Origin of the sequence: Pseudoalteromonas carrageenovora IAM 12662 (assembly GCF_900239935.1) — a bacterium.
GTDB lineage: Bacteria > Pseudomonadota > Gammaproteobacteria > Enterobacterales > Alteromonadaceae > Pseudoalteromonas > Pseudoalteromonas carrageenovora.
The window spans coordinates 866,197-981,539 of sequence record NZ_LT965928.1; the positions used below are offsets into that span (position 1 = coordinate 866,197).

Annotated in this window: 102 protein-coding genes (1 of these 102 running past the window's edge); 62 read left to right on the forward strand and 40 right to left on the reverse strand. The window is 39.5% G+C overall.

Translation table 11 applies throughout. The annotated features are described in order from the left end of the window. Positions 1 to 218: hypothetical protein (locus tag ALFOR1_RS20435; RefSeq protein WP_232007045.1), on the reverse strand; the 218-nt coding region annotated here is incomplete at its 3' end. Between the two features lie 361 nt (positions 219 to 579). On the opposite strand from ALFOR1_RS20435, the gene radA reads away from it, so the two are divergent. Together radA and ALFOR1_RS04005 are read left to right on the forward strand one after the other, a co-directional pair. After that, positions 580 to 1,965, forward strand: coding sequence for a DNA repair protein RadA (gene radA / locus ALFOR1_RS04000; protein WP_104642140.1), 1,386 nt, complete (start codon positions 580 to 582; stop codon positions 1,963 to 1,965). Positions 1,966 to 2,040: 75 nt separating this feature from the next. After that, the gene (locus tag ALFOR1_RS04005) at positions 2,041 to 2,973 is read left to right on the forward strand and encodes a hypothetical protein (RefSeq protein ID WP_104642141.1); all 933 of its coding nucleotides are present in this window, start codon (positions 2,041 to 2,043) and stop codon (positions 2,971 to 2,973) included. A gap of 90 nt (positions 2,974 to 3,063) precedes the next feature. Here ALFOR1_RS04005 and serA read toward each other — a convergent pair whose 3' ends face one another. From serA to metK, 5 genes are all read right to left on the reverse strand, one after another. Continuing rightward, positions 3,064 to 4,293 carry a phosphoglycerate dehydrogenase gene (serA, locus tag ALFOR1_RS04010; protein ID WP_058547196.1) on the reverse strand — a complete coding sequence of 410 codons (1,230 nt, stop codon included), beginning with the start codon at positions 4,291 to 4,293 and terminating at the stop codon, positions 3,064 to 3,066. Between the two features lie 9 nt (positions 4,294 to 4,302). Beyond that, positions 4,303 to 4,956, reverse strand: a complete 654-nt coding sequence (rpiA, locus tag ALFOR1_RS04015) for a ribose-5-phosphate isomerase RpiA (RefSeq protein WP_089348450.1) — start codon at positions 4,954 to 4,956, stop codon at positions 4,303 to 4,305. Positions 4,957 to 4,993: 37 nt separating this feature from the next. Further along, complete coding sequence (locus ALFOR1_RS04020) at positions 4,994 to 5,590, reverse strand: 5-formyltetrahydrofolate cyclo-ligase (protein ID WP_104642142.1); 597 nt, start codon at positions 5,588 to 5,590, stop codon at positions 4,994 to 4,996. 18 nt (positions 5,591 to 5,608) lie between these two features. Next, the gene (locus ALFOR1_RS04025; protein ID WP_058547199.1) at positions 5,609 to 6,151 is read right to left on the reverse strand and encodes a hypothetical protein; all 543 of its coding nucleotides are present in this window, start codon (positions 6,149 to 6,151) and stop codon (positions 5,609 to 5,611) included. A gap of 169 nt (positions 6,152 to 6,320) precedes the next feature. Continuing rightward, entirely contained in the window at positions 6,321 to 7,472 is a 1,152-nt protein-coding gene (gene metK, locus ALFOR1_RS04030) for a methionine adenosyltransferase (protein ID WP_002958976.1), read from the reverse strand. 304 nt (positions 7,473 to 7,776) lie between these two features. Here metK and tkt point away from each other — a divergent pair, with 304 nt between their 5' ends. From tkt to ALFOR1_RS04060, 6 genes are all read left to right on the forward strand, one after another. Further along, complete coding sequence (gene tkt, locus ALFOR1_RS04035) at positions 7,777 to 9,768, forward strand: transketolase (RefSeq protein WP_104642143.1); 1,992 nt, start codon at positions 7,777 to 7,779, stop codon at positions 9,766 to 9,768. 327 nt (positions 9,769 to 10,095) lie between these two features. After that, positions 10,096 to 10,410 (forward strand): pyrimidine/purine nucleoside phosphorylase, encoded by a 315-nt coding sequence (gene ppnP, locus ALFOR1_RS04040; RefSeq protein ID WP_058547201.1) that lies wholly within the window; start codon positions 10,096 to 10,098, stop codon positions 10,408 to 10,410. 180 nt (positions 10,411 to 10,590) lie between these two features. Beyond that, the gene (hpf, locus tag ALFOR1_RS04045) at positions 10,591 to 10,947 is read left to right on the forward strand and encodes a ribosome hibernation-promoting factor, HPF/YfiA family (protein ID WP_058547202.1); all 357 of its coding nucleotides are present in this window, start codon (positions 10,591 to 10,593) and stop codon (positions 10,945 to 10,947) included. Positions 10,948 to 11,086: 139 nt separating this feature from the next. Then, the gene (locus ALFOR1_RS04050) at positions 11,087 to 12,322 is read left to right on the forward strand and encodes an NRAMP family divalent metal transporter (protein WP_104642144.1); all 1,236 of its coding nucleotides are present in this window, start codon (positions 11,087 to 11,089) and stop codon (positions 12,320 to 12,322) included. Positions 12,323 to 12,393: 71 nt separating this feature from the next. Continuing rightward, positions 12,394 to 12,849, forward strand: a complete 456-nt coding sequence (locus ALFOR1_RS04055; RefSeq protein ID WP_104642145.1) for a GNAT family N-acetyltransferase — start codon at positions 12,394 to 12,396, stop codon at positions 12,847 to 12,849. Positions 12,850 to 12,867: 18 nt separating this feature from the next. Further along, entirely contained in the window at positions 12,868 to 13,284 is a 417-nt protein-coding gene (locus ALFOR1_RS04060; protein ID WP_104642146.1) for a GNAT family N-acetyltransferase, read from the forward strand. 188 nt (positions 13,285 to 13,472) lie between these two features. Here the strand turns inward: ALFOR1_RS04060 and ALFOR1_RS04065 are convergent, their stop codons facing one another. Genes ALFOR1_RS04065 through ALFOR1_RS04075 form a run of 3 tightly spaced genes read right to left on the reverse strand, consistent with a single transcriptional unit; the run spans position 13,473 to position 15,787 of the window. Continuing rightward, a complete protein-coding gene (locus ALFOR1_RS04065) occupies positions 13,473 to 14,660 on the reverse strand; it encodes a vWA domain-containing protein (protein ID WP_104642147.1) in 1,188 nt (395 codons plus the stop codon). A 1-nt stretch (position 14,661) separates the two neighbouring features. After that, the gene (locus ALFOR1_RS04070) at positions 14,662 to 15,510 is read right to left on the reverse strand and encodes an AAA family ATPase (RefSeq protein WP_058550874.1); all 849 of its coding nucleotides are present in this window, start codon (positions 15,508 to 15,510) and stop codon (positions 14,662 to 14,664) included. A 52-nt stretch (positions 15,511 to 15,562) separates the two neighbouring features. After that, a complete protein-coding gene (locus ALFOR1_RS04075) occupies positions 15,563 to 15,787 on the reverse strand; it encodes a DUF1653 domain-containing protein (RefSeq protein ID WP_104642148.1) in 225 nt (74 codons plus the stop codon). Between the two features lie 60 nt (positions 15,788 to 15,847). On the opposite strand from ALFOR1_RS04075, the gene ALFOR1_RS04080 reads away from it, so the two are divergent. The 11 genes from ALFOR1_RS04080 to rpoS all read left to right on the forward strand — a co-directional run bounded on the left by ALFOR1_RS04080 (position 15,848) and on the right by rpoS (position 23,412). Next, entirely contained in the window at positions 15,848 to 16,327 is a 480-nt protein-coding gene (locus tag ALFOR1_RS04080; protein ID WP_058547520.1) for a DUF2947 domain-containing protein, read from the forward strand. 74 nt (positions 16,328 to 16,401) lie between these two features. Further along, positions 16,402 to 17,034 carry a hypothetical protein gene (locus tag ALFOR1_RS04085; protein ID WP_058547209.1) on the forward strand — a complete coding sequence of 211 codons (633 nt, stop codon included), beginning with the start codon at positions 16,402 to 16,404 and terminating at the stop codon, positions 17,032 to 17,034. Positions 17,035 to 17,065: 31 nt separating this feature from the next. Further along, positions 17,066 to 17,353 carry a cell division protein FtsB gene (ftsB, locus tag ALFOR1_RS04090; RefSeq protein WP_058547210.1) on the forward strand — a complete coding sequence of 96 codons (288 nt, stop codon included), beginning with the start codon at positions 17,066 to 17,068 and terminating at the stop codon, positions 17,351 to 17,353. Continuing rightward, positions 17,343 to 18,044 carry a 2-C-methyl-D-erythritol 4-phosphate cytidylyltransferase gene (gene ispD / locus ALFOR1_RS04095; RefSeq protein WP_104642149.1) on the forward strand — a complete coding sequence of 234 codons (702 nt, stop codon included), beginning with the start codon at positions 17,343 to 17,345 and terminating at the stop codon, positions 18,042 to 18,044. Before ftsB ends, ispD begins: the two co-directional genes overlap by 11 nt. Continuing rightward, on the forward strand, positions 18,041 to 18,538 hold the full coding sequence (gene ispF, locus ALFOR1_RS04100; RefSeq protein WP_058547212.1) for a 2-C-methyl-D-erythritol 2,4-cyclodiphosphate synthase: 498 nt from the start codon (positions 18,041 to 18,043) through the stop codon (positions 18,536 to 18,538). Before ispD ends, ispF begins: the two co-directional genes overlap by 4 nt. Continuing rightward, entirely contained in the window at positions 18,535 to 19,584 is a 1,050-nt protein-coding gene (gene truD / locus ALFOR1_RS04105; protein ID WP_104642150.1) for a tRNA pseudouridine(13) synthase TruD, read from the forward strand. Before ispF ends, truD begins: the two co-directional genes overlap by 4 nt. Beyond that, complete coding sequence (gene surE / locus ALFOR1_RS04110; protein ID WP_104642151.1) at positions 19,565 to 20,329, forward strand: 5'/3'-nucleotidase SurE; 765 nt, start codon at positions 19,565 to 19,567, stop codon at positions 20,327 to 20,329. The genes truD and surE overlap by 20 nt, the downstream gene beginning before the upstream one ends. Further along, positions 20,319 to 20,957 carry a protein-L-isoaspartate(D-aspartate) O-methyltransferase gene (locus tag ALFOR1_RS04115; protein WP_058547215.1) on the forward strand — a complete coding sequence of 213 codons (639 nt, stop codon included), beginning with the start codon at positions 20,319 to 20,321 and terminating at the stop codon, positions 20,955 to 20,957. Before surE ends, ALFOR1_RS04115 begins: the two co-directional genes overlap by 11 nt. 9 nt (positions 20,958 to 20,966) lie before the next feature. Next, positions 20,967 to 21,545 (forward strand): YqaA family protein, encoded by a 579-nt coding sequence (locus ALFOR1_RS04120; protein WP_104642152.1) that lies wholly within the window; start codon positions 20,967 to 20,969, stop codon positions 21,543 to 21,545. Positions 21,546 to 21,586: 41 nt separating this feature from the next. Continuing rightward, positions 21,587 to 22,411 (forward strand): peptidoglycan DD-metalloendopeptidase family protein, encoded by an 825-nt coding sequence (locus ALFOR1_RS04125; protein WP_104642153.1) that lies wholly within the window; start codon positions 21,587 to 21,589, stop codon positions 22,409 to 22,411. A 35-nt stretch (positions 22,412 to 22,446) separates the two neighbouring features. Next, the gene (rpoS, locus tag ALFOR1_RS04130) at positions 22,447 to 23,412 is read left to right on the forward strand and encodes an RNA polymerase sigma factor RpoS (RefSeq protein ID WP_058547218.1); all 966 of its coding nucleotides are present in this window, start codon (positions 22,447 to 22,449) and stop codon (positions 23,410 to 23,412) included. Positions 23,413 to 23,551: 139 nt separating this feature from the next. Here rpoS and mutS read toward each other — a convergent pair whose 3' ends face one another. Beyond that, positions 23,552 to 26,134 (reverse strand): DNA mismatch repair protein MutS, encoded by a 2,583-nt coding sequence (gene mutS, locus ALFOR1_RS04135; protein ID WP_104642154.1) that lies wholly within the window; start codon positions 26,132 to 26,134, stop codon positions 23,552 to 23,554. A 21-nt stretch (positions 26,135 to 26,155) separates the two neighbouring features. On the opposite strand from mutS, the gene ALFOR1_RS04140 reads away from it, so the two are divergent. Together ALFOR1_RS04140 and recA are read left to right on the forward strand one after the other, a co-directional pair. Further along, positions 26,156 to 26,647, forward strand: coding sequence for a CinA family protein (locus ALFOR1_RS04140; RefSeq protein ID WP_104642155.1), 492 nt, complete (start codon positions 26,156 to 26,158; stop codon positions 26,645 to 26,647). A 65-nt stretch (positions 26,648 to 26,712) separates the two neighbouring features. Next, entirely contained in the window at positions 26,713 to 27,756 is a 1,044-nt protein-coding gene (gene recA / locus ALFOR1_RS04145; RefSeq protein WP_058547221.1) for a recombinase RecA, read from the forward strand. A 483-nt stretch (positions 27,757 to 28,239) separates the two neighbouring features. On the opposite strand, the gene ALFOR1_RS04150 is transcribed toward recA, so the two are convergent. Beyond that, positions 28,240 to 30,363: a TonB-dependent siderophore receptor gene (locus ALFOR1_RS04150; protein WP_104642156.1), complete on the reverse strand. Its 2,124-nt coding sequence runs from the start codon at positions 30,361 to 30,363 to the stop codon at positions 28,240 to 28,242. 424 nt (positions 30,364 to 30,787) lie between these two features. After that, positions 30,788 to 31,957 (reverse strand): DcaP family trimeric outer membrane transporter, encoded by a 1,170-nt coding sequence (locus ALFOR1_RS04155; protein ID WP_058547223.1) that lies wholly within the window; start codon positions 31,955 to 31,957, stop codon positions 30,788 to 30,790. A gap of 440 nt (positions 31,958 to 32,397) precedes the next feature. Here ALFOR1_RS04155 and acs point away from each other — a divergent pair, with 440 nt between their 5' ends. From acs to ALFOR1_RS04170, 3 genes are all read left to right on the forward strand, one after another. Further along, positions 32,398 to 34,338 carry an acetate--CoA ligase gene (acs, locus tag ALFOR1_RS04160; RefSeq protein ID WP_104642157.1) on the forward strand — a complete coding sequence of 647 codons (1,941 nt, stop codon included), beginning with the start codon at positions 32,398 to 32,400 and terminating at the stop codon, positions 34,336 to 34,338. A 104-nt stretch (positions 34,339 to 34,442) separates the two neighbouring features. After that, a complete protein-coding gene (locus tag ALFOR1_RS04165) occupies positions 34,443 to 35,090 on the forward strand; it encodes a response regulator transcription factor (protein ID WP_104642158.1) in 648 nt (215 codons plus the stop codon). Between the two features lie 187 nt (positions 35,091 to 35,277). Next, entirely contained in the window at positions 35,278 to 36,870 is a 1,593-nt protein-coding gene (locus ALFOR1_RS04170; RefSeq protein WP_104642159.1) for an AbgT family transporter, read from the forward strand. A 78-nt stretch (positions 36,871 to 36,948) separates the two neighbouring features. Here the strand turns inward: ALFOR1_RS04170 and purU are convergent, their stop codons facing one another. Next, positions 36,949 to 37,779 carry a formyltetrahydrofolate deformylase gene (gene purU / locus ALFOR1_RS04175; protein WP_058547227.1) on the reverse strand — a complete coding sequence of 277 codons (831 nt, stop codon included), beginning with the start codon at positions 37,777 to 37,779 and terminating at the stop codon, positions 36,949 to 36,951. Between the two features lie 180 nt (positions 37,780 to 37,959). After that, the gene (locus ALFOR1_RS04180) at positions 37,960 to 39,846 is read right to left on the reverse strand and encodes a hypothetical protein (RefSeq protein ID WP_104642160.1); all 1,887 of its coding nucleotides are present in this window, start codon (positions 39,844 to 39,846) and stop codon (positions 37,960 to 37,962) included. 310 nt (positions 39,847 to 40,156) lie between these two features. Here ALFOR1_RS04180 and ALFOR1_RS04185 point away from each other — a divergent pair, with 310 nt between their 5' ends. The 3 genes from ALFOR1_RS04185 to ALFOR1_RS04195 all read left to right on the forward strand — a co-directional run bounded on the left by ALFOR1_RS04185 (position 40,157) and on the right by ALFOR1_RS04195 (position 43,683). After that, on the forward strand, positions 40,157 to 41,134 hold the full coding sequence (locus tag ALFOR1_RS04185; RefSeq protein ID WP_104642161.1) for a DNA topoisomerase IB: 978 nt from the start codon (positions 40,157 to 40,159) through the stop codon (positions 41,132 to 41,134). A gap of 210 nt (positions 41,135 to 41,344) precedes the next feature. Beyond that, positions 41,345 to 42,670, forward strand: a complete 1,326-nt coding sequence (locus tag ALFOR1_RS04190; protein WP_104642162.1) for a L,D-transpeptidase family protein — start codon at positions 41,345 to 41,347, stop codon at positions 42,668 to 42,670. Positions 42,671 to 42,681: 11 nt separating this feature from the next. Then, a complete protein-coding gene (locus ALFOR1_RS04195) occupies positions 42,682 to 43,683 on the forward strand; it encodes a D-Ala-D-Ala carboxypeptidase family metallohydrolase (RefSeq protein WP_104643620.1) in 1,002 nt (333 codons plus the stop codon). Positions 43,684 to 43,782: 99 nt separating this feature from the next. Here ALFOR1_RS04195 and ALFOR1_RS04200 read toward each other — a convergent pair whose 3' ends face one another. From ALFOR1_RS04200 to ALFOR1_RS04235, 8 genes are all read right to left on the reverse strand, one after another. Beyond that, a complete protein-coding gene (locus ALFOR1_RS04200) occupies positions 43,783 to 44,091 on the reverse strand; it encodes a hypothetical protein (RefSeq protein ID WP_104642163.1) in 309 nt (102 codons plus the stop codon). 82 nt (positions 44,092 to 44,173) lie between these two features. Further along, positions 44,174 to 45,538, reverse strand: coding sequence for an exopolysaccharide Pel transporter PelG (pelG, locus tag ALFOR1_RS04205; protein ID WP_058547232.1), 1,365 nt, complete (start codon positions 45,536 to 45,538; stop codon positions 44,174 to 44,176). After that, positions 45,526 to 47,043 (reverse strand): GT4 family glycosyltransferase PelF, encoded by a 1,518-nt coding sequence (gene pelF / locus ALFOR1_RS04210; protein ID WP_104642164.1) that lies wholly within the window; start codon positions 47,041 to 47,043, stop codon positions 45,526 to 45,528. Before pelF ends, pelG begins: the two co-directional genes overlap by 13 nt. Next, positions 47,033 to 48,019, reverse strand: coding sequence for a HEAT repeat domain-containing protein (locus ALFOR1_RS04215; protein WP_104642165.1), 987 nt, complete (start codon positions 48,017 to 48,019; stop codon positions 47,033 to 47,035). Before ALFOR1_RS04215 ends, pelF begins: the two co-directional genes overlap by 11 nt. Further along, positions 48,016 to 49,314, reverse strand: a complete 1,299-nt coding sequence (locus tag ALFOR1_RS04220) for a PelD GGDEF domain-containing protein (RefSeq protein ID WP_104642166.1) — start codon at positions 49,312 to 49,314, stop codon at positions 48,016 to 48,018. The genes ALFOR1_RS04215 and ALFOR1_RS04220 overlap by 4 nt, the downstream gene beginning before the upstream one ends. After that, positions 49,311 to 49,826 carry a hypothetical protein gene (locus ALFOR1_RS04225; RefSeq protein ID WP_058547236.1) on the reverse strand — a complete coding sequence of 172 codons (516 nt, stop codon included), beginning with the start codon at positions 49,824 to 49,826 and terminating at the stop codon, positions 49,311 to 49,313. Before ALFOR1_RS04225 ends, ALFOR1_RS04220 begins: the two co-directional genes overlap by 4 nt. Before the next feature lie 15 nt (positions 49,827 to 49,841). Beyond that, complete coding sequence (locus tag ALFOR1_RS04230) at positions 49,842 to 53,123, reverse strand: tetratricopeptide repeat protein (protein ID WP_104642167.1); 3,282 nt, start codon at positions 53,121 to 53,123, stop codon at positions 49,842 to 49,844. Beyond that, on the reverse strand, positions 53,123 to 55,831 hold the full coding sequence (locus tag ALFOR1_RS04235) for an endo alpha-1,4 polygalactosaminidase (RefSeq protein WP_104642168.1): 2,709 nt from the start codon (positions 55,829 to 55,831) through the stop codon (positions 53,123 to 53,125). The genes ALFOR1_RS04230 and ALFOR1_RS04235 overlap by 1 nt, the downstream gene beginning before the upstream one ends. Before the next feature lie 567 nt (positions 55,832 to 56,398). On the opposite strand from ALFOR1_RS04235, the gene ALFOR1_RS04240 reads away from it, so the two are divergent. The 5 genes from ALFOR1_RS04240 (at position 56,399) to ALFOR1_RS04260 (ending at position 62,327) form a co-directional block, all read left to right on the forward strand. After that, a complete protein-coding gene (locus ALFOR1_RS04240) occupies positions 56,399 to 58,066 on the forward strand; it encodes a methyl-accepting chemotaxis protein (protein WP_104642169.1) in 1,668 nt (555 codons plus the stop codon). Positions 58,067 to 58,184: 118 nt separating this feature from the next. Beyond that, complete coding sequence (locus ALFOR1_RS04245; RefSeq protein ID WP_227006915.1) at positions 58,185 to 58,700, forward strand: MarR family winged helix-turn-helix transcriptional regulator; 516 nt, start codon at positions 58,185 to 58,187, stop codon at positions 58,698 to 58,700. A 133-nt stretch (positions 58,701 to 58,833) separates the two neighbouring features. Then, the gene (locus ALFOR1_RS04250) at positions 58,834 to 59,583 is read left to right on the forward strand and encodes an RIO1 family regulatory kinase/ATPase domain-containing protein (protein WP_104642170.1); all 750 of its coding nucleotides are present in this window, start codon (positions 58,834 to 58,836) and stop codon (positions 59,581 to 59,583) included. A gap of 313 nt (positions 59,584 to 59,896) precedes the next feature. After that, the gene (locus ALFOR1_RS04255; protein ID WP_104642171.1) at positions 59,897 to 61,249 is read left to right on the forward strand and encodes a magnesium transporter; all 1,353 of its coding nucleotides are present in this window, start codon (positions 59,897 to 59,899) and stop codon (positions 61,247 to 61,249) included. A gap of 22 nt (positions 61,250 to 61,271) precedes the next feature. Then, positions 61,272 to 62,327 carry a DUF21 domain-containing protein gene (locus ALFOR1_RS04260; protein WP_104642172.1) on the forward strand — a complete coding sequence of 352 codons (1,056 nt, stop codon included), beginning with the start codon at positions 61,272 to 61,274 and terminating at the stop codon, positions 62,325 to 62,327. 29 nt (positions 62,328 to 62,356) lie between these two features. Here the strand turns inward: ALFOR1_RS04260 and ALFOR1_RS04265 are convergent, their stop codons facing one another. Further along, entirely contained in the window at positions 62,357 to 62,962 is a 606-nt protein-coding gene (locus tag ALFOR1_RS04265; RefSeq protein ID WP_058547242.1) for a TIGR04211 family SH3 domain-containing protein, read from the reverse strand. Positions 62,963 to 63,176: 214 nt separating this feature from the next. Between ALFOR1_RS04265 and ALFOR1_RS04270 the strand changes: the two genes are divergently transcribed. The 4 genes from ALFOR1_RS04270 to ALFOR1_RS04285 all read left to right on the forward strand — a co-directional run bounded on the left by ALFOR1_RS04270 (position 63,177) and on the right by ALFOR1_RS04285 (position 68,806). Next, positions 63,177 to 64,697: a CYTH and CHAD domain-containing protein gene (locus ALFOR1_RS04270; RefSeq protein ID WP_058547243.1), complete on the forward strand. Its 1,521-nt coding sequence runs from the start codon at positions 63,177 to 63,179 to the stop codon at positions 64,695 to 64,697. After that, positions 64,697 to 65,368 carry an START domain-containing protein gene (locus ALFOR1_RS04275; RefSeq protein WP_058547244.1) on the forward strand — a complete coding sequence of 224 codons (672 nt, stop codon included), beginning with the start codon at positions 64,697 to 64,699 and terminating at the stop codon, positions 65,366 to 65,368. The genes ALFOR1_RS04270 and ALFOR1_RS04275 overlap by 1 nt, the downstream gene beginning before the upstream one ends. 410 nt (positions 65,369 to 65,778) lie before the next feature. Next, positions 65,779 to 66,588, forward strand: a complete 810-nt coding sequence (locus tag ALFOR1_RS04280; protein WP_058547245.1) for a phosphate/phosphite/phosphonate ABC transporter substrate-binding protein — start codon at positions 65,779 to 65,781, stop codon at positions 66,586 to 66,588. Further along, positions 66,575 to 68,806 carry an ATP-binding protein gene (locus tag ALFOR1_RS04285; protein WP_104642173.1) on the forward strand — a complete coding sequence of 744 codons (2,232 nt, stop codon included), beginning with the start codon at positions 66,575 to 66,577 and terminating at the stop codon, positions 68,804 to 68,806. The genes ALFOR1_RS04280 and ALFOR1_RS04285 overlap by 14 nt, the downstream gene beginning before the upstream one ends. Positions 68,807 to 68,850: 44 nt before the next feature. Here the strand turns inward: ALFOR1_RS04285 and ALFOR1_RS04290 are convergent, their stop codons facing one another. Continuing rightward, positions 68,851 to 70,368, reverse strand: a complete 1,518-nt coding sequence (locus ALFOR1_RS04290) for a S10 family peptidase (protein ID WP_104642174.1) — start codon at positions 70,366 to 70,368, stop codon at positions 68,851 to 68,853. A 406-nt stretch (positions 70,369 to 70,774) separates the two neighbouring features. Between ALFOR1_RS04290 and ALFOR1_RS04295 the strand changes: the two genes are divergently transcribed. From ALFOR1_RS04295 to mrcB, 4 genes are all read left to right on the forward strand, one after another. Further along, the gene (locus ALFOR1_RS04295) at positions 70,775 to 71,998 is read left to right on the forward strand and encodes a response regulator (RefSeq protein WP_104642175.1); all 1,224 of its coding nucleotides are present in this window, start codon (positions 70,775 to 70,777) and stop codon (positions 71,996 to 71,998) included. Positions 71,999 to 72,206: 208 nt separating this feature from the next. After that, entirely contained in the window at positions 72,207 to 72,545 is a 339-nt protein-coding gene (locus ALFOR1_RS04300; protein ID WP_004587162.1) for a P-II family nitrogen regulator, read from the forward strand. A gap of 12 nt (positions 72,546 to 72,557) precedes the next feature. After that, a complete protein-coding gene (locus ALFOR1_RS04305; protein ID WP_058547249.1) occupies positions 72,558 to 73,787 on the forward strand; it encodes an ammonium transporter in 1,230 nt (409 codons plus the stop codon). Between the two features lie 152 nt (positions 73,788 to 73,939). After that, positions 73,940 to 76,282, forward strand: a complete 2,343-nt coding sequence (gene mrcB, locus ALFOR1_RS04310; protein ID WP_104642176.1) for a penicillin-binding protein 1B — start codon at positions 73,940 to 73,942, stop codon at positions 76,280 to 76,282. A gap of 65 nt (positions 76,283 to 76,347) precedes the next feature. Here mrcB and ALFOR1_RS04315 read toward each other — a convergent pair whose 3' ends face one another. From ALFOR1_RS04315 to ALFOR1_RS04335, 5 genes are all read right to left on the reverse strand, one after another. Continuing rightward, positions 76,348 to 78,189 carry a methyl-accepting chemotaxis protein gene (locus ALFOR1_RS04315; RefSeq protein ID WP_104642177.1) on the reverse strand — a complete coding sequence of 614 codons (1,842 nt, stop codon included), beginning with the start codon at positions 78,187 to 78,189 and terminating at the stop codon, positions 76,348 to 76,350. Positions 78,190 to 78,355: 166 nt separating this feature from the next. After that, on the reverse strand, positions 78,356 to 79,636 hold the full coding sequence (gene hemL / locus ALFOR1_RS04320; protein ID WP_058547252.1) for a glutamate-1-semialdehyde 2,1-aminomutase: 1,281 nt from the start codon (positions 79,634 to 79,636) through the stop codon (positions 78,356 to 78,358). 35 nt (positions 79,637 to 79,671) lie between these two features. Continuing rightward, entirely contained in the window at positions 79,672 to 80,688 is a 1,017-nt protein-coding gene (locus ALFOR1_RS04325) for an aspartate carbamoyltransferase (protein ID WP_058547253.1), read from the reverse strand. A gap of 116 nt (positions 80,689 to 80,804) precedes the next feature. After that, positions 80,805 to 81,239 carry a CopD family protein gene (locus ALFOR1_RS04330; protein WP_058547254.1) on the reverse strand — a complete coding sequence of 145 codons (435 nt, stop codon included), beginning with the start codon at positions 81,237 to 81,239 and terminating at the stop codon, positions 80,805 to 80,807. 15 nt (positions 81,240 to 81,254) lie between these two features. Next, entirely contained in the window at positions 81,255 to 82,937 is a 1,683-nt protein-coding gene (locus ALFOR1_RS04335; protein ID WP_058547255.1) for a chloride channel protein, read from the reverse strand. 265 nt (positions 82,938 to 83,202) lie between these two features. On the opposite strand from ALFOR1_RS04335, the gene erpA reads away from it, so the two are divergent. Next, positions 83,203 to 83,541 carry an iron-sulfur cluster insertion protein ErpA gene (gene erpA, locus ALFOR1_RS04340; RefSeq protein WP_008169708.1) on the forward strand — a complete coding sequence of 113 codons (339 nt, stop codon included), beginning with the start codon at positions 83,203 to 83,205 and terminating at the stop codon, positions 83,539 to 83,541. 49 nt (positions 83,542 to 83,590) lie between these two features. Here the strand turns inward: erpA and ALFOR1_RS20440 are convergent, their stop codons facing one another. Next, positions 83,591 to 83,779, reverse strand: coding sequence for a hypothetical protein (locus tag ALFOR1_RS20440; RefSeq protein WP_058547256.1), 189 nt, complete (start codon positions 83,777 to 83,779; stop codon positions 83,591 to 83,593). A 439-nt stretch (positions 83,780 to 84,218) separates the two neighbouring features. Between ALFOR1_RS20440 and ALFOR1_RS04345 the strand changes: the two genes are divergently transcribed. Continuing rightward, a complete protein-coding gene (locus ALFOR1_RS04345; protein WP_007584874.1) occupies positions 84,219 to 84,458 on the forward strand; it encodes a helix-turn-helix domain-containing protein in 240 nt (79 codons plus the stop codon). Between the two features lie 70 nt (positions 84,459 to 84,528). Here ALFOR1_RS04345 and ALFOR1_RS04350 read toward each other — a convergent pair whose 3' ends face one another. Genes ALFOR1_RS04350 through ALFOR1_RS04365 form a run of 4 tightly spaced genes read right to left on the reverse strand, consistent with a single transcriptional unit; the run spans position 84,529 to position 88,281 of the window. Further along, positions 84,529 to 85,908 carry an AmpG family muropeptide MFS transporter gene (locus tag ALFOR1_RS04350; RefSeq protein WP_058547524.1) on the reverse strand — a complete coding sequence of 460 codons (1,380 nt, stop codon included), beginning with the start codon at positions 85,906 to 85,908 and terminating at the stop codon, positions 84,529 to 84,531. Between the two features lie 46 nt (positions 85,909 to 85,954). Then, positions 85,955 to 86,575 carry a peptidylprolyl isomerase gene (locus tag ALFOR1_RS04355; RefSeq protein WP_058547257.1) on the reverse strand — a complete coding sequence of 207 codons (621 nt, stop codon included), beginning with the start codon at positions 86,573 to 86,575 and terminating at the stop codon, positions 85,955 to 85,957. A 2-nt stretch (positions 86,576 to 86,577) separates the two neighbouring features. Continuing rightward, on the reverse strand, positions 86,578 to 87,138 hold the full coding sequence (locus ALFOR1_RS04360; RefSeq protein WP_058547258.1) for a YajG family lipoprotein: 561 nt from the start codon (positions 87,136 to 87,138) through the stop codon (positions 86,578 to 86,580). Further along, positions 87,139 to 88,281 carry a methyltransferase gene (locus tag ALFOR1_RS04365; RefSeq protein WP_058547259.1) on the reverse strand — a complete coding sequence of 381 codons (1,143 nt, stop codon included), beginning with the start codon at positions 88,279 to 88,281 and terminating at the stop codon, positions 87,139 to 87,141. 41 nt (positions 88,282 to 88,322) lie between these two features. On the opposite strand from ALFOR1_RS04365, the gene ALFOR1_RS04370 reads away from it, so the two are divergent. From ALFOR1_RS04370 to cyoE, 17 genes are all read left to right on the forward strand, one after another. Beyond that, on the forward strand, positions 88,323 to 88,934 hold the full coding sequence (locus ALFOR1_RS04370) for an alpha-ketoglutarate-dependent dioxygenase AlkB family protein (protein WP_104642178.1): 612 nt from the start codon (positions 88,323 to 88,325) through the stop codon (positions 88,932 to 88,934). 54 nt (positions 88,935 to 88,988) lie between these two features. Then, positions 88,989 to 89,300 (forward strand): BolA family protein, encoded by a 312-nt coding sequence (locus tag ALFOR1_RS04375; protein ID WP_058547261.1) that lies wholly within the window; start codon positions 88,989 to 88,991, stop codon positions 89,298 to 89,300. 124 nt (positions 89,301 to 89,424) lie between these two features. Next, complete coding sequence (gene fabV, locus ALFOR1_RS04380; protein WP_104642179.1) at positions 89,425 to 90,618, forward strand: enoyl-ACP reductase FabV; 1,194 nt, start codon at positions 89,425 to 89,427, stop codon at positions 90,616 to 90,618. Between the two features lie 366 nt (positions 90,619 to 90,984). Next, positions 90,985 to 92,328 (forward strand): Na(+)-translocating NADH-quinone reductase subunit A, encoded by a 1,344-nt coding sequence (locus ALFOR1_RS04385; protein WP_058547263.1) that lies wholly within the window; start codon positions 90,985 to 90,987, stop codon positions 92,326 to 92,328. Positions 92,329 to 92,332: 4 nt separating this feature from the next. After that, the gene (locus tag ALFOR1_RS04390) at positions 92,333 to 93,535 is read left to right on the forward strand and encodes an NADH:ubiquinone reductase (Na(+)-transporting) subunit B (protein ID WP_058547264.1); all 1,203 of its coding nucleotides are present in this window, start codon (positions 92,333 to 92,335) and stop codon (positions 93,533 to 93,535) included. Then, a complete protein-coding gene (locus ALFOR1_RS04395) occupies positions 93,528 to 94,280 on the forward strand; it encodes a Na(+)-translocating NADH-quinone reductase subunit C (RefSeq protein ID WP_058547265.1) in 753 nt (250 codons plus the stop codon). The genes ALFOR1_RS04390 and ALFOR1_RS04395 overlap by 8 nt, the downstream gene beginning before the upstream one ends. After that, positions 94,280 to 94,912 carry an NADH:ubiquinone reductase (Na(+)-transporting) subunit D gene (locus ALFOR1_RS04400; RefSeq protein WP_058547266.1) on the forward strand — a complete coding sequence of 211 codons (633 nt, stop codon included), beginning with the start codon at positions 94,280 to 94,282 and terminating at the stop codon, positions 94,910 to 94,912. Before ALFOR1_RS04395 ends, ALFOR1_RS04400 begins: the two co-directional genes overlap by 1 nt. 10 nt (positions 94,913 to 94,922) lie before the next feature. Next, a complete protein-coding gene (nqrE, locus tag ALFOR1_RS04405; protein ID WP_058547267.1) occupies positions 94,923 to 95,531 on the forward strand; it encodes an NADH:ubiquinone reductase (Na(+)-transporting) subunit E in 609 nt (202 codons plus the stop codon). A gap of 18 nt (positions 95,532 to 95,549) precedes the next feature. Beyond that, positions 95,550 to 96,779 (forward strand): NADH:ubiquinone reductase (Na(+)-transporting) subunit F, encoded by a 1,230-nt coding sequence (gene nqrF / locus ALFOR1_RS04410; protein ID WP_058547268.1) that lies wholly within the window; start codon positions 95,550 to 95,552, stop codon positions 96,777 to 96,779. A gap of 99 nt (positions 96,780 to 96,878) precedes the next feature. Continuing rightward, the gene (locus ALFOR1_RS04415; protein WP_058547269.1) at positions 96,879 to 97,910 is read left to right on the forward strand and encodes an FAD:protein FMN transferase; all 1,032 of its coding nucleotides are present in this window, start codon (positions 96,879 to 96,881) and stop codon (positions 97,908 to 97,910) included. A 162-nt stretch (positions 97,911 to 98,072) separates the two neighbouring features. Next, positions 98,073 to 98,285 (forward strand): (Na+)-NQR maturation NqrM, encoded by a 213-nt coding sequence (gene nqrM / locus ALFOR1_RS04420; RefSeq protein ID WP_058547270.1) that lies wholly within the window; start codon positions 98,073 to 98,075, stop codon positions 98,283 to 98,285. 1,174 nt (positions 98,286 to 99,459) lie between these two features. Further along, the gene (locus ALFOR1_RS04425) at positions 99,460 to 99,879 is read left to right on the forward strand and encodes a hypothetical protein (RefSeq protein ID WP_104643621.1); all 420 of its coding nucleotides are present in this window, start codon (positions 99,460 to 99,462) and stop codon (positions 99,877 to 99,879) included. A gap of 314 nt (positions 99,880 to 100,193) precedes the next feature. Continuing rightward, complete coding sequence (cyoA, locus tag ALFOR1_RS04430) at positions 100,194 to 101,147, forward strand: ubiquinol oxidase subunit II (protein ID WP_058547271.1); 954 nt, start codon at positions 100,194 to 100,196, stop codon at positions 101,145 to 101,147. Positions 101,148 to 101,149: 2 nt separating this feature from the next. Then, the gene (gene cyoB / locus ALFOR1_RS04435) at positions 101,150 to 103,138 is read left to right on the forward strand and encodes a cytochrome o ubiquinol oxidase subunit I (RefSeq protein ID WP_104642180.1); all 1,989 of its coding nucleotides are present in this window, start codon (positions 101,150 to 101,152) and stop codon (positions 103,136 to 103,138) included. Beyond that, positions 103,135 to 103,776: a cytochrome o ubiquinol oxidase subunit III gene (cyoC, locus tag ALFOR1_RS04440; RefSeq protein ID WP_089346998.1), complete on the forward strand. Its 642-nt coding sequence runs from the start codon at positions 103,135 to 103,137 to the stop codon at positions 103,774 to 103,776. Before cyoB ends, cyoC begins: the two co-directional genes overlap by 4 nt. Further along, complete coding sequence (gene cyoD, locus ALFOR1_RS04445; RefSeq protein ID WP_058547274.1) at positions 103,776 to 104,132, forward strand: cytochrome o ubiquinol oxidase subunit IV; 357 nt, start codon at positions 103,776 to 103,778, stop codon at positions 104,130 to 104,132. Before cyoC ends, cyoD begins: the two co-directional genes overlap by 1 nt. Before the next feature lie 9 nt (positions 104,133 to 104,141). Next, positions 104,142 to 105,026 (forward strand): heme o synthase, encoded by an 885-nt coding sequence (gene cyoE, locus ALFOR1_RS04450; protein WP_104642181.1) that lies wholly within the window; start codon positions 104,142 to 104,144, stop codon positions 105,024 to 105,026. A gap of 59 nt (positions 105,027 to 105,085) precedes the next feature. Here cyoE and ALFOR1_RS04455 read toward each other — a convergent pair whose 3' ends face one another. Beyond that, positions 105,086 to 105,673: an FMN-binding negative transcriptional regulator gene (locus tag ALFOR1_RS04455; RefSeq protein WP_104642182.1), complete on the reverse strand. Its 588-nt coding sequence runs from the start codon at positions 105,671 to 105,673 to the stop codon at positions 105,086 to 105,088. Further along, positions 105,673 to 106,248: a GNAT family N-acetyltransferase gene (locus tag ALFOR1_RS04460; protein WP_104642183.1), complete on the reverse strand. Its 576-nt coding sequence runs from the start codon at positions 106,246 to 106,248 to the stop codon at positions 105,673 to 105,675. The genes ALFOR1_RS04455 and ALFOR1_RS04460 overlap by 1 nt, the downstream gene beginning before the upstream one ends. A 105-nt stretch (positions 106,249 to 106,353) precedes the next feature. Here ALFOR1_RS04460 and pdxR point away from each other — a divergent pair, with 105 nt between their 5' ends. After that, on the forward strand, positions 106,354 to 107,814 hold the full coding sequence (gene pdxR, locus ALFOR1_RS04465) for a MocR-like pyridoxine biosynthesis transcription factor PdxR (protein WP_104642184.1): 1,461 nt from the start codon (positions 106,354 to 106,356) through the stop codon (positions 107,812 to 107,814). Position 107,815: 1 nt separating this feature from the next. Here the strand turns inward: pdxR and ALFOR1_RS04470 are convergent, their stop codons facing one another. The 4 genes from ALFOR1_RS04470 to ALFOR1_RS04485 form a co-directional block, all read right to left on the reverse strand. Continuing rightward, positions 107,816 to 108,481 carry a hypothetical protein gene (locus ALFOR1_RS04470; RefSeq protein ID WP_058547278.1) on the reverse strand — a complete coding sequence of 222 codons (666 nt, stop codon included), beginning with the start codon at positions 108,479 to 108,481 and terminating at the stop codon, positions 107,816 to 107,818. 132 nt (positions 108,482 to 108,613) lie between these two features. Then, positions 108,614 to 110,581 carry a phytase gene (locus ALFOR1_RS04475; RefSeq protein WP_104642185.1) on the reverse strand — a complete coding sequence of 656 codons (1,968 nt, stop codon included), beginning with the start codon at positions 110,579 to 110,581 and terminating at the stop codon, positions 108,614 to 108,616. An 11-nt stretch (positions 110,582 to 110,592) separates the two neighbouring features. Then, on the reverse strand, positions 110,593 to 111,567 hold the full coding sequence (locus ALFOR1_RS04480) for a metallophosphoesterase (RefSeq protein WP_058547280.1): 975 nt from the start codon (positions 111,565 to 111,567) through the stop codon (positions 110,593 to 110,595). A 63-nt stretch (positions 111,568 to 111,630) separates the two neighbouring features. After that, entirely contained in the window at positions 111,631 to 113,937 is a 2,307-nt protein-coding gene (locus ALFOR1_RS04485) for a TonB-dependent receptor plug domain-containing protein (protein WP_104642186.1), read from the reverse strand. Between the two features lie 287 nt (positions 113,938 to 114,224). Here ALFOR1_RS04485 and ALFOR1_RS04490 point away from each other — a divergent pair, with 287 nt between their 5' ends. Further along, on the forward strand, positions 114,225 to 115,133 hold the full coding sequence (locus ALFOR1_RS04490; protein WP_104642187.1) for a GGDEF domain-containing protein: 909 nt from the start codon (positions 114,225 to 114,227) through the stop codon (positions 115,131 to 115,133). Then, positions 115,117 to 115,343: the start of an AraC family transcriptional regulator gene (locus ALFOR1_RS04495; protein WP_104642188.1), read on the forward strand. The gene runs 772 nt beyond the window's last position; 227 of the gene's 999 nt are visible here — the first part of the coding sequence; its start codon is at positions 115,117 to 115,119; its stop codon lies beyond the right edge, outside the window. The genes ALFOR1_RS04490 and ALFOR1_RS04495 overlap by 17 nt, the downstream gene beginning before the upstream one ends.

Sequence of the window (115,343 nt, forward strand, 5' to 3'; positions counted from 1 at the left end):
TCATAAGGCTTTACTTGTCCGGTAACTAAACCGCGTAAATCAACAAAGCGAGCCACAGGCTGAGAAAGGCGCGACATTTCCATTTTCATCAAAAATTGCTCGGGCTTAGTTAAGCTTGCCGTTTTTGATTTGAAAATTAGGTCAAATTTTGCGTTACCTAAATATGTTTTAAGCTCGTTTACGAGGTCTTCGTATTTGAGCAATATGTCTTCAGCCATTTATAAAACCATCACCGTCTAATTGAAAAAGTAGGTATACTATTAAGTCCATTTATTTGAAGATTTAATAAACGTGAATCGCTCTATGTTATTAATATAGGTACGATTTTTTGAATAACTACCGTTTAGCTCTTGTTATTATGTGTTATGTGCCATTTTGTTGGCAAGTCACATTAAATATTATCAAAGCAAAAAGTATGCCCTAAATTGTAGCGAAAAAAACAGGGTTTGTATTTAAAGATTGTGCCGTTAGATCGCACAACAGGCAAGAGTATGTTGCTAAGTAAAAGTTTTAAATGGCAAAATGAGCACTCAATAGTCGATATTTTTAAAATTAAAGAAAAAGTAGGTAAGGTTATAAATGGTTAAAGCGGCAAAAGTAGAATTTGTTTGTACCGAATGTGGCATGAACTATCAACGTTGGCAGGGTCAATGTCGCTGCGGCGCATGGAACACACTAGCAGAGTTTAAACCCTCAGCAGGGCAAAGCAAAAAAGCAGCAGTAAGAGCGACTGTTGGAGGCTATGCCGGTGGTGTTGGCGGTGGTTCTAAAAAAATAAATGATATTGCCACAGCAGAAGCCGAAAAACAGTTAACTGAAATTGGCGAGTTAGACCGAGTATTAAGCGGCGGCGTTACTACCGGCTCAGTTAATATTATTTCGGGTGACCCTGGAGCGGGTAAAACAACGCTTTTATCTGACTTAGTTGCCAGAATGTCTCAGCGTATGCCATCGCTTTACTGTACGGCAGAGGAGTCGTTGTCACAGTTTAAAAACCGTGTAAACAGGTTAAAGCTTAATTACAACGCTGATGAACTTTACTTACTCTCAGAAACTAGCGTAGAAACCATTATTGAAGAGCTTGATAAAAATAAAATTAAGTTTGCAGTAATTGACTCTATTCAAGCGGTCGTTACCGATACTGCAAATGGCAGCCCAGGTTCGCCTTCGCAAGTAAAAAGTGCTGCGCAAGCGCTTACACAATACTGTAAGCAAAACGATGTCACCATGTTTATTATTGCCCATGTTAATAAAAATAATGAAATAGCAGGGCCGCAAACATTAGTACATATAGTTGATGCGCTTTTGCATATAGATACTAACGATGGGCAGGTACGTACTCTTAGGGCAAATAAAAACCGCTTTGGCGACATTGATACCGTAGGTATATTTAAAATGTGTGAGCGGGGTATGCTTAGCGTTGATAACCCAAGCGAGATTTTTTTATCGGGTTCAAGTACGGAATCGCCAGGCTCTACCATTACCTGTATTCGTAAAGGTAACCGTAACTTATTGCTCGAAATACAATGTTTAACTACCGAAACCGAAGCTGAGTTCCCGCAGCGTGTATGTGTAGGTTTAAACATGAACCGTATAAAAATGCTTACTGGTATTTTACGTAAACACACCAAAACTAAAATATTCCACGATACGTTTTTTAATATTGTGGGCGGTTTACGAATCGATGAAACCGAAACCTGTATTGATTTAGCGTTAGTGACTGCGCTTTTAAGTAGCTTAAACGAATTTGTAGTACCGCGTACAACCTGCATTATGGGTGAGCTTAGCTTAAACGGCGACGTACGCCCAATCGACAGTGGTGTGCCGCGAGTTAAAGAGGCTGCGCAGCATGGTTTTACCGAAATATTTATTCCATTTCGTAATTACCATAAATCTATGGAAGGCTTAGGTGCTAAAATTACACCAGTAAAAACAGTGCATGAGCTGCTTAGTTTGATTAATTAACGCTTACAGGGATTGCCATGCAATGTTACTCTTGAGCCAACACAGTTTATACAAAGAACAGAATAAGGAAATAACATGAAAAAACTCGTAATAGCCATAGCCATTGTTGCAGCAGGTGTTGGTGGCATTAGCTACGCAAACTATGTAGCGACTCAAGAAGTACGTACTGAAGTAGATAAGCAACTTGCTTTAGTGAGCGATCAAACCGGCGCGACATTTAAATATGCGGGTTTATCGGCAAGTGTTATTTCTCAAAGTGTTGAAATCACTAACATGGAAGTAATTGGCCCTGAGGGCGAAAATGTAGCGCATATTCAAAGTATAGAAGTAACAGGTTACGAAACCGATAAAATATCGCCACATACATCGTTTGAAGTTAAAAGCTTTCAGTTCGATAAAGACTTTGTAGCAAAACTGCCAGCTGATACAAACGAAATGCTCGCCTCAGCAAGTTACGACTTAAGCTCATCGCTTGATTACGATGAGCAATCTGGCGATAGCGATGTTGTTTTAAAGCTTGATGCAAAAGATATTGTTAGTTTTAATATGGATGTAGGCCTTGCCAATTCTAAAGCATTAATGGACGCATTCCTTGCTATAAGCAAAGCGCAACAAGAAGCAGGTGACACGCCACTTACTTACGAGCAAGAGTTACAACAGCAAACCTTAGTGATGCAAGCTATGAGCAAGCTTGAGCCTCGTAATATTAATTTAGTACTTAATAACCAAGGCAAATTAAAAGAGCTGTTTGTGAGTGAGCTTGAAAAACAAGGTATGACGCTTGAGCAAATGCAAATGACGCTTCAGCAACAATTACAGCAAGCTCCCGTAACTGAAGAAATTGCACAATCGTTAACTGATTTTGCCAAAGGCTTAAACTCTTTAAGCGTATCGGCAAAATTGCCTGAAGGTAAAACCATGATGGAAGTAAACCAGCAAATAATGATGTTAGCTGGCCAGCCAGAAGAGCTAGTTAAATTTATTAACTTAGAAGTTAAAGGCGAATAATAGCGATAAGCTATACATTGTCAGCTTAATGCAAAAAAGCCGTACTTGATTAATCAAGTACGGCTTTTATTATTTCAGCTGATAGCTATTTTAGTGAAGAATACGCGCTCTAATTGTACCTTCTACTGCGCTTAGCTCTTTAAGTGCAACTTCTGATTGATCTGTATCTACGTCAATAACTACATAACCAATTGATTCATCAGTTTGTAAGTACTGAGCGGCAATGTTAATACCGTGCTGGGCAAACGCTTGGTTAATTTGCGTTAATACACCTGGGCGGTTGTGGTGCACGTGTAATAAACGGCTACGATTAGCAAGCTCTGGTAGTGATACTTCAGGGAAGTTAACAGCCGTAATTGTTGAGCCATTATCTGAGTATTTAGCTAATTTACCGGCTACTTCAATACCAATGTTTTCTTGCGCTTCTTGAGTTGAACCACCAATGTGCGGCGTTAAAATAACGTTGTCGAATTCACGCAGCGGCGATACAAATTCTTCTTCGTTAGATTTTGGTTCAACGGGGAATACATCAATAGCAGCGCCGCTTAGTTTTTTCTCGCTAAGTGCTTCTGCTAGTGCATCAATATCTACCACAGTACCGCGTGAAGCGTTGATTAAAATAGAGCCTTGCTTCATTACTGCAAGTTCAGCAGTGCCAATCAGGTTTTTAGTTTGCGGTGTTTCTGGAACGTGTAAGCTAATAATATCAGCACGTTGCAAAAGCTGCGTTAGGTTATGTACTTGCGTTGCGTTACCTAAAGATAGTTTATCTTCGATATCATAATACTCTACGTTCATACCTATGTTTTCAGCCATAATACCTAGTTGCGTACCAATGTGGCCGTAACCAATAATACCGAGCGTTTTACCACGGGCTTCAAATGAGCCGGTTGCTGTTTTTAACCAGCCGCCACGGTGCGCTGCTGCATTACGCTCTGGAATACCACGTAATAGCAATAGTATTTCGCCAAGTACAAGCTCTGCTACAGAGCGAGTGTTTGAAAACGGGGCATTAAATACCGCAATACCACGCTCACGTGCTGCGCTTAAATCTACTTGGTTTGTACCAATACAAAAACAACCAATGGCTACTAACTTTTCAGCCGACTCTAATACAGCTTGGTTAATATGAGTACGAGAACGAAGTCCTACAAAGTGCACATCTTTAATGCGCTCTTTAAGCTCGTCCTCAGGTAAGGATGTTTTTACGTAGTCGATGTTACTGTAACCATTACGTTTAAGCGTTTCTACTGCGCTTTGGTGAACACCTTCAAGCAAGAGAATTTTAATTTTGTCTTTTGCTAACGATACCTTACTCATAACCTCATCCTATTTAATTTGTGGCCCATTTTTAGTGCCGATAATTACTTTATCAGCACCGCGCATTGCAAATAGGCCGTTGGTAACTACGCCAACAATTGAATTAATCTGTGTTTCAAGTTGTTTGGCATTACTAATACTTAAATTGTGTACATCTAAAATAACGTTACCGTTATCTGTTACTACGCCTTGGCGGTACACAGGGTCGCCACCAAGTTTTAATAATTCACGTGCAACGTAGCTGCGTGCCATTGGTATAACTTCTACCGGAAGCGGGAAGTCGCCCAATGTATCTACTAGTTTTGTGTCATCAACAATACACACAAACTGTTTTGCTACCGCTGCTACAATTTTTTCACGGGTAAGTGCTGCACCGCCGCCTTTGATCATTTCATTTTGGGCGTTAATTTCATCTGCGCCATCTACGTATACATCAAGTACATCAATGTTATTTAGCTCAAACACTTCAATACCTAGCGCTTCTAGGCGCGCTGTTGAAGCTTCAGAGCTTGATACTGCACCCGTTATGGTGTCTTTTACTGTACCAAGGGCATCTATAAAATGATTTACGGTAGAGCCTGTACCAACACCAACAATAGTGTTCTCTTTAACAAACTCGAGTGCAGCCCATGCTGCTGCTTTTTTTAATTCGTCTTGCGTCATTGTCATGCTCATATATCAAATGTGTAGTGAGTGCTTATTACCATTGATAAATTTTATCAGGAGTAATAATAGTTTTAAGTGGTACATCCCACGATTCAATAGGCAGTGCGTCTACTTTTTGACAGCTATGTGCTAAGCCAATAAGTTGCGGTTTTTGCCAATTGCCTTGGTGGAGTTGTGCCAGTGTTTTATCGTAAAACCCACCTCCCATTCCTAACCGGTTACCTTGGTTATCAAATGCAACTAATGGCATAAGTAAGTAATCTAAATCAGTTAATGGGCATATTTGAGAGCAGTTCAGCTTAGGCTCCAAGATACCATAGTGATTTGCCTTCATGGGTGAGTTTTTTTCATAGCGCTGAAACAGCAATGTAGCGCCATTAAATGGGTGAATTACAGGAAGGTAAAGTGTGTGGTTTTGTTGCCATAATTCATTAATTAACAAAGAGGTATCTAGCTCGCCATCATTACTGAAATAAATGGCAATATGCTTCTTGTTAGGTGTTTTTTTGCTTTTTAGGTGTTGAGTAAAATTCACTTTTAACGATTGGGCTGCGATCGATTGCTGACTTTTTGGCAAGCTATTACGTATTTTACGTATTTGAGTTCTTATTTGTGCTCGTTTATTGCTCATTTAATTATTTAACCGCACCTAAAAAGAAAATAAATTTGGAAAACCTAAATAAACAGCAAGCAAAATCAGCAAAATAACGACGGTAGCTATTAATATATATAGAAACAAATTACTACGCTTTGCTGGTGTTGTTATAAGCTCTTCATCAAGCATTAAGTCGTCGTCTTGCCATTCATCTGTACTTTCATCAGGTGCTTTTAATTGGGCTTCAGGAAGACGTTGCTCTAGCTCTTCAAGTTTTTCTTCTAAGCGAATTAAGCTACTCGTAATGTAATCTAGTGCATCAAAAATTCTTTCATCGCGCTGGCTGCTTGGCATTTGTTGAGAGGGCGTTGGCGATGTACTTGCTTGTAGTTTACTTTTAATGCCGAGGCTCGCTAAGAGCTTGGCTTGTTTTAGCGCTTTATCTTTATTACTTGGCGCAAATAATGGTTTGCCCTTTAAAAAAAGAGCCACTTTTTCTTCTGACGTTTTTAGTTTAGTTGCTAAATTTACGCACGCTGTTTTGCTATCAACACCTTGTGCAAGTTCTACAAATATAACGCGAAAGTTGTCGGCCATTAAACTATCCCTAAAGCTTTTATAATAAAGTGAGTATATACCTAAAGTGCAAAAGAGTTCGAGATTGATTTTATTGTTATTTTGCAGACGCTCTATAAACAATATAGTTAAACGTTAGATATAAAAACGGCCCTAAAAAGGGCCGTTTATATTTTTGTACTGTGTTGGCTTAAAGGCCAGCAGCTGCGCGAAGTGCGTCTGCTTTATCTGTACGTTCCCAAGGGAATTCGTCGCGACCAAAGTGGCCGTAAGCCGCTGTAGGAAGGTAGATAGGGCGCTCTAAATCAAGCATTTGAATTAAGCCGTAAGGGCGTAGGTCAAAGTGTTCACGAATAAGCTCGATTAAACGGCTTTCTTCTAGCTTGCTTGTACCAAATGTTTCAACGCTGATAGAGGTAGGCTCTGCAACACCGATTGCGTAAGATACTTGTAACTCACACTTATCAGCAAGGCCTGCAGCTACTACGTTTTTAGCAACGTAACGTGCAGCGTATGCAGCTGAGCGGTCAACTTTTGATGGATCTTTACCAGAGAAAGCACCACCACCATGACGCGCCATACCACCGTATGTATCAACAATGATTTTACGACCTGTTAAACCACAATCGCCCATAGGTCCGCCAATTACAAAACGACCCGTTGGGTTAATGAAAAATTTAGTCGCGCTTGTAATAAGCTCTGCAGGAAGTACCGGCTTGATGATAGTTTCCATCACCGCTTCTACTAAATCTTTTTGTGAAATGTCTTCGCTGTGCTGAGTAGAAAGTACTACAGCATCAATACCTACTGGCTTACCGTTTTCGTATGCAAATGTAACTTGAGATTTTGCATCTGGGCGTAACCAGTTAAGCTCACCGCTTTTACGTACTTGCGCTTGGCGCTGTACTAAACGGTGTGAGTAAGTAATTGGAGCTGGCATGAGTACTTCTGTTTCGTTACATGCGTAACCAAACATTAAGCCTTGATCGCCTGCGCCTTGTTCTTCTGGGCTAGTACGGTCAACACCTTGGTTAATGTCAGGAGACTGTTTACCAATAGTGTTTAAAATTGCACACGAGTCTGCATCGAAACCCATGTCTGAATGTGTGTAGCCAATTTCACGTACTGTTTTACGTGTAATTTCTTCAATATCAACCCATGCGCTAGTAGTGATTTCACCACCAACCATAACCATACCGGTTTTTACGTAAGTTTCGCACGCAACACGGGCATGAGAGTCTTGCTCTAGGATAGCATCAAGTACCGCATCAGAGATTTGATCGGCGATTTTATCCGGATGACCTTCAGAAACAGATTCAGAAGTAAATAAATGTTTTGCCATTGTATTTCTGCTCACAAATATTGCGCTTCACAAACGTCGGTATTAGCGCTAAAAAATTAAGGGGCGTATTTTATCTAAAACAAAACTGCTTGCATAGTTTTTTTACGCCTAGACGTCTAAATAAAATGAGTAATAACTTTTCGGTCTTAAAAAATATTCATAATGCCCCATTTTTATGGGGTTTTTAATTGCACACTGCACCCACAATAAGTAAGAATGGTTGCCATAAAAGCTCTTAAGATATTTAAGAGCATTAATGAACACATAAATACCCGCGCAAATACACATAAAGGTAGGAGAATTCATGCCATCTCGCAAAGAACTTGCAAATGCTATTCGCGTCTTGTCAATGGACGCAGTACAAAAGGCCAAATCTGGTCACCCTGGAGCCCCTATGGGCATGGCCGATATCGCTGAAGTATTATGGCGCGATTATCTAAAACATAACCCAACTAATCCAGAGTGGGCTGACCGTGACAGATTTATTCTTTCAAACGGCCACGGTTCAATGCTTATCTATTCTCTATTGCACCTAACTGGTTACGACTTACCACTGGACGAAATTAAAAACTTCCGTCAAATGCATTCTAAAACGCCAGGTCACCCTGAGTACGGTTATGCACCAGGAATCGAAACTACTACGGGTCCACTAGGTCAAGGGATCACAAATGCCGTAGGTATGGCGATTGCTGAAAAAGCACTTGCTGCACAGTTTAACCGTGAAGGTCACGATATTGTTGATCACTTTACCTATGCATTTTTAGGCGACGGTTGTCTAATGGAAGGTATTTCTCATGAAGCGGGTTCACTTGCTGGCACATTGGGCCTAGGTAAACTTGTTGCGTTTTGGGATGACAACGGCATTTCAATCGATGGTGAAGTAGAAGGTTGGTTTACAGATGATACACCAGCTCGCTTTAAAGCATACGGTTGGCATGTAATAAGTGGCGTTGATGGCCACGACAGCGATGCTGTTAGTGCTGCAATAGCAGAGGCGAAAAGTGTTACCGACAAACCATCACTAATTTGTTGTAAAACAGTGATTGGTTACGGTTCGCCTAATAAATCAGGTAGCCACGATTGTCACGGTGCACCACTAGGTGATGACGAAATCAAAGCGTCTCGCGAATTTTTAGGTTGGACTGGCGATGCATTCGAAATTCCTGCTGATATTTACGCACAGTGGGATAGCAAAGAAAAAGGCCAGCAGCAAGAATCAAGCTGGGATGAAAAATTTGCAGCATACGCAAAAGCATACCCAGAGCTAGCGTCAGAATACAAGCGCCGTATTAATAACGAACTTCCGGGCGACTGGGCTGCAAAATCTCAAGAATACATTGAGCAACTACAAGCAAACCCAGCAAATCCTGCATCTCGTAAAGCGTCACAAAATGCACTAAACGCATTTGGTCCGTTATTACCAGAATTCATGGGTGGCTCAGCCGATTTAGCAGGCTCAAACTTAACAATTTGGGATGGATCTAAAGGCTTAACACACGACGATGCAAGCGGTAACTACATTTACTACGGTGTACGTGAGTTTGGTATGTCGGCCATTATGAATGGTATTGCCCTTCATAAAGGTTTTATTCCTTACGGTGCAACGTTCTTAATGTTTGTTGAATACGCAAAAAATGCGGTACGTATGGCTGCACTAATGAAGCAACCAAGCATTTTTGTATACACGCACGATTCAATCGGTCTAGGTGAAGATGGTCCAACTCACCAACCGGTAGAGCAAATTGCAAGCATGCGTTTAACGCCTAACCTATACAACTGGCGCCCGTGTGACCAAGTTGAGTCGGCAATTGCATGGCAACAAGCTATTGAACGTAAAGACGGCCCTACATCGCTAATCTTTACTCGCCAAGGTCTTGAGCAGCAAGCGCGTGACGCACAGCAATTAAGCGATGTTAAAAAGGGTGGTTACATCCTTAGCTGTGACGGTAATCCGGAGCTAATTATTATTGCAACGGGTTCTGAAGTTCAGTTAGCACAAGATTCAGCAACAGAGCTACGCAGCCAAGGTAAAAAGGTACGAGTTGTATCTATGCCGTGTACAGATGCCTTTGAAGATCAATCTGCACAGTACAAAGAAAGTGTATTACCGGCATCAGTTACACGCCGCGTAGCAGTAGAAGCAGGTATTGCTGACTACTGGTACAAGTACGTAGGCCTAAACGGCGCTGTAGTAGGTATGACTACCTTTGGTGAGTCTGCCCCTGCTGGCGAGCTGTTTGAGCACTTTGGCTTTACTGTAGAAAATATTGTAAGCAAAGCAAACGAGCTTTTTTAATAGTATTTGATTAAATAAAGTAAGTAATTGAAAAGCCCGCACTGTGAAAAACAGCGCGGGCTTTTTTGTTTGAATAACTGTAAAAGCGTTGATTTAAAACGCCAGCAAGCTGGGCGTCTACAGGGAGTTTAACTTTGAGTGGTAGACGAAGAGCTTGCTCATGAAGGAAGGCAGTTTCTAATTTATTTAATGCTACCTAAAGGGCTGCTTTGAATACTTTAAGTGAGTAACTTTCAATACACTTCTCTTGCAAGCTATTTACCTATCAGGCAATGTAGTGCGATAAAATTTATAAACAAAAATCTTAAATTAATAGCAGGAGCTAAAATGTCTCAGTTTGATAATGTAAGTGTAATTAAAAAAGCTAACGTGTATTTTGACGGAAAAGTATCGAGCCGTACGGTTGTGCTTAGCGATGGAACAACTAAAACATTAGGTTTTATGCAGCCTGGTGAATTTGTATTTGATACAAGCAAAAAAGAACTCATGGAGCTTTTAGGTGGTCAGTGGGATATTTTATTACCAGGCGAGAGTGAGTGGAAAACATTTAACGCGGGTGAATCGTTTAATGTAGATGCTAACGTAAGCTTTAAAGTAAAAGTGGTAGATTTTGCCGACTACTGTTGCTCGTACACAGATTAATAGCTAGTACTGCTAGACGTCTGAAAGCCCATGGTTAATGGGCTTTGCATAAACTTTGCACAACCCATGATTTAAATCAGCAAAACTAGTAAATAAACCTCAAATATCTCACCTTTTTCCTTGTGTTAATCTAAATAGCCCCCAATACTATTTATGAGGTAACAAATAAAAGGATACCCTATGAAAATTAATCTTTCTGGTCACCATGTTGACGTTACTGACTCTATTAGAGAGCATATCAACGAAAAGTTTTCAAAAATCGAGAGCCATTTCCCATCACTTATTGCACTCGATATTATTTTGTCTAAAGAACATCATAAGATCCAAGCAGAAATTAGCACTAATTACGAAGGTGCGCGTATATCGGTAAAAGGGGAAAACGAAGTTATGTACCCAGCTATTGCAAGCGCAGCTAAAAAACTCGATGCGGCACTAAAACATCGAAAAGGGCAAATAAAAGCAAACCTACACGAAAAGCCTGTAAGTACAACGCCTGAAATTGCACACGAAATCATCCAAGAGATGGAACTTAAGTAAAAGTTTTGTTTGTGTTATTAAAAAGAGCCTAAGGGCTCTTTTTTATTGCCTGTAAATTAGGTAAGTTATGCGCTCTTGCAGTTTATTAATTAAATAAATTAGTAAAAAGAGCGCACAACACACATATTTTGAGAAATTAATGCAGCAAACACAAGCAACATGGAAATCTCGTTTAGGTGCCCTTGGCCCAGGCATTTTAATGGCCACCGCCGCGATTGGCGGATCTCACTTAGTAGCATCAACTCAAGCAGGTGCATTATTTGGTTGGCAACTATTTTGGTTAATACTGGTTGTTAACGTATTAAAATATCCTTTTTTTCGTTTTGGTATGGAATACACTCTAGCGACTAAAAACAGTTTAGTAGAAGGTTATAAAAATAAAGGCCCTGTTTATTTTTATAGTTTTATAGGCCTAAACATACTTGCCGCCATAGTAAATACCGCAGGTGTATTACTGCTCACAGCAAGTTTACTGCATTATGCGCTGCCAATAGTGATAGAAGTAACGCTACTGTGTTGGATATTGCTCGGTGTGTGTTTAGCCATATTATTGTTAGGGCACTTTAAAGCGCTCGACAGCGTTGCTAAAGGCATAATGGGGCTATTAACGCTTGCTACTGTTATTGCGCTGGTTATTGCGTTTAGTAATGGCCCAATGGCGCCAGCTGATTATGTTGGCCCATCACCGTACGAGCTGGCTATGCTGAGCTTTATGGTCGCGTTAATGGGCTGGATGCCTGCACCAATAGAAATATCAGCGCTTAGCTCGCTTTGGCTAAAAGAAAAACAAGCCCAGCAAACAGTCACTAAAAGCCAAGGCTTGTTCGATTTTAACGTAGGCTATTGGTTAACAGCGTGCTTAGCATTAGTATTTTTTAGCTTAGGAGTGCTGGTGCAATATGGGCAAAGCAGCAATATAGAACTAGGCGGGGTTGCTTTTGCTAAACAACTTATCGATATGTACGCACTCACGATAGGCGAGTGGGCAAGGCCGCTTGTATCAACCATTGCTTTTTTATGTATGTTTGGCACTACACTTACCGTGCTTGACGGCTACGCGCGCACACTTAACGAATCACACAAATTACTTGGTTTTAAGCAATCAAAACACAGCTTAAATATTTGGCTTGTACTGCAAGCACTAGCTGGCATGGCCGTTATTTTATTTTTTAAATCAGCTCTTGGCCCCATGCTTACCTTTGCCATGACACTTGCTTTTGTAACCACCCCCGTTTTTGCATGGCTTAACTTTAGCCTTGTGCGATCAGAGCCAGCTATTAAGCACAGCGTATTACTGCGTAGCTTAACGTGGCTAGGCTTAGTGTACTTGGTTGGTTTCGCTGTTGCGTTTGTAGTATGGAAACTAGCAGCCTAAATATAGCCCCTTACTTTAGGGTTTTAATTAAAGCCCTAAAGCATTAGATTCTAGGATTAAACGAGGTATAAATGGATATTAGAACAGGTGAGCTTTCAAACCCCCACGTTATAAAGTTACTACAAGCGCATCATAACGATATGCTAAAACACTCACCTGTTGAGAGCGTTCATGCACTTGATGTGAGTAAACTCACCCAACCCAACATAACCTTTTATAGCTTATGGATTGATAATAATTTAGCGGGTGTTGGCGCATTAAAAGCGCTAAATACAACGCATGGCGAAATTAAATCAATGCGCACCTCAAGCAACTATTTACGCCAAGGCATAGCCGCTAAGTTACTCACGCACATTATTGAGCAATCAACACAGCGAGGTTATAAAAAGTTAAGCCTAGAGACCTGCACTGCAAAGGCATTTTTGCCCGCGCAAAAGCTTTATACTCAGTTTGGTTTTAAAGAGTGCGAACCGTTTGCTGATTATGAGTTAGATCCGTATAGCTTGTTTATGAGTAAAGGGTTTTAAAAGTGAGTAGGGGATATTATGGTTTATAAAGTTGAACTTAAAGCCCCAGCACTGGATGAATTTGCCAATTTACGTACACAAGTAAAGTGGAAAAACCCCGACGATGAAGTACTAAAAGCAAGCATCGAAAACTCACAGTTTTGGGTTGCCGTGTACGACATTGATAAGTTGATAGGCACTGGGAGAGTGATTGGTGATGGCGCAATGTATTTTTATATTCAAGATATAATTGTTGCGCCTAGTTATCAAAAACAAGGTATTGGTCGTTTAGTAATGACTCACGTTGAAAACTACTTAAGCAACACTTGCTTTAATGGCGCTACAGTCGGTTTATTAAGTGCTCACGGTAAAGAAAGCTTTTATAAACATTATGGTTATGTAAAACGCGATGGCGATAGCTTAGGGTTTGGAATGTGTAAGTTTATTAGCAAGTAATAGTAAATATTGCTGCATTTTATTTTTATAATATTTCTCATTAACTTTGTAAGTCGGGTTGTTTCTAGTTAATTCATTATCCAACCTACGCCAAAAGGTAGGCTGGTTAAGCCGAAGGCGCCACCCAACAAAATTATAGGTCACACTTTGAAGCTTCGCTGCTAGCGCTGAGCCGTCGTAAATTAAATCTAACTCAGCTCTTTTATCGCTCTACTTATTCCATCTAAGCTCAGCGGGTACATGCGGTTACTCATCAGCTGCTTTATAAAATCAATTGATTGATAGTACGGCCAGTGTTCAACGGGTTGTGGGTTGAGCCACGCGACTTTATCAAAGTGGTTTGTAATGCGTGCAAGCCATGCACTGCCGGGCTCTTCATTGTAATGTTCTACCGAGCCGCCGGGGTAGGCTATTTCGTAAGGTCCCATAGTGGCATCGCCGACAAATATCACTTTGTAGTCGCTGGTAAATTTATTAATCAGCGTCATGGTGTCTATTACGTTTGAATGGCGGCGAGCATTGTCTTGCCAAACGTGTTCGTATAAACAGTTATGAAAGTAGTAAAACTCTAAATGTTTAAACTCGCCGTGGGCGGCGCTAAATAGCTCTTCGCAGGTATGAATGTAGTCATCCATTGAGCCGCCAATATCAAACAGCATCAATACTTTTACTGCATTGTGGCGCTCGGGCGCCATTTTTACATCAAGCATGCCGCCTTGTTTTGCAGTAGCGCGAATAGTCTCGTTTAAATCAAGCGTGTCGCTTGCGCCAGTGCGGGCAAATTTACGTAACTTCTTAAGGGCGAGTTTAATTGTACGCGAGCCGATTTCGCGGTCCGTGTCGAGGTTTTTGTATTCTCGTTTATCCCACACTTTTACCGCTTGGCGATTACGGTTGCCGTCTTGCCCTATACGCACGCCTTCTGGGTTATAGCCGTACGCACCAAAAGGTGATGTACCGCCAGTGCCCACCCATTTATTACCGCCTGCATGTCGTTTTTGTTGTTCTTCTAAACGCTCTTTTAGGGTTTTCATAAGCTCGTCGAGCCCGCCCATGGCTTTTAGTTGGGCTTTTTCTTCATCGCTTAGGTGTTTTTCAAACTCTTTGCGTAGCCAATCTTCAGGTAGGTTGTGCTGTTGCTTTAAACTCTCGAGCAAATCAAGGTCAGCAATACCGCTAAAGTAGTCGCTAAAGGCTTTGTCGAATCGATCAAAGTGCGTTTCATCTTTTACCATTATGGTGCGCGCTAAATGGTAAAAGGCGTCTACGTCGGCAAATATAACGCCTTTTTTTAAGGCGTTAATTAAATCGAGTAATTCGCGCAGGCTTACAGGTAGGCGGTATTCACGCAGTTTGAAGAAAAACGCAATCAACATCTTAACGGCGGCTCATAAAGGCGAGTTTTTCGATTAGGCTTATATCTTGCTCATTTTTAAGTAAGGCGCCAAACATTGGCATTAATCCGCCTTTTTGCGCTTTGTCGTGCAGTGTTTTTGCGTCTATGTCTTCTGCCATTAAAAGCTTTAACCAATCGAGTAATTCGCTGGTGGAGGGCTTCTTTTTGAGGCCATTGGCTTCACGTAAGTTAAAAAATACTTCTAGCGCTTGGCGTACTAAATCTTGCTTAACATTGGGGTAGTGTACGTCAATAATTTGCTGCATTTCGTCACTACTAGGAAAATCGATATAGTGAAAAAAGCAGCGACGTAAAAATGCGTCCGGCAATTCCTTTTCATTATTGGATGTGATGATCACAATAGGGCGCTCTTTGGCTACAATGCGCTCGTTAGTTTCGTAAACATGAAACTCCATTTTATCAAGCTCAAGCAGTAAATCGTTTGGGAACTCGATATCGGCTTTATCTATTTCATCAATTAAAAGTACAGGGCGTTTACCGTTAAGCTCGGCATAGTTAAATGCTTGCCACAATTTACCTTTAACAATGTAGTTGCCAATATTGTGGACGCGTTCGTCACCTAATTGGCTGTCGCGTAGGCGCGATACGGCATCGTATTCGTACAAACCTTGCTGCGCTTTGGTAGTCGATTTAATGTGCCATTGAATAAGCTCGGTATCTAAACTTTTTGCAAGCTCCTCAGCCAACATGGTTTTACCCGTGCCGGGTTCACCTTTAATTAATAATGGTTTTTCGAGCATAATGGCGGCATTTACAGCCTGTTTTAGCGAGCTGCTTGCGATGTAATTGTCGGTAGAGTTAAATTGCACGGTGCACCCTTGTCTGGTCTGAGCAGTAAGTTATTTAGTTATAATGCCATAGTTAATCTATAGGTCCAAGGTAAGCAAAACGAGGTATGGTTTCGCCGCCTTTTTCGACGGTTTCTAAAAACATACTTAGTGGGCGCGCCCAAATACCAAACTCACCATACAAGGCTTGATAAATAACAAGTTGCTCCTCGGTTTCGCTATGGGTGGCAACGTGAATAACTTTGTATTGTGGACCTTTGTAGTGTTGGTATAAACCCGGTTTTAGTGCTGTAGTCATTTGCTGTTCTCTTGTATAATGTGGCTTGCTTTTATTATGCCAAACAATATACCAAATACTATGAATTATATTCTGCTAGATGATTACAAAAAGGCGTGGGTTTTTCGCCATAAAGATATTCCCGTTTCAGACGAGGACGCAGCGCGAATAAAACCAATGAGTGAAGAGCGTGCCGCGGTGCTTTGGGCAACGATGGTTAGCCGCGAACATGACCACCCAGATTTTTTTGATAAAACAGATTGGTGTGGTAAAGAAGAGAGCTTTAGCGAAGAAGTAAACTGGGAAGACGCGTGGGAAAATTCAGACGAGCATTTACCACAGTCCATTTTAGAACACCTAGATTGGCAAGCTAATACCACCGTTTATTTTTGTATGGCGCGAAATAATATTATTGAAACAACCTTTGATGTATTTAAACGCAATTGGCAAAACTTTATGTTTTTAGCTGATGGCAGTTTGTTATTAGGTAAAAAGCGTAATACGGTTGTGCAGTTTTTAGAGTCGGGTAATGCAAAATTAGGTGAAAAGCCAAGCGCTTAAATTAATAAGGGCGCTTAAAAAGTATTCGGTACTGTGCTATAAAACAACTACCTATTTGTTTTTGAGTACAGCTATTGGTCGCGAAAAATCAGTCACTTGGTGCTCAGCAGCAAGTTGAAATTTGGCAAACTGATGCACAAAAAGTGCTATATGCTCAGTTGTGTAATGCGTTTTACCAGCGAGAGGTTCAGCGTTTAGTCGCCGAGCCCGACGCAGATAAACTTCGTAGGCAATTAAAAAGTTTACCTTATTATATTGAACGAGCGGCTACTTTGGTTGCCAATAGCAAAACGCCTTTTGAGCTTGATTCGCAAAATGGCTCGTGGCTTGAAAAACAAAAGCCTACACCGCCAGAAGTGAACACTGAAGCAAATGAGCTTTTTTATAAATCGTATGCCAAAGTGGGGCTTGTAGTACCTGTATTATTGCATTGCTACGACCAAGTACGTTTTAGAATAGACAGTATTGATGAGCTTCAAGGCAATAAATTACATTGTAACGAGTTAGGCTGGTTTAGCTTTTTAGGCGAGAGCCTTGAAGATCAAAATGCGCAATTAATTAAACCGAGTAAAATAAGTTTAACAGCAGCATGTTGTGGCCACCAATGGCAGTTTTCAAAGCGCAGTATTCCGCGTGTTTTATCGCTTAGAGAAATGCTACTGGCAGGGAATATTAACTGGCGTAATATTAAACGCCCACTTGCTTGAACTGCGAGTAATTAAAAAATAAGGAGTGTTAATGCGTTTTTTTCAGATTGGCTTATTGTGCTTAGCACTGTTTGTGCAATATAGATTATGGTTTGGCCATAATGGCGTACAAGACTACACACGATTAAAGTCGGCGGTAGCATCGCACCAGCAAACAAACGAAAAACTAATTAAACGTAATAAAGTACTTACCGCCGATATAGAAGATTTAAAACTTGGCCAAGAAGGTATTGAAGAGCGTGCACGTAACGAATTAGGAATGATCAAACCGGACGAAACATTTATTCGTGTTTTACCGGGCAAACAACATGACAACTAAAAATTCAATTGCTGCTATTGTACCGGCAGCAGGCGTTGGCAGCAGAATGCAGCACAATGCGCCTAAGCAATATATAAAGTTAGCTGGTAAAACCATTTTAGAGCATACCTTAGCTAAACTATCTCAACTCCCTCAATTAAGCCGTATTGTTGTGGCGATTAGCGACACTGACCCTTACTTTGATGAGCTTCCGCAAATAGATTCACGCGTAATACGTGCAAGTGGTGGTAAAGAGCGTGCCGACTCTGTGCTTAATAGTTTATTTTTTTTAGAAGCCAACCCACCACAGTGGGTGTTAGTGCATGATGCCGCGCGGCCACTTGTAAATATTGACGATATAAATACGCTTATTAATGAATGTATAAAAGCAAATGAAGGCGGTATTTTAGCCAGTAAAGTAAAAGACACCATAAAGCGTGGGCATACGTACAGCGAGCAAACAGTACCCCGGGACGATTTATGGCAAGCGCTTACTCCGCAGCTTTTTAAGTACGATGAGCTTAAAAGCGCTTTACAAAATGCTCTGGTAAATGGTGTAACAATTACCGATGAAGCAAGCGCCATAGAGTGGGCAAATAAGCCGGTTAAATTGATTGCAGGGCGCAGCGACAATATTAAAATAACCACGCCAGAAGATTTAGATTTGGCGGGGTTTTTATTAAACAAACAACAAAACGAGAGTGCAGTATGATTCGAATTGGCCATGGTTTTGACGTACATAAATTTGGCGGCGTAGGCCCGTTAACTATTTGTGGTGAAAAAATTGATTACCCACAAGGCTTTTTAGCACACTCAGATGGTGATGTAGCTATTCATGCATTATGCGACGCTATTTTAGGTGCGCTCGCTATGGGCGATATTGGCAAGCACTTCCCTGATACAGCCAGCGAGTATGAAAATATCGACAGTCGTATTTTACTTCGCCACGTTGTAGGCCTTGCTAAAGAGCAAGGTTATGTATTGGGTAACGGTGATGTCACTATTGTGGCGCAAGCACCAAAAATGCTGCCACACATTCAAGCTATGCGTGCTAATTTAGCCAGCGATTTAAACTGCGATCTTAGCCAGATAAATGTTAAAGCTACTACAACCGAAAAACTGGGCTTTGAAGGGCGTAAAGAAGGTATTTCTAGTCATGCAGTTGTTATTATGAGTAAAGCGCTTACGAGTACAACAAACGCATGAGCGACTTAAATTATTTATACGGTGCACCACTCTCTAAAGCGGACTTTAAAACCACGGCTGAAGATTTTATGGTGGATGAAGATTTAGGTATTGAGTTTACTGGCAGCGGTGAGCATGTTTGCTTACAAGTGGTTAAAAAAGGCGAAAACACACAATATGTTGCTAAAATTATCGCTCAAAAAGCAGGTGTATCTCCACGTGATGTAAGTTACGCGGGCATGAAAGATCGCCACGGTGTATGTAGCCAATGGTTTAGCGTAAAAGTGCCTATTAAAAAGCATATTGATTTTAGTGAGCTTAACAGCGAGAGCATTTTTATAGTTTCGCAGCAGCGCCATGAGCGAAAACTACGAACGGGTTGTCATAAGGGCAATAAATTTACTATTACGCTTCGTAATGTTACACAGCCGCTTGATATATTGTGCCGTATAAATGCGGTGCGTTCAGGTGTGCCAAACTACTTTGGTGAGCAGCGCTTTGGGCACGGCGGCCATAACTTAGTAATGGCCGAAAAAATGTTTGCTGGGGAGCGTATTCGCGATAAAAAGCTACGCGGTATTATCATTTCTGCAGCGCGCTCGCACGTATTTAACCAAATAGTAAGCTTGCGTGTAAACGAACATGGCTTAGCCAAAACCATGCACCGCGAAGTATTTATGCTAAGCGGCAGTAATGCGTTTTTTGAAGATGCAATAAGTGATGAGAACATAGCTCGCTTAGCTTCTGGCGATATTATGATGTCGGCACCTATGGTAGGTAAAAGCGAAAAAGGCTTAACCGATCAAGAAAAAACATGGCTCAAACCATACCAAGCATGGTGCGATGGCTTAGGTGGGCTTGGTCTTAAAAATGAACGCAGAATGCTAAGGCTTATACCACAAGACTTATCTGTTGAAACACTTGATGGAACTACGTTAAAACTAAGTTTTGGTTTACCTAAAGGGTGTTTTGCAACCGCATTATTACGTGAGCTGGTGGATTATACCGATGCTAGCCCTCGCGAGCGAAAAGAAAAGGACAGCAATAATGAAGATACTTCTAAGTAATGACGATGGTGTAAATGCCAAAGGCATTGCAGTTTTATATCAAGCACTCATGCAAATAGCAGAGGTAACACTGGTTGCCCCTGATAGAAACTGTAGTGGAGCAAGTAATTCATTAACATTAATGAACCCTTTACGTGCCACCACGCTCGAAAATGGCTTTATATCAGTTAATGGCACACCCACTGACTGTGTTCACTTAGGTGTTAACCAACTTGTTGATGAAAAACCCGATTTAGTTGTTGCGGGTATTAACCATGGTGCTAATTTAGGCGATGATACGCTTTATTCTGGTACCGTTGCAGCTGCTACAGAGGGTCGTCATTTAGGCTTGCCTGCTATTGCTGTATCGCTTTGCTCGCACAAAGGTGAGTATTTTGAAACGGCAGCCGCTGTAACCGTAAATATAATAAAAGGTTTGGCATCGCATCCGCTTCCTAAAGATCAAATTATAAATATTAATGTGCCCGATATTCCGTTAAATGAATTAAAAGGTGTACAAGTAACGCGTTTAGGTGCGCGCCATAAAGCCGAAACCATGACCAAGGAAACCGACCCGTGGGGTCGTGATATTTTTTGGTATGGATCATTAGGTACTGAAAGCGATGCAGGTGAAGGTACTGATTTTTATGCAATAAATAATGGCTTTGCATCTGTAACGCCACTAAGTGTTGATATGACTGCAAAAGATAGCTTAAAAGCAGTAGGAGACTGGTTAGCTGATTTGGAGATAAATAGTGCTAGCTAATTACTCACGAAGCGCCAAAGCGCTTGCTGAGCTTTTAAAGCGTGAAGGGGTAGAGGATACACAAGTCCTTAGTGCTATTGCAGATATACCGCGCCATGTATTTATAGATGATGTACTAAAGCACAAAGCTTACGAAAACACAGCGCTGCCTATTGGACAAGGACAAACGATTTCGCAGCCTTATATTGTTGCCCGTATGACAGAGTTACTTCGCCTTGCAGGTGTGCGCGATAAAGTACTTGAGATTGGCACAGGCTCTGGTTATCAAACCGCTGTACTGGCTAAATCGTTTACTAAAGTATATTCGGTTGAACGCATTAAAGCGCTTCAATGGCAAGCTAAACGCCGTTTGCATCAACTCGATTTATATAATGTAGCAATGAAACATGGCGATGGCTGGCAGGGTTGGCAGTCACAAGCCCCTTTTGATGGCATAATTGTTACCGCAGCCGCGTCTAAAGTTCCACAAGATTTACTCGCTCAACTATCTGATGGTGGTGTGTTACTCGCCCCTATAGGAGAGCAAGAGCAAAAGTTAACCATGGTTATTCGCAATGGCGATAACTACACAGAGCATGTTATTGCCCCCGTAAGGTTTGTACCGCTCATACCTGGCGATATTGAATAGGAATTCATTTTGAAGTTGTTTACCAAGTTATACGATATGGCCCTAGTATGGGCTAAACACCGCCATGCAGAGCGTTACTTAGCAGCCATGAGTTTTGCAGAGTCTGTTTTCTTTCCTGTCCCACCCGATGTAATGCTTGCACCTATGTCGCTTGCACAGCCAAGTAAAGCATGGCGCTTTGCAAGCTTTGCAACAGTTGCATCGGTTTTTGGGGGCGTTATAGGGTATTTACTAGGCTTTTGGTTATTCGAACCTGTAGTAGAACCACTTATTGCCCAAATGCATTGGCAAGATAAATTCGATACCGCACTTACGTGGTTTAAAGAGTACGGTGTATGGGTTGTTTTTTTAGCAGGCTTTTCACCTATTCCTTATAAAGTATTTACGATTGGGGCAGGTGTAATGCAAATGGCTTTTTTACCATTTTTACTCGCATCTGCAATTGGACGTGGGGCTCGCTTTTTTTTAGTTTCGGCTTTAATGAAATGGGGCGGAGTTAAAATGGAACAAAAATTACGTCAATATATTGAAGTACTTGGCTGGGCTTTAGTTGTATTGATAGTAGTTGCATACTTTTTACTACGATAAGTATTAAAAATCCCCATTTTATAAGTAAGGAGAAAAACACGATGAATAAACAGTTTTTACTGTATGTTGCTATATTCATTAGTGTTTTTCTTTTTGGCTGTTCTTCAAGACATGTTCCTGCCCCTGTAAGTAGCCTAAATAATAATGTTAATGATTTAGGTCATACTATTAATATTAATGGTGATCGTTACAAAGTACAAAAGGGGGACACACTCTATTCTATTGCATTTAGCGCGGGGCAGGATTTTCGAAAGCTGGCAAAAAACAATTCAATTCCATCACCTTATATTATCTTCCCAGGCCAGAGTATATCGTTGGTTGCTCCAACAGAAAAAATAAAAAGGGATGAAAAATATACGAATTCGAGTAAAAAGTCTATAAAAAATGTACAAAAAAATAACATAAAATTAAAGAAAGAGCTTGATCCTCCAAAACAACGAGAGTATGTTCAGAAACAAGCCAGTAACACAATTAGTAAAACTAAACGTTTGTCGAGCAGTAAAGTTAAGTGGTTTTGGCCAGCAAAGGGCAAAGTTACCAAACGCTTTTCTAATAAGGAAAACGGTTATAAAGGTTTACAGATTACTAATCATAAAGGGGCTTCAGTCTTAGCCGCGGCACAAGGAACGGTGGTGTACGCGGGTAACGCTCTTCGAGGTTACGGTAATTTAATCATATTGAAACATAATGATGATTACCTAAGTGCTTATGCACATAACTCGAAATTACTTGTTAAAGAAAAGCAGAAAGTTAAGGCAGGACAAAAAATAGCAGAAATTGGAAATTCAGAATCTTCGGTCACCGCACTTCGTTTTGAAATTCGCTACCGAGGGCAAGCTGTCAATCCTGCTAAATGCCTTCCCTAATTTTTAGGTATTGATAATTGCTCGGGAGAGGGCTTATGGCTAGCGCAGCAAAAAACACCACGACTGATGAAAAGTTCGATGACACCGCCGTAGAAGAAAACAACTCACTACTTGAAAAAGTAGAAGAAGATGAGATTTTTGCTAAAGAAGAAGTTACAAAAAATCTTGATGCAACTCAGCTTTATTTAGGTGAGATAGGTTTCTCTCCTTTACTTAGTGCAGAAGAAGAGGTTTTCTTTGCACGTAAATCACTTCGAGGTTGTGAAGCCTCACGCAAACGTATGATTGAAAGCAACTTACGTTTAGTTGTTAAAATTGCTCGCCGTTACAATAACCGTGGTTTGGCATTACTAGATTTAATTGAAGAAGGTAATTTAGGTTTAATCCGCGCCGTTGAAAAGTTTGACCCAGAGCGTGGCTTTAGATTCTCAACTTACGCAACATGGTGGATACGTCAAACTATTGAACGTGCCATTATGAACCAAACCCGAACTATTCGCTTACCTATCCACGTAGTTAAAGAATTAAATGTTTACTTGCGTACAGCACGTGAGTTAACGCAAAAGCTTGACCATGAGCCAACTGCTGAAGAAATTGCTGCAAGCCTTGATAGACCTGTTGAAGACGTAACTAAAATGCTACGTTTAAATGAAAAAATTGCCTCTGTGGATATGCCTATCGGCGGTGAAAACGACAGTGCTTTACTTGATATTATTGCAGACGAAAAAAGCGCAGGGCCTGAAGGCGAAGTTCAAACTAACGATATTAATAAACATATTGTAGATTGGTTAGGTGAGTTAAACCCTAAACAACGTGAAGTATTAGCACGCAGATTTGGTTTACTAGGCTACGAGCCATCAACGCTTGAAGATGTAGGGCGTGAAATTGGACTGACACGAGAACGTGTAAGACAGATTCAGGTTGAAGCTTTACGACGTTTAAAAGATATTTTGCAACAAGAAGGTTTAAGTACAGAAAGCTTATTTAATCAGTTTTCGTAACTTTAATTTTGCAAACTAAACAATAAATTATGTGTGTAAAAAGCTGAAGGGTTAACTCTTCAGCTTTTTTTATGCCTGTCGTTCCGTCCTAAATATATAAACACTTTTTAGGACGGGATAAGGCTTGGACTAATTAATCTCAAAGCAGTGCTTTTAATTTATAAAGCAGTTCGTGCGCTTGGCGAGGCGATAAGTTATCAGGGTCAATAGCACTTAATTGTTCTTCGACTTGTGAAGGCTCAATAACAGCGTCGTTATTAAATGTAAACGCTTGTTGCTCTGTATTAGGTGCAGTAACACTTTGGTGATTTTCAAGTAACTTAAGTTTTTGTTTAGCTTGCGCAATTACCGCTTTAGGCACACCGGCAAGTGCAGCTACTTGTAAACCAAAACTCTTGCTTGCTGCACCGTCGAGAACTGTATGCATAAATGCGATTGTGTCGTTATGCTCTATTGCATCAAGGTGAACGTTTACAAGACCTTGAGTTTGCTCTGCAAGTTCTGTTAGTTCAAAATAGTGTGTTGCAAACAGTGTTTTTGCCGAAATTTTTGATGCTAAATGATCGGCTGTAGCATACGCAAGCGAAAGCCCGTCGTAGGTACTTGTACCTCGCCCTATTTCATCCATTAACACCAAAGACTGCGCTGTAGCATTATTTAAAATAGTGGCGGTTTCGGTCATCTCAACCATGAAGGTTGAGCGGCCAGAGGCTAAATCATCACTTGCACCAATACGCGTAAATATGCGGTCTATATTACCTATTTTCGCGCTATCGGCAGGGACATAACAGCCAATGTGCGCCATTAATACAATAAGCGCTGTTTGACGCATATAGGTTGATTTACCACCCATATTTGGGCCTGTAATAATCAACATTTTGCGCTGGCTATTTAGCTCTACAGGATTTGCAATGAAGGGTTCTTTCATTACCTGTTCAACAACTGGGTGACGGCCTTGTTTAATGCTAATGTTGTCGTTGTCGCATAATTCTGGTTTAGCGTAATTAAGCGCAAAGGCACGCTCTGCTAAGTTATTTAATACATCTAAGTCAGCAAGCGCTGCGGCCATTATTTGCAGCTGTTCAATGTGAGGGGCTATAAATTCAAATAACTCTTCGTATAGTTGTTTTTCAAGCGCGAGCGCTTTTGATTGGCTGCCTAGTACTTTATCTTCATGCTCTTTAAGCTCTGGAATAATATAGCGTTCATTATTTTTAAGCGTCTGGCGACGAATGTAATCAGCAGGTACTAAATGAGAATTGGCGCGGCTCACTTCTATAAAAAAGCCGTGTACTCGGTTGTAGCCAATTTTTAATGTACTAATGCCCGTACGTTCACGCTCGCGTTGTTCAAGCTGCTCAAGTACATCTGTGGCACCTTTACTTAGGTTACGCCACTCATCTAATTCACTATTATAACCAGGCGCAATTACGCCCCCATCACGAATAAGTACTGGCGGATTATCAATAACAGCACGCTCTAGCAATGCTTGTAGCTCTGGTAGTTCAGGCGAGTGTTTGATAATACTTGTTATGCGCGGGTCACTCGCATCACTTAATAAATTATGCAGAGGTGCAAGTGCTTGTAGTGCACTGCGCAGACGTGTTAAATCTCTTGGGCGTGCAGTGCATAATGCTAAACGCGCTATTACACGTTCTATATCACCAATATCTTTTAGTGACTCGTGTAATTCGCCGCAAAGTTGTACGTCTAAAATTGCACTAATGGCATTTAAACGAGAATTAAGCTCATCTTTATTACGAACAGGGGTATGAATTCGGCGTTTTAGTAAACGTGAGCCCATTGCTGTGGCTGTTTTATCAAGTACTTGTGCGAGGGTGTTTTCAAATCCGCCCGACAGATTAACCGTTAATTCTAAATTTTTACGGGTTGCGGCATCTAAAATAACCGCATGCTCGTTGTGCTCAAGCGTAATAGCACGAATATGAGGTAAAGCAATACGTTGTGTATCTTTTACGTATTGCATTAAACAGCCGGCGGCTACGAGTGCTGAGTGGGCTTTTTCTACACCAAATCCCACTAAATCCTTGGTACCAAATTGATCGCACAATAAGTGCTGCGCTGTGTCTAAATCAAACTCCCACTCAGGGCGTCGACGAGCGCCTTTAATATGTTCAATTAAATGTGTATTTACAAAGCTTTCGCTATACAGTAATTCTGCTGGCGATAACCGCTGTAACGTTGAGCTAAAAGCTTCGTCAGTATTTACTTCTACAATGTTAAAACGACCAGAATTTATATCAAGGTAAGCGATTCCGTATTGGCCTTTTTTATTTTGCCAAACACTGGTCAGTAAATTGTCTTGTCGCTCTTGCAGCAGCGCTTCATCTGAAATAGTGCCCGGTGTTACAATGCGTACTACTTTACGCTCCACAGGGCCTTTACTCGTTGCGGGATCCCCAACTTGTTCACAAATAGCAACTGATTCGCCCATTTGTACTAAGCGAGCTAAGTAGTTTTCTACGGCATGATAAGGTACCCCGGCCATAGGAATAGGATCGCCGCCTGCTTTACCGCGGTGCGTTTGCGATATATCAAGAAGTTGAGCTGCGCGTTTAGCGTCATCAAAAAAGAGTTCGTAAAAATCTCCCATACGATAAAACAATAAAATATCGCGATGCTCTGATTTTATTTTTAGATACTGCTGCATCATAGGGGTTTGTTGTTTTATAGTGTGTGGTGCATAAAGATCAAACGACATGTATTTACCCAAAGGCTGAATATGGAATTACATCAAGAGATTAAAACACTTGCTGCGCAATTAGGCGCTATTTTAACGGATAAATGCTTATGGATCACTACTGCTGAATCATGCACTGGTGGCGGAGTGAGTTATGCCCTAACAGATACCCCTGGTAGCTCGCGGTATTTAGGGCGTGCCTTTGTTACATATAGTAACGAGGCAAAGCACGAATTGATTAACGTAGCGACGAGTACGTTGGAGCAATTTGGCGCTGTGAGTGAGCAAACAGTGAAGGAAATGGCATTTGGTGCAATAAACGTTGCTAATGCCGATGTTGCAATTGCTATTTCAGGTATTGCAGGGCCGGGCGGCGCTACTCCCGATAAGCCAGTAGGCTTTGTGTGGTTTTGCATACAAATTGCTGGTAAGCAATTCACTTTCAAGCAAATATTTAGTGGCGACAGAGCGCAAGTTAGATTGCAAGCTATTGAATTTGCATTGAAAAAAACTATAGAGAAGATAAATTTATAAATTTCGCTTGATACTGTGGTTTCATACAGTATACTTGTTCGCATTAGCTGGATTTGGAGAACAAAATGAACGATAACAAACAAAAAGCGTTGGACGCTGCACTATCACAAATAGAGCGTCAATTTGGTAAAGGATCAATCATGAAACTGGGCGATAATAAAGCCCTAAACATTGATGCAGTATCTACAGGTTCATTAGGGATCGACATTGCTTTAGGCATAGGCGGTTTACCTATGGGTCGTATTGTAGAAGTATATGGTCCTGAATCTTCAGGTAAAACAACACTTACTTTACAAGTTATCGCACAAGCTCAAAAAGAAGGTAAAACATGTGCCTTTGTTGATGCTGAGCACGCTCTAGATCCAGTATACGCACAAAAACTAGGTGTTAACATTGATGAGCTTTTAGTGTCTCAACCAGATACAGGTGAGCAAGCGCTAGAAATTTGTGACATGTTAGTACGCTCAAGTGCGGTTGACGTAGTTATTGTCGATTCTGTTGCTGCACTTACGCCAAAAGCTGAAATTGAAGGCGACATGGGCGACTCGCACATGGGCTTACAAGCACGTTTAATGTCGCAAGCATTACGTAAGCTTACGGGTAATATTAAACGTTCTAACACGTTATGTATTTTCATTAACCAAATTCGTATGAAAATTGGTGTAATGTTTGGTAACCCTGAAACAACAACCGGTGGTAACGCTCTTAAGTTTTACGCATCAGTTCGTATTGATATTCGTCGAATTGGTTCTGTAAAAGAAGGCGATGAAGTTGTTGGTAACGAAACGCGCGTTAAAATTGTTAAAAACAAAGTAGCACCTCCGTTTAAGCAAGCCGAATTTATCATCATGTATGGTGAAGGTATTTCTAAGCAAGGCGAGCTAATTGATTTAGGTGTTAAGCACAAAATTGTAGAAAAAGCAGGTGCTTGGTACAGTTACAATGGCAACAAAGTAGGCCAAGGTAAATCAAACTCAATCAAGTTCTTGAAAGAAAACGTAGAAATTGCAGATGAGATTGAAGGCAAACTACGCGACATGTTATTGCTAAAAGCCACTATTGAACCAGAAGATGGTGAAGATAAGTTAGGCGATGACGCAGACCTTTAAGGTTTAAAACGTTCTTTAAGCTTGATTTGACCCGAGCTTTATAAAAAACGCTAACCAGCAATGGTTAGCGTTTTTTGTTTTTGGGGGCCTGAAATATAAAATAGCAGTAATACTTATTACCAACCTGCATAGGTCTTTGTGAAGCCAAACGAATTAAGCTACACCATAATGTGGTTAAAAGTTTTTATTTAGAACAAACAGATAAAAAATATTGCCTAAATTTAGAGCAATTTTTTTAACGCTAGTAAGACCTTATATAAGTAAATTGATATTAATTATTTTAAGTTGCTAGCTTAATGCTGATTATTTAATTGCCCGCAATATAGAGTAATCAAATAGCAAGAAGTGATGATGTTTTAGCACTCGATAGCTAATAAGATAGATTGGAATTTAATGAGCTGTAAAACTGCCGCCTTAAAAATAAAAACGACACATACAATGTGTCGTTTTTAAATTAAGCTGGTTAAATGCTTTTAAAAAATTTTATAGCTGCCAGTTTACCGATAGTGCATAGTTACGCGGTGCACCGTAGTAACCTTGTGCCCAGTATAAGCTATGTAAGTACTTTTCATCGGTAGTATTATTTACGTTAAAAGTAACACCAACGTTTTCAGTAATTTTGTAGTTAGCCATTAAATCAAGAATGCCGTAAGCATCTTGTTTAGTCGTTACAAGCGCTGCACCTGAAGCATCTTCTACTTGTACACGGCTTACAGAATCCTGCCAGCGATAGTTTGCACCAAATGTTAAACCTTCAACAAATGGTACTTGATAAGTAGCAGCTAGTTTTAATTGGTTTTCAGGTGTGTAATCTTTAACTAAATCATCACCATCAATATTTAAGTTGCTAAAGCTAATACTCGCACTTAAATCGTCTGTAATTTTACCACTTAACTCAACTTCAAAACCGTCGCTGTTAATACCGTCTGCGCCGTAGTAACGAGTATCACCTGGAAGTGAATCTGGTAATGCGACCGCTAAATTTTCTTGTTTTGCATCAAAGTAGGCAAATGTAACAAAAATCTGGTCATCTAAAAGTTGGGCTTTAACACCAATTTCGCTGCTTTTTCCTGTTACTGGTGCTAATTGCTCTGCGTTTATATCAAGCTCTTTTTGAGGAACAAACGTTTCTGTATAGCTTGCATAGGCAGAGAGTGTTTCGGTAAAGTCGTACACTACGCCTACGTAAGGTATAAGCTCATTATCGCTACGTGTTTGCTCAACGCCATAAGCAGTCCCTTTTGTTTCCCAATCGGTGTATCGAACACCTGCAAGTATATTTAAAGGAGTGCTAAGTTTAATGCGTGTTGATATATAAGCGGATTGCTGTTTATTTTCAATATCACTACCATTCAAACCATCGGTAAGTGTAGCCTCAGGTATTACGCCATCCCACGTATCGAGTGATGGCATTTCAGGAAAGCCGTTCCCTGTGGTGTAATCGTAAAGAGACTGCTCGTTGTAATCCATTTTTGCTTGGCTTACACCAAACGATAAATCATGCTCTTGACCAAATAAATCAAATTTACCACTGGCGTATAAATCAAATAGGTCGTGCTTGTCTTCGTAATCATAACGACTAGCGTAACCTGTTAAGCCAAGTCCTGTTTCTTTATCAGGCGTGCCATAAACGTAAAAAAGCTCTGAATCTTGCTCGTTTTCAATGTGTGCATAGCGAGCAATTGCTACCCAGGTAGCAGATAAGTTTTGCTCAAGCGTTACATATACTTGCTCTGCACTGTTGTCCCAGTATGACCAGTCGGCTGCTGTACTGGTAGATGAATCATAATCTGTGGCTGAACCATCAGTATAGTAAAGTGGCAATGCACCCCAAAGCGGGCTGTCGGCATCTTTTTGTTGATTAACGTAGTTAATGCTTAATAGGGTGTCGTCAGTTAGTTTGCCTTCGTAGGCTAAGTAACCAATTGTTTTATCTGTTTCGTAACGATCTAGGTATGATTCAGCTTTTTGCTTAGTGAATACCGCACGCACAGCATGCTCATCGTTAATAGGCGTTGATACATCAAGCTCTAAGCGTTTGTTGTTCCACGAACCATAAGATGCAGATGCGTGAGCTTGTGTAACATACGTCGGTTTTTTAAGTACCATATTTACAGTAGCAGATGGATTACCAGTACCAGTCATCAGGCCGTTTGCGCCACGTACAATTTCTACGCGGTCGTAGATAGAAGTATCTAACGTGCCTTGAATTGAACCTGAGCTTTGTGGAATTCCCAAGCCATCTACTTGAAAGTTTGTGATCTCAAAACCACGTGCTTTAAAGTAAGTACGATCTGTTTCTATTTGTTCTACCGTTACGCCTGGAGTGCTTTCAAGTACTGAATTGATATCATCTAATGAAAAGTCGTCCATTAATGCACGAGAAACAACGGAAATACTTTGCGGCGTTTCTTTAATTGATAAGCCTAATTTTGTAGCAGATTGTGCATCTTCAGTTATGTAGTTTTTATGATGCTGACCATACACGGCTATTTTTTCTAGAGAGTCATCTTTTGTATTTGCTTCATCAGCAAATGCATAACCAGATAAAATTAAAGAAGTAGCAAAGCTTAGTTTAGATAAACGCAAAATTTGAGGGGACGACATGAGTTTTTCCAATTAGTTCAAAAGAAGTGCATAATCTAATCTAAATGATATCGATTTGCAATTGCGTTAATGTGTTTTATCTATAATTATTCTGTTTTATTGAATTTTAGCGACTCAATTGAGGATGATATACATACATTAGTAGGTTTATACTTATCAAATATGGTATTAAATGATTATTAAAAAGACACGCGAATTCATATTTTTAGTTTAAATTACTGCGGTAATATTTTTATAGCTATTTAAAAGTTATTAATTTTTTAGGTTTGACTGAATAGAAATATAGAGTTTATTACTGAGTTGAATTTGATTGATAGCTCACTGAGCCATATAGGTTATTAGTATATTTTATAGTGAGGGGTAGCTTATAGTCGATATAAAAAAGCGGCCAAGGCCGCTTAATTGATCATACTATTTTTACTAATTAAAAAGAGTATTTAACAGAGAATTGTAAACGCTCTAAATCGCCATCTACACCGCTTTCTGTTTCACGCTCAGCATGCTTAAACTCAGCACCAAACGTTAAACGTTTAACTGGCGAGTATAAAATATTGGCACTAAAGCTTTGGCTAGATTCCACCGGATCGCCAGAAATAGCTAATAAATCAGTGTTGTTATCAGCACTAAAGAACGAGTATAAGAACGTAGAGCGCCACTGACTTGTCCATTTGTGCTGATAAGCAACAAAACCAGACGTTGAATCAATTGCATCAAGCTCATCGCCATTAAGTACTGCGCCATGTGCCACATTTAAGCCTACGTAACGGCCTAAACCTTTACCTTGAGTAAGCATAAATTTAAGGTAGTCTTCACCAAAGTTAACGCGACCAGACGCGCTAATACCAAATGATGTTTCGTCAGCATCTACATCGCCTACTTTATATGTAAGTTGGCGTGCTAGTGCAGCGACTACAACGTTACCCCAATCAGCTTTATGGGTATAGCGGGCGGTGAAGTCAGGCAGTGATGCGTCGTCAGTTTCTACGCGTGTGCCACCTTGCGTAGTAATGGTGCTTTCTGGGTTTTCTAATGAGAAAGACCAAGCACCCGTTGTATATTTAATTTGAGTTTGACGAACAAACACAGTGCCCTCAGCAGGGCCTACAAAATCAAGAGTTTCGGCCAAAGCGCCTACATTTTGAAAGTTTGACCATGTTTGACCAAATAACCAACCATCGTAAGTAACAAAAGCATGACGAATACGCGGTGCGTATGAGTTTGATACACGCTCATTGCCACCAGGCGCTGATGCTAAAAAGTCTAACTCAATTTTGGTTTTTACTGTTTTACCGTTATCCATTAACGTTGAAGTACCAAAGTTAAAGCGAGATTCACGTGCATGCATATCAAATACAGCATCAGAGTCATTGTCATCACCAACAGTAAGTGTACTTGGTACGTAAAAATCACGACCAACACTTGAGCCAGAAGGTGCACCAGCAGAGTAATCACTCCACATTGTGTCTAATTTAATGTATCCACCGTAGGTAAATTCGGTATCACCAATTTTTGCAGCTGTTGCCGCATAAGCAGTACTTGATAGTGCACATAGTACAGCGCTTGCTGCCAATGTTTTTAATGGGGTAAATTTCATTGTGGTGTCCTTTATAGGCTACTTGTTGTTTGTTGCTTTTTTTTCATATAAGGTTGTATTACTTGCTACGAGTATTACTTACGAACAAAAAAGGTCTTCATTTGGCTTTTCAATACACATATTGTTTTCATTCGTTAAATAAAGCTTTAGCAGGTGATACCGCAAATATCTTTATTAAAGTACACAAACACTTTTGAATATGCGCAATATTTACTCAATTACCTATTGGTCTATAAGACTAAGGTTTTAGAGCAGACTAGTTTGTATTTACTTACATTTAACATCTTGTATTGGCTATGTAAAATAATTGAAAGCAGGCGGATTATAAACTACAAATAGACAAATAAAAGCAGAGTACAACTAAGGTCTAATACTTAATAAAGCACTGCTGAGTAATCCTTGATAGGAGCCTAAGGCAAGCAATTTTAATGGAGACGAAGATGTCACAAAGTATCTATCCAGTTCCGGCGCATATTAAAGATGCGACTCTTGTTGATAAAAATAAATATAATACGCTTTATAAGCAATCTATTGATGATCCTGAAGGTTTTTGGGGTGAACATGGCAAACGCCTTGATTGGTCTACTCCTTACACTAAAGTTAAAAACACTTCTTTTGATAAAGGCCATATCAGCATTAAATGGTATGAAGATGGCTATTTAAATGCGTCTTACAACTGTATTGACCGTCACTTAAAAACTAAAGCAGACAAAGTTGCGCTTATTTGGGAAGGTGATAACCCGAATGAAAGCGAAAATATTACTTATCAACAGTTACACGATGAAGTGGCTAAATTTGCTAATGGCCTTAAAAAGCTAGGTGTACAAAAAGGCGATCGTGTTGCTATTTATATGCCTATGACTCCTCAGGCTGTTTATGCAATGCAAGCGTGTGCACGAATTGGTGCAATTCATTCTGTTGTATTTGGTGGCTTTTCACCATCGGCTATAGCGGACCGCATTAAAGATTCTGGCGCTAAAGTAGTGATCACCTCAGACGAAGGCCGACGCGCAGGCAATTGTGTGCCGCTAAAAGCTAATGTTGATGAAGCGGTATCGCAAGACTCAGTAACCACAATTGAGCACGTTATTGTGCATCAATTGACGGGCGGTGAAGTTGATTGGAATGACCATGATATTTGGTGGCACGATTTAGTCGCTGATTTACCAGCGCAGTGCGAACCAGAGCCTATGAACGCTGAAGATCCTTTATTTATATTGTATACATCAGGTTCTACGGGTCAGCCTAAAGGCGTTGTACATACCACTGGTGGCTATTTAGTTTATTCATCAATGACCCATGAGTATGTATTTGACTTACAAGAGGATGATGTTTACTGGTGTAGTGCCGACGTTGGCTGGATCACAGGGCACAGCTACATTGCATATGGTCCATTAGTGAATGGGTGTACCCAAGTATTATTTGAAGGCGTACCAACATATCCAACAGCTGGTCGTATGGGCGAAGTAGTTGATAAACACAACGTTACTATTTTATATACCGCTCCAACAGCCATTCGTGCCTTAATGGCTAAGGGCGATGAGCCGATTGAGTCTTCACATCGTGATAGCTTACGTATTTTAGGATCGGTTGGTGAGCCAATAAACCCAGAAGCGTGGACCTGGTATTACGAACAAATTGGTAAGTCAAATTGTCCGATTGTAGATACGTGGTGGCAAACAGAAACCGGTGGCATTATGATCACGCCATTACCTGGTGCGACCGACACTAAACCGGGTTCTGCGACACATCCATTTTTTGGTATTGCACCAGCATTATTTGATGCAGAAGGTAATACACTAGAAGGCGCTGTTGATGGGAACTTAGTTATATTAGATAGCTGGCCTTCACAAGCACGTACTGTTTATGGCGATCATGAACGTTTTGAGCAAACCTACTTTAGTGCATACCCAGGTGTTTATTTTACAGGTGATGGTTGTCGCCGCGATGAAGATGGCTATTACTGGATCACAGGTCGTGTAGATGATGTACTTAATGTGTCTGGGCACCGTTTAGGTACTGCTGAAATAGAAAGTGCATTAGTTGCGCATGAAGCCGTAGCTGAAGCCGCTGTTGTTGGTTACCCACATGACATAAAAGGCCAAGGTATTTACGTATACATTACGCCTAACGAAGGCGTAACCGTTAGTGATGAGCTAACTAAAGAGGTACGCAGTTGGGTTCGTAAAGAGCTTAGCCCTATAGCATCGCCAGATATGATTCAGTGGTCGCCAGGTTTACCTAAAACACGTTCAGGTAAGATTATGCGCCGAATTTTACGTAAAATCGCTGCAAATGAGCATCAACAGTTAGGTGACACGTCAACGCTTGCCGATCCATCTGTAGTGGATGAACTAATCGAGAACAGATTAAATCGTTAAATGCGCGTTAAAAACTTGATTACAAGTTGATTCTAAACGTAGTATATCGGCTGTCAGTTAGGATTTTATACCTAGTTGGCGGCCGAATTTATTAGGAGTGAACCATGAGTCAGTTTTTAATAGCGGATGATCATCCGTTATTTCGCGAAGCACTAAAGGGTGCATTGAGCGCAAAGTTTGAAGGTTTAGAGGTTTTTGAATCGTCAGATTTTGACAGCACACTGCAAGTGTTAAGCGAGCAAGAGGATCTTGATATATTACTGCTAGATCTTCACATGCCAGGTAATGGTGATTTATATGGTCTTATTCGTATTAGAGAAGACTATCCGAGCTTACCCATTGCAGTAGTTTCAGGTAGTGAAGACGTTAATATAGTCTCAAAAGTAATGGGCTATGCTATGGGGTTTATTCCTAAATCGTCATCGTCTGATGATATTGCCAGCGCAATAAACCAAATACTTGAAGGCGATACATGGCTACCAAAAGAGCTTAAAAATAAAGTAGCTGAAATTGAAGGTGAAGATAGAGAAATTGCAGCGCAAGTTGCTTCACTTGCACCACAGCAATACCGAGTGCTTCAATATTTACACGAGGGCTTGCTTAATAAACAAATAGCCTACGAACTACACATATCAGAAGCGACAGTAAAAGCACACATTACAGCCATATTCAGAAAACTTGGCGTATACAACCGCACACAAGCCGTTTTAATTGCTGCCAAGCTTCAGCTTGAGCCAATAGAGCAAGTATAACAAACTGTATTATAAAAAAGAGCCTTTTTGCCAATTGTATTTTTAAAATAGTAAATTAAAAATTGGCACTATGGCTCTGTTTAGCCTTCTTTATTTAAACCTTCTCACAAGCTATTCACCTTTTATACATGAACTCATATACAAAAAATGCTAGGTTACTGCAATTTTGTAACTTCAAGAGCAGGGTATGACAGACTCCACACACTCACCAAGTAATGATCCAAACAACAAAGGGTTATTTAATCGATTTTTAGCCACTGTTGAATTTTTAGGCAATATGCTGCCACATCCGATTACTTTATTTGCGATATTTGCAGTCGCAATTGTTGTATTTAGTGGTATTGCTGATTGGTATGGACTTAGCGCAATTGATCCACGACCAGAAGGTGCGTCAGGGCGCGATCCGGATGGTGTTATTGAAGTGGTTAGCTTATTGAGTGCTGAGGGGTTACAGCGGATCATGACTGGGCTTGTTACCAACTTCACTGGCTTTGCGCCGCTTGGTACTGTGCTTGTTGCATTACTCGGGGTGAGTGTTGCTGAGCATTCAGGCTTACTGTCTGCTGCTATGCGAGGCATGGTAATGGGCGCATCTAAACGTTTAGTGACATTTATGGTGGTATTTGCCGCTATTATGTCAAACACTGCAGCTGAGTTAGGGTATGTTGTACTGATCCCCCTCGCAGCTATGATATTTCATAGTTTAGGGCGTCATCCTTTAGCCGGTTTGGCTGCTGCGTTTGCGGGTGTTTCAGGTGGATATAGCGCAAACCTATTATTAGGCACCATAGATCCATTATTAGCGGGCATTACAACACCAGCTGCGCAAATGATTGATCCAACCTATGTTGTGGGCGCTGAGGCTAACTGGTACTTCATGATGATATCGGTATTTCTAATTGCGATATTAGGAACTTTTGTAACCGAAAAAATAGTAGAGCCTCGCTTAGGCAAGTATAACCCAGATGACGCGAGCATCGATTTATCGCAAAACAGCATTGATAAACTGACTAAACAAGAGAAGTCAGGTTTAAAATGGGCTGGCATTTCTTTATTGGTTGTTTCGTTATTACTTGCTTGGACTATTATTCCAGATGATGGCATTTTACGAAATCAAGATACCGGAGAGGTAGCGGGTTCACCCTTTTTAAAAGGGATTGTGGTTATTATTTTTGTGACATTCAGTATCCCTGGTTTTGTATATGGCCGTGTTGTTGGCACCATGAAAAACGATAAAGATGTAATAAATGCCATGAGTAAGAGTATGAGCTCTATGGGGCTATATATTGTACTGGTATTTTTTGCAGCGCAGTTTGTTGCCTTTTTCAAATGGACTAACTTAGGTACTATTTTAGCTATTAATGGTGCCGCATTATTACAAGCGCTCAACCTAACAGGCCCCGAAGTATTTATATTGTTTATTTTAATGTGTGCCTTGGTTAATTTGAGCTTAGGCTCATCCTCAGCACAGTGGGCTATTACCGCTCCAATATTTGTGCCTATGCTAATGTTAATTGGCTATGCACCAGAGACAATACAAGCGGCTTATCGTATAGGTGATTCAGTAACTAACTTAATAACGCCAATGATGAGTTATTTTGGTCTCATATTGGCCGTTGCAGTTAAATATAAAAAAGATATGGGAATAGGCACTTTAGTCGCAACTATGCTTCCGTACAGTATGGTGTTTTTTGTAGGCTGGGTTATTTTGTTTTATGTTTGGGTGTTTTTATTGGGAATGCCAGTAGGGCCAGAGTCACCCACATATTACACGCCTTAAATAATTAGTGTAGACGTGAAGTAATCAAAACTCAGATTAAGTACTAAAAAGCCAGCTAAGCTGGCTTTTTAATAATTACTAGCTAAACACCACGGTTTTATTACCATTAATAAATAGCTTATGCTCAGAGGCAAGCTGCAGGGCTTTACTAAATACAGTTTTCTCTACGTCTTTACCCATTTTAGCCATCATTTCGGCAGTGTTAGCGTGTGTTACGCTAGTTACGTCTTGCAAAATAATAGGCCCTTCATCTAGCTCATTATTTACAAAATGAGCCGTAGCGCCAATAATTTTTACGCCGCGCTCAAATGCTTGATGATAAGGTTTTGCGCCAATAAATGCAGGCAAAAATGAATGGTGGATATTAATGATTTTATTTTCAAAACGGCCAACAAACTCAGGGCTTAAAATACGCATGTATTTAGCTAGGCCAATAATATCTGGGTTGTAAGAGGCAATTAAATCACCTACTTTTATATCGTGCTCTGCGCGGGTTAAACCAACATGCGATACAACATGAAAAGGTACATCAAAGCCTTTAGCTAATGGTTCTAAATCAGGGTAGTTAGCTATTACAGCTAATACTTCAATATTTAATGCTTGCTCAAATTGCTTAAGCAACACAGTGCCTAAACAGTGTGCCTCTTTAGTGGCTAATAAAACGACTTTTGTTTTAGCGCCATTGTGTAGTGCAAGCTGTGCGCCTTCTGGTAATAAGGCTTGTAGCTTATCTAAAAAATCGCTTTGTGGCTCACCAGTTAGCTCTGTACGCATAAAAAAGCGTTTAGCGTCTTTATCTACAAATTCGTTATTACGTGTAATATTTAAATTGTGTTCATGACACAGGCCTGTAATTTTAGCTATTAAGCCTACATCATCGGCACATTGGGTGGTTAGTATGTAACTCATTTTCCTCATTCTACCCTGTGGTTAATGCGTCATTATTTGGGTTTTAGCGTATAAAGCAAGGGCTTTGTGCACTAATACAGTATTAATCATGTTGTTGAGTATAAAAGAGGTAATAAAGTTAATTGGGGCATAAAAAAATGCCACCTTATTTACAAGGTGGCAATTATTAATAACGTTTAGTTAGGTTTTCGGTTCGCCAGATAGATTTTCTTCTTGTCTGAGGTAACCAGCAGCTTCCTCGTCGTCTTTCGTGATAGCTTGCTGAGTAGGCATAGCTCGAGTTTGCTGGTTTAACTGATGTATTTGTGATGCGTTACCTAAATCGCGTTCACTCGTAATTGAAGCAATAGACTCGCGGTCTTTCAAAAATGCAATTACATCATTTTTAATAGCTTGTAACTGGCCTTCATCTTTATGCATTTCCATAATATGGCGGGGGTGCTCTAAGTTTTTCATACCTGTTGCTGCAAATGTTGTAGAAATAACACGAGAAACAATTATCCAAGGCGTTATGCTACTGCGCACTAATGTATTTTCAGAGCGAGTGCTGTCGTGTATACCTGTACCCGTTGAAATTTTAGATTCGGTAAATGTACCTTCGCATTTAAAGTACACAAGTAATGACTCAAATTGCATTTCAGCAAAAAATAGGTGTGCACTATTAATAAGTAATTGAGCAAATGCTTTTATAAGTATACCTATTAGTAAAAAGTGAAAACTTGTCATAAGTAGTTCACTAAATTGAATAATGTGCTGGTTATTAAATGCTTGTTCAATGGTGTTTATGTTTGCCGCATCAACATAGTGGTAAATATTAATAAGCGAGTACGCTAAAAGTACAGTAAACGTTAGCGCCACTATATATAGTAAGTTACCACTTAATAGAGCTAATAAACGAGTAAGTGAAAAGTTTTTACCTAAATCCATAGGGTGTAATTTAGGTTGAATCTCTTGGATCATTTCACCTTTAAAGCCACCTTTACCTTCTATTTGTTCTTGTAATTTAGGGTCTAATTCGCGGTAAACTCTGTTAGGCACTTCTTTATATCGGCGATTAGCCATTACTAAGTTATCAAGGTTTATAAATACTTCATCTGGGTGAACTGATTCTTGCCAATTCTCACGTAGTTCTGAAACTTCAGCAGTAGGCGTTACCGAATTTAAACGTGCCTTTATCATTACAAAAACAAGTGCACAGCTAAGAGTGGCTAATACAATAATTGCTACTAAATAAAGCCCTGCATGAAGGCTAGGTAATTGCTCAAGCCAGTTATCTATTTGCGCTTTACTAATATGCTGCTCTTGCATTAACCACGACATAGAAAGGCCAATAACAATAGGTAAAATAAACGACAAAGAAATAATTTTAGCAAGCGCGCCAGTACCTAAAGCTTCGATGTTTTTTTCTGCATTACGTGAAATAGGTTTGCCTGAAGAGCGCCAAGAAAAAAGCACATAAAACATTAATATGGCACTGTATACAGGAAAGGCTAATTCGCCAGCTTCACCAGTAAAACCTGATAAAGATACAAATGCTACAAGTGCATAAGCAATAAGAGCAACAAGCGTGCTTACCCATGAGCCAAATAAACGCTGAGCAATATTACGAATAGGATAAGGTAAAAATAAAAGCTTAGGGATTAAGCTGTGTAACAAACGTGATAAAAAGCCATTAGGCTCTTTAAACGTACTATTTTTACGACCAACCAGCATTTCTTCAAGAGAATGTGCTGTATAGGCCACTTCCTTTTTTTCTTCTTGGGCGGTCGATGTTTGCGATTTACTAAAGTTATAAGCCAAAGATGTTGGGTGATTTCTACCAACAAAATACTTGAGGGTTGCGTATATACCCGATGATAATGAGCGAATGCCAAGCGCTAATATAAGCATGCCAAATATCATTAAAATCCAACCTGCGGTTGCATCCTCTTTTACAGAGCCTGCTGCAATCACAAGTAAGCTCACACCAGCAATAGACTCAATAAGCCCTCTTAGTGCTGTAACTTTACCTTCAAGCTTGAAGGGGTTTTTTAGTCCAAGATCAATCGATCCATAATCAAAAGCCATTGAATTCTCCATTTAAACAGCACCCCACTTGCGGGGGACAAAGTGTAATTAATCTGAACTTAGGATAATAAATCTATCTCAAGTAGTTATTTTTAGCGCTGAGTGCACCAAGTTTAATCGTTATAGACTCGTTGCTGGCACGTAAGTTCTACCTACTTTTACAAAAACCTAAATAGAATTATTAATATATTAAGTCGTTATAGTTGTTGTTAGTTTTTATTATATATCAATAATCTTGTTCAGTTTGAGGTTATTTTAAAGTGATACATTTTATATTTAGACGCATGCTTTAAATATAATTGGAGGGTAAATGAAGCTAATTTATGTAGATGATAATTTGCCAGGGATCACGCGTAAACTTAAACACAAAAGTTGGCTTTACTTCGATCCAATAGGTAAGCAAATAAAAGAGCAAAATGTGATTGATCGTTTAAATGGATTGGCATTTCCGCCTGCCTATAAAAACGCTTGGTTTTGCCCAGAAGAAAACGGACATATTTTAGCGACAGGGTTTGATAGTAAAGGGCGAAAACAATACCGCTATCATCCTGAATTTAGAGCGCAACAAGAGGCTAAAAAATACCAAGCATGTGGAGTGTTTGGTAATAAACTTCCTTTGTTAAGAGCACGTTTAGAAACAGACTTACAAGGCGATGAGCTTAATATTGAACGTACTTTAGCGGCAGTTGTAAGGCTTATGGATTTAGGTGCGCTGAGGGTAGGTAATGAGCGTAACGTAAAGCAAAATAAAAGCTTTGGCGCTACAACATTACGCACACGCCATGCAAAACTCACGGGTAAAAATATCCAGCTAAAGTATCGGGCTAAATCAGGCAAGGAGCGTGAAGTAAATATAACCGATAGAGTGCTTAGCCATGTAATAAAGGACCTACAAGATTTACCCGGCCAGCATTTGTTTCAGTATATATATGAGGGTGAGCGCACTAATGTTACATCAAGTGAAATAAATCAATATATTCAGCAAATAATGGGTGAAGATTTTAGTGCAAAACATTTTAGAACTTGGCGAGCAAGCGTGATTGCATTTAAACAATTAGCTAAAGCCAAAGGAGCGCTTACTTTAAAAAGTATGCTTGATAGTGTCTGCGAGCAACTGGGTAATACTCCCGCTATAGCACGTAAATCATATGTGCATCCTGATTTAATTACGCTGTGCAAAGAAGATGAAGATACTCAAACTGCGTGGAGAGAGTCTCTTGCATTACCACGAAAAACGAAGTACTTGAGTCGTTATGAACGTGGTTTTTTAGCTTTTTTAAACGATTAATTGCCATAGCAACTTTACACACTTAAGCATATTAATTACATATTCACTAATCTAATTAATTAACGTTTTAAATATAAAGTTTTAAAAAGTCATTAAATTTCAAGTGTTTATTTTTAAAGTTTAATTTGGCATTACCGTTGCACCTCCAGTGTTCTACTTAGTGGTAAGTACAAAAGCATTTATCAACGATATTTAGCGAGGAGGTACACAGTGAAGGGGTCATTTTCAAATCAAGCGTTTGCCAAAGCAAAGCGTTTAACTTTAAAAACTGTATTGTTTATTAGCATGAGCGGCTTATGCTCAGCACCAACTCTCGCTGCAAATGAACTTGAGAGTGTGGTGCTCGCTAACTCTTCACTAACTACTTACAACTCACAAAAGTACCTACAAGCTGATGACAACTATTACTTTGATCAGTATTCAGCGCAATTAATTGAACGTACAGAGAAAGCCATTAATTGGTATCAAGAAATAGTTAACAACGGTGGTTTTACACACTTATATAGCGACGAATTGCTTGAACTAGGCAGTAATAGTAAAGAGGTGAGCTTACTTGCACAGCGTTTATACCAAGAACGTGACTTAAAAAATAATGCGTGCGACGAAACCATATGCATGTTCGATAAAGATATAGAGCAAGCCGTTAAGCAATTTCAAAGCCGCCATGGTTTAAAAGCTGATGGCCGAGTGGGTAAGCGCACTTTTGCTTCGCTTAATATACCCGCAAAGCAAAAACTCGATAAATTAAAACTTAACTTTTATAGAATAACTAACTTTGCAGGCGCAAGTGATGAGCAATATGTATATGTAAATATTCCTGAGTACAGCTTACGATTTGTAAAAGCGGGCGATGTAAAATTAAAAAATAACGTAATTGTAGGTAAACCAAGTTGGGAAACGCCTGCATTTAGCGACGAAATAGAAAAGTTTGTAGTTAACCCTGAGTGGCGTATACCTACCTCAATCGCTACAAAAGAAATTGCTCCAAAGGTCGCCGAGGATCCTGATTACCTTGTAAAAAATAATATTGAAATTAGAAAAAACAGCTACCTAGACTCACAAACGATTAATCCTAGCCATATTGATTGGGATTCTATTAAGCCATACCAATTTGATCACTTTTTAGTAAAACGTGCTGGTGAAGAAAACCCTCTAGGAGAGGTTAAGTATTTATTCCCTAACGCTGAAGCAATTTATGTTCACGATACACCTGCAAAGCAGCGCTTTAGCCAATCAAATCGTGCTTTATCGCATGGCTGTATAAGAATAGAGCAACCCTTTTCGTTAGCGCGTGAAATCATTAAGCACGAAGGAGAGGCACAAACACTTAATCATATAGACAGCGCACGTACTCAAAACAGTACTCAAACGTTTCATTTAGATGAGCCTCTTCCTATTCATTTAGTTTATTGGACTGCATGGGTTGATGAGAATAAGTTGGTTAACTTCAGAGATGACATTTATCAACGCGATAAAAAAGCATTATTAAAAAATGATGAGCAGTCGGTGATTGCCGCTTTGTTAAAAAATAAATAATGAGAGGGTTTATGCAATTTATTCATTATATTTCTATCGCCATATTCACACTTATATTTAGCAATCATGTATTTGCTGCAGCACCTACAAAAGCTGCGCATCAGGTGGTTAATATAAAAAATAAAGCTAACTTTGAAGATGCAGAATTTAGCCTAAAAATTAACGATATAGTTATGCCATACTCCGTGTTTTCGGTATTCGTAATGCCCCAAGAGCAGGTTGAGTTTGAAGTGCTATTTGCGCAATCAAGAAATGCCTACACGCTAATTAATACTCAAGGGAACTCGAAGCTTACAGACACCAACCGCTGGCAATGGCAAGCTCCCAATGAGCCTGGTTTAACGACGGTAATTATTGAGTCGCCCGATAAAAAACAGCGTATGAAAATCAACGTTTTTGTAAAAGTACCCGCAAGCAACGTTGAAGGAGGAAAGCTCAAGTATTACCACATTGGCCACTATCCTAAACCTTCACAAATTAAAGACACTTCACACTACATAGTGCCAGATGGCTTTGTGAAGGTGACGCCTAAAAACGAAAACGTAAAAATTTCACCTCACTTTTCACTAAAAGAATTTGTCAGTAAGCAGCGAAGTAAGCACCCAAAGTATTTATTTTTACAAAATAAGTTACTACTTAAACTAGAAAAAATACGTAAAGAACTCATTTTAGAAGGCATACCTGTTAGTAACATGGTGGTTATGAGCGGTTATAGAACCCCTTACTACAACAAATCAATTGGCAATGTAAAACTCAGCCGACATGTATTTGGCGATGCTGCCGATATTTTTATAGATAACGATGGTAACTACCGTATGGATGACATAAATAACGACGGTAAGCATTCAATAGGGGATGCTAAAGCGGTGGCCGATATAGTTGAGTCGTTAGCTAGACGAGAGTCATTTAAAGGTTTACTAGGTGGATTAGGTATTTATGGGCCTAAGTCGCACAGAGGCGCATTTATACATGTTGATACGCGTGGTTTTAAAGCGCGTTGGGTGAGTAAGTAATTGAATTAGTTTGACTATTATTGATAGCAAAGGGATTGTGCAAGTACTGAGTAATGGGTAATGTTGGTTTTCACTTTATTTAAAAGTATTGAACGCCTGCTAGTGGTCAATACTTTTTCTTTCAGCGATGAGGTTTATAACACGTTGCTCTTTCATCGTAGCACTACTTTCTTCTAGTAATATATCGCTAAAGCTTGGGTCATATAGCCTAGGCCTACTGAAATTACGTAAAACTGACACGACCCACGTAGAAGATGCATTGGAATAATTATCTTCTGACGCTTTAGCCTCAGCACTTTTCAAAAGTTGATAAACTTTGATTGCGCGCTCTGGGTATGTGTAATCATCAATTGTCATCCAAGCTTCACGTAGCTCTTGGAGTGAATAATTTAAATAGTCTATTTCCAAATAATTCTCCGTTAAATATAAACAGATCTCTACACGTATGCCTTTTGAAAAATAATGTGTTTTCAATTACGTTTTAAATAGTCTATTGCAGCATAAACGTTTCGTACTCTAAATCTTCAAATTGTTTAGAAAGCCAAAATAGCCCAACAACAGAGGTAATTATAGTGGCTAACGCAAAGCCATAACCATAAAACTGTGGCCCTAAGGCAATTGAAAGTAAGGTTAATACCACATTTATAACTAAAAATAATCCAGCCAAAAACAGCACGGTTGAACGTTTATCTAAATAAAATAAAATGTTTAAAATAGATAAAAATATAACTTGTACACCTACACCAACTACATCAATAAATAACAGTGTTTTATAATTTGGGTCAATACCTATAAAGGTAAGTATTTGTTCACCCCATAATAATAAGCATGCAACGGTAATACCTTGAATTTTAAATATATCATAAAGCCCAGAACGAGCAGTTTGGATCATATTATCTTTCAAATAGTAAATTTCTTCTAACGATGAGCCTTCACGAATAGCGGTATAAAAACGGTCGTACTCTTCGACAAAGTCGGTTTCCATTTTTACTAAAAACACCGCCATACCAGGAATGATTGAAAGGTAAGCCAAAAATATAGGTAAGTCGTAAATTGGGCTGGCTCTCAACGTGCCAATAATTTGAATTGATGTGCTAGGAGAGTACCAAAAAATGATCTTATCAGCCCATACGCCAATGTTATAAAATAGCCCACAAAAAAATAAGCTGTAATACACCTGTTTGTTATTTAAAAAATCAAAGCTTATAAACTTCTCACCTGGGTAGCGACGAATAATCATAAATAAGAAGCTAAAAAAGAGTAAAGCCTCTCCTGCAAAAAAGGCAAAAAACAACCCATCTATTTGCCAGTCTCGTAGTAAAAAAGCCAGTAACACCATAAAGCTGTAACCACTGAGCATAGTAACGAGTATTAGCCTGTACTCTTTCATTCCGGAGAGAAATATAGCGCCTAACCATTGATTACATAAGCTTATAAAAGCGCCTAAAATTATTATTTTAGTGACAACTGGCAAGGGTAATAATGGCCACACAGCTAGTCCTACTAATAGTGCCGCTATAGTCGTAACAAGTTGTGCGCCAAGTAAGTTAGGCAGTACCTTTGCATCTTCTTTTTGAAAAAATAAATCAGCAATAAAGCGAGTTAAGAGCAGCTGTAGTCCACCGGTTAAAATAAGCGATGCTGCCATCATGTAAGTTACAAGCGTTAAAAACTGAATGATCAGTACTTTTGGCAGTACTATTCCTAAACTTAATATACCAATAAGCATTAGCGCTACAATTGAAAGTAGCCAAGGCCCAGAGCCAATTAATCCAGCATAACCATAAGCTTCAAAAACTGAGAGTAGGGTGTTCTTTTTGAGAATTTTACGTATCTCAAAACCTATTCCGGCCATGCCATTGTATCCTTATAAAGTTTATCGTAACGGGCAAACATGTGGCTCTCGTCATAAAATTTTCGCACACGGGCTAAGCCGCTTTGTTGGTACCCTAACCACATTTGCTCATTAGTTAGCATGTTTGAAATTTGCAGTGCAGTTTCGCTTGGAGAGGCAATTGAGACTACTTCGCCGGCTTTACCAAGAGCTTTGTCTTGTTCGGTACCGCCTTCTATTATTTCACGGCATGAGCCTACATCACTGGCAAGTACCGGGACACCTGCAGCCATTGCTTCTAAAAGTACTAATGGCTGCGCTTCAGAAATAGAGGTAAGCGCTACAATTCCTAGCTTTGGTAAAATTTGAGCTATATCTTGCATACCAGTAAATTTAATGGTGCTTTGTAAGTCTAAACTGCCTACGAGTAGCTGGCACTCTTTGTAATATTGCGGGTCTTCTTCAAAGGGACCTATGATCCAGCCTTCAACATTTGGCAGGCTTGATTGGGCTTCTTTAATAGCACGTATAAAGGTTTTAATGTCTTTTATAGGCACTACGCGACCTATTAATCCTACTACGGGTGGTATTTTGTTAGGTCGCTTTGTTAGAGATTCAACAAAGCGTGAGGTTTTTATACCATTAGGTACAACAAAGGCTTTATTTGGTGTTGCGCCATCTTTTATTTGGCGCTGCCTGTTTCCCTCATAAAGGGAAATAATTTTGTCGGCTTCTTGATACGTTGTACGGCCAATTTGTTCAAAAAAGCTGATCCACATACGGCGTATAAAGCCCATCTCGGTATTTAAGTTTTTTCCTAAGCTTTGCTCAGACTCTTTAATCCAACTGGCTTGAATGAGATCTATTTTTCGCTCTTTGGTATAAATACCATGCTCCGTTAGCAAAAATGGTGTGTTACTTATTACACTGGCACCAGCACCTAAAATACCTGCATAGCCGGTAGATATAGAGTGAATGAGTTTAGCGTTAGGGAGCTCGCGTGCAATTTCGGCTATTTTAAATAACGGTTTGTATAAATTACGATACGACCAAAAAAAGTCGATAAAAGAAGATTCATCACAATATTTTAAGTAGTAATTAGCTAGTACTTGCCACGATGATTCGCTGTATAAAAAGTCAGCTTCGTTTATGCCATCTTTTTTAGCTAATGTTTCAAAAGCAAATTTTAGCAGTTCTGTAGGTATAGGCTCGTTGCAGTCTCTAAAGTAGCTTTGTAGTTGCTGCCAGAATTCAAATAGCTCTTTTTTATACTTAACACCATGTTTAGCTTTAATGTCAGTATTGTTATCTTCAACTAAATAATGGACATGTAATTTGGTTACATTTTTAGGCAGTGTATATTGAATTTCGCCATAATGCTCAGGCGCTCCACCAACAAAGATCAGTTCAAAATTATAATGAGGAAGCCCTTCAATAATTTGATGAACCCAGCTAGAAACACCCCCACGCACGTAAGGGTAAGTACCTTCTAAAAGTAGCAATATATCGGCGTTTTTATTGCTCATGCCAGTACTCCTGTAGATGACGTAGCTCGCTACCTTTAGGCTGCATAGGAAGCTCGTTTAGGTAGCGTTTACAGTCATCAAACTTGTTCATACAAAAAGCAACTTCGGCTTTATAAGGGAGAACATGACGCCTTGCCATGCCAGACTCAGTTGCTTTGAGTAAGTACTCATGGGCTATTTCGTATTTGTCTAAGGCTAAAGATATACGCCCTAAAAATATAAAAGTTGCAGGTGTTTTTACGTGCTCAACACTTTGCAATGCAAGTACTTCGGCTTTTTCTAAAACGTATTTTCGAAGAGCACCTTGGGCTAAGCCTAAATAGCTAAGTTCCCAATAAAGTTCGGCTAGTTGTTTTTGTAAATTACTTAACTTTGGCTGCTTAGTAGTAATGGCTATTTCTTGCTGATACAAACTGATTTTTTCGTTAAGTTTGGTTTCTTTACCATCAAGGGTTGAGTAGGCGAGTAGTCGAATATCATCTTCTAAATCTTTAAGTGCTAGCTTTAAAATAGGAATAGCTTGTGAGTCACTCATGTGGCGAGCGGCCATCACAGCGCTTAAGCGTTTATTAGGCTCACTGGCATGTTTTAAAATTGCTTTTAAGCCGCCAATTGAGTAGGTAGGTGTTGCAGCGATAGCTCTGGCTTCAAAGGGAAGCTCAGGTATTTTATGCTCTTGTATTTCTATATCGTCATTTTTAAGTGGTTTACAAAGGGCGTACGTAATCGCAAGTACTACACCAATAACTCCTAGTACAGGTAATGTAAATAACAGTAAAAATAGTAATAAAAACGCGCTAAAAAGTGTGGTTTTATATTTTTTAGGTATAAAAATATAACTAACAATAGTAAACAAAGCGCTCGCCATAGCGTGAAGTGATATTGCCAGCAGCCAATTAGGTTCTTTTAGAACTTCCATTAGTGCAAAGTATTGGCAAATACACCCTAAAATAGCGGCCACTATAATTATAATCATGACAGTGAAACCATTCTCTTTATGTCATCAGGGCTTACAGGTAAAGAAACTTGTTGCTCAATAACAATATCAAGCTCAGCTAATGTATTACCCGTACGCTCTTTACACCAGGTGTTCATACGGGCAATAAAGCCAGCTTTTTCAAGCTCATCAGCAAGGGGCATTAATAGCAATAACACTTGGTTTTCATTGTCGTATAAGTAAATGTCTAAACCACGGCGAGCTTCATTTAAATACCCCATAAGTTGGGTCGATTTATCTGAAATACTCATGGCTTTTATCTTGAGCAGCTGTGATGGAATGTTGTAGCGTTTGGCTTCTTTGTTTGCACGTTTAACTTGGCTAATAAAGTAAGGTGACTCTTCTTTATTCATAACTGGGTTTGTTATTTCATGGCGAAGTAGGTCGCCAATGTGCCCAGCCATTACGGCAAGAAGTGTAAGTGTAGTGTTTTTGAGCGCAAAAAATTGTATTTTTTCGACCAATATAGCGCCATAAATAGTGTTGTTTACATCTATTAAAGGAATAGCAATATGATACTTGCTTAGGCCCGATGATGCTTTTTCATCTTTTACAGATACAAGTTCTTTTTCTTCAAACATGGCAATTACAAGTGGATCATTCGCCTCTGGTGTCCCCATTTGGCCAATGCTTGCAAGGGAAGGCTCTAAAATAGTATCGTTTTCTACTTTGTATAAAGCCGCTTTTTCAAGCATGCCGTATTCTACAAACAAATCGATAATTTTTTGCGCAGCACTGTCCAATCGTCTTTCTTTTAAGTGGCCTATAGAGGTTCTTACTGCTTGCAAAGATTCGCGCAAGCTCAGAGTATGACCTGCTAACATTTGCTCTATTTTATCGTGCGATGAGCTAATTAAATGATATTGGCGAGTAAAGGTTTCTAGTCTGTCAGTAACGTATTCAAGCTCAATACTTTGCTTTTGGTTAGTACGCTCCCATACATCTCTAAATTCGCCGGCAATCATAATAACAATAATATAGCCAATCATAGCGTTAATATTAAACCCACTTTGGGTAGATAAAATAGTTACTTTTAGTAATAACAATTGCCCTATAAGCAAGCATAAAATGCTAATAAAACCTTTTGAAAAACCATAGCGCAAAGCAACTAATAATGGGCCAAGTACTGGCCACGAAAAGCCTCCCTCAGTCCAAAAAGGATCTTCGGCGTTAAATAATATAGGCAGCCCTAAAGCAAGCGCGGTAAATATTATTACCTCAGCCCATATTTGTAGCTCAGGAACCTCTCTGGGTCTAAGGAAATGTGTTTTCACTCACTAACCTCTATGTACGAAATTAAATCGGCAATCACATCTTGTGCTGTTGCGGCAATACTATCTCGACCCCAGCCACTTTTAGCTATAGTGCCAGTCCATACAGGGGTGGTTTGTCCATTAACGCTAAGCGATAGAGTGAGTGCTACAACCGGTTCGCCATCAAGGCCTGCTTTATAACGCCACTCTTCAATACTGCCAGATAAAACATAATCGGCTTGTTGAGTGCTTAACCATTGCATTGCATTATCTAAACGGTATTGATCATCAAGAGGTGGGAGTTCTTTGGTATTAACGCGCGGGGCGCGAATTAATGCCGGTAATTTATTTTGTTGCCAAATGCTTGCTAAGATATCTTCAGCACGCTCACCAGCCAGTGGGGTTTGTGCATGATTTACAAGCGGTAATAAAGCCACAGTAGCACTTGGATTTAGCTCTACATCATCAGCCACTCTGCTGGTGGTACATGCTGATAATAGTAATACCAAACACGGTATAATTAAACGAAACATACTCTCTCCTAACATTTAAAAATGTACGTAATAACCTAATTGTAATTGTGTATCTGAGTTACCCACTTTATTACTACTTTGATAACCCAGCTGTAATTTAAATAAATCGTCGCCCAGTACAGACCAACCTGCGCCACTTGAAACTGATACATCAACCGTATCGTTAAGTGTTTGATAACCCGTACTTATATCGAATAACCATGATGGGCTTGCACCTAAATAAGGTGGTTCTAATGAGCCCGTTGATGCAAATGAAGTACCTAGCGCAAAGCGTCTAAAGGGTTGCAGATCAATTCTAAGTGGTCTTTGTTCTGTATTTATTAATGCGTTAACGCGTTCAAAGTCTTGCCATTGGGCGCTAAAATACGCATTCCAAATTGGACGATCTTTTAAAATACTGTACTGGTAACGAGCGTTATACTCTTGGCCGTTAATTAATGAATTGCCATTATCTCTTTGAGAAAATGACATAGCTGCTGCAGACAACTGCACGTTTTGTCTATTATCAATATTGTAGTTAACGTAGGCCGTTGCTTTATCTAATTGGGCATAGCTAAGTAGCGCTTCGGACTGGCGATTCTCTGCGTTATATTCAAGCTTTAAACCGACTTGTGTACGCGCATTCCACTGATAACGTGAATCTAAACTTAGGCCTTGGCGGCTTGCAAAACTTCCCTGGTGGGAGTCAATTTTGGCATCAAAGTACCAACGGCCTCGCGTTATTTTGTCTTCAATAGCAAACAGCAATCCGTTGTTATTTAAGTTTTGCTGATCGCTAATACTAAGCTTCCATTGACCGTTAGCGTACGGAAAGTAAACATTTACATCGTATTGGCTGCTATTTAATCCGGCTTCTGGGGAGAGGTTAACTTCAAGCGCTCTAAAGTACGATGTACGAGCATTTCTAAGTAAGCTTAATTGTGATTCGTTAGGCTCATCGGTTAGCTCTTCGTACCATCGCTGCATAGTGGCATAAGGCTGTTTTAAATAAAGCAGTGCATTAAGTTCATCAAGTTTACTTAGTGAGCCTTCAGCCATAAGCTGTTTAACTTTATTAAATTCACCATTGGTCATATAAAGTTGAAGCTTTTGCCAAGGCTCTAATTTTGTTGCGGCGCGCCTTGCAAGCCACCAATTTGTTTGCGGCTCGCCTATGGTGTCTGGGGCTAATTCATCCATTGTATTGAGCTGCATTAAATGAGGCATCGCCATAGCGCCTGCCCAGCGAAACATTAAGCCTCTGTACGCGTATTTATCTTTTGGTAAATGCTGCAATAAATAATGATTTAACTCAGCTGCGTTTGCGTAATAGCCCAATTGCCTCATTACGTCAGCTAAGTTAACTAAGGTTGTTAAGTCGCTAGGGTCGCTTATGGCTAATTTACGTAGGTAAAAATACGCGCTGTTATATGATTTTTGATGTATTGATAAGCTAGCTAAAAGCTGTGTCCATTCGTAACTCGGATCATTTTGAGAATAGTTAGCTAAAATACGCTCTATCATCACGGTATCGTGCATTTGTAGTGCGAGCCAACCTTGCGCTAACACAACATCTGGATTGTATTCACTCAATTTAGCCGCACGATTTAATGTAGTGTACGCATAATTTAAGTCACTTTGATTTTGATACCAATTAGAAAGCAGCAACCATGCAGGGTAGAGCGCTTTGTTATAGCGCTGTTTATCAAGTTCTGCATGAATACGCGCAATCGCTTTTGCATCGTTAACTTGCGTACTAAGCAGTGCTATTTGGATGAGTTGTCGGTCTGTTTTACTTTCGTTGCTCCATAAATATTCAAGTAGTTCTTGTGGTTTACCTGCAAAGCGTAATTGTTGGTAATGAAGCATATCACCGACACTTAAAGGGCTAATCTTTTTCAGTTGCTCAAGCGCATATAATTCCTGGGCTTTATCTTGTACTCGCATAGCCATGTCTACTTGGGCACTCCAAAATTCATCATCTGAACTTTGTTGCTTGTTTTTGAGCACTTGCAATGCAGTGTTAAAGTCGTCTTCTAGCCAAAATGCACGGGCAATCCACAGTAAATCTTCCTCATTTTTAGGGCCCGTATACGTTGGCCATAAAGATCTTAAACCTTTTAAGTTTCCTGTATCGTGCAGTACTTTTGCTTTCCAGTACTGAGAAAGTGCACTTTTGCCATTTATTTGCTCAAACCGCTCTATATGGTTTAGTTCTTGTTTTGGATTACCAATATACTCATTGGTTTGCATCCACTTTGCAAAACCATTGCCTCTAAGCTTTCTATTTTGTGCTTTATATTCGTAAATTTCGTTCGCATCTTGATACAAGTACAGCGCGTTAGCATCGTTAATACTATCGGTGAGCATAGCTGCAGTTACAGCTCGGTTAGCCATTAACCATTTAAATTCTTTTAGCGCTTCTTTTGGCTTATTTTGCCAGCGCTTAATTTTCCAATTAAGCAAATGAAGCTCTTTATCATTTGGGTTTTTTAATAATAGCTTTGCTAATAACTGCTCTGCACCTTTTGCATCACCACTTGCTAAACGCAGTTGCATAGCTTGTGTTAAATACTGTGTGTTATTAGGTTGTGCTTTAAGTAATACTTCAATAGCTTTAGCGGCATCTTCAGTGTTACCAGCTAAGTTAGCTAAATAAAGAGTGCGTTTAATGTTGTTTGCATCGCCATAGGTTTTCCACCAGGTGTAAGCTAGTTCTGGGCTATCTGCTCCTAAGGCGGTTTCAATAGCTTTTGTGGCTATATCAGAATTTATATAGTGTTTATAAATGGCCAACGCCTTTATTGGCATGCCAGCACTTAGCCAATAATCGGCTGCAATAAGAGGCTGGTTGTTTTGCGCGTAGTATTTTGCCACTTTTTCGTTTAAGCCAATTGCTTTAGCTATTTTGAGTACTTTTTCATTCCAGTTATTAAACGCAGTAATTTTAAGCGAAAGCTCTTCTAACCTGTCATCTTCTTTAGCGCCGCTATCTACCCACAATGCATAAAGGAGTCTTATTTCAAGCTCTGTTTTTCTTCCACTTTTAGGAAGTTTATCTAGCTCGTTAGTTGCCTGTGAATATTCACTTAGCCCAATATGTAGCTCTATTTTTTTTGCACGCAGCTTTTCGTTATTTGGGTCGGTATTAAGTGCCGCATTTAAGTATGACTTCTCAAAGGTGTAATCTTGCGAAAGTGCATCATCTTCAAAAAATAAAGTGTGCGGAAACAAAGCATAAAGTGCAAAACAACTAACGGCTAAAATAGCTAAAATTGTTTTAACAGAAACTAAATGAGGGCGTTTTTTATTATTCATTAAAAGGCACCTCTTTTGCAGTTTAAGTAACCGTAAAATTGACCTTCTGGCAGCTTAAACTGTGTTATTTTACCGCGTGAAGTCCCTTTAAAGCGTTTACCCATATGGGAGATAAATTCACAAGAACGTGCATTAATTAGATCTAACGTAGCGGGTACCCATGCCTTAAATTTTACAGGCCCATTAACTTGCCATGTATCAATAGCAACGTTTGCCGATGCTAAATACGGACTGTTATTGGTTTGTGTATGGTCAAAGCTTAACTGTGCTATATCGTCAGTTATGTGGATGTAATCGCCTTTTTGTGTAACACCTGAAATCCCCGTACTTTGGGTAACATTAGGCACATCAAAGTCACTTGGAATACGTAAAGTACGAATGCTTTTTGAGCTAAATAGCCACTCGTCATCACTGTTTTTTGCAAGTGCTGAAAAATAAAAGTCTTTTGCTATTTTTGCATAATCACTTAAATGCACGGGTGTATTTGGCCTCGCTAATACGTAGTCTATGTTGTGCTTTAGTGCTTCAAGCCCAGCAGGCACTTCTGCAGAATAAAAGTGAAAATAGATAGTGTATGGCTTTAATCTGTATGGTTTTTCTGTAATTTCGAATGTTTCTGTTAGGCGCCTAAATCCATAATAAGGGCCGTGCCATAAGTTGGTGTAAACGTTTTCGTTAAGGATTGGCGCGTAAATTTGATAAAGTAAATCACGCTCAGGCCTGCCAATTGGCGATACGTGTGTAAGGCTAGGATTATCTGCATTTACATCGGTATTACCGCCATTAACATTGAGTACGCCAGCATCGCGAGCAAGTTCGAGTGCTTTAGGGCCTGGCGTTGCATCTCCTGACCAAAGCATCATGACTGTTTTTTTGTTTTTAGGTGATAGCTTCTCATTAATATATTTTATTGAATCAGTAATTTCTTTTTTAAGGCTAATGCTATTGTAACCTGGTACATCTAAGTGAAAACCATAATCGGTATCATCTACATCTATTTTTTTACGCCCAGAAAGAGCGGTCCAAAAATACGGATGGCTATAAGTATGTGAAGCGATCTCTACGTAGGGCAGGGCAAAAATATCACGCGCTATGGCTTCAAGTTTAGGGCTCATTTTTGAGTGCAAACCGCCTTGTTCAATATCAGCTTGTATTACAGATGAAGTAAGTGGCAGTTTGTAGTGTTCAATTATTTCATCACGAATCACTTCTGCTGAATAAGGTTTACCTGCAAAGTGCGCAACACTTGTAAAACCATCACCATCTATATGAATAGTTAGCATACGTCGGCCGCTAAGGGTCGTGGTATCAGGAACTAAAATAGGCGGTAGCCCCATGGCTTTTGTAAGTAACGTTCGAGGGTCAATAACCCATTTACTGCCTTCCATTGGGAGTGCGTCTATTAACCACGGCGCGACAACTACAGCGCCATATTTTGTTTTTGCGGCTTGGACAACGGCTAAATTGTCTGCCGAATTAATTGTGATTAATGGCGTTGCATTTTTTGAGAGCTTTAAAAAATAAGGTTTAGTAATCGCCGGAGCAGTTGTTGCTTCCCCTTTTAGCCAAGGTTCAAAGTGAGCTAACTCATAGGGCGCCTTTGGTGAGGTATTTAACGACTCTACACCTAATTTTAATAACAGCTTTGATGCATTAGGTAACTCGCCTAAAATAAGCTGTGGTACTACACCTAAATTAGATTCAAGCCAATTTGTAAGTGTTGGAGTATAAAAGGCATCGCTGACTGTCCACGAAATAATACCTGCATGTAGGCTTGGATCCACCAATGGCAGCGGGCGCTTTGCCATATCAACGTAATCAGGAATATAGCCTAAGTACTCAATCATGGTGGCTAGTTTTAAATGAACTAGTGTGTATATAAGAGGTTTAACCTTACTGTTATAAGGAATTAAAATTCGCCTAGGTACCGGTTTTATGCTCGATGTGCCCCATGTTTGTAGGTGCCCATCGGTAACCCATGGAGTAAAACCTGCCTGTTTTATTTTAATTGCCATTGCAAGGCGGTTATTTGGCTTTGCATAATCGATAACTTGTACATTAAAACCTAAGGTTTGCGCTTTGTTAAGCTGTGCAATTAGCCATGTTTGATCATCCTTTGTGGTTAACTTATAGCTATTATCGCTTGGGTTATAATGGCTATATAGACCTTCAGCTACTAAATCGCTGGCGAAGCCCGCCAATTTAGGCAATACCTCAAATCCGCGATTAAGAATAAGGTGTTTATTAAATGTATTCGATAAGTTTTTTATGATGTCTACTAAGCCCGCTTGTTGCTCTGGCTTACTATGTTTAGCATCTAAAAGTTGGTAGCTATCTAAGGTGTCTAAAAACAAACCAGTAAAACCTCGGGCTTTTAATAAAGCCGCGCTGTTTTGCATATGTTGTTGCCAATGCTCTGAGGTTAAATCAGCAATGTGGCTATTCCAGTTGGGGTTTAATGAGAGTGATGATTCACTTTTATTAAATGATTCACCCACACTTAAATAGGCATAAACAGCTATGTTACGTTTTTTAAACCATACAAGCTCATGCTCAGTTACTAACTCAGGTTGCACTACAACTCTAGAGTAAAAAGTCATTTCGGCCAGTGGCATCGGGGATGAATAGTAAAATGCGATACTATTGTTTGCAGGTTTTGCAAATACATGGACTGATACTAAAAGCACAAGATATAAAAAATACTTCATTAGTAATTCGTTTTTAATAAATTATAACTGTGACTCAAAGTAATGCGTTCCGTTTTAATGCTAGCTATTTGGTATTAGTAAGATAGGATTATTATATGTTAATAAATTATCAATATCTACTGGTGCGTTAACACTTGCACCTATTTCTTATACTAACATGCGCTCCAGATTAACTCATCAAGATTAAAGGGAACTAAGAGGCTTTTATTTGGTGTAAATTAAATAGTTTCAACAAAAATTGCCTATAATTTAACACCTCTAAAAAAGTGATTGTTTATTAAGCATAACATTTATTTTGGCTAGAGGTTTATTAGCTAAACCCCAAGCTGCTTTATTGAGACTAAGGTCTTAATTTTTTATATGTCATTAAGGCATTCTTACGGCTACAATATAAGCCAACAGATCGTGCTAAATGTATGTTCAATCCTATCTTGTTTGTTTTTATTAAGTTTACTCAAGCATTAATAAAACAATGTAAACAATCGTAATTTAACTATTTGCAAATTAGCGTAACAGTAAAAATGTATTTTATTGTTTATGACTATTGTTGCTGCGTTCGGAGAAATAATGAGTAATTTAAGCTTAAAAAACAAATTGTTGTTATTAGCTATTTTGCCACTAACACTACTTTTGATTAGTTTAATGCTGAGCTCTTATTATTTAGAGAATAAAAATCAGCGACAAAATTTTGATGCATTTAAAACCAAGCTTATAAGCGATAAGCAAACTCTTTTACGCACTGAGATAGAAATTGCCAGTAAGGTTGTTCGTTATCAATTAGCGAATGGCTCACAAGAAGATGCAAAAAAAGCCCTAAGAGACTTAACCTTTGGGCAAGGTGGTTACTTTTTTATTTACGATACTAACGGTGTGAGCGTGTTCCATGCTTTGTTAGGTGATGCAATTGAAGGTCAAAACAAGATAGGCATGACCGACCCAAACGGTAAAAAAATTATTGTTGGGTTACTTGAGCAAGCGCGTAAAGGGGGCGGTGCATTTAACTATCATTTTCAAAAACCCGGTACGGCGGGGTTAATTGAAAAAATGGGCTATGCAGCCATGATCCCAGGAACAAACTGGATGATTGGTACAGGCGAGTACATGGATGACATTGATGCTGAGCTAGCTAAATATCGTAATACCATGACACAGCACATGAATGATAAAGTGACGACGCTATTACTAATTGCGCTATTTTGGCTAGTGTTAACAATTGCATGTGCATTAATCGCTGCAAATACCATGGTTAAACCTATACAGCGTATGGTGCAAAGCCTTGATGATATTGCCAAAGGTGAGGGCGATTTAACCAAACGTTTAGACATTGATACTAATGATGAAATTGGTCAACTTGGCGAAGCATTTAATATGTTTGTAAGTAAGCTTCACGGTATAATTGCTAATGTTGTTGATGTAACACATGATGTAAAAACCGCTTCTGGGGATATAAATACACAAACGCAACTAATTGAAAGTAAGCTACTCAATCATAACCATGAGACGGATCTTGTTGCAACTGCTATAACCGAAATGTCAGCAACATCTCATGAAGTAGCACAAAATACGACACAAGTAGCTGAGTCTACCCAAGCGGCAACTCAAGAAGTAGCTAAAGCGCAGGAGTGTGTTGATATTTCACTTAGTGAAGTAAGCCATTTAATGGGTGAGATAAATGTAGCAGCCGAACAGGTTGACTCACTAAGCGATCAATCTAAAAAAATTAATAGTGTATTAAGCGTTATTGGCGGTATTGCAGAGCAAACAAACTTACTTGCATTAAATGCCGCAATTGAAGCTGCACGTGCAGGTGAGCAAGGACGAGGTTTTGCGGTAGTTGCAGATGAGGTAAGAAGCCTTGCGAGTCGTACTCAAGTAAGCACCCTTGAAATTAGTGAAATGCTTAGCGAGCTGCACAACTTAGTATCGGCTGCAGTAGAGGCAATGCAAGCAAGTCAACAAAGCTGTAATCGCTCTGTAGAGTCATCTCGTGCTATTTCCGAAAGCTTAGGTGCGGTTACCAGCTCAGTAAGAAGCATAAACGATATGAGTACACAAATTGCCACCGCAGCAATGGAGCAAAGTAGTGTTACAGAGGAGATAAACCGTAACGTATTTGCTATTCAGGAAATAGTAAACGAGCTTACTATATCAAGTAAAACAACCTCATCAGTTGGGCTTCACTTAGCTGGACGGGGTGAAAATTTAGGCCAGTTGGTTGGTCAGTTTAAAATTTAAATAATGTAAACGTTTTAGCTAAAGCCGCTTATTGCGGCTTTATTTTTGTGGCTTAGTTTTAGCTACTTAGTTTTTATAAAAATTATTGAATTTTTTGTATGCGCTAAGGTCTATCTGCATGCAAATATATCTACATAGTGAAATAGTCATGCCTAATATGCCATCAATTAAACGTTGTACTCGAGATCAGCTTTCACCAGAACAAGATTTAGGGCGTTTAGTGTCTTTTTTACGTTCAAGACTTGCAACTCATGTTGATGCAAAACTACTCCCTATGGATTTAACCTCAGCGCAGTATATTGTCGTGGTATTACTTGCAAGAGAGTCTGTAAATACACTGGCCGGGCTTTGTGAATATATGGTTTATGATCGTGGTGCTATGAGCCGGTTGTTAAACCGCCTTGAAGAAAAAGGCCTGGTTAATAAAACACAATGTGAATTTGATAAGCGTTCAACTATTTTATGTTTGAGCGACAAGGGTAAAGCGCTTTGCCCTGAAATTATGCCCTTAGTTAACGAAGTGTATACACAAGCATTAAATGGTTTTTCTGAGCCTGAAAAAAATCAAATAATTGATTTATTATTTAAAGCCATAAACAACCTAGACACACTGCCAAATGCGCCTCAAAAATAGATTATCAATAAAATAGCGATACTGTTTCAACAAAAAGTTAGCCTGCTAATTACCTGATCTGATTGTGTAGAAATCTCAATCTTGATAATATAGTTGCCTAGGCAATTAAAGTTATCATCTTGTTAGGTTTGTTATGATTGAAAATAATTTGTTAGCACAATTACAGCAGAAATTTCCTGAGCATTCATTTGTGCAACATCACTTAAGTGTTGTTCATAAGGGGCGTTTTGCTAATGCGATTGTATATAGATATAAAGATGACAAATTTGATTTAATAGTAAAAGACTTTAGTCAAAGCCCGTGGTTAATTCGTAAAACATTTGCTCGATTATCTGTTAATCAAGAATATAAAGGTTTAAGCAGATTGGCGCAGTTAGATGCAGTGGTTAATCGTTATAGTCGTTTATCGCCAATAGCAGTGGCATATGACTACATAAAAGGTACACCGCTTAGAAGCCTAATACATGAAGGTAAAACACTGCCAGTTAACTTTTTTAAAGACCTTGAACACCAAGTTGCAAAAATGCACCGCCAAGGCATTGTGCATTTAGATTTGCGAAATATGGGAAACATTTTGTGCGGCAGTGATGGCAAGCCTTACATCATTGATTTTCAGTCAACAATGAGTTTTTCGCGCTTTCCGCGCTGGCTACAACGCTTTATGCGTGGCTCTGATATGTCGGGTGTGTATAAAGCATGGAATAAACTCAGTGATGAGCCATTACCAGATGCCAAGCAAAATTACTTAACGCGTTTTAATCATGTGCGTAAACGCTGGATATTCAAAGGCTACCCAATTCAGCGGGGTTATGCTTGGGGTGCAGCACTCATTACTCAATTTGTAGATTCTGATTTAGTACGCAATATTACCGACAGACTTTAAGTTAAAGCACAAACTGTAATTTAAAAACAGCGATTTCATTGTGTGATTTTGCCCATGTTAGCTCGCTAATATGGGCTTTTTTTGCTTAAACCAATCTATTTAGCTTACTCAGTTTAAAAAATATAAGTGTAAAAATAATCCCTTTGACTGTTTTTCTAATATTTGAAAATAAACATTAGTACAACGTTTAGTTTGCCCATACAATGCGCAAAAATAGCCTGTGCATGTTTAATAAGTTCACGTTTTCTCTGCAATTTTTTATTGTTCAAGTAAACTATAAGCAATGTGCATTTTTAAATTTTAAGGTTTTAAGATGATTGAGTATCCGGTAGACCAGCTCCCACAACTCATAAACGACTTGATGCAATGTGAAACAACAGAGCGAAAAAATAAACTCTTAGCAGATGCACAGTTAACGCTCTCAACAGAGCACTTATCATTACTGTTTGAAGCGATACCTAAAGAGCAGCGTCTTGAAATATGGCAGTTATTAGATGAAGACACGCAACACGAAATTTTTGTTAATTTAAGTGACGATAGCTGTTTATGGCTATTGCAAACACTCGATGACACCGATGCGTTTAAGTTACTCGACGAAGTTAACGTAGAGGAACTGCTAGAGCTTGAAGAAGTTATCCCAGAGCGTTTTGTTGAGTATGCAAAAAAGCAACTCGATGAAGCACAAACAAAGCAATACGACTTAGCGCAGCAATATCCGCCAGAGCAATTGGGTCACTGGCTAGGTTTTGACTTTTTAAAAGTGTCGGAAAAACTAACCGCCGGTGGTGCTAAAAAGTTATTACATAAAGGCTTACCTCAATACAGTGAAGTTATTTATTTAGTTAGCCGTAAAGGGAGCTTAATAGGTGAGGTGGCTGTAAACGATTTAATTAAAGCCAATGATGGCGATAATTTAATGACGCTTGCCAATCATGACTTTTCATCATTGCATGCTGATGATGATTTATATGAAGCTGCTGAAGTGGTTATTCACTCAGAGCAAATGGCAATGCCGGTAGTTAACGCAGATAATAAACTATTAGGGCGTTTGACGATTGCCTCAGCATACGAGTTACGCCAAGAAATAACCGACGAAGCAGCTGCTAAAGCCGGTGGTTTACGTGAAGACGAAGACCTATTTGCAAGTGTTCGCAAAAGTGCTAAAAACCGCGGTATTTGGTTAGGTATAAATTTAGCGACTGCTTTTTTAGCATCGTGGTTTATCGGTTTATTTGGCGCAACGATAGAGCAAGTAGTTGCACTTGCGGTATTAATGCCTGTAGTTGCCTCTATGGGGGGAATTGCAGGTAGCCAAACCCTTACCGTTATTGTACGTGGTTTAGCGCTTGGGCAGGTTACTGACTCTAACCGTAATGCTTTACTTAAAAAAGAGCTACGAGTAGGTGCTGTAAATGGGTTGGTTTGGGCATTTGTGATAGGTGCGCTTACTTACCTGTGGTTTAACGACATAATGCTGAGCATAACTATTACGGTGGCTATTTTATTAAACTTAGTTGCTGCGTCATTAGCGGGTGTAGTTATACCGTCGATTTTAGACAAAATGAAAATAGATCCTGCGTTATCGGGTTCGGTAATTTTAACCACCGTCACTGATATTGTTGGATTTGTAACCTTTTTAGGCTTAGGCAGCTTGTTGCTTTTATGAGCTTTTTGATCAGGAAAATATAATGACTTTTGATGTCATGATTTGGTGTGCTATTGCGCTGTGTATTTCACAATCAGCAATATTTTCGGGCCTAAACTTAGCGTTTTTTTCACTAAGTAGATTACAGCTCGAGATGGAAAGTGCAAAAGGCAATGAAGCAGCAATTAAAGTGATGGCGCTTCGTAACGACTCTAACTTTTTACTATCGACTATTTTATGGGGCAATGTAGGTATAAACGTATTACTTACATTGCTTTCTGATTCGGTACTTATGGGCGCAAGTTCGTTTTTATTTTCTACAATTGCTATTACTATTATTGGTGAAATAACACCACAAGCCTATTTTTCGCGTAATGCGCTTAAAATGGCAAGCTTGCTTTCGCCGCTTATTAAGTTTTATCAAATACTGTTTTATATTGTAGCTAAACCTACTGCGCTGGTTCTTGATGCATGGCTAGGTAAAGAAGGTATTACCTACTTTGCTGAGAGTGAATTAAGAGGCATTATTCGCAAACATATAGAAGCAGAAGAGGCTGATGTTCAACATGTAGAAGGTATTGGCGCACTTAACTTTTTTAGCCTTGATGAAATAAGTGTCACAAAGGAAGGGGAAGTTATAGACCCTGATTCAATTATTGCACTGCCAACTAAATTAGATTTACCAATATTCCCTGAGCTTACTTTAAGCGCCGATAACGACTTTTTACGTAAGTTACATAAATCAGGCTATAACTGGGTAATTATAACCAATGAGGAGGGTTGGCCTTTACTTGTTGTTGATGCTGATGGCTTCTTACGTTCAGCGCTTTTTGAGCCTGACACGTTTGACCCATATCACTATTGCCACAGGCCTATTATAGTGGCTGACGAAACAATGCGTTTAAGCGACGTTATTTTAAAAATACGCGCAAGTCATTCTTTAGATAAGTCGTTTGATGGAGCAATTGACCACGACGTAGTATTGGTGTGGGGCGATGAGAAACGCATTATTACTGGTGCTGATATATTTGGGCGGTTACTCAAAGGTATGAGCGCCCCAAAACTTGAACTTCATGAAAATACAGAAAAGCCGCTATAAAGCGGCTTTTTTATTGTGCAGAGTAGGGCTTATGCCCAGCCTTCGTAACGTTTACGACGCGATAACACAATTGTTAGTATAATACCTAAAAACAGACCTAAAAACGCAATTGCACCACCGTAAGTGAGTAGTTGGCGTTTTTCTTTAGAGCTTGCAGCTTGCTTTTGAACACGCTCTTGTTCAAGAGTCGTTTTAAGCTTAGTAATTTGTGCAGATAACTGCTGGTTTTGATCTGTCAGTGTTTGAGTTTGTTCTTGCAACTGTGGAAGCTCTATTTGTGCTTGGCGTAGCTTTTCTTGCATGGTACTCATTTCACTGCTTAGCGTTTTGTATTGCTGATGTAAGCCTGCGGTTTGTGAAATAAACTTAGCTTCTACCCAGCCTTCACGATCTTTATCGTCTTTTACTTTAATAAAGCCGTTTTCTTCGCTTGATAATAAAGTTAACTGTGTACCTGCATCTACAGAACCCAATAACCGATAATTTTTACCTGCACCCGAGCGCATAAATGTATATAAATTGTCGATAATATAAGCGGTGTTTGCATTTGTTGAATTTGCTGGTTGAGCTTCTTCTGCATGGCTCATAAATGTGGTGGCTGTTAAAAGTAGCCCAAATAAACAGTGTTTTAGCATTTATCTACCTTGTTGGTCTTACCGAGTCCGTTATTGTCGTGATTTTTATTTCACATAAGTAGTCAGATAGTATGGATTTAATAGCGCAATAGCAAGGTTGATATTGTAACCCAGCTAAGGCTCAGGTCTTAAAATAAGGCTAAAAAATTTGCATTGTTAAGGCGCTTTGTTTATTTTGGGCACTTATTTATTTTAAAGGTAATCCGCAGACCGAATGGATACTGAGATAGAACTGAAGTTTTTGGTATCAGATGCCGTAATTCCACTGATCCCCTCGTTAATTACTCAATTTGCAAAAACGGTTAATAATAAACCGTCACGCAGCTTACAAAACGCATACTACGATACACCAAGCCGTGAGTTAAGAGCGCTTGATATTGGCTTTAGAACCCGGTGTGCCGACAGCCAATGTGAGCAAACTATAAAGCTTGCAGGTGAAGTAGTCGGTGGTTTGCATCAGCGACCTGAGTATAATTTACCTATTGATTCTAACCGTCCTAATTTAATGGCGTTTGATGCCTCTATTTGGCCGCACGGTATGCAAGTAAGTGCTATTTCTAAAAACTTGTATCCAATATTTAGTACTAACTTTATCCGCCGCACCTGGTTAATAGAAACCGAAAGTGGCGCTAAAATTGAAGTGGTACTTGATAAAGGCGAAATTGCAGCAGCAGGTAAAATTGAAATTATCAGCGAGCTTGAAATTGAATTGGTTGAAGGTAGCCGCAGTGAGCTATTTGCTTTAGCCGATAAGCTTGTTAGTCAAAACTGTATTCGCTTAGGTTTGTATTCTAAAGCGGCACGTGGTTATCGCCTTGCGGACGAAAATCCATTAATGCCAAGCAAATCTATTGGTTTTGTAAAATTACCAAATTCTGCGAGCCAAGAGAAAGCACTTATAGAAGCCATGAATTTTGGTATTCGTTTTGTGCAAAAACATGAGCAGTGTTATTTCGATAAGCCAAGTTTAAAAACGCTCAAGCGTGTTACCGATGGCATTAGCTTAATTCGTCATACATTTTGGCTTTACGACGATATAGTTTCCAAAGAAAGCACCGATCATCTTCGTACAGAGCTTAAATGGCTTTTAAGTGAATTAGCATGGGTAGAAAATGCAATTCAACTTAAAACATACACGTCTAAACGCCATGCTTTTTATAAAAAAATTAATGCAGCGCCAGCACTTGCTCAAGTTATTGGTGATTTAAAAGAATTACAGCCAAGCATTGATGATATAAATGCACTGTTTCATAGCGCTCGATATAATCGCTTATTGTTATCGTTAACTACATGGTTAATAGACAAGCATTGGCGAAAAGATTGGGGGCAAGTTGAGCTTCAAGCAGCAGAGCAAAGCGTAGCGTCTATCGCTAAAAGACTTTTTAATAAAGATTGGAAAAACCTTCACGAATTATTACCTAAAGAAAAAATGCTTGATGTAATTGCGTATTTAAACTTGCGAACCCAGCTTGAAAATAGCTTACTGAGTGGTAATTGTTTAGGCTCATTATTTGATAAAGAAGAGCGTTTAGAGTTTAGATTACCTTGGCTTGATATTTCTCATGGTATATATGAGCTAAGTACTCTTGAGTATCTAAAGCAGCTTTGCGCAGGACAAGAGGACGAGCAATTAGCTAAAATTCAATCTTGGCTTGAGCAAAAATCTGAGTATTTAGTAAGTGCTATGGAGCAAAGCCGTTTAGCTTCATTTGATATAGAGCCTTACTGGCAATAATGAATAAGCACTTTTGTAAAATCATTAAATTACAAAAGTGCTTTTTATATACAGCGTTAGCAGTAAGTTTTAATATAAAAGCTGAAACATTCTGGCACTTATATAAAAGCAAAAATGGCGTAAGCGTATACTATCAAAGCCATAGTAATAATACTTTTGAAGTAAAAGCGCAGATGAGCGTGGAACATGTATCCACCAATGATTTTTTAGAGCTACTTAGCGATACCGATGCCGCACCCCAATGGCTCGAAAATGTATCTCTAGTAGAGGTTATTAAGCACATAAGCCCCCATGAAAACCTTGTATATAGCTACTTTGACTCCCCTTGGCCAGTAGCCAATAGAGATAGTATTACTTACTCTTGTTACTCAAAAATAAATGCTCAACAAAGTAAATTACTTATTGCGGCACGCCCTAATGCTCTTTCTGAAAAAGAAAATGCTGTAAGAGTACGTACATTAAATGCAACTTGGCTACTCACTCAGCAAGCGAGCGCTTTACATATTGAGTATCAAATATATGCGCTACCTAGTGGAGCTATTCCTACGTGGCTTAATAATAAAGTGGGTCTAAAAAGTACCTACAAAACTTTAATTAATCTACGAAATATACTTATCCAAAAAAGTTACGCCGCCACATTACCTGTTATACAAGCAGGAAAATGTAACTAGGGCGTGTTGATCTTTGCGGATTGAAATTTGTTCAATCTAGGGGCGATAAAATCGCGGCGCGAGGTTTGTAACCTAGTGGGCTAAGTAAAAACCGAGTAAAGCTTCCGCGTCCTGCTCACGCCCCTTACCTACATCCATGTAGGCAACAAAGAGTTTATCGCCCCTAGGCAGAACCCGAAGGGCAGCGCATGTTTGGCATTTATGCTGCGTTATCGCCTATTTATGGGGAGTAACCACACTTCATAGGCTCCGCCTTGCTTAAAAACCAAACATGCTGCTGCAAATTCACCCACCAAAGTTCAACACGGCCTAAAAAATGTGAGGTTGAATAATAATTTTATGGTGAGTTTAGTGTTCGTTAACTAAGCTATTAATTATAAGAAACTTAGTAACTATATTTAGGAGTGCTGATGAAGTTTGTAGTTACGTTATTATGCTTATTACATTGTTCATGCTTATTTGCCAAAGAATACACATTTGGTGTAGTGCCTCAGTATGAATCTCAAAAGCTAAATGCTATTTGGCAACCCTTGCTTGAGCAAGTATCTAAACAAACAGGCATAAAAATTAGATTAGTAACCGTTGAGTCTATTCCAGTGTTTGAACAAGCGTTTGCTAATGGGGAGTACGACTTTGCATACATGAACCCATGGCACAGCGTAATTGCTTTTGAAAAACAGGGCTATTTACCTCTAATAAAAGACGCAAGCAGAAAGCTACAAGGTGTGTTAGTTGTTAACGAAAATAGTGGAATTGATAATGTTAATGAATTAGAGGGCGCTGAAATTGCCTTTCCCGCGCCTAATGCATTAGGCGCATCTTTATTAATGCGTGCCGACTTAGCTTTACTTTATGGCTTAAAAATAAAACCAGTTTATGTACAAACTCACTCCTCTGTATATCTAAACGTTGCTCTTAACTCTACCAAAGCGGGCGGTGGGGTGCTAGGTACATTAAAGCAACAATCTAAAAGCTTACAAAGTAAGCTTAAAATTATTTATAAAACGCGTGAAATAAGCCGCCATCCAATTGTTGGCCACCCTCGAGTAAAAGAGCAAGTACAGCTAAAAGTACAGCAGGCTATTTTACAAATAGGTAAAAACCCTAGCTACAAACATTTACTTGAGGGTATCCCTATTAATATCCCTGAAGCTGCTACTTTAGCTGAATATCAGCAGTTATCCCGTTGGGGATTACGTGAGTTTTATGTTGAAAATTAGAGGGTTTAGAAGTTTAAGGGCGCAAAGCTTTATTGTTGTATTGCTTTGTGGTTTGCTGATGGCCAGCCTATTTATATTTTATGCTTTGCCAGAGCAAGCTCGCTGGGTAAATGATGATTTATCAAAGTCGGCGCAGCGATCGCTTGTTCAGCTATCAACATCAATTACTACACCATTACTTACCAGACAATATGCAGAGTTATACGAAGAGCTAGACAGTCAACTGCAAATACACCCAAATTGGAAAGGCATTAAAATTATTGATGCGCAAACAGGAAACCAACTATACCCGCTTGATGATTGGATAGGCACCGCCAATCATGGCGATATGCTACTTACCCAGCAGGTTGAATTTTTAGATAAACCACTTGCCTATATTAGCTTAGTCGTTAATTTTAAAAACGAAATTGATCAGTCTTCAAAGCTCCACTACACGCTGATCTCTATACTGTTAATGATTTTAGCTATTGTATTTATAGCTGTAGCCTGGCTTGTTGATTATAGGGTTACATCGCCACTTAGAGAGTTAAAGCAGTCATTTGTACGTTTAGCAAAAGGCGATTTTGATTGCCATATTGAAAAAAAGCAAAAAAATGAAGTAGGCAGTGTGATCAGTGCTTTTAATAATATGGTTAACGAAGTTGCAAGCAATCATCAAAAGCTAAACAGTTTACGTATTCAAGCTGAGTCAGCAAGTAAGGCGAAGTCTGACTTTATGGCCAGTATGAGCCACGAATTAAGAACACCGCTTAATGCTATTTTAGGGCTTGCACAGCTATATGAATATGATGAGCAAGCCAATAAAATACATAAGGAAAACGGTCAAAGCATTTATCAAGCAGGTGAGCATTTATTATTACTAATAGATGATGTACTTGATTTAACGGCAATAGAGTCGGGTAATATGCAGTTCACCTTTGATTATGCCCCATTAAAAAGCATTTTAGAGAGCTCAGTAGAGCTTGTTAGTGAGCTTGCCAAAGGCCAGTCAATCTTAATCCATACTCAAGGTTTTGACGAGCTTGAAGGGTTAAGCATCTACGTAGACCAACGACGCTTTAAACAAGTTATGCTTAACTTACTATCTAATGCCATAAAATATAATAAGCCTGATGGCAGTATTAATATTAACTGCAGAGTATTAAGTAATAAACAATGTGAAATAGACGTTGTGGATACCGGATGTGGTTTTGCGCCAGGCGATATTAACCGGTTATTTAAACCTTTTGACCGCTTAGGAGCCGAAACCAGCAAGGTGCATGGCACCGGAATAGGCTTAGTGATAACTAAGCAATTAGTAGAACGAATGCAAGGCGCGCTTAGAGCTGTGAGCGAGCAAAACAAAGGATCGTGTTTTACTTTAACATTTAACTATTTTGAACAAGAAAATCAGCCTTTAGCAGATCATACACGTAAAGTAACAAAGCAAAACCTAAGCACAGTAAGCCTCCCTACGCTTGAAGTATTGGTCGCTGAGGATCAGGTTACTAATCAGCAAGTATTAAAGCAGCAGCTCACTATGTTAGGTGTAAGTTCAACCTTTGTAAGTAATGGAGAACAAGCATGGCAAGCATTGCAAAACAGCTCGTTTGATATTTTATTAACAGATATTCAAATGCCTTTACTTGATGGGCTTGGGCTTGCTAAAAAAATACGTAATGCTCGCCAATTTAATGAATTAGTTATAATAGCCATCACAGCTAACATTACTAAAAACAATATAGATAATTGTTGTAATGCAGGTATGAATGGGTTTTTAACTAAACCTATTGAGCTTGTTAAGCTTAAATCTCTGCTCATGGAACACTCTCAAACCATGATGAATACACAGCCTCAGCAAAGCAAATTAGCAGGTGTAAAATCAAGCGCATTTGATCAATTAGATCTTCCTTTGCTTAGATCAATGCTGGGTGATGACCCGATGGTACATTGCATGGTGTTTAATGCTTTTTTACAAACTGCGGGTGAGCAGGTAAAGCTTGCAGGGGCATATGCTAAAAATAACAATTTCACAGATTTAGCGTTTCAAACTCACGCATTAAAATCGTCTTCTAAATCAGTAGGAGCTATTAAATTAGCAGATATATGTCAAAAAATTGAATCACTTGCAGAAGGTAATTCAATTAATATTGAACACATGCAAAACCTAGAAGTATCGTTTAACGAGGTGGTTACTCAACTTAAAAGCTACTGCTTAAGGTATGAAAAACAGACATAAAAAATGGCTCAACTTGAGCCATTTTTTGCGTATTATAAAAGTGTTTAATATTTAGCAGCTTGACCGTTTTTAGGAAGTGATTGCTCAATAAAATCACGTAGGTCGTTATTAGAGCTTTTTAAATCGGCATGGCGAAGGTACATCATATGGCCACTGCGATAACCTTTAAAACTTAAACGGTTTTTCATTTTTCCGCTTGGGTCTAATTGCCATAGAGTATATTTTGCATCAAAGTAATTAGTTGCGCCGTCAAAATAACCTGATTGAATCATCACATTAAGGTATGGGTTTTGCGCCATAGCTAAACGTAAATTTTCACCGGTATTATTACCTGTTCTATCCCACGGATGGACATTTCCAAACAGGTTATATTTTACATCTGTTTTATAGTTTAGTTCTTCACGTAAATAGTGATTAATTGCAGGAGTGAAAGAGTGTAACCAAGAAGTAAGCTCAGCCCAGTAATCAGGTGACTCACCTGAATCGCGCTTATCTATACCTAAATAACGAGAATCTAAACGGCCTACTGTTTGTCCTCTTTCACGTAATAATTCTTTCCAAAAAAATTGAGTTGGAATATCTAAGTTATTTTGCTCAACAAATTTTTCTGATAAACCTGCATAGTGCGCCATTTTTTTAATAATACGACGTTTTTCATCAGCTTCAATAAAGCCGCCTTTAGCGAGCGCAGGAATTAATTCATTGACTGTAAATTGTTCTACTTCAGGTAATAAGTCATCTAAGTCTTTAGCTTGTAGGTCTGCACTAAGTGCTTTGTGATACCAAGCAGTCGCGGCAAAGTAAGGCAAGCGATTAGCCGCTTTGATTGGGCCGTCGCGTTTTATACCAATATCGGTTGGCGAAACTAATACAACCCCATTAATGTACATCCATTGGCTGTTTTGAAGCTCATGAGCAAGCCCTGATACGCGCGTAGTACCATAGCTTTCACCAATTAAAAATTTAGGAGAGCGCCAACGCTCAGCTCTATTTACAAATGTATTTAGCCACTCAGCTAAATATTTAATGTCGGCTTTTACGCCAAAAAACATTTCTTTTTGCTGAGTCTTTGATAAAAGCTCGCCTTTATCATTTTCTAGCACGCGTGAGTAGCCTGTATTTACTGGGTTTACATACACAATGTCGGCAATATCAAGAACAGAATAAGGGTTATCTTTTACGCCATAGGGCTGAATAGGGTAGCCTTCGTCATCGATTTTTAACACTCTTGGGCCAGTATAAGCCAAGTGCATCCAAACAGAAGCCGAACCTGGCCCGCCGTTAAATGAAATAAGTAATGGACGACTTGCTCTATCGTCTACCTTATCGCGAGTATAGTAAGTGTATTGTAGTGTAGCAACCGCATCGCCTTTATCATCCCACACTGGCTGTGTGCCTGTAGTTGCAGTGTATGAGAAGCGCTCGCCATTAATTTTGGCTTTATGCTGGGTAACAACTTTACTGTCTACGTCAATACGGCGTTGGTTGTCTGCAAATGACGAGGTAGTTATAATTATGGCAATGATAGTTATTGGTAAACTTATAATACGACTAAGCTTCATGAAAGGTCCTTATTATTGTTGATACACCATTAAAAACATTAATGACATAAATAACAAAAGTATTGAGACAAGTGGCCGATAATATTGGTTAAGTAAAATATGCTCTTCCCTAGGTTGAAAAAATTGAGCATTGGTGAGTCTACATGGCCCAAAAGAACGTATAATATATCTTAAGGCTCCACGGCTGCTTGTAATATTTAGGTTATTGCAAAAATCGGTTACATTACACATCGTCTGTATGATAATAAATACAAGTCATTTTAAAAAGTAAATGGATTTTTCTTTTTAGCATTTCATAGCACTCACACCGGATGTTTAAATTAAAGTTATTTAGTAATCAGGCTGAATAGTTTAAGTGTTGTATTTGTAGCACGGCTACAAATTTATTAAAGGTAAGAGAAGCTTTATGCAAAGAGTATTAGTGGTTGAAGACAGTAAAGTAGTACAGCAGGTATTACGCCACTTAACTGCGCAGTATCTCGATGTGGCAGTTGATTTTGCTTGGTCTTTAGCTGAATGCGAAGCGTTTGTAGATAAACACGACTATACATTAGCATTGGTTGATTTAACCTTACCTGATGCTCCCAATGGTGAAGTTGCAAAGTACACTTTGTCTCATAAAATCCCCACTGTTGTGCTCACTTCAAAAATAGATGAATACAAGCGCCAGCAAATGCTAGAGCTAGGTGTGATCGATTACGTTATTAAAGATAACCGCGACTCATGCCATTATGCCGTTAAATTAGTTGCACAGCTTTTAAGAAACCAAGGATGCAAAGCCTTAATTGCAGATGATTCACTACTAAGTCGCTCGTTAATGAAGCAAATGCTTGAAAAGCAACTGTTTGATGTAACCGATGCACACGATGGGCAGCAAGCACTTGAAATATTAAAAGCAAACCCAGACATTAAACTGCTGATGACAGACTATGCAATGCCCTCAATGGATGGCTTTGAGCTGGTTAAAGCAGTACGTAACTTTAGAGGCCGCGATGATTTAGGGATTATTGGCCTATCTGGAGCTGGCAAACATGGTTTATCGGCGCGGTTTATTAAATATGGCGCAAATGACTTTTTAACAAAGCCATTTATGAACGAAGAGTTTCATTGTCGTGTGCTGCAAACTATGGAGCAGTTGTCATTAATTGCTGACATAAAAGAGAGCGCGCACAGAGATCATTTAACAGGCTTACACAATCGACGCTATTTTTATCAATATGCTGAAAAGCTACTAAAAAATAAAAACCAAAACAATACTCTCGCGTTACTCGATATCGACTTTTTCAAAAATATTAACGATACATTCGGCCATGAAGGGGGCGATCAAGCCTTAAAACAAGTGGGGGCGTTAATACGTACAACATTTGCTAAATTTACAGTAGCCCGTGTGGGTGGAGAAGAGTTTGCCATTATTTTACCTGAAATAGAGCTTTCACGAGGGCGTGAATACTTTGAAGCTTTCAGAAAGAAAATGGCGAATTATGATTTCTCAATCAGTGATAAAGCACTGAAAATTACGACCAGTATAGGCTTAGCTGATTTTCAAAATACAAGTTTAACTGATGCAATGCGCACAGCGGATAAAGCCTTGTACGAAGCTAAAAAACAAGGCAGAAATTGTGTTGTTTAGCACCTTTAAAGCCCCGACATCGGTGCAGCACTAAATGGTGCACCAATGTAGCTGAGTTGTAAAAAAAGCGCACCGTGTTGGTGCGTTTTTTTTGTTTTTAGTTACTCATTTCTATTTAAGTTTATGAAATTTAATAATTTTTAATAGTGGCACAAAGGTTGGATTGTTTAAGCCAACAGGATAACAATAAAGAGTCCGAGGGGCCGCTATGAAAATGATTAGTGCAATCATAAAACCATTTAAATTAGATGACGTGCGTGAAGCACTCGCTGATTTAGGAATTGAGGGGATGACAGTAGTTGATGTTAAGGGTTTTGGACGTCAACGAGGTCATACAGAGTTATATCGTGGTGCAGAATACCAAGTCGATTTTATTCCTAAGATCAAACTTGAAATTGCAACTCGTACTGAAAATTGCCAACGCGTTGTTGAAGCAATCACTAAAATTGCTTCAACAGGTAAAATTGGTGACGGCAAAATTTTCGTGTACGACTTAGATCAAATTGTTCGTATCCGTACTGGCGAACTTGATGAAGAAGCAATTTAAGGGGGCTGATTAATGGAAAACACAATTGTAGAACTCAAATTTTCACTCGATACCTTTTACTTTTTGATATCGGGAATATTAGTAATGTGGATGGCAGCAGGTTTTGCCATGTTAGAAGCGGGTTTAGTTCGCTCTAAAAACACCACTGAAATTTTAACTAAAAACGTGGCGCTGTACTCTATCGCATGTACCATGTTTTTATTAGTTGGCTACAACATCATGTATGTAGACAACGGCGAAGGCGGCATTATCCCTTCGATAGGCGCATTAATTGGCACAGAAGCGGCCGATGCTGACCATTCATTAGAATCTGACTTTTTCTTCCAAGTAGTATTTGTTGCAACGGCTATGTCGATTGTATCGGGTGCGGTTGCTGAACGTATGAAGTTATTTGCTTTCTTAGCATTTGCAGTTGTTTTAACTGGTTTTATTTACCCAATGGAAGGTTACTGGACATGGGGCGGCGGTTTCTTATCAGAAATGGGCTTTGTTGACTTTGCAGGCTCTGCAATTGTTCATGGTGCCGGTGCTGCAGCTGCCTTAGCGGGTGTAATTCTGTTAGGTGCTCGTAAAGGTAAATACGGTAAAAACGGTGAAATTTACCCAATTCCAGGTTCTAACTTACCACTTGCTACATTAGGTACGTTTATTTTATGGATGGGTTGGTTTGGTTTTAACGGTGGTTCGCAATTACTTCTTTCAGATAAAGAAAATGCAACGGCTGTAGGTCAAATTTTACTTAATACTAACGCTGCTGCTGCAATGGGTGCAATTGCTGCACTGTTTGTATGTAAAGTGTTATGGGGTAAAGCTGATTTAACTATGGTACTAAACGGCGCATTAGCAGGTTTAGTGGTTATTACAGCAGACCCACTTTCACCATCTCCATTAATGGCTTGTTTACTGGGTATTTTAGGTGGTTCACTGGTTGTATTTAGCATTGTTGCTCTTGATAAAGCTAAAATTGATGACCCAGTGGGTGCAATCTCTGTACACGGTGTGTGTGGCGCGCTAGGTATTATGTTAGTACCTGTATCTAACGGCGATGCTAACTTTGTAACACAGCTTATTGGTTTAGTGACTATCTTAGCCTTTGTTTTTGTAGCTTCATTTATTGTATGGGCTATTTTAAAGCAAACTATGGGTATCCGCGTAACCGAAGAAGAAGAGTTAAGCGGTATGGACCAACACGATTGTGGTGTTGATGCTTACCCAGAATTTGTATCTGTTCGCAGTAACTAATTCAAAAAATTTATATCATTATGTGTTCTGCAAAGCCCTACCTCAGTAGGGCTTTTTTTCGTTTCAGGGAAGGTTAACTTTTCAGGTGTTAGGCTATACCCAATATGCTAAGCTCACACTCGTGAATAAACCTTGGAATAAATTACACTTAAATGGCTGATAACAAAAAAACACCCAGTAGTAAAACCACTCCTAAGCGTGCATCTAAAGCAACCAGCTCGCCGCGTAAAGCTAAATCAAAAACGACTAAAAAAACTTCAAACACTGTTGTTAAACGCTCATTTATGAGAAAAACATGGTCTATTTTTTGGAAATTGAGCTTAGCTGTTTTTATTGCTATGGCGATGTACTTTATTTATTTAGATTCAAAAACAACACGTATATTCGAAGGCAATAAATGGCAGTTACCAGCTCAAGTATACGCTCGGTCTATGGAGTTTTACCCAGGGCAGTTTTTATCTAGCCAAGAGGTTGTATGGGAGCTTGAACGCCTCAATTATTCGTCAGTTAATAGGCTAAGCCGCACAGGACAGTTTGTAAAAACAGCCGACAGTATAAAAATTTATCGCCGTGATTTTGAATTTTACGATGGTCTTGAAGAATCACATATTATTGAACTGCGTTTTGCAGGGCAAAAAGTAGCAACCATTAAAGATAAATTTGGTAGGCGCCTAAACAGTGCTCGCTTAGAGCCTGTGCAAATAGCACGTATAGGTAATGATTCAAAACAAGATAGAGAATTTGTACCGCTCGATAAATTCCCATCCATGTTGAAAGATACGCTACTGGTGGTAGAGGATCGTGATTTTTATCAACATCATGGTGTGTCGGTATTTTCTATTTTGCGCGCGCTCTATTCAAATATTAAAGCAGGGCGCACCGTTCAGGGGGGGAGTACCTTAACGCAGCAGCTTGCAAAAAATATATATCTTACGCGTGAACGCTCTTTAGTTCGCAAAATAAATGAAGCGTTTATAGCGCTTATTTTAGATTACCGTTATTCAAAAGATCAGATTTTAGAAGCTTACTTAAATGAGGTTTATTTAGGTCAATCTTATAACCAAGGTGTGCACGGCATGGGCCTTGCGTCTGAATTTTATTTTTCAAAACCAGTTGATGAACTAGAATACGATCAAATTGCATTGCTGGTGGCTATGGTTAAAGGGCCGTCTTACTACAATCCTCGTCGTTACAAAGAGCGCACTATGGAGCGCCGCGATTTAGTACTGCGCTTAATGGTCGAAAACAAACTTTTAAGTACTAAAGAGTACCGTGCATCGCTTAAACGCCCAATTGATATTGCGCCAATGAAAGCAAGCTTACAAAAATCTTACCCTGGTTATTTAGAACTCGTTAACAGAGAGCTCAACAAGCTATTGCCTGATCAGCAAACCCTTGACGCGGGTGTACGTGTGTTTACTTATTTTGACTTGCAAAAGCAAACTGCAATGGAAGAGTCAATTCAAAAAAGTTTGCCGTATTTAGAAAAACGCCCAAATACAAAAGAGCTTGAAGCGGCGATGATTTCAGTAAACGTCGAAAAAGGCGGTGTATCGGCTTTAGTTGCAGGGCGCGATGTACGTTACTCAGGCTTTAACCGAGTATTAGATACTAAGCGTAATATAGGTTCATTGGTTAAACCTGCCGTTTATTTAACGGCATTACAGCTACCGCATTATAATTTAGCAACTTTGCTGGATGACTCCCCAGTACAAGTAACTAATGAGCAAGGTAAAATATGGCAACCAGAGAACTTTGATCACCAATATCGTGGCGCAATGCCGCTCTATAAAGCATTTAGTAAAAGTATAAATATTCCAGCTGTTAATTTAGGTCTTGATGTTGGGGTTGATAAGGTAGCAAACACCCTAAGAGACCTTGGTGTAAAAGGGCGAATTGGCGAGTACCCATCTTTATTACTAGGTGCTTTAGAAATGTCGAGCTTTGAAGTGGCTCAGCTTTATACAACAATAGCTGGTGATGGTAAGTACAAAGAGCTTACTGCAATTTCAGCCTTAACTGACTCTGTGGGTAAAGTACTTTATAAGCATGAGGTAAAAGCCGAGCCTCGTTTTGACACTGCAGCAATGTATATGACTAAATATGCGATGAAGCGAGTAACTAAAGACGGCACTGCAAAACGCTTAAATTTACACTTTCCATCAATCCAGTTAGCAGGTAAAACTGGCACCAGTAATGATTTACGTGATAGCTGGTTTGCAGGGTTTGATCAAAATACAGTTACGGTAGCGTGGCTAGGCCGAGATGATAACAAGAGCACCGGTTTAACAGGCAGTGTAGGGGCACTAGAAGCGTATATTCGTTATTTAAAACCTCTTAACCCGCAAGCAATAGCAGATACACGCCCACCTTCAATACGCTGGGCATTTGTGAACGAACAAACCGCTAAGCAAGCCCCTCCAGGGTGTGGCAAGGTCATTCAGTTACCACTGAGAGCCAGTGAGTTTGAACCAAGACCGCAATGTATACGCTAACTTATAAAGCTATATAAAATATTAAAGCCGCTGTTTAGCGGCTTTTTTATGGGGTACTAATTAGATTAAGATTTAAAAAACTGCATTGATTTAGTTAAGTCATCAGATAGCTGACTGAGTTGCTGTGCGTCTTGCAGTGTAGATTGCGCAGAGAGAAGAGTTTGATCTGCTAAGTTACTTACTTCTTGCGAATCGCTTAATGCTTGTGTGGTTGCGTTAGATTGCTCTTTAACGCGAAGCGCTATTTCCTCGCCTTGGTGTTTTATATCGCCCATGCTTTGCTCTGCACTTTGTAAAACATCGTTTGTTTCGGTGGCGGCTTTTACCGATTGTTCCATCTTCTGGACACTTGAGCGCATTTTTTGTTGTGTATCGTCAGAAGCTTGTTGGAGTGAGCTAATAATTTGGTGAATTTCTTGCGTTTGGGTTTGTGTACGCTGTGCAAGGGTTCTTACTTCATCAGCTACCACGGCAAAACCACGGCCATGTTCACCGGCTCGTGCGGCCTCTATTGCTGCGTTTAGGGCTAATAAATTAGTTTGATCGGCTATTTCGCTAATGCCTTTACTTACTTTACTAATTTCTTGGCTATCTTGAGCGAGTCTATCTAAGGCTTGTTGGCTTTCGGTAAACTCAACTTGAAGGTCTTGCATGTATTTGGCAAGTTCCATGGTGTTGTTAGAGCCTTGCTTTACATGCTGCGCTGCATCTTGTGCTGTTAACATCGCTTGATTAGCAGAGTCTTCAACACTTAGCGCACTTTGCTCCATATTACTCAGTGCATCATGAATCGCGTTTACGCGTACTTGCTGCTTTTCAACATCGTTACTCGTTTGGCTACTTGCCTGAGAAAGCGATTTAGTGGCGCCACATAGTTCCACAGTACTTGCTTTTACATTCTCTAAAAGTTTTGAAAAGGCATTAAGGAGTGCATTATATCGTGCTGCGATAATATCCATTTCATCATTAGTACTTGAGTTGATAACAGCATTTAAGTCGCCATTTGCTGCTCTTTGCGCAGCTTCGGCAAAGCGATTAATGGTATCGACCACTGCAAAGTAAAAACCTATCATCAAGTAAAACGCAAAGAGTAAACTTACGACAGATGCTGCTAGTACAAGGTTTCTGATCCATTGTTGTGTTTGAAGTTTATTTTCAATAAGGGTTTCAAGGGTAGGAATACTTTTATCAACAAGTTTGCTAATACTGTTGTGCACTTGGTTTGTTAATTGAGTGAATTCGGCTTGCGTTAGCAGTATATCGTCAGGCTCAAGTAGTTTTTTATCAATAGCTGTTTTGAATGCCTCAACTGCACTGTGTAAATTAGTGAGTGAGGGCGTTAGTGCTTTATTAACCGATTTATCTGCATTCGTTGCCACACTCAATATTTTATCAAGCTGCAGCTCGTATAAAGGTAAAGATTTACTTAAATTAGAAAGGGCGATAAACGTATCTGGCGTAAAGCGATTACTTGCCAATACCGTATTTGCACTTTGTGCTGTCGCATTTATTTGCATTATAAGTGCAGGAATTGGTGTTACTAAGGAGCGATTTACATAGGCACTTGCAAGTTGGTTATCAAGCGCTAAGTTAGATTGAATAGATACAAGTGCAAGTACTTCATCAGCTTGGTCGTCATTTATGTTAAAGCCTAGGGCGCGCGCTACTTTAATATTTTTAATGGTATCGCCTTGCATCTGGTTTGAAAGTATTGCTCTGTAGCCTTTTAAGCCTTGTTGCTGCATTTTTGAAACGGCAATACTTTCACTTAATAACGACACTAAAAAAAATAGGCTTAAGGCAAGAGGTAGTAATAGTATTCCAAACATCAGGCTTATTTTTGTTTTATATTTTAAATTTGCCATAAGCTGAATTGCAGCGGAGGCAAATTGGCGTAATCCTGACATAAGACTCTCTTATTTTTTGTAAAGGGGGATGAAGATATATAGACCTTGTTACGTTTAATTATCATTCATTTATATTACTTTACAAATAAAAAAAGCCCTTTCGGGCTTTTTTCAATCTTTAGTCTTAATATTATAGGTAAAACAAGCGTTTAATATTTATATTATCCTAAAGTTTAGCAAATGAGCGTTCAGCTGCTTCAATGGTTGCTTGTACTTCTTGCTCTGTATGCGCTGCACACACAAAGCCTGCTTCAAATGCAGAAGGTGCTAGGTAAACACCTTCTTCAAGCATTAAGTGGAAAAAGCGCTTAAATCGTTCTAAATCACATTCTGTTGCTTGCTGGTAAGTTGTCACTTTTTCAGCATCAGTGAAGAAAAAGCCATACATGCCGCCAGCATAGTTAGTTGTTAATGGAATACCCGCTTTTTTAGCCCCTGCTTCAAAGCCTTCACAAATTGCTTTAGAAATTGCTTCAAGCTTATCGTGTAAGCCAGGCTCACTTAATAGCTCAAGTGATTTTAAACCAGCAGCCATTGCGATAGGATTACCAGAAAGAGTACCCGCCTGGTAAACAGGGCCTACCGGCGCAATGTAATCCATTATTTCGGTTTTACCGCCAAATGCGCCAACAGGCATGCCGCCGCCAATGACTTTACCTAAACATGTTAAGTCAGGTTTTATGTTGTAATACGCTTGTGCGCCACCTAATGCAACACGAAAGCCCGTCATTACTTCGTCAAAAATAAGCACTGACTTGTATTCATCACATACTGCGCGTAGGCCTTCTAAAAAACCCTCAACAGGTGGAATACAGTTCATGTTGCCCGCTACTGGCTCAACAATAATACAGGCAATTTCGTCTGCGTATTTCTCAAAAATAGCTTTTACTTCATCAAGGTTATTAAACGATACTGTTAGCGTGTGCTTAGCAAAGTCTTCAGGAATACCTGGTGAATTTGGCACGCCCATTGTTAAAGCACCTGAGCCCGCTTTTACTAATAATGAGTCAGCATGGCCGTGGTAACAACCTTCAAATTTTAGGATTTTGTCACGATTAGTAAAACCACGCGCTAAACGAATTGCGCTCATAGTGGCTTCGGTACCCGAGCTTACCATACGTACTTTTTCGATTGATGGGACAAGCTCTTTTACTTTTTCAGCCATTAAAATTTCAGCTTCGGTAGGTGCACCGTAGCTTAAGCCGTTTTCTACAGCTTCGTGTACAGCTTGTTTTATAGCTGGGTGGTTATGACCCATGATCATTGGGCCCCACGAACCTACATAATCGATATAACGGTTACCATCGGCATCAAAAGTAAAGGCACCTTCGGCTTTAGTGATAAATAGTGGCGTGCCGCCTACACCGTTAAATGCACGTACAGGTGAATTTACGCCACCAGGAATTGAAGTTTGTGCACGATTAAATAAATCTTGGCTAATTGTCATGAAAAATCCTATAAATTGTCGCTTGGTAAAAGTGTTTAGCTGTCGCGTTTGCGGCTAAACCAAGGTACGTCTACTTCATATTGCTCGACTTTGTTTTCTACGCCGAGTGTTAAAGCAAACAGTGCCATACGAATTAATACGCCATTTTGTACTTGGCGGAATATTGCTAAATTGTCGTTACTATTTAAGTCGTTATCAAGCTCGTTAGCTTCTAAACGGCTATCACGTGGCAGCGGATGCATCAGTACAGAGTTTGGCTTACAGTGCGAATTATAAATAGATTGGCTTATTCTAAAACCACCACGGTATTTATTTGCCTCCTCTTGTGAAGGAAAACGCTCTTCTTGAATACGTGTTTGGTAAACGATATCGGCTGCTAGATTGCCTTCCATTTTGTTTACTAGCTCAATTTTGTGGCCTGCATTTTCTACGGCATCTAAAATACTCGTTGGCATTTGCAAGCCGTCTGGCGCTACCATCGAAAACTTTACGTTTTTGTAATGGCACAATAGTTTTGATAATGAATGCACTGTACGGCCATATTTTAAATCGCCCACAAGGGCTATATGCATGCCATCAATATTTTGATCAAAGCGATTTAGCTCACGCTCAATAGTTAGTAAGTCGAGCAAAGCTTGAGTAGGGTGCTCGTTAGGACCATCACCACCATTAATTACTGGTACGGTACAACCGTCTGCAAACTCGCTAACAGAGCCTGCATCAGGATGGCGCATAGCGACGGCATCAGCGTATGCTGAAATAACGCGAGCTGTGTCGTAAAGCGATTCACCTTTTGCAAGTGCAGAGCTTTGCATGCCGGTTGTTTCGCGTACACCTCCACCAAGTAAATTAAAGGCGGTGCCGAAACTTACGCGTGTTCGCGTGCTTGGTTCAAAAAACAAATTCGCTAAAATAGCGCCTTCAAGCACTGTTGTTTGCTTTTGCTTTTTAGCATAAGGCTCCATTTTTTTTGCTACTGCAAAAATACGTTCAATGCAGTCTCTGTCTAGTTGATTTACCGACAGTATATGCTCACCTTGGAAACTTAACATGGGGTTATTCCTAATCAATCAAAAGGGCGCGATAATCCAAAAAAATGGGGCACGCAATCGCGCGTGTTATAACAAATATTGTAAATTGCGGCGCAGTTTACCATGCACCGAAACGCTTATAAATTAGGTTTTATTACCGCAAGAGCAACAATAATAAGTAGCGCGATAACCGGGAGCTCGTTAAAAATACGATAAAACCGATCTGTTTTAGTATTTCTATCGTGTTTAAAGTCGCTTAGTAATTTAAAACAGTAACCATGATAAATATATAAAATGATAACGAGGACTAGTTTATAGTGCAGCCACATGCTGTATCTAAACCATTCTCGGCCATATTCTACAATGGTGAGCACACCAAAAACGGCCGTTAAAATGGCAAATGGCGTTACAAAAAAGAGTAACCGACGCTCCATCACTTTAAGCATAGAGTTACAGGCTTTTTCTTCGCTCATTGCGTGGTACACAAATAGCCGTGGTAAATAAAAAATACCGGCAAACCAGGCAATCATAAAAAAAATGTGCAGTGTTTTATAAATTAATAAAGCGCTCATAAAATTCCTAACTGTTTAAAGTAAGCTGTTACGAATGGTTAAAATATTATTTATTTGATCCCAGCGTAATAAGCCCATGATTTGTTGGTTATCTAATAAGTTGTAGACGTAAAGTGCACCGCTACGCTTGTCTTTTAAAATATCAAAGGCATCAGCTAGGGTTGCTTGGCTACTTATACCTTGCAGGCTAATGTAGTTAATATTTATGGTTTGGTCAGACATAAGCGTTAAATCATACTCAGCAAGTCGGTAGCCATTTTCTTCGTCAAACACTATTAGTGGTGTTTGGCTGTCCATAGCATCTAGAGTGTTTTTTATCTGTTCTTTATCGTCTGAGTACAGCAGCTTAAAGTCTTCATCCATATCATCCATTATGCCTACTTTTTGAAGTGCTTCAGTAGCTGGGGATACATGATAGGGCAATCCTTGAAAATCCAATTGCTGTAAAAATATAGAGCGATTACCAAAAAATTGCAGGGCAGTTACATAAGCAGTCGTAATCACTATCATTGCTGGGACTATTATTTCAGGCGAAGAGGTAAGTTCCATTACTGTCGTTAAAGCCGCAAGGGGAGCGTGCAGTGTCGCGGCTAATAAACCAGCCATACCTAAAACACCATACGTACCAGCAATATCAGTACCTGGGCTTATATACTGAGCTAAAAACGCCATTAGTGTACCAATGAGTACCCCAAGCCCAATTACTGGGCCAATTAAGCCGCCAGGAATACCCAAGCCAATAGCAAATAGTGTGGCCAATAATTTAGCGATTAAAATAGTCGTTAGCAGCTTTACGTTATCAGGAGATTCAACTGCAATGGTAATTGCACTCATACCAGAGCCCATAGCGTGAGGTACTGCGTATGCTATTAAGCTCGCAATGCAACCTGCAATTAATAAACGAGGGAACATGCTTAAAGGTTTAAATGTTTTAATAATTAACATTAAATTTTGATTAAAGCTAAACGCAATAGCACCTAGGGCCATTCCGCATAAAATTAAGTATGGATAATGCCAGCCACTTAGCGGTGCTATTGTAATAAGCGCAAGCTCTGAGCCTTCGCCAAACACAAACTGTGTAGCTAGTGCGCCTGTTACGGCTGCTAACATAATAGGTACGAATATATGCACCTTATATTCACGAAGTACCACTTCCATAACAAAAATAACAGCAGCAAGCGGGGTGTTAAATGAGGCCGCAATACCCGCAGCAACACCACAGCCGCTCAATGTACGCATAGCATTATGGGGTAAATGAAGTTTATCGGCCAATATGCTCGCGCCAGTAGCACCCATGTGTACAGAGGGGCCTTCGCGGCCCACTGAAAAACCACTAATAAGTGCAAGCGCGCCACCAACAAATTGGTTTACCGTGTTGTATAGCGGCATTTGCCCGTAGTGACGTTTAATACGGTGAATAACAAACGGAATACCTAAACGGTAATGCTTAAAACCTGTAAGTGCTGCAAATATAGCAATAAGTAGCGCTGCAATTAAAGGCATTAATACACGTTCAAGCGTAGGTAAGGTTGTAAAGTTGTCTGGGGTTTCTAAAAATAAGCTTTGAAAAAACAGAATAGTTAAGCGAAATAAAATGATAAAAAATGCAGCAATTAATCCGGCACTTACGCCTAATAGGCATAATTGTACGGATGTTTTTGGTTTTGCTAATCGACGCCTGAGCCGCTCAAGCCACATGCTGTATTCTCCGCCACATTTTTTCAGCGAACATTTTAGCAAAAGAGTTCAGCTAAGTCCTTGTGATTTTGAAATTTTTGTAACTTATATTAACAATCATTACTGTGTATGGTCTTACACTTAGCAAAAGCAAAATAGTTTCGAAATATACAAAATATTTAGCTTGTTAAACTGTATAACTTAGATGAAAGAGTTGTTTTACTATACTTGATTAAAACACTCGGGTATTAGATAATCACGCCATTGCGATATTGAGGGTTTTAAAATGTCTGAAGAATTACCAATTAAGTTCAGCGATGCAGCTGCTGTACGTGTAAAACAGTTAATCGACGAAGAAGAAAATCCAGAGCTAAAACTACGTGTTTATGTAACAGGTGGTGGTTGTTCAGGTTTTCAATATGGTTTTACCTTTGATGAAAAAGCGAACCCTGGCGATTTAGAAATTGTTAAAAATGGTGTAACGCTGGTTATTGACCCTATGAGTATTCAATACTTAGTAGATGGTGAAGTTGATTACACTGAAGGGTTAGAAGGCGCACGCTTTTTTGTATCTAACCCCAATGCAACAACAACCTGTGGTTGTGGTGCAAGCTTTAGCGTTTAATTAACTGCACGTTTATATATTAAAGCCGCATTTGCGGCTTTTTTAATGCCTACAATTCACTCGGGCTGTATTCGGTGATTTGCATTATGAATATAAAAAAAGCCAGTACAAAAGCCGAAAAACCTAATATATACATGAACCCTTTTTTACCTTGTTTAATAGGTACGCCGTTTTGTCGTAGGAAAAAGTACCATCCTAAACACAGTACAATAGGTAATAAAAACAAAAGTCTGAACATTATTTAACCTTTATTAACGCTAATTATTGCTTAATCATAAACATGTAACGATAAAATTGTTATAAAAAATATTTTTATTTTTTTAATATAAAAAGTAAATTTATTAATATTTTTGCATACTTAGAGTTAATATTCAGCGTTTATAAATATTGGTCAGTGGTTAAATCTGTACCGAGTATGTAATTAGTTATTTAACCAAAGTGTTAATAGTATATAATGTATCCAAGAATGAGACGGGCAAAATTTCATTCCTAATAATAATATGTACCACGTTTGTAGCGTAGTGTTTTTAGCTATGTGGGTGGGAGTAGCAACAAGTGCTTTATAAAGCGATAGCTTGCTATTGAAGTAAAAATAAGTGCGGCTGCTTACTTGCCTACAGCTATTGATAGACTACTGCTTTAACGGGTAAGTCAAATCATCTAGTAGGAGATGTAAAATGATGGGCAAAACAGTTTCTTCTGAAGAAAATGCAAAGCTAACAAAGTGGCTTAAAAGTAAGCGCCACGAAAAAGGTCATACAATGCGAAGCCTAGCGCAAGTGCTTGGAACGCCTCACTCGTTTATCGGCAAAATTGAAAACCAAGAGCGCCGTTTAGATGTTATTGAGTTTGTTCGCTATTGTACTGCCTTAGAAGTTGATCCACATGAAGCTTTAAGCTTATTAAAAGTAGATTAACTGAATCATTGCTTAGTACACTTTAAGGGGCACTTGAAAGTGCTAAGCAATATGTTAATGCAGGGATGCATTAAATATTTTTATGATAATTCTTCTCAAGCTCGTACAATTTATGCCTAATAAGATATAAAAATATCAACGACGGTATAACCATTAAAGCTGTTAAAACAAAAAACAGCGCCCAATTTCCTAATAGCCAATCATCAATAACCACACCACTGTAACTAGAAAGCAGCGTGCGGCCTAAATTACCAAGTGAAGCTAATAATGCATAGTGTGTTGCACTAAAAGCACGATCGCACAGCATTGATATAAACGCGACCATAGCAACTAGTGACCAAGCCTGCGTAAAACCGTCAATCACTATAGCAAATGCATATAGCCCTAGATTTGGCCCTACAAGCGCAATAGCTGAAAATGCTAAATTAGAGGCCGCCATAGCAATGCCACTTATAAATAGCCCCTTAACAATGCCATATTTTTGATTAAACAAGCTGCCTACAAACGTAAAGGCGATGGTTAAAACTGCCGTGCCTACTTTCGAAAAAGTAGCTATATCACTATTGCTAAAGCCTATTTCTTTATAAAAAACAATAGACATGCGTCCTAAGAACGCTTCGCCAATTTTAAATAAAAATATAAACGCCAGTAGCGCGAGGGCTGTTTTAACCCCATTTTTAGCAAAAAAGGTTTTAAATGGGTCTATTACTGTTACGCCAAGCCAAGCAATAACTTTGGTAAAAGGTGTTTGTTTTATATTGGCGAGTTTTTCTATGTATACACGTTCAAGCTCTGCATGAACGGCTTCTCGGTTTGATTTTGGCTCTTTAGCAAATAGCACCCCGCTCATTAGTAGCAACATTACAACTGCTAAAAAATAATACACTTGTGGCCAATCTAAAGAGGGAATATCGGCCATATAAAAAGGAATGGCACCTAATAACGCGTAGCCTGTCCACCAACCCGATGTAGCCATGGCTGCAGCAGCAGTGGCTTTGTGCGATTCGTTTTCGTTTAGGGTATCTATTCTAAATGCATCAATGGCGATGTCTTGGGTCGCTGAGGCTACAGCGATTAGTAAACATATGCCCGCCGCAATTGCTAAATTAGCTTTTAAATCAAGGCCAGCTAACATCACCGTGCCAATGAACATAAAGCTTTGGCAAAATAGAATCCAACTGCGCCTTTGACCTAACCATTTATATAAAAAGGGGAGTTTTGAGCGGTCTATTAGAGGTGACCATAAAAAGTTGATGCTGTAAGCGCCAAAAACAATACCAAATAGGCCAATCATACTGCGGCTCAAGCCTTCATCTTTTAGCCACGCCGACATAACAGAGCCAATTAAAACCCACGGGAAACCACTACTCATACCAAATATAAAAATATTGATTAAGCGCTTATCTTTAAAATAAGAAAAGTATTCGCTAACAGAGAGAGATTTGCTCATAAGGCCTTCATTGGCGGTTGGGTGCAACTTGGCTGCACCTCATTAATTATAATGGTACTTGCTCAAGCACTTTAATATTTAAAATAACAACAGGTTTTTTAGGCACAAAATCGTAACCAATTTTTTCATTAAAATCAGTTTCAACTGCCATAATTTTATCAAGAGTTTCGTAGCCTTCCATAACATTACCAAAAACTGCAAAACCCCAATCTTTGCCAGGGTTTAAGTGATCGTTATTGTCCATGTTAAAAAAGAACTGACGAGTGCCTGAGTGAGGTTCGCGATCTTGATACGCCATAGCAATGCTATACATATCGTTTTTCATGCCGTTACCGCTTTCGTTAAATATAGGGTCGTTTTCGTGAAGACCGTCGTAATCTTTGTCATAGCCACCACCTTGAATAACAAAGTCACGGTCGTTTTCTACATCGCGCTCTATACGATGAAAAACACTCCCTTGGTAGCTTTTATCAGATACGTACGTTAAAAAGTTATTTACCGTAATAGGTGCTCTAGAGCGATCAAGTTCAACCACTATGCTGCCCATTGAAGTGACAATTTCAACGCGCGGAAAAATGTTATCTTTTTGCACAAAGCGGCCTTCTTGGGCTGCATAGCTACTTACACTTACAAATAGGCTTAAGCAGATTAAAAAAAGTCGTTTCATAGTTAACCTTCTAAAAATTCTATTAATTCGGGGTCAGATACAATGCGGGTAATAATCTGTTCAGTCAACTTATTGAGCTGACCTTCAATTTTTGCACGTTCGTGACTAAGTGGGCCTTCAAGGTTTGCACTTCCTCGATATACCTTACTAAAATTGCTAGTAGAGCGGATCACACGTACACCAAGCTCTATAGTCGCTTCACTGGTATGGCTCATTAATTTTTCAGTTACAACGGCTTGCAGCGCATGAATGTCGACTTCAAAGCGCACTGTGGCTAAGTTAGATATACTTGCACCGTTTCGATTAAGGGCGCTATCTAAAACACTTTTAACTGAGTCAGTTAAACCTTGGCTTGCAAAGGTTTTAGTTTTGTCAGATTCAATGAGTTTAAGTGTTGATGTATCGCCACGTAAATCAATTACACTAGTACTTAAGCTGCTATCTATAGTACTAATTTGGCCATTTTTATACACAGGGTTAAGTATTACTTGGCCTGGTTGCTTTGCGCAACCGGCAAGTATAAGTAGTGCGCAGCACGTGACTATAGTGTGTGTTAATTTCATTTATAGCATTCCACTATTTTTAGTTGCACTTAAAACGACAAACTTTTTGTTTGAACCTAATAACTTACAGTTACCAAACATGCGGTTTAACTTGTCATGATAATCTAAATGACGATTACCAATAATACGCAGCTCACCACCTTCTTTTAGCGTGTCTTTTGCTTGTTTAAACATTTGCCAAGCTATGTGATCGGTAACAGCTTGAGCTTGATGAAATGGAGGATTACATAAAACCATATCCACACTGTCTCTTTCAAAACCGGTTAAACAGTCATTTTCAATAAATTCGCAGTTATCAAATTTATCACCTTGGTTAAGCTCTACATTTAACCTTGCAGATTCCACAGCCATGTATGACTCATCAACAAACGTAACCGATGCGTTAGGGCAACGAGATAGTGTCATTAAACCAACCACACCATTACCACAGCCTAAGTCAATAATGCTTTTAGCTTTGGGGGTTTGTGGCAAATAATTAAAAAAGAATCGCGCACCTATATCTAACGAATCACGCGAAAACACATTGGCATGGTTCGTTATATTAAATTCTGTGCCTTCAAGTTCCCACGTTACAGGGAAATCAGCCGCTTTATAACCACCTTTAGCAGTGCTTAAGATTAGGCGTGACTTTTTAACCGCCAAACTTGTTTTCGTTTCACCAATATATTGCTCAAAAGCCTTTATTGTTGAATTATGAATTTCTTTTGTTTTACCTGCAGCAATAACAGGTGTACCTGGCGTTAGCACTTCGCTTAATTCACTAAGCTGAAACTGTAAAAATCCAACATTACGAGGAATTTTAATAAGTACTAAATCAACACCTTCTGGCAAAGCAGACAAGCTATCAAGCTGTGTAAATTCTGCTGTAGATAGCTTGTTTTCTTTTAAATTGTAAGCCGCAGCTTGGTGGCTAATATAAGAATCGTTAACTGAACAAACCGTTAATTGATTAAAATAACAAGCAAGTGCGCCAAAGCTATCATTCAAAATAAGCAAAGAGCGACATTCAGGGTGATGTTCGTTAACATAATTGATAAGGTACTCATCGGCAGAATCCCACGCTTGTAAACTGCGGTTTTTTTGATCCAAAGGGAAGCGTTCAAGAGTAAAGGTTTTATCGCCTAGCTGGGCTTGCGTCGTCATAATGGTTGTTGATCAGTAATCTAATGTAGGTAAATTCTAACATGCAACGGCAAAACGCCAACCCCCAACAGTTACCAAATGGCTTTTCTTATCAAAGTAGGGCACTTAGTGCACAAAAAAGCCTCGATCTGTTTTATTATCTTCAAAAAAATTTACACTGGCAGCAACCGAATGTAACTGTTTACGGTAAAACAGGGCCTATCCCTCGGTTGCAATGTTTTATGAGCGATTTAAATATTGAATACGGCTATTCGCATAGTAAACAAATAGTAGAACCATGGAATGACATACTTTTAAATATGCGCAAACGCCTAGAGCGTCATTTAAATAAGCCACTTAACTCGTTATTAGTTAATTATTACAGAGATGGAAACGATACAATGGGTTGGCATAGCGATGACGAAATAGAACTTGGCTCAGAGCCTACTATTGTTTGTATATCGCTTGGTGCTGAGCGAATATTAAAGCTCAAACAAAAAGCGACTAATAAAGTGACCGATTTAAAGCTTCATAGTGGCAGTTGCTTAGTGATGAGTGGACATAGTCAGCGCGATTATCAACACGCGATACCAAAGCAAACAACACTTGCACATCCACGAATTAGTCTAACTTATCGATTTATTGAGCACATTAAGCAAAAGCAATTTAGTTAGTTAAATTAAGTTGTTATAGTGAGTTAATAAACTAGCTATATAAAATGGTCTTTTATGTCTATGCAGCAACAAATTCAAGAAAAAATCAGCAGTGCTATCGCGTGTAAGCATTTAAATGTAATAAACGAAAGCCATATGCACAGCAAAGGTACTGAATCACACTTTAAAGTAATAGTAGTGAGTGAAGATTTTGCAGGTAAGCGTTTGTTACAACGCCATCGCCAAATTAATGAAATATTAAAAGATGAATTAGCGAATCATATACATGCACTCGCTATTCATACCTACACACCTGATGAATTTACAGAGCACGGCGGCGAAGCCCCTGACTCTCCTAATTGTTTAGGCGGCTCAAAGCTTGACTAAGAAAAATGTAAATTAATTATAATAAATAGAGTCTTTGGTCGGTATTTAACTGATCAGATCAGTGTTTTTAGTATTAGCCTTTAAACTAGCGCTAATTTTTATAGTAAAAGATATAGGATGATCAATGGTCATTAAGCCAAAAATTCGTGGATTTATCTGCACTAACGCACACCCAGCAGGTTGTGCAGAGCATGTTCAAGAACAAATTAACTATGTAAAACAACAAGGCGCATTAAAAAGTGCACCAAAAAATGTACTAGTTATTGGCGCATCAACAGGCTACGGCTTGGCATCGCGTATTACAGCTGCGTTTGGTGGTGGTGCTAAAACATTAGGTATCTTCTTTGAAAAAGAGGGTACAGATCGTAAAACAGGTTCTGCTGGTTGGTATAATACAGCGGCATTCCAAAACGCTGCTGATGAAGCAGGCCTTTGGTCAAAAAATATTAATGGCGATGCGTTCTCTAACGAAATTAAGCAAAAAGCAATCGACACCATCAAAGCCGATTTAGGTAAAATAGACTGCATTATTTACAGCCTTGCATCACCTCGTCGTACGGATCCAAACACGGGTGAAGTGTTTTCTTCTACCCTTAAGCCAATTGGCAGTGCCGTTACTACTAAAAACCTAAATACATCAAAGCGTGAAATTGATGAAATTACGGTAGAAGCAGCAAACCAAGAAGATATCGACAACACCATTAAAGTAATGGGTGGTGAAGATTGGGAAATGTGGATTGACGCTTTAAAAGAAGCAGATGTACTTGCTGATAACTTTAAAACGACTGCTTATACTTATATTGGTAAAGAGTTAACGTGGCCAATTTACGGACACGCTACGATTGGTAAAGCAAAAGAAGACTTAGATCGTGCTACCGCGGCTATAAAAGCGTCAACTAAAGCGCTAAATGGTGAAGCGTATGTTTCATCACTTAATGCAGTAGTAACTCAAGCAAGTTCTGCTATTCCTATTATGCCTTTATATATTTCAGCTCTATTTAAAGTAATGAAAGCTGATGGCACTTACGAAGGAACTATTGAGCAAATTCACGCATTATTTAGTGAAAACCTTTATGGTGAAACGCCGCGCTTTGATGAGGGCGGTCACTTATTCCAAAATTACAAAGAGCTAGAGGACGATGTGCAAGCGCGTGTTCAAGCTGTATGGGATAGTGTAGATACAAGCTCAATTGATGAGCTAACTGACTATGTTGGTTACCATAACGAGTTTTTACGCTTATTTGGTTTTGGTTTTGACGGTGTTGATTACGATCAAGACGTAGACTCAGTTAAGCCAATCGCAAATATGGTTGATTAATCATACTTTGTAATTATAAAAAGTCGCATTCGCGGCTTTTTTTGTATGCGATGGTTTGTTAATTGAGCAGTTAAATAATGGACTATACTTGCTCAGGCTACCACTTTGGTCTAACTTGATTTTTATTAAAATCACTTAACAAAACCAAATAAGTGTTTCTGTCGTATAATTTTCATAAATACACTCGCATAGTCGTCCAAAATGATGTTAAAATCTGGGCAATATGTGATGAGTTTTACTACGTTGCTTGTTTGATAAACCGAGCAAGCTGCTCTTTTGCACCTTGATATAACTTGGAATAACTCAAATGGCGACGTGGTTGATACGATTTTTCAGTTTCTTTCCTTTAATGTAATGCAAGTGCGTATGATCAACATAAAAAAAGGTCTGGATTTACCCTTAGAGGGCGCGCCACAGCAAGTTATACATGACGGTTCTGCTGTCAAACGTGTAGCTGTGCTTGGCGAAGAGTTTATCGGTATGCGTCCAACCATGCATGTTCGTGTGGATGACCAAGTCAAAAAAGGCCAAGTTCTTTTTGAAGATAAAAAGAACCCAGGCGTCCTATTTACTGCTCCAGCTTCTGGCACAGTAAAAGAAATAAATCGTGGTGCTAAACGTGTGCTGCAATCTGTTGTTATTGAAGTAGCAGGCAGTGAGCAAATCACCTTTGACTCTTTCAGTGCAGATGAGCTTTCGAGCTTAGATCGTGAAAAAGCCAAAGAAGTACTTATCCAGTCAGGTCAGTGGACGGCACTTCGTGTTCGCCCATTTAGCAAAGTAGCGGCTGTGGATGAAAATCCTAGTTCTATTTTTGTGACCGCAATCGACACAAACCCATTAGCTGCAGATCCTGCAGTGATTATTGCCGAAAATGCAGCTGCATTTGAAGCGGGTCTTGCTGTTGTTTCGCGTTTGACCGATGGTAAAGTATTTGTGTGTAAAAAAGCAGGCAGCCAAGTTCCTAGCTCATCTATCGCTCAAGTAGAAGTACATGAGTTTGGTGGTGTGCATCCGGCTGGCCTCGTTGGCACTCATATCCATCATCTTGATGCTGTATCTGTTAGCAAAAAAGTGTGGCACATTGGTTACCAAGACGTTATTGCGTTTGGTCACTTGTTCCTTACTGGTGAAATTAACGCAGACCGTGTTATTTCGCTTGCAGGTCCTCGCGTTAAAAACCCACGTTTAGTGAAAACACAACTAGGTGCTTCATTGGATGACTTAGTAGCTGGTGAATTAGAAGACGGAGATAACCGCGTTATTTCTGGTTCTGTTTTATCGGGTTCTATTTCAAACGGTGTTCATGCATTCTTAGGTCGTTACCACGTTCAAGTATCAGTTTTACTTGAAGGTCGCGAAAAAGAATTGTTTGGCTGGATTGCACCAGGTAGTAATAAATTCTCTGTAACGCGTACATTCCTTTCTCACCTTGCACCGAGTCGTTTATTTAAAATGACAACGTCTACAGGTGGTTCAAAACGTGCCATGGTACCAATTGGTAGCTACGAGCGCGTAATGCCGTTAGATATTTTGCCAACTCTATTATTACGTGACTTAATCGCACGTGACTTAGACAGTGCAATTTCATTAGGCGCGCTTGAACTTGATGAAGAAGATTTAGCGTTATGTACCTTCGTTTGTCCAGGCAAATACGAGTATGGTTCTATCCTGCGCGATTGCTTAACTACGATCGAGAAGGAAGGCTAGAGAGATGGGTTTAAAAAAATATCTAGAAGATATCGAGCCGAATTTTGAAGCCGGTGGTAAATATGAAAAGTTCTACGCTCTGTATGAAGCAGCAGCAACAATTTTTTATACACCAGGCTATGTAAATAAAGGCGCGACACACGTACGCGATAACATCGACCTAAAACGTATGATGATTTTAGTGTGGATGGCGACGTTCCCAGCTATGTTTTTTGGTATGTTCAATATCGGTCATCAGGCCGCAGGTGCTTTAGCACAAGGTTTTGAACTAGCAAATTCTTGGCAGGTTGGTCTGTTCCAGTTATTTGGTGGTGAATTAACTGCTGAATCAGGCTGGGGCGCTAAAATGTTCTACGGAGCATGTTTCTTCTTACCTATCTACGCAGTAACGTTTGCGGTAGGTGGTTTTTGGGAAGTTATATTTGCTTCAGTGCGTAAACATGAAATTAACGAAGGTTTCTTCGTAACGTCTGTTTTATTTGCACTGATACTGCCTGCAACAATTCCTTTATGGCAAGTTGCGTTAGGTATTACGTTTGGTGTTGTAATCGCTAAAGAAATCTTTGGTGGTACTGGCCGTAACTTCTTAAACCCTGCTTTAGCGGGCCGTGCATTTTTATTCTTCGCATACCCAGCTCAAATTTCAGGTGACACAGTATGGACAGCAGTAGATTCTTTCTCTGGTGCAACTATGCTAGGCCAAGCGTTTGCTGGCACACTTGATTATGCAAACATGGAATTATGGTGGAATGCGTTTTACGGTTTCATTCAAGGTTCTGTAGGTGAAACATCTACACTTGCATTATTAGTAGGTGGTTTGTTCTTAATATACGTTCGTATCGCTTCTTGGCGCATCGTACTAGGTGTATTCCTAGGTATGGTAGCAACTGCATTTTTATTAAATGCTGTTGGCTCAGAAAATAACCCAGTATTTGCAATGCCTTGGCATTGGCATTTAGTACTAGGTGGATTTGCGTTCGGTATGTTCTTTATGGCTACTGACCCTGTTTCTGCTGCATTTACCGATAAAGGTAAGTTCGCTTACGGCGCGCTTATTGGCTTTATGGTAGTTATGATCCGTGTTGTGAACCCTGCTTTCCCAGAAGGTATGATGCTAGCAATCTTATTTGCTAACTTATTCGCTCCATTGTTCGATCACTTTGTAGTGCAAGCTAATATTAAGCGGAGGTTGGCACGTAATGTCTAGTAATAACGAATCAATCGGCAAAACGTTAACGGTTGTTGTAGCACTATGTTTAGTGTGTGCAATCATTGTATCGTTTGCTTCTGTACAGCTTCGTCCTTTACAGCAAGCTAATAAAAACAAAGATATTCAAAGCAATATCTTAGCTGCTGCGGGCATCGATAAAGTTGAAAATGTGTTAGAAACATTTGACGCTAAAATCGAAGCACGTGTTGTAAACATGACTACGGGTGAGTTTGTAGATACAGACCCAACAATCTTCGATTTTGAAAAAAGCAAATATGATGCTGAATTAAGCGTTTCTCTTAAAGAGAAAGGCGTAACAGACATTGCTGGTATTCAACGTGTGACTAAAGAGTCGCCGGTGTATATCTCTAAAAAAGAAGATGGTTCAGTTGATGCAATCATTCTTCCTATCCAAGGCTACGGCTTATGGGGCTTAATGTATGGTTTTATCTCGCTTGAAAGCGATGGTGAAACTGTTAAAGGTATTATCTTTTACAAGCATAATGAAACCCCTGGTCTTGGTGGCGAAATTCAAAACCCACAGTGGACTGCTACATGGGAAGGCAAAGAACTGCCAATTCAAATTGTTAAAGGTACTGCAGGCGGTGATGAGCATAAGATCGATGGTCTTTCAGGTGCTACATTAACGTCTAACGGTGTTGACAATGCAGTTGACTTTTGGACTGGTGAAAATGGCTTTGGCCCTTTCCTTGCAAAAGTACGTAAAGGAGCATTGAAATAATGGCTGATACTAAAGAAATGAAGGCGGTCCTGTTTGGTCCGGTTTTAGCTAACAACCCAATCGCACTACAAGTACTTGGTATTTGTTCTGCGCTAGCGGTAACGTCTAGCTTAAAAAATGCGTTAATCATGTCAATCGCATTGACATTAGTAACTGCATTTTCGAGCTTCTTTATCTCGCTTATTCGTAATCAGATCCCATCATCTGTACGTATCATCGTACAAATGACAATTATTGCATCATTGGTAATCGTTGTTGACCAAGTATTACAAGCATTCTCTTACGCTACGGCAAAAGAGCTTTCTGTATTCGTTGGTCTAATTATTACTAACTGTATCGTAATGGGTCGTGCTGAAGCATACGCGATGAAATCGCCACCACTTATGTCATTCCTTGACGGTATTGGTAATGGCTTAGGCTACTCTGTAGTACTTCTTACTGTTGGCTTTATTCGTGAGCTATTTGGTAAGGGTTCACTATTCGGTGTTGATATTATCCCATTAGTACAAGATGGCGGTTGGTATCAGCCTATGGGTCTATTGATTTTACCACCGAGTGCATTCTTCATCATTGGTTTATTCATTTGGGTACTTCGTACCTTTAAGAAAGACCAAGTAGAAGCTAAAGCGTAAGGGGCAAACAGTGGAACATTATATTAGTTTATTTGTAAAAGCCGTTTTTATTGAGAACTTAGCGTTGTCATTCTTCTTAGGCATGTGTACTTTTTTAGCAGTATCTAAAAAAGTAACTACATCGATTGGCCTAGGTATAGCGGTTATAGTTGTATTAGGTATTTCAGTACCAGTTAACAACTTGGTTTACCATGCGGTACTTGCACCAGGCTCACTAGCTTGGTTAGGTTACCCAGATGCAGACCTTAGCTTTTTACGTTTCTTAACTTTCATCGGTGTTATTGCAGCACTTGTGCAAATTTTGGAAATGGCATTAGATAAGTTTTTCCCTGCACTATACAACGCATTAGGTATCTTCTTACCACTTATCACAGTTAACTGTGCAATATTTGGTGCGGTATCATTCATGGTTGAGCGTAACTATAACTTCGGCGAGTCTGTTGTTTATGGTATTGGCGCTGGTGTTGGTTGGGCGCTTGCAATTACTTTACTTGCAGGTATCCGTGAGAAAATGAAATATTCAGACGTGCCAGACGGCCTACGTGGTTTAGGTATTACCTTCATCACTGTTGGTTTAATGGGACTTGGCTTTATGTCATTCTCTGGTATTTCACTGTAAAGGTAGCGAGGATAAATCATGGATTATCAGATTTTCTTAGGCGTTGGTGTTTTCATCGCTATCGTTGTACTACTAGTTTTAGTGATCATTGGTGCTAAATCTAAGTTAGTTGCGAGCGGTGACATCATCATCAGCATTAATGGCGACCCAGACAAAGCCATTAAAACATCAGCAGGTAGTAAGCTTTTAGGCGCGCTATCTGAGTCAGGTATTTTCGTATCATCTGCATGTGGTGGCGGTGGCTCTTGTGGTCAGTGTCGTGTTCACATTAAAGAAGGTGGCGGCGATATCTTACCAACTGAACTTGATCACATTTCTAAAGGTGAAGCCCGTGAAGGCTGTCGTTTAGCGTGTCAGGTAAATGTTAAAAACGACATGGAAATTGAACTTGAAGAGTCAATTTTCGGTGTTAAGAAGTGGGATTGTGAAGTTATCTCTAATGATAACAAAGCAACGTTCATTAAAGAACTTAAGCTGCAAATTCCAGATGGCGAGTCAGTGCCTTTCCGTGCGGGTGGTTACATCCAAATAGAAGCACCTGCTCACCACGTTAAATACTCTGAATTTGAAATTCCTGAAGAGTATCGTGGCGATTGGAACCACTTTGGTTTCTTCGACCTGGAGTCAAAAGTAGACGAAGAGACTATTCGTGCTTACTCAATGGCTAACTACCCGGAAGAAGAAGGCATAATCATGCTTAACGTGCGTATCGCTACGCCTCCACCAAGAAACCTTAGCTTGCCTTGTGGTAAAATGTCATCGTACATTTGGTCACTAACAAAAGGCGACAAGGTAACTATTTCTGGTCCGTTTGGTGAGTTCTTCGCTAAAGAAACTGACGCAGAAATGATTTTTGTTGGTGGTGGTGCTGGTATGGCTCCAATGCGTTCACATATCTTTGACCAACTTAAACGTTTGAACTCTAAACGTAAGATGAGCTTTTGGTATGGTGCACGTTCTGAGCGTGAAATGTTCTACGTTGAAGATTTTGACGGCCTAGCGGCTGAAAACCCTAACTTCGTATGGCATACTGCACTTTCAGATCCACAGCCTGAAGATAACTGGGAAGGCTATACAGGCTTTATCCATAACGTGTTATTTGAGAACTATCTTAAAGATCACGAAGCGCCAGAAGATTGTGAGTACTACATGTGTGGTCCTCCAATGATGAACGCGGCAGTTATCACAATGCTTAAAGATTTAGGTGTAGAAGACGAAAATATCTTATTAGATGATTTCGGTGGCTAACACCCATACCAAAACACATTAGTTTTGGTTAAAATACCAGCCTCGTTGCACTTAGTGTTACGAGGCTTTTTTTATTCTTTATTTTATAAGTAGGCTTTCATGAATCGAGTGGGTACATTTCAAAGCTTTATAGCTTTATTTTTAATTACATTGACTTTATTACTCACTGGTTGTGGCGAAAAGCCAGTACCAGAAGGTGTTTTTTTAGAGGGTAGAACAATGGGCACTACTTATCATATTAAGTTTTATGATGAGCAAGCGCAGTTATCATCTAAAGTATTACAAACACAAATAGACGACGTGCTAAAAAATGTAAACCAGTCAATGTCTACTTATATTGACGACTCTGAAATAAACACATTTAACAGGCTTCCTGCAAATCAAGTTATGCCTATCAGTGAAGACTTTAGAGCTGTAATAAGTGAATCAATTCGCTTAGGTAAATCAACCAACACGCTTGATGTAACAATGGGCCCACTTATTGATTTATGGGGTTTTGGCCCTGATAAAAAACCGACTAATCGCCCAAGCGACACTGAACTTACAAAAATGGTCGAAAAAATAGGTGTTGATAAACTTATTTTAAATGAGCAAGGCTTAAGTAAAACTGTTGATGGATTAGAACTGTCATTTTCGGCTACTGCTAAAGGCTATGGTATTGATAAAGTAGCGCAGCTATTAGAAAGCCACAGTATTACTAATTATATGGTTGAGATTGGCGGTGAGCTTCGTATTAGTGGCGAAAAACCTAATAACCAAGATTGGAAAATTGCTATTGAGCAACCAGATGCAAAGCCTGGCGAGCGTAAAGTGCACCGTGTTCTATCGCCTGGCACCAACGGTATTGCTACATCGGGTGATTATCGTATTTTTTATGAGATGGATGGTGAGATTTATACCCATCTAATTGATCCGGTAACAGGTATGCCAATTAAACACGATTTAGTATCGGTTACTGTATTACACCCAAGTGCAATGACTGCTGATGGTCTAGCGACAGCGCTTACTGTAATGGGAATGGATAAAGCACAAGCATATGCTGAGCAACATGATTTACCCGTTTATCTAATAGCTAAATCACAAGAAGGGCTAATAACGTATTCAAGCCCTGCATTTAAGCCATACTTGTAATATAATTAATCTTAATTTAGGTTGGTTTAAGTTTAGAGTAATATTCTAACCTAATTTTTAGAATAGACTTTACTCGCATCTAAATTGTATTTTAGTGTATAATTTAGCAGTCGCTCAAGAATGCTTGAGCATAATTTATTGCTGATCAATAGGGGCTAAGCAATGTCACTTTTTCTTCTTACTTTTGGCTTACTAATTTTAATAGTTTCGGCGATGGCCGTTGGTATGATCGTGCAAAAAAAATCGATGGCAAGTAGCTGTGGTGGTCTAGGCTCTGTAGGTATTGATAAAGCCTGTGATTGTGATGACCCATGCGATAAACGTAAAAACCGCATGGCTAAAGAGCAAGCCTGGAAAGAAAATCAAATTATTTAAATTTGTAAAATAACCATATCAATTTTATTAAAAGCGCTTTTAAAGCGCTTTTTTTGTGCCTGCTATTTGTGTATGCATTTAGCTTCTAAATAAACACAACCTTAATGTATTAGACCAAAGTCTATAAGTTAGTTTTTTTCATCCATTAGGTTTATTTTTCTCGTTTGTCAAATTGGAGCTAACACTCTAAAGTTTAACCATAGACACAGAGCAAGGCTCTAGTCATAAGCTTGAGGCATAAGTTAGCCTCGCTCAAAAGAATCTTTATATTGTGTGTGAAGATGTTGTCAGTGTGAAAGGCAACTCAAGTTCGGTGGTGACTTAGCTTGAGTTGTTTTTATTCCCTACAATTGCCGCGCAGTGTAAACCAAGAATCTTTATATTGTGTGTGAAGATGTTGTCAGTGTGAAAGGCAACTCAAGTTCGGTGGTGACTTAGCTTGAGTTGTTTTTATTCCCTACAATTGCTGCGCAGTGTAAACCAAGAATCTTTATATTGTGTGTGAAGATGTTGTCAGTGTGAAAGGCAACTCAAGTTCGGTGGTGACTTAGCTTGAGTTGTTTTTATTCCCTACAATTGCCACGCAGTGTAAACCAAGAATCTTTATATTGTGTGTGAAGATGTTGTCAGTGTGAAAGGCAACTCAAGTTCGGTGGTGACTTAGCTTGAGTTGTTTTTATTCCCTACAATTGCCGCTCAGTGTAAACCAAGAATCTTTATATTGTGTGTGAAGATGTTGTCAGTGTGAAAGGCGGCTCAATTTCGGTGGTGACTGAATTTGGGCTGTTTTTATTTGTACTCCTTTATTTTTAACCTCATTAATATCCTTATCTCTACTCCTCAAGTCTCTTAAATATCAAATATCTATAAGCTAAACCTTTATTTTCTATTGTGTTATTTTTTATTAACAAAATAGCTTCTAAAGCTTAACTCAAAAAATATGTTTTTTAGTTGAACAGAATATTCTCTTTGTTATACTCACATTCGAACTTTCAGTAAGTTTTGAAAGTTTAATTGATACGGATCAATTTCCACTAGGTCAATTTGTGCTAGGCGGATTTGATTGTATTTAGCACCCGGTTTTAGGGCTTACAACTGCAATGTCTTTTAAGTTTTTCCATTGCAAACTGTATAACTCTCGTTTTGTTATAGTCATTTTAGTAGGTTAATGTCTTTGAACACACTTTCTTTGCAACATACAAATACGGAACTTGCCTCTGGCGAGCCGCAGACGTATGTGCGCTTGAATAAAGCAGGCAAGGGCGTGTGTGTAGCTATAACTTTATTAGTGTTTAATACTGTAATGTTGCTAAGCGGTGCACTAGAGGATGCTTTTAAGCTTGAAGCGCTATTAAGTGATGGGTTTATTGTAGAGCCACTGTTACTTAGTCTTGCGCAATTTTTAGCTCATCCGATCATATCAAGTCAGTTACTAATCGGCCTTTGTTGGTTATTGTTCCATATTTTTCCAGCGCGTCGTGCTGGAATAATCCTCCGTAAAGCAGCCTTTGCTTTTGGCGAGGCTAAAGTTCAGCAACCTGTGATCTCTTCACACGGTTGTCGTGCTCCACCTAGCTTTACAGGTTGTCTGTAAGGCTGCATTTTGTTGCTGGTTTTAATTATTTGTTCTTGCTGTAAATAATTAAAGTTAGCGTATACAAAGTAGCTCTGTGTTTTTAAACACATTCAGCCAACCAACACTCACCCAAGTTAACTTTTATTACGTTATATAAATGCGTTTAGAAAGCTGGGTTTGTTGCTAGGTCATAATTGGCATGAGCTTTAACTTTTGAATAGCCCCCTTATTTTATAATTTAATTCTAGTTAACTTGGGTTTTTATTGAAAAATCGTTGCTTTGGTTTTCATTTAAGCAGCAAATTAAAACTCTAGGTTTGTAGGATACTCCCTTGTTAATTCGTAACCTTTGTAATATTGCTTTAGCTAGTACAGTGCTGGCGTTGTCAGGCTGTAAAGGCGGGATACTCGATCCAAAAGGGCAAATAGGCATTGATGAGAAAAATTTAATCATCATCGCAACCGTGCTTATGTTGCTTGTAGTCGTTCCCGTTATTGTGATGACTTTGTATTTCGCTTGGAAATACAGAGATACTCAAAACCAAGAAATTTATGCGCCCAAATGGGCTCATTCAAATAAAATTGAAGCTGCAGTTTGGGCTGTTCCTATTGTTATTGTGATTATCTTAGGTGTTATTACCTGGGAATCTACCCAAGAGCTAGACCCTTACAAGCCGATTGAAGGTAAAGGTGATCATCTAACTGTTGAAGTAGTGTCATTAAATTGGAAATGGTTATTTATTTACCCAGAGCAAGGTATTGCTACGGTAAACGAATTGGTATTTCCAGCTAATGTACCTGTTGAATATAAAATCACGTCAGAAAGTACAATGAACTCGTTTTTTATTCCTCAGCTTGGCAGCCAAATATACTCAATGGCTGGCATGGAAACCAAGCTTCACTTAATTGCAAATGAACCGGGTACTTTTAAAGGGTTTTCGGCTAATTACAGTGGCGCAGGTTTTACTGGTATGAAATTCAATGCCATTGCTACTCCTACCCAAGCAGATTTTGATAAGTGGGTAATTAGCGTTAAAGCTAATGCTAATAACCTTACTCATGCGAATTATGTTGAGCTTGCAAAAGCAAGCGAAAATAACCCCGTTTCTTATTACGGTAAAGTTGATGACGGCTTATTTCATACCATTGTTATGAAGTATATGCAGGCGCATGGCGATATGAACAAAAAGCACCATGCAATGGGCGAACATGGGCAAATGAGCAAAAAGCATCATGAAATGGTTGAGCACTCAATGCCTTCATCTCACAGCCAAGGCGAGGAATAATAATGTCGTTTTTAGGTAATCTTTCACTCGACGCAATTCCGTTTCATGAGCCAATTCTTGTGTTCACGATGTCGGTTATTGCGATAGCTGGGCTTATTATTGCCGGGCTTATTACAAAGTATAAAAAATGGGGCGTGCTTTGGCGCGACTGGATCACGTCTGTCGATCACAAACGCTTAGGCGTGATGTATATCCTTTTAGCGTTAATAATGCTGTTTCGTGGTTTTTCTGATGCCATAATGATGCGAGCGCAGTTAGCACTTGCTACCAGTGGTGCGCCGGGTTATTTGCCACCAGAGCATTACGACCAAATATTTACCGCTCACGGCGTAATTATGATCATATTTATGGCGATGCCATTTATGATTGGTTTAATGAACATTGTGTTGCCTCTACAAATTGGTGCACGTGATGTTGCATTCCCATTTCTAAATAATTTAAGTTTTTGGTTTACCGCCAGCGGCGCCATCTTAATTAATTTATCGCTTGTATTTGGTGAGTTTGCAAAAACAGGTTGGGTGGCATATCCGCCGCTTTCGGAGCTGACCTTTAGCCCTGGGGTGGGGGTTGATTATTATATCTGGGCGCTACAAATATCCGGGCTCGGTACGCTTTTAACGGCAGTAAACTTTTTAGTTACTGTATTTAAAATGCGTGCTTCAGGCATGACCCTAATGAAAATGCCAATTTTTACATGGGCATGTACGTGGGCAAATATCTTAATTGCAGCCTCTTTCCCAATTTTAACTGCTGTGCTGGCCATGCTTACGCTTGACCGCTACCTTGACTTTCACTTTTTTACCAATGCAGCGGGCGGCAACGCCATGATGTACATCAACCTGTTTTGGGCTTGGGGTCATCCTGAGGTTTATATTTTAGTACTACCTGCTTTTGGTATTTTTTCTGAAATTATCTCAACGTTTGCTGGTAAGCGCTTATTTGGTTACAAGTCGATGGTTTATGCCAGCGGTGCTATCTCAATTTTAGGTTTTATTGTTTGGCTACATCACTTTTTCACCATGGGGTCCAGTGCAAACGTTAATGCGTTCTTTGGGGTAATGACCATGGTTATTGCCGTACCAACTGGGGTTAAGTTATTTAACTGGTTATTTACCATTTACCGAGGCCGTTTACGTATTAGCGTTCCGGTGCTTTGGACGCTTGGTTTTATGATTACCTTTACAGTAGGCGGTATGACCGGTGTATTACTTGCGATTCCGGGTGCCGATTACGTATTGCATAACAGCTTATTCTTAATTGCGCATTTTCATAACACTATTATTGGTGGCGCAGTATTTGGCTACCTTGCTGGTTTTGTATTTTGGTTCCCTAAAGCAATGGGCTTTAAGCTTAACGAAAAATGGGGTAAAGCATCATTTTGGTGTTGGATTATCGGTTTCTTCGTTGCCTTTATGCCGTTGTATGTACTTGGTTTCTTAGGTATGACACGTCGTTTAAACCATACCAATAATCCAGATTGGAACATGTGGTTATACATTGCCGCAGGCGGTGCTGTAATTATTATGTTTGGTATTATCAGTCAAGCAATTCAACTATTTGTAAGCTTTAGAGACCGTGAAGCACTTGACGATACAACCGGCGATCCGTGGAACGGCCATACACTTGAATGGGCAACTAGCTCACCTCCACAAGTGTATAACTTTGCAACTATTCCTCACGTTGATGACATTGATGCATGGACCGAGGCGAAAGAAAAAGGCCAAGCTTATCAAACAAAAGCAAGTTATAGCCCAATTCATATGCCTAAAAATACCTCTGCGGGTGTATTTATGGCAGCCAGCCTAACGGTATTTTGTTTTGCAATGATCTGGCACATCTGGTGGTTAGCTGTAGTAGGGCTAGTGGGTGGAATTGCCATATTTATTAAGCGTTGTTACACCAATGATGTTGATTACTACATACAGCCAGATGAAATTGCACGCACTGAAGCTGCGTATAATTCAAGTGGAAATAAGGAGCTAAACGCGTGAGTACACTTTCTGCAAATCTAGAATCTGCAAATTTAGACTCTGTATCGCACGATGATCATGCCCACGCGCATGATCATCACGACACCTCGGGCGATACGATATTTGGCTTTTGGTTATACCTAATGACCGATTGCCTATTATTTGCCTCGTTTTTTGCCACCTACGCAGTGCTGTTTATGAACACTGCCGGTGGTGTATCAGGTAAAGATATTTTCGAACTCGACTTTGTTGCAGTAGAAACCGCTGCGCTACTTATTAGTAGTATTACCTTTGGCTTTGCCATGATTGCTGCTCAAGGGCAAAAAAAGGCACTAACACTTACTTGGTTATTTATTACCTTTTGTTTAGGTGCTGCGTTTATTGGTATGGAAATATACGAATTTCATCACCTAATTGTGCATGGTAATGGCCCACAACAAAGTGCCTTTTTAACGTCGTTCTTCTCGTTAGTTGGCCTACATGGTTTACATGTAACGGCGGGTTTAATTTGGATGACAATTATGATGATAGAAGTGGCTAAACGTGGTTTAGGTAAACCAACCGTAACGCGCTTAAGCTGTCTAAGCCTATTTTGGCACTTCTTAGACATTGTTTGGATTTGTGTATTTACCGTTGTTTATTTAATGGGAGCAATGTAATGAGCCACAGCGAAACACATGCGTTAAAGCAAATGCAAAGTGATCACCATGATGAATCTCATGGCAGCGTTAAAACTTACTTAATAGGCTTTGTGCTATCAATAATTTTAACCGCCATACCGTTTTACATGGTAATGGAAGGCGACTTTTCTAAAGTAACTACGCTTTGGAGCATTGTTACTTTAGCTATTGTACAAATTTGGGTGCATTTGAAATACTTTTTACATCTTAATTTTACGACAGAAGATGGCCGTGCAAGTACGTTCTCATTCCTATTCAGTGCCCTGATCATCGTAATGGTTGTTGGGCTATCTGTTTGGATTATTTACGAATCTAACGCAATGATGATGTACTAGGAGTTTAAAATGTTTCGTCGTTATTTATCAGTGACTAAGCCAGGCATTATTATGGGTAATCTTATTAGCGTTGCAGGTGGATTTTTACTTGCCTCACGAGGAGATGTAGATCCTTGGTTAATGATTGCTACTTTAATTGGCTTGTCGCTTGTGGTTGCATCGGGCTGTGCTATCAACAATGTTATTGATAGAGATATAGATGTAGCCATGGCACGTACTCGTACGCGGGTTACAGTAACGGGCGAAATGTCGGCCTTTGCTGCACTGAGTCACGGTGTTTTATTGGGTGTTGTTGGCTTTGGTTTACTCATTGCTTACACCACTCAAGCCGCGGTATTTTTTGCAGCGTTTGGCTATGTAATTTATGTAGGGGTATATAGCCTCTACATGAAACGCAACTCTGTTTATGGCACATTTGTCGGAAGCCTTTCTGGCGCTGTACCGCCAGTAGTAGGTTACTGCGCCGTAACAGGGCAGTTCGATATGGGCGCATTAATACTGCTGGTTATGTTTAGCTTGTGGCAAATGCCGCACTCATATGCCATTGCTATTTTTCGCTTTAAAGATTACCAAGCAGCAGGTATTCCTGTACTACCCGTTGCACAAGGCATAGATAAAGCCAAGCGCCATATTGTCCTTTATATTGCTGTGTACGCTTTAGTCGTCATGCTATTACCAATAAGTGGCTACACGGGTGCCGCCTTTATGGCTGTGGCGTGTATTACCAGCTTTTGGTGGCTGTTAATGGCGCTTCGTGGTTATCGTCGTAATATTGATTTAACAGGCTGGGCTCGCCAAGTGTTTGCCTTTTCAATTGTTAATATTACAGCTTTAAGTATTGCCATGGCAGTTGACTACCACAGTGCAGCACCACAACTATTTGCACTTATATAGTTTAATTAATTTAGCTTTCCAAAGTTAATCCAAAGGCTCGAAAGAGCCTTTTTTTATGCCTAAAATAACTGTGCAATAGAGCGCTTATTGGCTAGTTCTAGGCTTTGTTTTATAAGCGCTCTTACATCAGGTGATTTATTTTGGCTTAGCTTAAAGTTTCCACTCCAATGAGTGGGAGTAAACTCTATAAAGCTTAATTGTTGATACATTACTTGGCGACTGTGTATGGGCACGCCATTAATATTCCACATTGGCTTAAAGGTTTGCTCAAAATGGGTTGTTAATTGACTCATTATTTTTTCTTTCTCGATGCCGCTTTTAATAATCACTACCTTTGCAGTAACTTGTACAGATGAGTAAAGCCAGCTCGGGAGTGTTTTATTCTTACTATACGACGGAGATAGATAACAGCTGTCACCAGTAAAGTGTAATTTTACAGAGCGTTTATCACATTGCGTTAACGGATTATTTTTTGCTACGTGTGCAATAAATACATTACGTGAGGGCTCATATAATACAGGTACTTGGCATATATTATTTAAGTCACTTTGCAAGCATGGCGTTAAAATACTCGCTAGAGGAAATTGCTCAACTAAAGCCTGCAAACGTTCAATATTATGCTCTTGAAAATGCATCGGTGGGTACATTAAAGCCTCCCCTCTAGTTGTAATTTTATATCCGGCCACTGATCATCGACTATGCTAAATTTTGCTGTGCTTCTAAAATTGCCATCACTTAGTAATCTATCTTTATGGGCCACACCTTCAAAACGAGCGCCTAAACGCGTTATTGCATTACGTGATCTTTTATTATTTTCGTGAGTGTTAAATGAAATACGCACTAAACGTAGCTTTTCAAATGCGTAATTAAGTAATAAGTATTTAGCATGTGAATTTATGTAAGTACGCTGCCAGTCATTACTAATAAATGTATGACCAATTTCAGCGCTTAAATTATGTGTATCTAGCTTAAATAACCGTGTTGTGCCCACTATTTGCTTTGTGTTTTTATCAATAATGGCAAAAACAACTTGTTCGTTTTTATTAAATTGCGCCTGAGTTAAAAACCATTCGTTTAGTATTGCAGGGCTTTTAGTGTAATTGCTTAATATCCACTGCCATATATTAGGGTGCTGACCCGCTTTATATAAACCATTTAGGTGCTTATGGTTTAATGGCTCTAAAATGACCTTGTTTGTGTAATGTGTTTGCAGAGTAAACATTATTGGCTCCATTTTTGCTATTTGTGAGCAACAAATGTACGCTTATTTGGGTTGGTAAAAACAACCAGAATACAACTTTTATCTATACCAGATTGAGGGAAATATATGCAGCCGCTTAATATTGAGTTTAATGAGCAACGCAAAGCAAAGTATTTGCAGCTAGCGCAAGCACTTCGTAGCGCAATTATTAAAGGCGATATAGCGGTAGGCACTAAGCTCAGCTCAGCCAGAGAAATGGCGCAAACCTACCAGTTAAACCGTCATACAATAATGAATGCTTTACAGCTATTAGTAGCTGAAGGCTGGGTTGAGTCTCATGAGCGCTCAGGATATAAGGTAACGCAAACCCTACCAATTCAAAGTAGTGCTAATACTAAGCAAGTACCTGTTGTAACGCCTAAACCCTATAAATTTGCCAAGGAGTTAGCAGTGCCTGCGCCTGCTATGAACCTAAATGATTTCAAATATAACTTTGCAGGTGGACTTCCTGATCTTAATTGCTTCCCATATAAACAATTCAAACGCTCTTTGAGTTATGTATTTAATAATGTAGATACCAGTAAGTTTCACTATGGTGATATAAGCGGAGTCAGTGAGTTAAAGCAGCAAATAAGCAGCTATTTACACAAAGCACGCAACCTTAAAGTAACTGATTTACTAATATGTAATGGCTCTCAGGAAGCATTATTTTTAATTTCAAAGGTTTTTATAAATAAAGGTGATTTTGTCGCTGTTGAGACGTTAGGTTATCCGCCTGCTCGTAAAGCTTTTGTGGCATGCGGTGCACAATTAGTAGATATAAAACAAGATGAGTATGGTCTTTGTGTTGACGATTTAAAGGCGCAACTTAGTCGCTACTCAATTAAAATGCTATACTTAACTCCACTGCATCAATACCCGACAACCGTAACTTTATCGCCTACACGGCGTATGCAAATTTATCAGCTGTGTTATAAGTATGGCGTGATGATCATTGAAGATGATTACGATCACGAGTTTCACTATAAGTGCCAGCCACTTCAGCCTATGGCAGCAGATGACCCAGCCGGTATTGTAATTTACCTTTCTACTTTCTCTAAAATTATGTTTTCGGCAGCCCGCATAGGCTACATATGTGCACCGGAAGAGGTTATTGCACAGCTAAGTGCCTGGAAACAGTTAATGAATCATAAAAACGATGTGGTTATGCAATTAGCTGTAGCGCACTTTATGAAGGAAGGGAGTTTTGAGGCGCACTTAAAACGAATGACCAAGCTCTACAAGCAAAGATTTGAGGCAATGGACAACGAGTTAAACCTTATGCAATCAAAGGGCTTACCAATAGAATATGTAAAGCCTGATGGTGGTATGGCTATGTGGGTTAATTTAAATATAAATACAGCAGGCCTAAAACCAATATTGCAAAATAAAAGTATTTATCTACAAGTAGAGCATGAATTTTATTTTTCAGGTTCAGTACGAAGTTTAAAACCTAAACGTTTTAGTTATTCACGGTTAGGTTTTGCAGGGCAATCAATAGAGACAATGCAAACAGGGCTCTCATTAATAGCCAAAAACGTTTATTAGGTTACTTTTTAAAGCTCTCAGCATCATAAAATAATGGCTTTAATGTACCGCAGTTTATAAATTTATAAGTAAGCTCATTTTGTGTAGGAATAAGCTTAAACGATCTAAATTTTTGCATGCACGCATTAACTAAATCAACAAAAATTAAGTGATTATAACTAGGGGCTTGCTCAATTTTATGAATATAAATACGTTCAGTGCTGCCTAAATCAATCATGTCGTATTCTTGCCATTGAGTTGGCTCTGTTAAGTCTTTTAATTGTCGTGCATAAAGCTGTTTACTCATTTCTATTGCAATATTTGAATAAATTAAAGATCCATCTTTTCTGTAATCGCCTTCAAAAACATCTGCGGTAATTGTTATTTCTTCACCGCGCATTAAACGTTGAATATTAAAAGGTTGAGGCTTTAAGGTTATAAGCTCAGCGTTGCGTACAAACTCTAAAAAAGCAACGTTTGGATTTTTGATTCTATAAACCACTTGCACATCATGTGGCAGTTTATAGCTTGGTAAATTTAGTGCATAAATTCCCGAACCTTTGTTAACTAAAGCCATAGCGTGCTCAGCATTGTATTTAGGGTTGAGGGGGGGCAATTCTGCTTGCTCTTCCTCAGCAAAAGCGTATCCGCTTATAGTAATGATCAACAAAGTAAGTAATAAACGCATAATAACCTCAATTAATTTATAAGCTTATATTGTAGTATATAGCTTTAATAACTCTAAATTTAATAGGTTTATTTAAATACATATAGCAAAAAGGCTCGTAAGAGCCTTATTGTGTTTACATGTAGTAGGTTATTACTTAATCGCTTTTTTAACTTCACGCCAGTCAACAATTTTAAAGTTTTGGGGTTGTAGCGGCATACGGTTATAGCCGTCTTGTACTATAAGTATACCTTCAGGGTAGCCTGGTAAAGGTTTTGCTGTAACGGTTAAGCCGTCTGTTTCACCTGCGCCATCAATGCCTTTATCTAGATTAGCAATCACATTAAACTTACCTGCAAAGCTTAGACTAGGTTGTGTATCATCTGAGATTTTGTAAAGCACGTAGCTATTATCGCCTTGGCTTGATACCACTAAATAACGAGCATCATCAGCATGATAAATTTCCATGCCTTCAACATCAGCAACAAGTTGCTCATTTACACCTTGTAGCATGAGCGCTTTGTTACCAGCACTGGGTTCAGCACCGATATACCAAATGCCTTGATCTTCTTCGCCGGCAAATAATTGTCCTAGTTTATCATCAGCGCTACAGCCTTCAGGCTGGCTTGGTAGGGTAAACTCTCTAACCAGTTCACCGCTTAGGTTATCTTGCTCACCGGTGAGTTTATATTGCTGGAATAAACCTGATTTATCATTAACAAACACGTATTGACCTGATTCGGACGAATACATACACATACCGTAAATCTCAGTCAGGTTAGTCGCTACTTCTGTTATATGGTTTACTTTGTTCTCGCTATCGACAGTAAACACGCTAATACTGTTAAGCGTGCGGTTGCTGGCTGTGATCCAAGTATGGGTTTCGTTGTTTATACTTTGATGCTGGCGTACATCAACATTATTTAAACGCCCAACATTAAGTGATTGTATTTTGTTGCCATCAAGATCATAAACCATCAAGCCGCGGCGTTTATCTGTGCCTAAAATTAAGCTGCTTTTAGCGTCTTGTTCGTTTATCCAAATTGCAGGGTCATCTGCTGCATCACCAAATGCTGCAACCGGTGTTGTTTGTGCATTGGCGTGAATATGCGTCATGGCAACTTTATTTTTTGAAGGCGCAGGCTGCGCAGTGTAGTTAACGTTTGCTTGAATATAGGCACCTGTTTCATCATCAATTAAAACCAGCTGCGCTTCATTGTCATTGATCAAACTCGCTGCAACAGATTCAATTGTATGATCGCCAAAAAGTGACCACTGACTTAGTTTTTCAGTATTTTCATGGTAAGCATAGATCATATTGCCATCAGTGGCGGTAAGCCATAAAGTACCATCTTGTGATACTGATAATGCGCCAATTTCACTGTTTAATTCACCGTATGGTTGTACTAAAGCCACAGGTTGTTTATTAGCACCTGATTCGGCATCAGCATTAATGGACCAAACACCTAGCTCAGCTTCACCCACATACAAAGTTTTAGTTTCATCATTAACAGCACAGCCTGAAGCCTCAGTGACTGCAGAGAACTCACGCACTGCAATATTTTTAGCTTGCTTAGTGGCTAAATCATAAATGATGGTTTCGCTGATCAAACCTCTAACATCTGGCACAAACGCTGAGATAGTCTCGTTATCAGTGCTTTTATATAAACACACGGCATCAGGCTGAGCTTGAGGCGGGGTTATACGCGATAGTTCATTTAGCTGCCAAGTTTGACCATTTTTTTCAAGTTCAAAGATGACGACGTTGTCTTGGCTTTTATCAATGCTTGAGAGTAAAAATTGCTGCGCTGATAATTGTTTTAGTGAAATTGACTCAAAGTGACCGGGTAACAGCACACTGCTTTGCTCGTTATCGGCAATTAATAAACCTTGGCTTTCGCTCGTCATTAACCATTGATTATTGCCAAGTGCAGCAGCTTGTGAGCCTTGCATGCTTTGTTGTGGGCCGAATAATTTAGTCTTAATATCTGTTTTTTTAATATATGGCTTTGCAATGGCTGTATTATTTTGCGTATCGTCATTACTTGTACAACCGCTTATTGCAGTTATTAGGAGTGCACTGCCAAGCACCGCTGAAATTGTATTTAGTTTAAAGTTCATTATTTTATCCTTTACTTATCTATGTGCTTTTCAGTGCTAAAACGTACTTCACCAAGGTGATTAATCGCACTTACACTGAGTGTTTCGCCACTGATAGATACACTTAAAAAACCAGGTGTTGCTTCTGCGTAGCGGGTAAATTCACGTTGTTTTACAAACCGTGCTTCACTGCCTCCACCAGAGACAAAGTGAGCCACTTTGCTATTTTTTGGTTGGTTGTATTGCAAGTCGTGCTCGTGTCCAGCGATATAAGCGTGCACGTTATGACGCTCCAAAATAGGTTCTAAAATGTCGCGAAGCCCTTGGTTACGGCCAAAGCGTTTACCACTTGAATAAAGCGGGTGATGGCCTACCACAATTTTCCATTTTGCTTTACTGCCTGCAAGTTGGGTTTCAAGCCAAGTAAGCTGGGCTTTATAGCCTTGCCCCTGGGTTGAACGGTATTTATCACGGTCTTTATATTCAGGCTGGATCGGATTGGTATCTAAAAAAACCATTAACACTTGCTCGTTGTTTTCAAGCGCAAATGTTTTACTGTAGTACCTTGCAGGTAACTGCCAACGCTGGCTTTTTTCTGTGTAGTCAATTTGTGCTTGGGCATTACCCAAGTAATCGTGATTACCTAACACAACATACCAGTCTTCAAAAGTATGCGGGCCATGATATATGTTCTCAAAGGCTGATTGCCAAAGCGGATCGTTCACGCTTGCCACACCATTTGGGTAAAAGTTATCGCCAGTTGAGACGATAAAGTCCGCATCAGTTTGGTACATGGCTATTTCTAATTGGTGAGCCACTTCTTTTTGATAAAAGTGGCCGTTGTGTCCCCAATCACCAATTACCATAAAGTTAAGGCTATCAGGTAGCGTATTTAACTTAGCTATTTTTTGCTGTTGATAAAGCTCATCTTTATAAATAACAGACTCGTCAGCACTGAGTGCTGATGAGCTTAGTAGGGCGGCCATTATGAAAGACAATTTAAACATGTTCTAACTCCAAAAGGCACGTAATAGCAAGCGATTACGTGCCTAATATGATTATGCCTGCTATTAAAATGCGTAACGCAACATGACTTGAATAACAGGACCGGCTTCTTCAGATTCCAGTTCGTACTCATCAAAGTCACGATTTTTTTGGTCATCAAGTGAATCAAACTTGTTAAATACCTCATCTTTACTGGCATCAAGTAAGTTTGAACCAACTAGGCGAAGGGTTACGTCATCCCAGCGCTTTTCAACGAAAAGCTCTAAATCAGCACCATAAGAGGTTGTAACTTCTTCACCTACAAAGCGTCCGTATGCATCACCTTGGTTACGGTAAGTTGCACCAAATGATGCACGCAGTATTGGTAAATCTTGGATAAAGCCAATGTTATAAACATAATCAGATTGGTCGTTAAATTTACGTTTCCCAAAACTGTCTTCAACTTCACTGTCGAGCCAAGAGTAATTCAAGAAGATACCTGTATTAGGCATGTTCAAGGCGCTAAGCGGGGTTGATAAATCAAATTCAATACCTTGAACTGTGCCATCGCCGGTATTTTGAGGCTGCAGTACAAATGTGCCTTCACCTTCTGAGCCTTCAACGCCTGTGCTGGCAATTTCGATTAGGTCGCTAACATCACGATAAAATACGTTTACCCCGACAACACCACTTTTCCCTAAACGGTATTCGTAGCCTAAATCGATACCCCAAGATGATTCTGGTTTGAGGTTTGGGTTACCTAAAAAGTCATTATCGGCAAGCTCTTCTTCAAGCAGAGCAGGTGTAATGTAGTCAAAGTCAGGGCGACGTAAGCTACGTGCAACAGAGGCACTCACCCGACCATTATCACTTACACTGTAACGAAAGTGAGCTGATGGTAAGAAAAAGTCATAGTCGTTCTGTGCACTAATGCCTTCATTGGTATCGGTAATACTAGAATCTGTTGACTCCCAACGTATGCCCATCTCCCATGAGAACACATCAGCTTCATGTTTAATGAGTGCAAATAAATCAAGGCGGTCTTCTTCGAGGGTATTTACGCCACCGTCAACAGCTTCAAATTCGTTATTGAATACAGCGAGTGACATAGGTGTCTGGTTAAATTGATCCCAGCCAGTAAGTGTTTGCTCACTTTCATCTTCAGCTTCTAAAATTGCTGTGTCGCGCTCTTTTCCTTGAACAAAAGCACCAAACTGAACTTCTTTTGAGTCACCTAGCAGTAAGCTATGTTGCCATTGTAATGACCATTCTTTATCGTCAATATCAACAGTTTCTTCTGCTTCCTCAAAAACCATTGGGAGCTCAGATGTATCGAGCTCAACTTCTTGCTCGTAAACTGATTCTTTAAAGCTGGCATAGCCTACTTTAAATTTGCTGCTACCGCCGAGTAGTGATAATTCATAGCCAGAATTTATGTTGTAGTTGGTTTGATCAATGATCGAAACGTTTGCGTTATCCGAGAGTAAATTACCGCCTTCAACAATAGAGCCTGAGGTTGCAGTAGGGTCGTCGTATTCAAAAGAACGTTCGTCTTCGGTACGGTCTGTATCAACCCACATGGCGCTAATATCAAACTTACCACCGTTATCAAATACCTTTTCAAAGCTGGCATTTAATGATGTGTCATCGCCATCACGGGTATCAGATTGATCTTCTCGGTTATCAAAATCATCAGTTGCGTAATTAGGATTATTTTCAGGGCTATCACCATAACGTATGCTTGATTTTTGTTTTGGGTTATAACGACCTTGAAAATTAGCGCCTAATAGTAAACGTCCACCTGCAAACTCAGTACCGTAAACGCCCGCAAAGCTTTCTTTTAGTTCACCATCATCATAGCGTAAGCCTCCTGCACGAATGTAACCGCCGTCTAAGCTGTAGCCATCGCGAAGTACAATGTTAAGGGTGCCCGCAATTGCATCGGCGGAGCGGTTGGCACTTGATGAACGAATTATTTCTACACGCTCGATTAATTCTGCTGGAATACGGTCAACAAAAAATGAGCGATCAGCGCCAGCGCCTGGAACTTCTTCGCCATTGATCAGTACTTTTGTGTAAGCAGGGCTCAAACCGCGCATACGTGCGCCGTCAGATTCAAGTACGTCTGATAAAAATGTAACACTAGGGACACGCTTCAGTGCATCACCTGCGGTGAGTGGTTCAAAGCGTTGAAAGTATTCTTGAGAGTATTCAAGCGTTGGGGCTAGTTCTTGTGAGCGATTGCGATAACCAATCTCACCATATACAACAAGCTCTTCAGAGACTTTTACTTCAGGCTCTCTTGGTGATGTTTGTTCTTGTGCATTCACGCTAACGCTAAATTGGCTCAGTGCTAATGCCGCTACAACAGCATTTAATTTAAATTGTTTCATTGATTTGCTCCGATTGTCCTTGGTTTGGTGAGCAAACTAAAAAAAGTTAATGACGCTAATGTGACAGTTTTAAAGTTAATCCGCGATAAATTCTTAATTTATTGGCTTAAGACTCTTCATTTGAGCTTTTAAAACAGCGCTACAAGTCACTGATAATGGCTGTTGCGAGATAATTTTTTTATAAACTTTAATCTGAATGTCATATCAATGAGCCAAAATGACCCTGACGTATAAAATGATCCCGCGCTAGCATATGGGTCAAACCAAGTTTAAGAAGATTCAATATCATGCGATATAACCTATTTACCAGCCATGTAAAATTAACCAATACGATTATTTTGTTCTTGGTCATTGCCGTTACAATATGCGCTTACTTTGGCGAACTTAAGCAATGGCAAGAAATTGCGTGGCTCGATATTGTTGGTGAAGGCGGTATTGTACTGATGACCCTAAGCTGGATAACCGCTTTACTTATCTCACGCCCGCCAGGCAAAGTGACCACCTTACTAGTGCTAGGTTTAGGTTTGTTTATGTTCTCAGCCACGCTCGATTTACTCGATGAATGGTTAAAACAACCTTCACAATTATGGCTCTCCTGGTTTGAATCACTGCCAGCGCCGTTTGGTATGTCGCTTACAAGCGCTGGGCTTTATTATTGGCATCAAGAACAGTTTGTTTTAAATCGTCAATTGCGTCGTCGTGAAGCACATTTAAGAGAGCATGAAAAAGTCTGCCCTATAACAGGGTTATACCGGATTAATTACTTCCACTCGCTAATACAGCAACGCCAAAGTGAACAACAAGCAGCCATCTTAGGCATTATTGACATTCGAGACTTTGCAAAGTTTAACGAGCAGTTTGGCTTTAGTGAAGGCGATAGGTTACTAAGAGAAATTAGTGACTTATTAGTAATGAACTGCCGTTTGAATGATGTGTTATGCCGCTATGCAGGTGACTGCTTTATTGTGCTTATGCCGAGTACCAGCCGAAGCCAAGCAAAAGAATTATTAGCGCAAATGAAAGCGGCGCTTAATCATTGTGCGTTTAAAGTCGCAAAAAGCAAAGGTGCACAATTTCAGCATATTCTAACCGCCACAATGGCTATGGATTTAGAGCAAGATCCAGTGCAGCAAACCAGCCAATTACATCAACAACTACAACAACAAAAGGCGCTTGTAGGTGCAGCAGTATATTAGCTTAGATGATAAATATCTAAGCGCCGAGGGGATTATCACTGCGCTGGTGGAGCTTGCTCAAGGGCGAGGGATCCCCTTGCATAAGTTACTGCGTGGTACGGGTATTTTTGAGCAAGACTTATATGATTTATCACAGTGCTTTAGTTTGTCGCTGCTATTAGCATTAATTTGTCAGTTTAAAACCTTAATGAAAAGTAACGACAGTGGTTT

Bases quoted from the DNA above. Each gene is read 5' to 3' on its own strand.
- acs (WP_104642157.1), top strand. From the start codon at position 32,398: ATGTCACAAAGTATCTATCCAGTTCCGGCGCATATTAAAGATGCGACT.
- cyoE (WP_104642181.1), top strand. From the start codon at position 104,142: ATGTTTCGTCGTTATTTATCAGTGACTAAGCCAGGCATTATTATGGGT.
- ALFOR1_RS04460 (WP_104642183.1), bottom strand. From the start codon at position 106,248: ATGTTTACTCTGCAAACACATTACACAAACAAGGTCATTTTAGAGCCA.
- radA (WP_104642140.1), top strand. From the start codon at position 580: ATGGTTAAAGCGGCAAAAGTAGAATTTGTTTGTACCGAATGTGGCATG.
- ALFOR1_RS04255 (WP_104642171.1), top strand. From the start codon at position 59,897: ATGATTGAGTATCCGGTAGACCAGCTCCCACAACTCATAAACGACTTG.
- ALFOR1_RS04235 (WP_104642168.1), bottom strand. From the start codon at position 55,831: ATGAAGTATTTTTTATATCTTGTGCTTTTAGTATCAGTCCATGTATTT.
- ALFOR1_RS04165 (WP_104642158.1), top strand. From the start codon at position 34,443: ATGAGTCAGTTTTTAATAGCGGATGATCATCCGTTATTTCGCGAAGCA.
- mrcB (WP_104642176.1), top strand. From the start codon at position 73,940: ATGGCTGATAACAAAAAAACACCCAGTAGTAAAACCACTCCTAAGCGT.
- ALFOR1_RS04275 (WP_058547244.1), top strand. From the start codon at position 64,697: ATGAATAAGCACTTTTGTAAAATCATTAAATTACAAAAGTGCTTTTTA.
- ALFOR1_RS04265 (WP_058547242.1), bottom strand. From the start codon at position 62,962: ATGCTAAAACACTGTTTATTTGGGCTACTTTTAACAGCCACCACATTT.
- ALFOR1_RS04140 (WP_104642155.1), top strand. From the start codon at position 26,156: ATGGAATTACATCAAGAGATTAAAACACTTGCTGCGCAATTAGGCGCT.
- ALFOR1_RS04245 (WP_227006915.1), top strand. From the start codon at position 58,185: ATGCAAATATATCTACATAGTGAAATAGTCATGCCTAATATGCCATCA.
- ALFOR1_RS04400 (WP_058547266.1), top strand. From the start codon at position 94,280: ATGGCTGATACTAAAGAAATGAAGGCGGTCCTGTTTGGTCCGGTTTTA.
- purU (WP_058547227.1), bottom strand. From the start codon at position 37,779: ATGAGTTACATACTAACCACCCAATGTGCCGATGATGTAGGCTTAATA.
- ALFOR1_RS04290 (WP_104642174.1), bottom strand. From the start codon at position 70,368: ATGAAGCTTAGTCGTATTATAAGTTTACCAATAACTATCATTGCCATA.
- ALFOR1_RS04080 (WP_058547520.1), top strand. From the start codon at position 15,848: ATGAATTATATTCTGCTAGATGATTACAAAAAGGCGTGGGTTTTTCGC.
- ALFOR1_RS04250 (WP_104642170.1), top strand. From the start codon at position 58,834: ATGATTGAAAATAATTTGTTAGCACAATTACAGCAGAAATTTCCTGAG.
- ALFOR1_RS04305 (WP_058547249.1), top strand. From the start codon at position 72,558: ATGGAAAACACAATTGTAGAACTCAAATTTTCACTCGATACCTTTTAC.
- ispD (WP_104642149.1), top strand. From the start codon at position 17,343: ATGACAACTAAAAATTCAATTGCTGCTATTGTACCGGCAGCAGGCGTT.
- ALFOR1_RS04020 (WP_104642142.1), bottom strand. From the start codon at position 5,590: ATGAGCAATAAACGAGCACAAATAAGAACTCAAATACGTAAAATACGT.
- ALFOR1_RS04285 (WP_104642173.1), top strand. From the start codon at position 66,575: ATGTTGAAAATTAGAGGGTTTAGAAGTTTAAGGGCGCAAAGCTTTATT.
- fabV (WP_104642179.1), top strand. From the start codon at position 89,425: ATGGTCATTAAGCCAAAAATTCGTGGATTTATCTGCACTAACGCACAC.
- ALFOR1_RS04050 (WP_104642144.1), top strand. From the start codon at position 11,087: ATGCAGCAAACACAAGCAACATGGAAATCTCGTTTAGGTGCCCTTGGC.
- ALFOR1_RS04375 (WP_058547261.1), top strand. From the start codon at position 88,989: ATGTCTATGCAGCAACAAATTCAAGAAAAAATCAGCAGTGCTATCGCG.
- serA (WP_058547196.1), bottom strand. From the start codon at position 4,293: ATGAGTAAGGTATCGTTAGCAAAAGACAAAATTAAAATTCTCTTGCTT.
- ALFOR1_RS04480 (WP_058547280.1), bottom strand. From the start codon at position 111,567: ATGTTTAAATTGTCTTTCATAATGGCCGCCCTACTAAGCTCATCAGCA.
- ALFOR1_RS04075 (WP_104642148.1), bottom strand. From the start codon at position 15,787: ATGACTACAGCACTAAAACCGGGTTTATACCAACACTACAAAGGTCCA.
- ALFOR1_RS04060 (WP_104642146.1), top strand. From the start codon at position 12,868: ATGGTTTATAAAGTTGAACTTAAAGCCCCAGCACTGGATGAATTTGCC.
- ALFOR1_RS04390 (WP_058547264.1), top strand. From the start codon at position 92,333: ATGGGTTTAAAAAAATATCTAGAAGATATCGAGCCGAATTTTGAAGCC.
- nqrM (WP_058547270.1), top strand. From the start codon at position 98,073: ATGTCACTTTTTCTTCTTACTTTTGGCTTACTAATTTTAATAGTTTCG.
- ALFOR1_RS04195 (WP_104643620.1), top strand. From the start codon at position 42,682: ATGCAATTTATTCATTATATTTCTATCGCCATATTCACACTTATATTT.
- tkt (WP_104642143.1), top strand. From the start codon at position 7,777: ATGCCATCTCGCAAAGAACTTGCAAATGCTATTCGCGTCTTGTCAATG.
- ALFOR1_RS04415 (WP_058547269.1), top strand. From the start codon at position 96,879: ATGAATCGAGTGGGTACATTTCAAAGCTTTATAGCTTTATTTTTAATT.
- erpA (WP_008169708.1), top strand. From the start codon at position 83,203: ATGTCTGAAGAATTACCAATTAAGTTCAGCGATGCAGCTGCTGTACGT.
- nqrF (WP_058547268.1), top strand. From the start codon at position 95,550: ATGGATTATCAGATTTTCTTAGGCGTTGGTGTTTTCATCGCTATCGTT.
- ALFOR1_RS04260 (WP_104642172.1), top strand. From the start codon at position 61,272: ATGACTTTTGATGTCATGATTTGGTGTGCTATTGCGCTGTGTATTTCA.
- ispF (WP_058547212.1), top strand. From the start codon at position 18,041: ATGATTCGAATTGGCCATGGTTTTGACGTACATAAATTTGGCGGCGTA.
- ALFOR1_RS04355 (WP_058547257.1), bottom strand. From the start codon at position 86,575: ATGAAACGACTTTTTTTAATCTGCTTAAGCCTATTTGTAAGTGTAAGT.
- metK (WP_002958976.1), bottom strand. From the start codon at position 7,472: ATGGCAAAACATTTATTTACTTCTGAATCTGTTTCTGAAGGTCATCCG.
- ALFOR1_RS04315 (WP_104642177.1), bottom strand. From the start codon at position 78,189: ATGTCAGGATTACGCCAATTTGCCTCCGCTGCAATTCAGCTTATGGCA.
- truD (WP_104642150.1), top strand. From the start codon at position 18,535: ATGAGCGACTTAAATTATTTATACGGTGCACCACTCTCTAAAGCGGAC.
- ALFOR1_RS04385 (WP_058547263.1), top strand. From the start codon at position 90,985: ATGATCAACATAAAAAAAGGTCTGGATTTACCCTTAGAGGGCGCGCCA.
- rpiA (WP_089348450.1), bottom strand. From the start codon at position 4,956: ATGACGCAAGACGAATTAAAAAAAGCAGCAGCATGGGCTGCACTCGAG.
- ALFOR1_RS04155 (WP_058547223.1), bottom strand. From the start codon at position 31,957: ATGAAATTTACCCCATTAAAAACATTGGCAGCAAGCGCTGTACTATGT.
- ALFOR1_RS04490 (WP_104642187.1), top strand. From the start codon at position 114,225: ATGCGATATAACCTATTTACCAGCCATGTAAAATTAACCAATACGATT.
- ALFOR1_RS04295 (WP_104642175.1), top strand. From the start codon at position 70,775: ATGCAAAGAGTATTAGTGGTTGAAGACAGTAAAGTAGTACAGCAGGTA.
- pelG (WP_058547232.1), bottom strand. From the start codon at position 45,538: ATGGCCGGAATAGGTTTTGAGATACGTAAAATTCTCAAAAAGAACACC.
- ALFOR1_RS20440 (WP_058547256.1), bottom strand. From the start codon at position 83,779: ATGTTCAGACTTTTGTTTTTATTACCTATTGTACTGTGTTTAGGATGG.
- ALFOR1_RS04300 (WP_004587162.1), top strand. From the start codon at position 72,207: ATGAAAATGATTAGTGCAATCATAAAACCATTTAAATTAGATGACGTG.
- ALFOR1_RS04180 (WP_104642160.1), bottom strand. From the start codon at position 39,846: ATGGCTTTTGATTATGGATCGATTGATCTTGGACTAAAAAACCCCTTC.
- ALFOR1_RS04270 (WP_058547243.1), top strand. From the start codon at position 63,177: ATGGATACTGAGATAGAACTGAAGTTTTTGGTATCAGATGCCGTAATT.
- ALFOR1_RS04240 (WP_104642169.1), top strand. From the start codon at position 56,399: ATGAGTAATTTAAGCTTAAAAAACAAATTGTTGTTATTAGCTATTTTG.
- mutS (WP_104642154.1), bottom strand. From the start codon at position 26,134: ATGTCGTTTGATCTTTATGCACCACACACTATAAAACAACAAACCCCT.
- ALFOR1_RS04065 (WP_104642147.1), bottom strand. From the start codon at position 14,660: ATGTTGATTGCGTTTTTCTTCAAACTGCGTGAATACCGCCTACCTGTA.
- ALFOR1_RS04215 (WP_104642165.1), bottom strand. From the start codon at position 48,019: ATGATTATAATTATAGTGGCCGCTATTTTAGGGTGTATTTGCCAATAC.
- ALFOR1_RS04335 (WP_058547255.1), bottom strand. From the start codon at position 82,937: ATGTGGCTTGAGCGGCTCAGGCGTCGATTAGCAAAACCAAAAACATCC.
- ppnP (WP_058547201.1), top strand. From the start codon at position 10,096: ATGTCTCAGTTTGATAATGTAAGTGTAATTAAAAAAGCTAACGTGTAT.
- ALFOR1_RS04025 (WP_058547199.1), bottom strand. From the start codon at position 6,151: ATGGCCGACAACTTTCGCGTTATATTTGTAGAACTTGCACAAGGTGTT.
- hemL (WP_058547252.1), bottom strand. From the start codon at position 79,636: ATGACAATTAGCCAAGATTTATTTAATCGTGCACAAACTTCAATTCCT.
- ALFOR1_RS04055 (WP_104642145.1), top strand. From the start codon at position 12,394: ATGGATATTAGAACAGGTGAGCTTTCAAACCCCCACGTTATAAAGTTA.
- recA (WP_058547221.1), top strand. From the start codon at position 26,713: ATGAACGATAACAAACAAAAAGCGTTGGACGCTGCACTATCACAAATA.
- ALFOR1_RS04485 (WP_104642186.1), bottom strand. From the start codon at position 113,937: ATGAAACAATTTAAATTAAATGCTGTTGTAGCGGCATTAGCACTGAGC.
- ALFOR1_RS04280 (WP_058547245.1), top strand. From the start codon at position 65,779: ATGAAGTTTGTAGTTACGTTATTATGCTTATTACATTGTTCATGCTTA.
- ALFOR1_RS04350 (WP_058547524.1), bottom strand. From the start codon at position 85,908: ATGAGCAAATCTCTCTCTGTTAGCGAATACTTTTCTTATTTTAAAGAT.
- hpf (WP_058547202.1), top strand. From the start codon at position 10,591: ATGAAAATTAATCTTTCTGGTCACCATGTTGACGTTACTGACTCTATT.
- cyoD (WP_058547274.1), top strand. From the start codon at position 103,776: ATGAGCCACAGCGAAACACATGCGTTAAAGCAAATGCAAAGTGATCAC.
- ALFOR1_RS04345 (WP_007584874.1), top strand. From the start codon at position 84,219: ATGATGGGCAAAACAGTTTCTTCTGAAGAAAATGCAAAGCTAACAAAG.
- rpoS (WP_058547218.1), top strand. From the start codon at position 22,447: ATGGCTAGCGCAGCAAAAAACACCACGACTGATGAAAAGTTCGATGAC.
- ALFOR1_RS04330 (WP_058547254.1), bottom strand. From the start codon at position 81,239: ATGAGCGCTTTATTAATTTATAAAACACTGCACATTTTTTTTATGATT.
- ALFOR1_RS04395 (WP_058547265.1), top strand. From the start codon at position 93,528: ATGTCTAGTAATAACGAATCAATCGGCAAAACGTTAACGGTTGTTGTA.
- ALFOR1_RS04170 (WP_104642159.1), top strand. From the start codon at position 35,278: ATGACAGACTCCACACACTCACCAAGTAATGATCCAAACAACAAAGGG.
- pdxR (WP_104642184.1), top strand. From the start codon at position 106,354: ATGCAGCCGCTTAATATTGAGTTTAATGAGCAACGCAAAGCAAAGTAT.
- ALFOR1_RS04005 (WP_104642141.1), top strand. From the start codon at position 2,041: ATGAAAAAACTCGTAATAGCCATAGCCATTGTTGCAGCAGGTGTTGGT.
- ALFOR1_RS04370 (WP_104642178.1), top strand. From the start codon at position 88,323: ATGCAACGGCAAAACGCCAACCCCCAACAGTTACCAAATGGCTTTTCT.
- ftsB (WP_058547210.1), top strand. From the start codon at position 17,066: ATGCGTTTTTTTCAGATTGGCTTATTGTGCTTAGCACTGTTTGTGCAA.
- ALFOR1_RS04150 (WP_104642156.1), bottom strand. From the start codon at position 30,363: ATGTCGTCCCCTCAAATTTTGCGTTTATCTAAACTAAGCTTTGCTACT.
- ALFOR1_RS04230 (WP_104642167.1), bottom strand. From the start codon at position 53,123: ATGAATAATAAAAAACGCCCTCATTTAGTTTCTGTTAAAACAATTTTA.
- ALFOR1_RS04225 (WP_058547236.1), bottom strand. From the start codon at position 49,826: ATGTTTCGTTTAATTATACCGTGTTTGGTATTACTATTATCAGCATGT.
- ALFOR1_RS04185 (WP_104642161.1), top strand. From the start codon at position 40,157: ATGAAGCTAATTTATGTAGATGATAATTTGCCAGGGATCACGCGTAAA.
- surE (WP_104642151.1), top strand. From the start codon at position 19,565: ATGAAGATACTTCTAAGTAATGACGATGGTGTAAATGCCAAAGGCATT.
- ALFOR1_RS04365 (WP_058547259.1), bottom strand. From the start codon at position 88,281: ATGACGACGCAAGCCCAGCTAGGCGATAAAACCTTTACTCTTGAACGC.
- ALFOR1_RS04475 (WP_104642185.1), bottom strand. From the start codon at position 110,581: ATGAACTTTAAACTAAATACAATTTCAGCGGTGCTTGGCAGTGCACTC.
- pelF (WP_104642164.1), bottom strand. From the start codon at position 47,043: ATGAGCAATAAAAACGCCGATATATTGCTACTTTTAGAAGGTACTTAC.
- ALFOR1_RS04470 (WP_058547278.1), bottom strand. From the start codon at position 108,481: ATGCGTTTATTACTTACTTTGTTGATCATTACTATAAGCGGATACGCT.
- ALFOR1_RS04360 (WP_058547258.1), bottom strand. From the start codon at position 87,138: ATGAAATTAACACACACTATAGTCACGTGCTGCGCACTACTTATACTT.
- ALFOR1_RS04455 (WP_104642182.1), bottom strand. From the start codon at position 105,673: ATGTACCCACCGATGCATTTTCAAGAGCATAATATTGAACGTTTGCAG.
- ALFOR1_RS04125 (WP_104642153.1), top strand. From the start codon at position 21,587: ATGAATAAACAGTTTTTACTGTATGTTGCTATATTCATTAGTGTTTTT.
- cyoB (WP_104642180.1), top strand. From the start codon at position 101,150: ATGTCGTTTTTAGGTAATCTTTCACTCGACGCAATTCCGTTTCATGAG.
- ALFOR1_RS04325 (WP_058547253.1), bottom strand. From the start codon at position 80,688: ATGTTAAGTTTCCAAGGTGAGCATATACTGTCGGTAAATCAACTAGAC.